85 protein-coding genes and 6 tRNA genes (2 of these 91 only partly in view) are annotated in these 115,343 nt (G+C 36.4%); 39 read left to right on the forward strand and 52 right to left on the reverse strand.

The features are described from left to right. Together AWV75_RS01115 and sppA are read right to left on the reverse strand one after the other, a co-directional pair. On the reverse strand, positions 1–758 hold the beginning of the coding sequence (locus AWV75_RS01115; RefSeq protein WP_060872627.1) for an AsmA-like C-terminal region-containing protein. The gene continues 1,885 nt to the left of window position 1, outside the view; the window shows 758 of its 2,643 coding nt (coding positions 1–758); it begins with the start codon at positions 756–758; its stop codon lies beyond the left edge, outside the window. 90 nt (positions 759–848) lie between these two features. Then, on the reverse strand, positions 849–2,609 hold the full coding sequence (sppA, locus tag AWV75_RS01120; protein WP_060872628.1) for a signal peptide peptidase SppA: 1,761 nt from the start codon (positions 2,607–2,609) through the stop codon (positions 849–851). A gap of 126 nt (positions 2,610–2,735) precedes the next feature. On the opposite strand from sppA, the gene folK reads away from it, so the two are divergent. Continuing rightward, the gene (folK, locus tag AWV75_RS01125) at positions 2,736–3,872 is read left to right on the forward strand and encodes a 2-amino-4-hydroxy-6-hydroxymethyldihydropteridine diphosphokinase (RefSeq protein WP_060872629.1); all 1,137 of its coding nucleotides are present in this window, start codon (positions 2,736–2,738) and stop codon (positions 3,870–3,872) included. Positions 3,873–3,916: 44 nt separating this feature from the next. On the opposite strand, the gene AWV75_RS01130 is transcribed toward folK, so the two are convergent. After that, positions 3,917–4,444 (reverse strand): RNA methyltransferase, encoded by a 528-nt coding sequence (locus tag AWV75_RS01130; protein WP_060872630.1) that lies wholly within the window; start codon positions 4,442–4,444, stop codon positions 3,917–3,919. A 200-nt stretch (positions 4,445–4,644) separates the two neighbouring features. On the opposite strand from AWV75_RS01130, the gene AWV75_RS01135 reads away from it, so the two are divergent. The 7 genes from AWV75_RS01135 to AWV75_RS01165 all read left to right on the forward strand — a co-directional run bounded on the left by AWV75_RS01135 (position 4,645) and on the right by AWV75_RS01165 (position 14,429). Further along, positions 4,645–5,157: an FUSC family protein gene (locus tag AWV75_RS01135; RefSeq protein WP_060872631.1), complete on the forward strand. Its 513-nt coding sequence runs from the start codon at positions 4,645–4,647 to the stop codon at positions 5,155–5,157. 78 nt (positions 5,158–5,235) lie between these two features. After that, positions 5,236–7,836, forward strand: a complete 2,601-nt coding sequence (mutS, locus tag AWV75_RS01140) for a DNA mismatch repair protein MutS (RefSeq protein WP_060872632.1) — start codon at positions 5,236–5,238, stop codon at positions 7,834–7,836. 209 nt (positions 7,837–8,045) lie between these two features. Next, a tRNA-Gly gene (locus AWV75_RS01145) sits at positions 8,046–8,118 on the forward strand. 18 nt (positions 8,119–8,136) lie between these two features. Further along, positions 8,137–8,222, forward strand: a tRNA-Leu gene (locus tag AWV75_RS01150). 300 nt (positions 8,223–8,522) lie between these two features. Beyond that, positions 8,523–9,338 (forward strand): hypothetical protein, encoded by an 816-nt coding sequence (locus AWV75_RS01155; protein WP_060872633.1) that lies wholly within the window; start codon positions 8,523–8,525, stop codon positions 9,336–9,338. A 570-nt stretch (positions 9,339–9,908) separates the two neighbouring features. Beyond that, on the forward strand, positions 9,909–13,025 hold the full coding sequence (locus AWV75_RS01160; protein WP_060872984.1) for a SusC/RagA family TonB-linked outer membrane protein: 3,117 nt from the start codon (positions 9,909–9,911) through the stop codon (positions 13,023–13,025). A gap of 12 nt (positions 13,026–13,037) precedes the next feature. Further along, complete coding sequence (locus AWV75_RS01165; protein ID WP_060872634.1) at positions 13,038–14,429, forward strand: RagB/SusD family nutrient uptake outer membrane protein; 1,392 nt, start codon at positions 13,038–13,040, stop codon at positions 14,427–14,429. A 101-nt stretch (positions 14,430–14,530) separates the two neighbouring features. Here AWV75_RS01165 and AWV75_RS01170 read toward each other — a convergent pair whose 3' ends face one another. Next, positions 14,531–18,979 carry an MBG domain-containing protein gene (locus AWV75_RS01170; protein WP_060872635.1) on the reverse strand — a complete coding sequence of 1,483 codons (4,449 nt, stop codon included), beginning with the start codon at positions 18,977–18,979 and terminating at the stop codon, positions 14,531–14,533. Between the two features lie 448 nt (positions 18,980–19,427). Here AWV75_RS01170 and AWV75_RS01175 point away from each other — a divergent pair. From AWV75_RS01175 to AWV75_RS01200, 6 genes are all read left to right on the forward strand, one after another. Next, a tRNA-Gly gene (locus tag AWV75_RS01175) sits at positions 19,428–19,500 on the forward strand. A gap of 18 nt (positions 19,501–19,518) precedes the next feature. Next, a tRNA-Leu gene (locus AWV75_RS01180) sits at positions 19,519–19,604 on the forward strand. A 92-nt stretch (positions 19,605–19,696) separates the two neighbouring features. Continuing rightward, positions 19,697–20,050: a hypothetical protein gene (locus AWV75_RS01185; protein WP_060872636.1), complete on the forward strand. Its 354-nt coding sequence runs from the start codon at positions 19,697–19,699 to the stop codon at positions 20,048–20,050. Positions 20,051–20,229: 179 nt separating this feature from the next. Further along, positions 20,230–20,315 (forward strand) — tRNA-Leu (locus AWV75_RS01190). A gap of 92 nt (positions 20,316–20,407) precedes the next feature. Next, the gene (locus AWV75_RS01195) at positions 20,408–20,761 is read left to right on the forward strand and encodes a hypothetical protein (protein ID WP_060872636.1); all 354 of its coding nucleotides are present in this window, start codon (positions 20,408–20,410) and stop codon (positions 20,759–20,761) included. Between the two features lie 179 nt (positions 20,762–20,940). Further along, positions 20,941–21,026 (forward strand) — tRNA-Leu (locus AWV75_RS01200). 184 nt (positions 21,027–21,210) lie between these two features. Here the strand turns inward: AWV75_RS01200 and clpX are convergent. The 9 genes from clpX to AWV75_RS01245 all read right to left on the reverse strand — a co-directional run bounded on the left by clpX (position 21,211) and on the right by AWV75_RS01245 (position 32,932). After that, entirely contained in the window at positions 21,211–22,452 is a 1,242-nt protein-coding gene (gene clpX, locus AWV75_RS01205; RefSeq protein WP_060872637.1) for an ATP-dependent Clp protease ATP-binding subunit ClpX, read from the reverse strand. 2 nt (positions 22,453–22,454) lie between these two features. After that, positions 22,455–23,114, reverse strand: a complete 660-nt coding sequence (gene clpP / locus AWV75_RS01210) for an ATP-dependent Clp endopeptidase proteolytic subunit ClpP (protein WP_002989952.1) — start codon at positions 23,112–23,114, stop codon at positions 22,455–22,457. An 83-nt stretch (positions 23,115–23,197) separates the two neighbouring features. After that, complete coding sequence (gene tig / locus AWV75_RS01215; protein WP_060872638.1) at positions 23,198–24,523, reverse strand: trigger factor; 1,326 nt, start codon at positions 24,521–24,523, stop codon at positions 23,198–23,200. 98 nt (positions 24,524–24,621) lie between these two features. After that, positions 24,622–24,978: a phage holin family protein gene (locus AWV75_RS01220; RefSeq protein WP_060872639.1), complete on the reverse strand. Its 357-nt coding sequence runs from the start codon at positions 24,976–24,978 to the stop codon at positions 24,622–24,624. Positions 24,979–24,989: 11 nt separating this feature from the next. Beyond that, positions 24,990–26,612: an SGNH/GDSL hydrolase family protein gene (locus tag AWV75_RS01225; protein ID WP_060872640.1), complete on the reverse strand. Its 1,623-nt coding sequence runs from the start codon at positions 26,610–26,612 to the stop codon at positions 24,990–24,992. 18 nt (positions 26,613–26,630) lie between these two features. Beyond that, entirely contained in the window at positions 26,631–27,881 is a 1,251-nt protein-coding gene (locus AWV75_RS01230) for an OmpP1/FadL family transporter (protein WP_060872641.1), read from the reverse strand. Between the two features lie 310 nt (positions 27,882–28,191). After that, positions 28,192–31,134 (reverse strand): DUF7507 domain-containing protein, encoded by a 2,943-nt coding sequence (locus AWV75_RS01235; protein WP_060872642.1) that lies wholly within the window; start codon positions 31,132–31,134, stop codon positions 28,192–28,194. Positions 31,135–31,445: 311 nt separating this feature from the next. Beyond that, the gene (locus AWV75_RS01240) at positions 31,446–32,219 is read right to left on the reverse strand and encodes an alpha/beta fold hydrolase (RefSeq protein WP_060872643.1); all 774 of its coding nucleotides are present in this window, start codon (positions 32,217–32,219) and stop codon (positions 31,446–31,448) included. Continuing rightward, on the reverse strand, positions 32,219–32,932 hold the full coding sequence (locus tag AWV75_RS01245) for a pyridoxine 5'-phosphate synthase (protein ID WP_060872644.1): 714 nt from the start codon (positions 32,930–32,932) through the stop codon (positions 32,219–32,221). The genes AWV75_RS01240 and AWV75_RS01245 overlap by 1 nt, the downstream gene beginning before the upstream one ends. Before the next feature lie 94 nt (positions 32,933–33,026). Here AWV75_RS01245 and AWV75_RS01250 point away from each other — a divergent pair, with 94 nt between their 5' ends. From AWV75_RS01250 to murI, 8 genes are all read left to right on the forward strand, one after another. Next, complete coding sequence (locus tag AWV75_RS01250; RefSeq protein WP_231737925.1) at positions 33,027–33,686, forward strand: CBS domain-containing protein; 660 nt, start codon at positions 33,027–33,029, stop codon at positions 33,684–33,686. A 1-nt stretch (position 33,687) separates the two neighbouring features. Then, complete coding sequence (locus AWV75_RS01255; RefSeq protein WP_060872646.1) at positions 33,688–34,572, forward strand: NAD kinase; 885 nt, start codon at positions 33,688–33,690, stop codon at positions 34,570–34,572. A gap of 135 nt (positions 34,573–34,707) precedes the next feature. Continuing rightward, positions 34,708–35,388, forward strand: a complete 681-nt coding sequence (locus tag AWV75_RS01260; RefSeq protein ID WP_060872647.1) for a DUF6089 family protein — start codon at positions 34,708–34,710, stop codon at positions 35,386–35,388. Continuing rightward, positions 35,389–36,129 (forward strand): isoprenyl transferase, encoded by a 741-nt coding sequence (locus tag AWV75_RS01265; RefSeq protein ID WP_060872648.1) that lies wholly within the window; start codon positions 35,389–35,391, stop codon positions 36,127–36,129. An 11-nt stretch (positions 36,130–36,140) separates the two neighbouring features. After that, positions 36,141–38,807 carry a BamA/OMP85 family outer membrane protein gene (locus AWV75_RS01270; RefSeq protein WP_060872649.1) on the forward strand — a complete coding sequence of 889 codons (2,667 nt, stop codon included), beginning with the start codon at positions 36,141–36,143 and terminating at the stop codon, positions 38,805–38,807. A gap of 29 nt (positions 38,808–38,836) precedes the next feature. Next, complete coding sequence (locus AWV75_RS01275; RefSeq protein WP_060872650.1) at positions 38,837–40,111, forward strand: OmpH family outer membrane protein; 1,275 nt, start codon at positions 38,837–38,839, stop codon at positions 40,109–40,111. Positions 40,112–40,133: 22 nt separating this feature from the next. Next, complete coding sequence (locus AWV75_RS01280) at positions 40,134–40,649, forward strand: OmpH family outer membrane protein (protein ID WP_002989920.1); 516 nt, start codon at positions 40,134–40,136, stop codon at positions 40,647–40,649. A gap of 61 nt (positions 40,650–40,710) precedes the next feature. Further along, positions 40,711–41,490 (forward strand): glutamate racemase, encoded by a 780-nt coding sequence (gene murI / locus AWV75_RS01285; RefSeq protein WP_060872651.1) that lies wholly within the window; start codon positions 40,711–40,713, stop codon positions 41,488–41,490. 91 nt (positions 41,491–41,581) lie between these two features. Here the strand turns inward: murI and AWV75_RS01290 are convergent, their stop codons facing one another. Genes AWV75_RS01290 through AWV75_RS01305 form a run of 4 tightly spaced genes read right to left on the reverse strand, consistent with a single transcriptional unit; the run spans position 41,582 to position 49,500 of the window. Further along, a complete protein-coding gene (locus tag AWV75_RS01290) occupies positions 41,582–42,094 on the reverse strand; it encodes a gamma carbonic anhydrase family protein (RefSeq protein ID WP_060872652.1) in 513 nt (170 codons plus the stop codon). Positions 42,095–42,145: 51 nt separating this feature from the next. Continuing rightward, entirely contained in the window at positions 42,146–43,156 is a 1,011-nt protein-coding gene (locus tag AWV75_RS01295; protein ID WP_060872653.1) for a PorP/SprF family type IX secretion system membrane protein, read from the reverse strand. Between the two features lie 7 nt (positions 43,157–43,163). Continuing rightward, entirely contained in the window at positions 43,164–49,091 is a 5,928-nt protein-coding gene (locus tag AWV75_RS01300) for a T9SS type B sorting domain-containing protein (protein ID WP_082711010.1), read from the reverse strand. A gap of 4 nt (positions 49,092–49,095) precedes the next feature. Then, entirely contained in the window at positions 49,096–49,500 is a 405-nt protein-coding gene (locus tag AWV75_RS01305) for a hypothetical protein (protein ID WP_197429540.1), read from the reverse strand. A 221-nt stretch (positions 49,501–49,721) separates the two neighbouring features. Here AWV75_RS01305 and AWV75_RS01310 point away from each other — a divergent pair, with 221 nt between their 5' ends. Continuing rightward, the gene (locus tag AWV75_RS01310; protein ID WP_060872656.1) at positions 49,722–50,621 is read left to right on the forward strand and encodes a NifU family protein; all 900 of its coding nucleotides are present in this window, start codon (positions 49,722–49,724) and stop codon (positions 50,619–50,621) included. Positions 50,622–50,701: 80 nt separating this feature from the next. On the opposite strand, the gene AWV75_RS01315 is transcribed toward AWV75_RS01310, so the two are convergent. Next, a complete protein-coding gene (locus AWV75_RS01315) occupies positions 50,702–52,984 on the reverse strand; it encodes an inorganic phosphate transporter (protein ID WP_060872657.1) in 2,283 nt (760 codons plus the stop codon). A 297-nt stretch (positions 52,985–53,281) separates the two neighbouring features. On the opposite strand from AWV75_RS01315, the gene AWV75_RS01320 reads away from it, so the two are divergent. Next, complete coding sequence (locus tag AWV75_RS01320; protein ID WP_060872658.1) at positions 53,282–55,279, forward strand: thioredoxin domain-containing protein; 1,998 nt, start codon at positions 53,282–53,284, stop codon at positions 55,277–55,279. 3 nt (positions 55,280–55,282) lie between these two features. Beyond that, positions 55,283–56,050, forward strand: coding sequence for a mechanosensitive ion channel family protein (locus tag AWV75_RS01325; protein ID WP_060872659.1), 768 nt, complete (start codon positions 55,283–55,285; stop codon positions 56,048–56,050). 4 nt (positions 56,051–56,054) lie between these two features. Here AWV75_RS01325 and tsaB read toward each other — a convergent pair whose 3' ends face one another. The 27 genes from tsaB to AWV75_RS01460 form a co-directional block, all read right to left on the reverse strand. Further along, positions 56,055–56,732 (reverse strand): tRNA (adenosine(37)-N6)-threonylcarbamoyltransferase complex dimerization subunit type 1 TsaB, encoded by a 678-nt coding sequence (gene tsaB / locus AWV75_RS01330; protein ID WP_060872660.1) that lies wholly within the window; start codon positions 56,730–56,732, stop codon positions 56,055–56,057. After that, positions 56,729–57,979, reverse strand: coding sequence for an efflux RND transporter periplasmic adaptor subunit (locus AWV75_RS01335; RefSeq protein WP_060872661.1), 1,251 nt, complete (start codon positions 57,977–57,979; stop codon positions 56,729–56,731). The genes tsaB and AWV75_RS01335 overlap by 4 nt, the downstream gene beginning before the upstream one ends. A 3-nt stretch (positions 57,980–57,982) precedes the next feature. Beyond that, positions 57,983–59,416, reverse strand: coding sequence for a TolC family protein (locus tag AWV75_RS01340; RefSeq protein ID WP_060872662.1), 1,434 nt, complete (start codon positions 59,414–59,416; stop codon positions 57,983–57,985). Between the two features lie 104 nt (positions 59,417–59,520). Further along, positions 59,521–59,742 carry a hypothetical protein gene (locus AWV75_RS01345; protein WP_002989890.1) on the reverse strand — a complete coding sequence of 74 codons (222 nt, stop codon included), beginning with the start codon at positions 59,740–59,742 and terminating at the stop codon, positions 59,521–59,523. Positions 59,743–59,748: 6 nt separating this feature from the next. Further along, the gene (locus tag AWV75_RS01350) at positions 59,749–60,294 is read right to left on the reverse strand and encodes a DUF420 domain-containing protein (RefSeq protein WP_060872663.1); all 546 of its coding nucleotides are present in this window, start codon (positions 60,292–60,294) and stop codon (positions 59,749–59,751) included. 3 nt (positions 60,295–60,297) lie between these two features. Next, positions 60,298–60,921 carry an SCO family protein gene (locus tag AWV75_RS01355; RefSeq protein WP_060872664.1) on the reverse strand — a complete coding sequence of 208 codons (624 nt, stop codon included), beginning with the start codon at positions 60,919–60,921 and terminating at the stop codon, positions 60,298–60,300. A 2-nt stretch (positions 60,922–60,923) separates the two neighbouring features. Further along, a complete protein-coding gene (locus tag AWV75_RS01360; RefSeq protein ID WP_060872665.1) occupies positions 60,924–61,547 on the reverse strand; it encodes a hypothetical protein in 624 nt (207 codons plus the stop codon). Between the two features lie 112 nt (positions 61,548–61,659). After that, positions 61,660–62,019: a cytochrome C oxidase subunit IV family protein gene (locus AWV75_RS01365; RefSeq protein ID WP_002989883.1), complete on the reverse strand. Its 360-nt coding sequence runs from the start codon at positions 62,017–62,019 to the stop codon at positions 61,660–61,662. Between the two features lie 21 nt (positions 62,020–62,040). Then, complete coding sequence (locus tag AWV75_RS01370) at positions 62,041–63,015, reverse strand: cytochrome c oxidase subunit 3 (RefSeq protein WP_060872666.1); 975 nt, start codon at positions 63,013–63,015, stop codon at positions 62,041–62,043. Between the two features lie 44 nt (positions 63,016–63,059). Continuing rightward, entirely contained in the window at positions 63,060–63,644 is a 585-nt protein-coding gene (locus AWV75_RS01375; protein WP_002989878.1) for a cytochrome c oxidase subunit 3, read from the reverse strand. Between the two features lie 16 nt (positions 63,645–63,660). Further along, positions 63,661–64,575, reverse strand: a complete 915-nt coding sequence (gene cyoE, locus AWV75_RS01380) for a heme o synthase (RefSeq protein ID WP_002989876.1) — start codon at positions 64,573–64,575, stop codon at positions 63,661–63,663. A gap of 92 nt (positions 64,576–64,667) precedes the next feature. Further along, complete coding sequence (gene deoC, locus AWV75_RS01385) at positions 64,668–65,414, reverse strand: deoxyribose-phosphate aldolase (protein ID WP_060872667.1); 747 nt, start codon at positions 65,412–65,414, stop codon at positions 64,668–64,670. A gap of 47 nt (positions 65,415–65,461) precedes the next feature. Continuing rightward, a complete protein-coding gene (locus tag AWV75_RS19225) occupies positions 65,462–65,848 on the reverse strand; it encodes a VanZ family protein (protein WP_060872668.1) in 387 nt (128 codons plus the stop codon). Beyond that, a complete protein-coding gene (gcvH, locus tag AWV75_RS01395) occupies positions 65,838–66,218 on the reverse strand; it encodes a glycine cleavage system protein GcvH (RefSeq protein WP_002989870.1) in 381 nt (126 codons plus the stop codon). Before gcvH ends, AWV75_RS19225 begins: the two co-directional genes overlap by 11 nt. A gap of 57 nt (positions 66,219–66,275) precedes the next feature. Beyond that, a complete protein-coding gene (gene sprA / locus AWV75_RS01400) occupies positions 66,276–73,640 on the reverse strand; it encodes a cell surface protein SprA (protein ID WP_060872669.1) in 7,365 nt (2,454 codons plus the stop codon). A 3-nt stretch (positions 73,641–73,643) separates the two neighbouring features. Continuing rightward, a complete protein-coding gene (gene ruvA / locus AWV75_RS01405; RefSeq protein WP_002989866.1) occupies positions 73,644–74,225 on the reverse strand; it encodes a Holliday junction branch migration protein RuvA in 582 nt (193 codons plus the stop codon). Between the two features lie 93 nt (positions 74,226–74,318). Continuing rightward, on the reverse strand, positions 74,319–76,598 hold the full coding sequence (locus AWV75_RS01410; RefSeq protein ID WP_060872670.1) for an NADP-dependent malic enzyme: 2,280 nt from the start codon (positions 76,596–76,598) through the stop codon (positions 74,319–74,321). Between the two features lie 63 nt (positions 76,599–76,661). Further along, positions 76,662–77,585, reverse strand: a complete 924-nt coding sequence (queG, locus tag AWV75_RS01415; protein WP_060872671.1) for a tRNA epoxyqueuosine(34) reductase QueG — start codon at positions 77,583–77,585, stop codon at positions 76,662–76,664. Between the two features lie 6 nt (positions 77,586–77,591). Further along, positions 77,592–78,614: a Holliday junction branch migration DNA helicase RuvB gene (ruvB, locus tag AWV75_RS01420; protein ID WP_060872672.1), complete on the reverse strand. Its 1,023-nt coding sequence runs from the start codon at positions 78,612–78,614 to the stop codon at positions 77,592–77,594. 84 nt (positions 78,615–78,698) lie between these two features. Then, positions 78,699–80,495: a cytochrome c oxidase subunit I gene (locus AWV75_RS01425; RefSeq protein ID WP_060872673.1), complete on the reverse strand. Its 1,797-nt coding sequence runs from the start codon at positions 80,493–80,495 to the stop codon at positions 78,699–78,701. 27 nt (positions 80,496–80,522) lie between these two features. Continuing rightward, complete coding sequence (locus tag AWV75_RS01430; protein ID WP_060872674.1) at positions 80,523–81,695, reverse strand: cytochrome c oxidase subunit II; 1,173 nt, start codon at positions 81,693–81,695, stop codon at positions 80,523–80,525. A 17-nt stretch (positions 81,696–81,712) separates the two neighbouring features. Further along, on the reverse strand, positions 81,713–83,017 hold the full coding sequence (locus tag AWV75_RS01435; protein WP_060872675.1) for a hypothetical protein: 1,305 nt from the start codon (positions 83,015–83,017) through the stop codon (positions 81,713–81,715). A 31-nt stretch (positions 83,018–83,048) separates the two neighbouring features. Next, positions 83,049–83,597: a c-type cytochrome gene (locus AWV75_RS01440; protein WP_060872985.1), complete on the reverse strand. Its 549-nt coding sequence runs from the start codon at positions 83,595–83,597 to the stop codon at positions 83,049–83,051. 7 nt (positions 83,598–83,604) lie between these two features. Then, positions 83,605–84,126 (reverse strand): DUF3341 domain-containing protein, encoded by a 522-nt coding sequence (locus AWV75_RS01445; RefSeq protein WP_060872676.1) that lies wholly within the window; start codon positions 84,124–84,126, stop codon positions 83,605–83,607. Between the two features lie 6 nt (positions 84,127–84,132). After that, complete coding sequence (gene nrfD, locus AWV75_RS01450) at positions 84,133–85,542, reverse strand: NrfD/PsrC family molybdoenzyme membrane anchor subunit (RefSeq protein WP_060872677.1); 1,410 nt, start codon at positions 85,540–85,542, stop codon at positions 84,133–84,135. 40 nt (positions 85,543–85,582) lie between these two features. Beyond that, positions 85,583–88,633 carry a TAT-variant-translocated molybdopterin oxidoreductase gene (locus tag AWV75_RS01455; protein WP_060872678.1) on the reverse strand — a complete coding sequence of 1,017 codons (3,051 nt, stop codon included), beginning with the start codon at positions 88,631–88,633 and terminating at the stop codon, positions 85,583–85,585. Positions 88,634–88,670: 37 nt separating this feature from the next. After that, positions 88,671–89,957, reverse strand: coding sequence for a c-type cytochrome (locus AWV75_RS01460; protein ID WP_060872679.1), 1,287 nt, complete (start codon positions 89,955–89,957; stop codon positions 88,671–88,673). A gap of 220 nt (positions 89,958–90,177) precedes the next feature. Here AWV75_RS01460 and AWV75_RS01465 point away from each other — a divergent pair, with 220 nt between their 5' ends. Further along, positions 90,178–90,558, forward strand: a complete 381-nt coding sequence (locus AWV75_RS01465; protein ID WP_002989848.1) for an SPOR domain-containing protein — start codon at positions 90,178–90,180, stop codon at positions 90,556–90,558. A gap of 58 nt (positions 90,559–90,616) precedes the next feature. Here the strand turns inward: AWV75_RS01465 and leuS are convergent, their stop codons facing one another. Beyond that, complete coding sequence (gene leuS, locus AWV75_RS01470; protein ID WP_060872986.1) at positions 90,617–93,430, reverse strand: leucine--tRNA ligase; 2,814 nt, start codon at positions 93,428–93,430, stop codon at positions 90,617–90,619. Positions 93,431–93,595: 165 nt separating this feature from the next. Between leuS and AWV75_RS01475 the strand changes: the two genes are divergently transcribed. Genes AWV75_RS01475 through truB form a run of 4 tightly spaced genes read left to right on the forward strand, consistent with a single transcriptional unit; the run spans position 93,596 to position 96,251 of the window. Next, entirely contained in the window at positions 93,596–94,477 is an 882-nt protein-coding gene (locus tag AWV75_RS01475) for a cell division protein FtsX (RefSeq protein WP_060872680.1), read from the forward strand. A 2-nt stretch (positions 94,478–94,479) separates the two neighbouring features. After that, positions 94,480–94,725 (forward strand): DUF3098 domain-containing protein, encoded by a 246-nt coding sequence (locus tag AWV75_RS01480; protein ID WP_002989845.1) that lies wholly within the window; start codon positions 94,480–94,482, stop codon positions 94,723–94,725. Positions 94,726–94,737: 12 nt separating this feature from the next. Further along, positions 94,738–95,547: an undecaprenyl-diphosphate phosphatase gene (locus tag AWV75_RS01485; RefSeq protein ID WP_060872681.1), complete on the forward strand. Its 810-nt coding sequence runs from the start codon at positions 94,738–94,740 to the stop codon at positions 95,545–95,547. A 2-nt stretch (positions 95,548–95,549) separates the two neighbouring features. Beyond that, positions 95,550–96,251, forward strand: coding sequence for a tRNA pseudouridine(55) synthase TruB (gene truB, locus AWV75_RS01490; RefSeq protein ID WP_060872682.1), 702 nt, complete (start codon positions 95,550–95,552; stop codon positions 96,249–96,251). Between the two features lie 66 nt (positions 96,252–96,317). Here the strand turns inward: truB and AWV75_RS01495 are convergent, their stop codons facing one another. Both AWV75_RS01495 and AWV75_RS01500 read right to left on the reverse strand, forming a co-directional pair. Beyond that, positions 96,318–96,698: a DUF779 domain-containing protein gene (locus tag AWV75_RS01495; RefSeq protein WP_060872683.1), complete on the reverse strand. Its 381-nt coding sequence runs from the start codon at positions 96,696–96,698 to the stop codon at positions 96,318–96,320. Positions 96,699–96,709: 11 nt separating this feature from the next. After that, positions 96,710–98,215 carry an aldehyde dehydrogenase family protein gene (locus AWV75_RS01500; protein ID WP_060872684.1) on the reverse strand — a complete coding sequence of 502 codons (1,506 nt, stop codon included), beginning with the start codon at positions 98,213–98,215 and terminating at the stop codon, positions 96,710–96,712. Between the two features lie 194 nt (positions 98,216–98,409). Between AWV75_RS01500 and AWV75_RS01505 the strand changes: the two genes are divergently transcribed. Then, positions 98,410–99,033, forward strand: a complete 624-nt coding sequence (locus AWV75_RS01505) for a YiiX/YebB-like N1pC/P60 family cysteine hydrolase (protein WP_060872685.1) — start codon at positions 98,410–98,412, stop codon at positions 99,031–99,033. A 13-nt stretch (positions 99,034–99,046) separates the two neighbouring features. Here the strand turns inward: AWV75_RS01505 and AWV75_RS01510 are convergent, their stop codons facing one another. Next, positions 99,047–99,649: a thioredoxin family protein gene (locus AWV75_RS01510; protein ID WP_060872686.1), complete on the reverse strand. Its 603-nt coding sequence runs from the start codon at positions 99,647–99,649 to the stop codon at positions 99,047–99,049. Positions 99,650–99,718: 69 nt separating this feature from the next. Between AWV75_RS01510 and AWV75_RS01515 the strand changes: the two genes are divergently transcribed. The 6 genes from AWV75_RS01515 (at position 99,719) to AWV75_RS01540 (ending at position 105,840) form a co-directional block, all read left to right on the forward strand. Further along, entirely contained in the window at positions 99,719–100,513 is a 795-nt protein-coding gene (locus tag AWV75_RS01515; RefSeq protein ID WP_060872687.1) for a patatin-like phospholipase family protein, read from the forward strand. 46 nt (positions 100,514–100,559) lie between these two features. Further along, positions 100,560–101,279 (forward strand): UMP kinase, encoded by a 720-nt coding sequence (gene pyrH / locus AWV75_RS01520; protein ID WP_002989830.1) that lies wholly within the window; start codon positions 100,560–100,562, stop codon positions 101,277–101,279. 8 nt (positions 101,280–101,287) lie between these two features. Continuing rightward, entirely contained in the window at positions 101,288–101,851 is a 564-nt protein-coding gene (gene frr, locus AWV75_RS01525) for a ribosome recycling factor (protein ID WP_060872688.1), read from the forward strand. 336 nt (positions 101,852–102,187) lie between these two features. Then, the gene (gene asnS / locus AWV75_RS01530) at positions 102,188–103,621 is read left to right on the forward strand and encodes an asparagine--tRNA ligase (protein WP_060872689.1); all 1,434 of its coding nucleotides are present in this window, start codon (positions 102,188–102,190) and stop codon (positions 103,619–103,621) included. Positions 103,622–103,732: 111 nt separating this feature from the next. Continuing rightward, positions 103,733–105,187 carry an RNA polymerase factor sigma-54 gene (rpoN, locus tag AWV75_RS01535; protein WP_060872690.1) on the forward strand — a complete coding sequence of 485 codons (1,455 nt, stop codon included), beginning with the start codon at positions 103,733–103,735 and terminating at the stop codon, positions 105,185–105,187. Positions 105,188–105,228: 41 nt separating this feature from the next. Beyond that, complete coding sequence (locus tag AWV75_RS01540) at positions 105,229–105,840, forward strand: hypothetical protein (RefSeq protein WP_060872691.1); 612 nt, start codon at positions 105,229–105,231, stop codon at positions 105,838–105,840. A 28-nt stretch (positions 105,841–105,868) separates the two neighbouring features. On the opposite strand, the gene AWV75_RS01545 is transcribed toward AWV75_RS01540, so the two are convergent. Genes AWV75_RS01545 through AWV75_RS01555 form a run of 3 tightly spaced genes read right to left on the reverse strand, consistent with a single transcriptional unit; the run spans position 105,869 to position 109,555 of the window. Beyond that, a complete protein-coding gene (locus AWV75_RS01545; protein WP_060872692.1) occupies positions 105,869–106,567 on the reverse strand; it encodes a porin family protein in 699 nt (232 codons plus the stop codon). A gap of 17 nt (positions 106,568–106,584) precedes the next feature. Beyond that, positions 106,585–107,796, reverse strand: coding sequence for a DUF3078 domain-containing protein (locus AWV75_RS01550; RefSeq protein WP_060872987.1), 1,212 nt, complete (start codon positions 107,794–107,796; stop codon positions 106,585–106,587). Next, on the reverse strand, positions 107,789–109,555 hold the full coding sequence (locus tag AWV75_RS01555; RefSeq protein ID WP_060872693.1) for a 1-deoxy-D-xylulose-5-phosphate synthase: 1,767 nt from the start codon (positions 109,553–109,555) through the stop codon (positions 107,789–107,791). The genes AWV75_RS01550 and AWV75_RS01555 overlap by 8 nt, the downstream gene beginning before the upstream one ends. A gap of 485 nt (positions 109,556–110,040) precedes the next feature. Between AWV75_RS01555 and AWV75_RS01560 the strand changes: the two genes are divergently transcribed. Both AWV75_RS01560 and AWV75_RS01565 read left to right on the forward strand, forming a co-directional pair. Next, positions 110,041–110,478: a nucleoside deaminase gene (locus AWV75_RS01560; protein WP_060872694.1), complete on the forward strand. Its 438-nt coding sequence runs from the start codon at positions 110,041–110,043 to the stop codon at positions 110,476–110,478. A 14-nt stretch (positions 110,479–110,492) separates the two neighbouring features. Then, positions 110,493–115,343: the 5' portion of an alpha-2-macroglobulin family protein gene (locus tag AWV75_RS01565; protein ID WP_060872695.1), read on the forward strand. Its footprint extends 645 nt past the window's final position; only the first 4,851 of its 5,496 coding nucleotides appear in the window; the start codon lies at positions 110,493–110,495; its stop codon lies off the right edge, out of view.

Raw genomic sequence — 115,343 nt, forward strand, 5'->3', positions numbered from 1 at the left:
TTTCCATCAAATTGCAAAGGCAATTGATTAATCAATGCTTTATTCTCTTTGAAGGTATAAATCTGTTGATCCATATCCATACCAATCATCGCATCCAAAGATAGCTGTACTTGGTTCAAAAATGAAGTTCCATCCATCACAAAAGAAACCTTTGCTTTTGATTTCGTATCTAAATCTAAAATATTAGCCGTTAAATTTCCTTTTCCCTCATGATTAAACTCATCAATAATAAACTGCATTTTTGAGCTTAAATCAGTATAGGTAATTTTGGTATTTTCAATTTGATAATGTTGCAAGGCCAGAGAAAATGGTTTATCCTCTTTATCTTCCTCCTCATCTTTATCTTCCTCATCTTTCAGGGCAATGTCATAGTTGGCAATACCTTGTTCATTCACTAAGACATTAATCGCGGCATCTTTAAGTAAGATTTCTTCGATATTCATTGGCTTATCGGCTCCATTGAACAATTCCATGACTGACATTTGCAATCCGATCGTCTGTGCATGTAATAGTGTATCCCCTTGAAAAGGTTCGGTATTGACGATTGTCAACCCGTCAATAGTCACGGTTGCTTTCGGAAAATTCTTCAATAAACTCAAATTTACTTTATCAAAAGACACCGTTGCAGTTAGGTTATCATTGATTGTTTTGAGCACTAAATCTTGAATTTTTCCTTTAAATAAAAATGGAGCAGCGAGTAGTAATAGGAAAATTCCCAATACAATTCCACCAATCCATAATCCAACTTTTTTCTTCATAGTCATTTAATTTTCATACAAAATAACAAAAAAAAGAGTCAACTCAAATGATATGAGTTGACTCTTTCCTTATATTAGGTAAATCTTAACCTATTGAATCTTAATTTCGAAAGGCATGATTGCCTGTGCTCCTTTTAGTGAATTAAAGTAGTTTAATCGTTCCATCATTTCAAAATTCTCTTGTCCGATTTTTTCTTTCAGCAATTCATCTTGTGTTTGCATGATTGAGGCTCCTAAGAAATTGCGCAATAAATCATTGAATTTTAATTCATATTCTGGATAACTCACTACGTTATACTCTTCGATTTCAACTTTATTTGCTGCATAAGCAATCGCTGCATCCAACCCTCCTAATTCATCCACTAATCCTTTTTGTAAAGCATCGACTCCAGTCCAAACACGTCCTTGTGCAATTTCATCTACTTGTTCAAAGGTCATATTACGACCTGCTGCTACACGATTCACAAATGTTTCATAGATAAACTCAATGCTTTCTGTTACTTCCGTTTTAAACGATTCGTCAACTTTTCTGAATGGGCTATACGAAGCTGCATTTTGGTGTGTTTTTACTTGTTCCGCATTCACGCCATATTTAGTTGCTAAGGTGCTAAAGTTTGGCAACATACCAAATACTCCAATCGATCCCGTAATCGTTGCTGGATCAGCAAAAATACGATCAGCACCACAAGAAATATAATACCCCCCTGAAGCGGCTAAATCTCCCATAGAAACAATCACTGGTTTTACTTTTTTCGTCAATTCGATTTCTCTCCAAATTAACTCTGAGGTTAAAGCACTCCCCCCTGGACTATTTACACGTAAGACAATCGCTTTTACTTTATCATTCTGACGCGCTTTTCTCAACGCTCTATTCACAGATCCTTCTCCAATAAAGCTCACATTTCCTTCACCGTTCAAGATTTGTCCTTGTGCGTAAATAACAGCAATTTGATCTGTTGTTGCTTTTTTCGTACTTGGTGCACCTGCTTTAATATATTCCAATACATCTATTTTGTTGTATTCTTTATCCTGTGCGACGTCTAATGCTTTTTTAATTCCAGCGTGATACTCATCTTCATACGCTACTTTATCTACCAATTTTACTTGCAATGCTCTTTCTGGTGTTCGAGCCGCCAAGTTCGTTGCAATAGCATTTAAACTATCTACAGAAATATTTCTACTTTTCGAAATATCGTTTACCAAGGTTCCCCAAATAGAATTCAAGAAAACCGTAATTTGTTCTCTGTTGGCTTCACTCATTTGTTTTTCTAAATAAGGTTCCACCGCACTTTTATATTTTCCGTGGCGAATCACTTCCATGTGAACCCCCGTTTGATCTTGCAATCCTTTTAGATATAAGATTTCTGTTGATAACCCACGAAAATCAACCCCTCCTACTGGGTTAACGTATACTGTATCTGCAACAGAACTCAGGTAATATTCTCCTTGCGAAAACGTATCTGCATAAGACACGACAAATTTTCCACTTTGTTTGAAGTCTTCTAATTTTTCTCTGATTTCTCTACGTTGTACAAACCCCAAAGAAGAAACATTATTGAGCAATGAAATTCCTTTGATGCGATCATCCTCTTTCGCTTGTTCTATTGCCATCAACACATTCGAAACACCGTCTTTACTTTCGTCGCTAAAGTTGAAATCTTTATAACTAAACTTTCCACCGTAATCATATTGAACGGTTGATAAATCTAAATTAAGAACGGAATTATTCTTAACGATTACTTTATCTGAGCTTCCAGCTACAGCAGCAAAGACAATCAAACCAAAAAACAACAAACCAAAAAAGATGAACAGTCCTAGTAATGTTGCTAATAAATTTCTTAAAAACTTCATAGTATTCTATTTTACTGGATTAGTATACGCTATCGAACAAATGTTACAAAATAAGTATTTTATTTTCATTCAATATCTCCTACAAAGTTAGCATTAATTAAAATTTCTTTTACTTACTTTTGTCTCATGAATACGCAAAATACGCTGGTTTTATCCCTTGGAACCAATCAAGGCGACAAAAAAGCAAACCTTAATAAAGCTATAGAACTGATAAACAACGAAATAGGAACCGTTATTACCGTTTCTCCTATTTACGAATTTCCTGCATGGGGTTTTGAAAGTGAGCCATTTTTTAACTGTGCCTTAGTTCTTCATACCCTTTTAGATGCACAAACAGCTATTGCTAAAATCTTAGAAGCAGAAAAAACATTAGGTCGCATTCGTCACCAACAGGTGGGCTATGCTGCGCGAACTATTGATATTGATATTATTGCTTTCAACGAGGCAATTATCCAAGAGCCCAATCTGGTGGTTCCTCATCCGTTGATGCAAGACCGTCTTTTTGTATTACAACCTATGGCTGATTTACAATTGGACTGGGTTCACCCTATACTTAAAAAGAGCTGTCAACAGTTAGTACAAGATTGCACGGATCAAACGACATTCAAACAAGTAGAAGTGTTATCTACCCCTTTACAAGATCATCCCTTACGCAAATTAAATTTCGTAGCTATTGAAGGAAATATTGGAGCAGGTAAAACAACGTTGACACATCGCATTGCGGAAGATTTTAATGCTAAAAGTATTTTTGAAGGTTTTGCTGACAATCCTTTTCTTCCTAAATTTTATGAAGATGCCAAGCGTTATGCATTTCCTTTAGAAATGTCTTTCTTAGCGGACCGCTATGCTCAACTTGCTGATGATTTAGCTCAATTTGATTTGTTCAAAGAGTTTATCATTGCAGATTATTATATTTTCAAATCCTTGATTTTTGCTCAAATTACCTTGGAGGAAGATGAATTTCGCTTGTATCAACAAGTGTTTGATATCATGTATAAAGAAACTCCAAAACCAGATTTATATGTTTTCCTCTATCAGAATACCGATCGTTTATTAGAGAATATTCAGAAGAGAGGGCGATCCTATGAAAATGATATCTCCGGACAATACCTAGATAAAGTTACCCAGGGCTATTTCAATTTCATGAAGACCCTACCGGCAGAAAAAGTATTGGTCATTGATATCTCAGACTTAGACTTTGTAGCCAATCAAGCGGATTATATTCAAATCCTAAATCAGATTGAAACCAAATTGACAACATAAAAAAAAGCTCCAATAACCTTTTGTTTATTGGAGCTTTTTTATTTTTATTGCATTTGCTGAAATAAATCCCAAATAACAATTCCAGTACTTACCGCTATATTCAAGGAATGTTTCGTTCCGATTTGTGGTATTTCAATTACTCCATCACTCAAATCTACTACCCCTTGAGAAACTCCTTTTACTTCATTTCCGAATACTAACGCGTATTTTTGTCCGTCTTCAATTTGAAAATCGTTCAACATCACACTATTTTCTACTTGTTCAATAGCTTGAACAGAAACTCCTTCTTCCTTCAATCGTTTGACAACCTCAATGACATCTTTAACATATTCCCAGGCTACGGTTTCTGTTGCTCCAAGCGCTGTTTTATGTATTTCTTTATTGGGTGGTGTTGCTGTAATTCCGCATAAATACACTTTTTCTACCAAAAAAGCATCACACGTTCTAAAAACAGATCCGATGTTATGTAAACTTCTTACATCATCTAATACAACAATAATCGGTGTTTTATCTGATGTTTTAAACTCGTCAACACTCTTTCTATCTAATTCACTATTGGCTAATTTTCGCATAATAATGGGCTATATTTCTGCAAAAATATTGATTATACTAATACTAGACCAATATTTAATCCATGAAAATTAAAAACAGATTCACCTTCCTTCCTTCTTTCCATCCAATGTAAATAAGGCTATATTTTTAACTAATCTTTCATATCGTTTAATTGTTAAACCTTTTGAAGTTCAATATTTTTGTAGGCTAAAATTTGAATATGTTTCACGAATTAATCAAAAAAGTAATTACCTCTGCCGTTTTCATTTATACTGTTCGTTGTCTTCTTGGTTTCTGCATCGGCTATTATTTTTATATTTACTTTGAGGATCACGAAACTTTGTGGACGATTATTTCGATTATTTTAGTGATTTCACCAGAGGGGCAAAATTCTAAAAAGCTATCTATTGAGCGGTTTAAATCTAACTTAGTTGGTTCTGTTGTTGGTTTAATTTGCTTAGAACTACACACCCCTAACTTAGTTGTTATTTTATTTGGTATCCTGTTGACCATCTTGATTTGTTATTTCTTTAAAATTCTTAATATGGCACGCGTGGCTCTGGTTTCCTTAGTCATCATATTAGTACAACCTATTTCAGGTTTGACAGAAATGACTCCTTTATGGCGATTTTTAGCCGTTACCATTGGATGTTTGATTGGCTTACTCATTGTTATTTTTACCTCCATTCCGATTCGTCGATTGAAGCGCTATTACGACCTTCCTTTATCGTAAAAAATCTTTCTGTTTTAGCTATCTCACTAATCTTACTGTATATTTGTAACTTCGTCTAAATACCTAAAAACACAAAATATGGCTGCGAAAGAAAAAGCGACAAAAGAAACTCCGTTAATGAAGCAATACAATGACATAAAGGCTAAATATCCAGATGCTTGTTTGTTGTTTCGCGTAGGAGATTTTTATGAAACTTTTGGAGAGGATGCTATTCGTACGGCTCAGATTTTAGGCATTACCCTAACCAAACGTGGCGCTGGATCGTCTAGTGAAACAGAGTTAGCAGGATTTCCTCATCACTCCATTAATGTTTATTTACCCAAATTAGTCAAAGCAGGACTTCGCGTTGCAATATGTGATCAGTTGGAAGATCCTAAAATGACGAAAACGATTGTAAAAAGAGGAGTTACAGAATTGGTAACCCCAGGTGTTGCCTTGAATGATGAAGTACTACAATCCAAATCCAACAACTTTTTGTGTGCGGTTCACTTTACAAAAAAAGCATTAGGTATCGCTTTTTTGGATGTATCAACAGGTGAGTTTTTCACATCAGAGGGAGATGCGGAATACATCGATAAGCTTTTGCAAAACTTCAATCCCAGTGAGATTTTAGTGCAAAAAAGCAACAAAGTTACCTTTCAACAGCAATTTAGTTCTGCCTATAATCTCTTCTTTTTGGATGATTGGGTTTTCAAAGAAGACTTTGCATTTGAATCCTTAACCAAACACTTCCAAACCAATTCATTAAAAGGATTCGGTATTGAAGATTTAACTGATGGTATTATTGCATGTGGTGCGGTATTACATTATCTTTCAGAGACCCAACACACGCGAATCAAACATATTTCAAACATTCAGCGCATAGCAGAAGATGCATATGTGTGGATGGATCGCTTTACTATTCGAAATTTAGAGCTTTACCAAAGCAGTAATTTCAATGCCATTACCCTATTGGATGTGATTGATAAAACCTTATCTCCTATGGGAGGAAGGTTACTCAAACGCTGGTTGGCACTTCCTTTAAAAAAGAAGAAAAGCATTGTAGAACGCCATGAAATTGTAGAGTTACTTACACAGAAACAAGATACACTTGCCTTTTTTCAAGGACAGATTAAAAAGATATCCGATTTAGAGCGATTAACCTCTAAAATTGCAACGGGGAAAGTATCTCCGCGCGAGCTTTTATTTTTAAAAGAATCCTTGGATGCTATTATCCCTTTAAAAGAACAAGCGTTAAAAAGCAAAAATGATTCCTTGAAAATTATTGGGGATCAACTACATGATTGTGGTTTATTGCGAGAGCGTATTGCTCAAACAATTCATCCGGATGCTCCTGTAGCCATTAGCAAAGGAAATGCCATTGCTTTTGGCATTAATGAAGAATTAGATGAATTGCGCAATATATCATCGACAGGTAAAAGCTACCTCGATGAAATGGAACAAAGAGAGAGCCAACAAACGAGTATTCCTTCGTTAAAAATCGCTTTCAACAATGTATTTGGGTATTACATTGAAGTGCGCAATACACACAAAGACAAGGTACCTGCAGCCTGGATCCGCAAACAAACCCTAGTCAATGCAGAACGCTACATTACTGAAGAGCTAAAAGCGTATGAAAATAAAATCTTAGGTGCTGAAGAAAAAATCAGTCAGCTTGAAGGCCAGATTTACGATGAATTTGTTCAATGGTGTGGGCAATACATCCAACCAGTACAATTAAATGCTCATTTAGTAGCTCAATTAGACTGCTTATCTTCCTTCGCTCAATTGGCATTGGAAAACAATTATGTACGTCCAGTACTTGATGATAGCTACGACTTAGAGATTAAAGATGGCCGCCATCCTGTAATTGAAAAACAATTACCTTTTGATAAACCTTACATCACCAACGATGTATTTTTAAATAATTCTACCCAGCAAATCATTATGATTACAGGGCCTAATATGTCGGGAAAATCTGCTATTTTGCGCCAAACAGCTTTAATTGTCCTATTGGCTCAAATGGGGTGTTTTGTACCTGCAGCAGCTGTTCGCATGGGAATTGTAGATAAAATATTCACTCGTGTAGGCGCTTCTGATAATATTTCTATGGGTGAATCTACCTTTATGGTTGAGATGAACGAAACGGCCTCTATTTTAAATAATATTTCTGATCGCAGTTTAGTTTTACTCGATGAAATTGGCCGTGGAACGAGTACATATGATGGTATTTCAATCGCTTGGGCCATTGCTGAATTTTTACATCAACATCCTTCCAAACCGAAAACCTTATTTGCGACGCACTATCATGAATTAAATGATATGCAAGAGCATTTCGAAGGAGTCAAAAACTACAACGTATCAGTTAAAGAACTCAAAGACAACGTTTTGTTTATTCGAAAACTAATTCCAGGTGGAAGTGCGCATAGTTTTGGTATACACGTGGCTAAGATGGCCGGTATGCCTCAAATTGTTATTAACCGTGCACAAAAAATGCTGAAGCAATTGGAAAAAACGCATCACAAAGATGGAGATATCCAACTTAAACCTGTAGAACAAGATTTACAATTGAGTATTTTCAATATTGATGATCCTTTACTCAGTAGTTTGAAAGATGAATTATCCGTCATTGACATCAATACCTTAACACCAGTAGAGGCTTTGATGAAATTACATGAACTCAAAAAGATGATTCAATAAATAAAAAAGATAGTAAAAACACAAGATATTCGACTTACTCAAAGGGGTAAGTCGATTTTTTTAAAAAATAATTTACCTGATTATTCACTGACTGCCAAATGCTTAAAAAAAACAGTGAAAAATATTGTATTTGCATATTTGCACAAGTAAAAAAATGTTCTACATTTGCACTCGCATTACAGAAATAATGCACGATCAGATAAACGCTTGCGAAAATAGCTCAGTTGGTAGAGCGCAACCTTGCCAAGGTTGAGGTCGCGGGTTCGAACCCCGTTTTTCGCTCGAAAGTAATTTAATAACGCTCGAGTGGTGGAAGTGGTAGACACGCTGGACTTAAAATCCAGTGAACAGTAATGTTCGTGCGGGTTCAAGTCCCGCCTCGAGTACAAAAGTCCCAAGTTAACGCTTGGGACTTTTTTTTGAATTAAATTACTTCTTTAAGAGAAAATAGCTGTCCCAATAGTTCCATACATAGAAGTCATTTTGTTTTTTGATACTCTCTATATTTTCACTTTTCTACTAACTAGAGGGTTATTTAACTTTTTTAGGTGAAGGAGAATAGTTTTACAGACCTTTTCAACTTGTCACAAATAGCAGACATTAACATTTAGTGCTATTTAGCTGTAAGCTTTACTAATTTTTAATCGTTAATTTCGGTTAAAACCAATAAGTAAAATTTATATAGCATGAAAAAAATTTTAATTCTAGGCCTAGCCTTTGCTCTTTTTTCTTGTTCGAAAGAAGATAATTTAGTAGGCTCTACCCAGCTAAATAAAGAGATTGAAACGATAGACGCCAATATTGGATACGAATCTCCTTTTGATTATGATGCAAATGGGCAATATAAGGGGAATCTAATTACCTATTTTTTTGATAATGACACTTATTTTGACTTCAAAATAACACCTTATGTTAGTTATGGTTCATATGATGAAGATCCTTATGGTGAAGTATTCTGGCCAAATTTTGGTAATTATAATTTATTCTCTGGCCGATATTATTCGCCCAATTTGACAGCTAATGGGTACAAATACGGAAATTTTGTTGCGGCTACAGATGTGCTACTTTCTAGCTATGCTAGTATGAATACAGGGATTGGTAGTATAGTGGTTCCACTTACGTTTAATTACTTTGGAAGTGTTGTTAATACAACAGAAAGAGATTTTTTATGGAAAGCTGGAAAATTATATTTTATTGAATTTGATATTTTTGATGGTAAAGGAAAAGAGTTTTTGGCAAAAGGACAAAAAGTAAAACTAAATTTCTATCATGGGTTTGATCCTCAAGACATTCCATTAGGATGGAAAAAATTACCTTATCATGACTCCGTTTTTGATGAAGTAATGTTATATAACATGAATACCAGAGAAATATGTTTAACTATAAGCGATACCAGTCCTTTTAAAGATACGTATCAATTTGAAAAAAATGGGATAACTTATGAGGTGGGGATAAAAACTACATCTAATGAAGTAAGAGTATATCTGAAGGAAGTGCCTTAATCGAATATGGCATAAACTAGTATCGTTTGTGCTTTATATTCATCATCATTAAAAATAAACAGCCTATCTATTCCTTATAGATTAGGCTTTTTTTATTCTAAACCGGTATTCCAACTAGTGAAGACGATGAAAAAACAATACACTTCCTATTCCTCTTTTCAAACTAAAACAGTAAATTTTTCTTTTTCAATCTATTTCATCTTTTTTAAAAGTTTTATTTTCCAACAAAAACACCAATTAAAGCTATTTTATCCTTATTTAATTATTTTTTGCAGATAAAAAAACCACAACATACCTTTGCACTGTTGTTCCTGATAAAAATTAAATAACATGCAGAAAATAATAAACGTTTTTTCGACACTACACAACATGCAACTCCTATGGTCTCCTTTTGCTATGAAAATGGAAATGATGGGTATGTCTTAACGGAAACAAAGCTTTATTATTTTTTGTTCTACAAAACAGAAAAGGAGGCTTTGGTAGAGCCTCCTTTTTTTTGTATCGTTTTTTAAGCAGCAAAAAACGATAGTCCATGATATGCTGCTAAAAATAATCAAATTTTTAGTGAAAATGAAAAGTATTCAACTTCGGCTACTCCTAAGTAGCTTGCTATTGCTATGCAATATAGCGTTAGCCCAACAAATAACAGTAACAGGTGTAGTACGTGAGCAGAACGGAGATACACTACCTGGTGTCTCGGTTTTTGTATCCAACACGACACAAGGGGTGCAAACAGATTTAAATGGACGATATAGCCTCATTGTCAAGGAAGGGGATATATTGTACTTCGATTATATCGGATTTAAACCACAATCCATTCCTGTCAACAAGCAAAATGTTATTGATGTTGTCCTACTCGAAGATGCGGTTCATCTCGATGATGTTGTTATCGTAGCTTACGGTACACAAAAACAAAAAGCAGTTGTAGGGGCAATTAGTCAAATCAAAAGTGATGTATTAGACAAACAAGTAGCAACTTCAGTGGTAACCGCACTTCAGGGAACAGTAGCTGGAGTAAACATCATCAATTCAAGTTCTCAGCCTGGTGAGAGCCCTACAATACGAGTACGCGGGATCGGTTCTATTAACGCCTCAGCAGATCCGTTAATTATCTTAGACGGAGCTCCCTATTCGGGAAATCTCAATTCGATAAGTGCGGATCAGATTGAGGCCATCAACATACTAAAAGACGCCTCCTCTACGGCCCTATATGGTTCTAGAGGTTCTAACGGGGTTATTTTAATCAAAACTAAAATGGGAAAACGCAACAGTGAACCTGAAGTACAAGTTAAATTGAGTTCTGGGGTTGCCTTTGATGCAGTCCAAACACACAACGTATTGGATACGGAAGAATACACTACCTATCTTTGGGAAGGAAGAAAAAACAACTACCAATATGTATTGGGACAAGAGGAAGCCACTGCGCGAAAAAATGCATCTGATGGATTGGTAAGTTATTTTGGTTATAATCCTTTTGGAACCAATCAACCTGTGGATTATAACGGTAATTGGACAGTTAAGGATCCGTTGTTATGGGAAACAAATTGGAAAAAAGAACTACAGCGCAATCAAGCATTTAGAAATGAATACAACTTTAATATTGCTGGTGGAAGTGATCGAACGACCTATTTCTTATCTGCCAACTACCTCAACCAAGATGGCATGATTAAAACTTCTAATTTTGAACGCACAACAGTTCGTTTAAATCTAGAAAGTCAAATTACGGATTGGTTACAAGTTGGAGCCAACACAGCTTATGCCAGCTCTAATCAAAACTTCCCTACTCAAAGTGGTACCAACTTGTATAGTCCAATGAATTGGATTTATGCTATGCCAAGTGTATACCCTGTATATAAAAGAGATGCCAAAGGTCAATTGGTTTACGATCCTACGGGAGGAAAAATTTACGACTACGGCAATGCTTCAAGTAAAGACGTTAATAGTGTTCGCCCGATTATGAGTGGAGAAAATGCTGTAGGTATATTATTTAATAATAGTACAGTGAACCGACGTTCTTCACTCAGTTGGAATGGTTTTGCTAAAGTAGATTTGACTGAAGGGCTCTATTTCAAATCTAATTTATCTTATGAAAAATACGATTACAACGTAAAAGAATACAACAATGCGCAATATGGACAAGCCTCTAGCGTGCAAGGTCGTGTTCAAAAAGCAAAGGATACTTCTGAAACGATTAACTTTATCAATGCGTTACACTATGACAAGGTTTTAGGTGATCATCATTTTACAGCAGATGGGATTGTTGAAGCTTATCGTTTTAAACAAGATTTATTTCGCGCTTCTTCTACAGGATATCTACCTGGAAATACTGAAATTGGCAGTGGTACAGCCTTAGAAAGCATTGAGGGATATGAGGTAGAAGATCGTTTAACGAGCTATCTTGGACGCGTTAGTTATGATTATAACAATACCTATTTTTTAGAAGGTTCATTTAGACGCGATTCAAGTACGCGTTTTGATAAGTCTGTAAGGGCTGGAAACTTTTATTCTGTTGGAGGTTCATGGATTGTTTCTTCTGAAGATTTTCTAGCTAATCTTTCGTCTATCGACTTACTTAAACTGAGGGTTTCTTATGGAGAATTAGGAAATAACAACCTAAAAGACAAGTATTTTCCTTATTTGAGATTATTTGAGACAGGGTATAACCAATTAGACAACCCTGGTGTGATATTGGGAGACTTAACCGATCCTTACTTAACTTGGGAGAAAACAGCTTCCTTCAATGTTGGGCTTGATTTCAGTTTGTTTAACAATCGCCTTGAAGGTTCGGTAGATTACTACAAAAAACGTTCTATTGATTTGTTATTTGCCATTCCACAAGCGCCTTCAACAGGAAATCTTGAGTTACTATCCAATGCAGGTACGATTGAAAACTACGGATTAGAAGTGAGTTTGACTACCCACCTTCTTCGTACAAAGGATTGGAAATGGGATACATCTCTAAACTTCTCTATAGATAGAAACAAAATTAAATCGTTGACACAAGATAGTTTCATTAGTGGACTAAACCGTTGGGAAGAAGGTCGTTCACTATACGACTTTTATCTTAGAGAATGGGCGGGTGTAGATCCAAATGACGGATATGGAATGTGGTACAAAGATGTATTAGATACTCAAGGACAGGTAACGGGACGAGAAACGACAAAAGATTATGATGAAGCGACTCGTTATTACAAGCAATCGGCTTTGCCTAAAGTTGTGGGGGGATTCAATACAAGTTTGTCTTATAAAAACGTTGACTTCAGTGCTTTTTTCAATTTTAGTTTAGGCGGTTATATCTACGACAATGATTATGCAAGCTTAATGGGTGGAATCTCTAAAGGATACCAAAGTTCACCCGATTTGGAAAATCGTTGGCAAAAACCAGGAGATGTTACAGACATACCAATCATCTTGAATGCTTCAAATAATTTTGCGGCAACTTCAACGCGATTTTTATACAAAAATGATTATCTCCGCCTCAAAGCCCTAACCATAGGATATTCCCTTCCTGTCGATCGTTTAAGTAAAATCAAACTCAAGCAAGCGAGAATATATGTACAAGGAGAAAATTTATTAACCTTCCAATCCCATCAAGGAATTGATCCAGAACAAGCAATTAACGGCGTAACGAATTATCGCGTTCCTTTATCTGCTACCGTTTCGGTTGGATTAAATATTAATTTTTAAAAGCGTAAACCCATGAAACAATCCATTATAAAAGGACTTATTTTAATCGCACTAACGAGTAGTGTTCTCAGTTGTTCCTCTGACTTCTTAGATGAACCTCAACCTAAAGATAGCATTTCTCCCGATATTGTTTTCGGGAGTAAGGAAGGGGCAACCTCTTTTCTATCGGGGATTTTGAGATTACAAAGGATGTCCATGATTAATGATGAAGCCTCAGGTCTTCATAGTATCTTATTTGCTCGAAGTGTAAAAGGAGCGGATTTAATCCAAAAACAAATCTGGTTTGGCGATGATTACGATCATCAAGTCTATGTAAGTACAGGCACACGAGCTATATTTTCATGGAGATTACCCTATAAAATTATCGATCAAGTTAACAACTTAATTCAAGGGGTACAGGCGAGTACTAAAATTAGTCCAGCAGATAAAAACACCTTAATCGGGCAAGCACTGGCACTTAGAGGGTATTACTATTTTCAGCTTGCTATTGAGTTTGGCGAGGCGTATCTAGCACCGGAAAATCAAGCCTTTCCTCCCATTTATACCGAACCAACAGCTACTCCTGCTCCCTTTGCTACGAAAGAGGAATTTTTCACTCGCATTGTAACGGATTTAGAAGAGGCAACTACTCTCCTAGATGAACAAAGAGAAAACAAATCCTATATCAATAAAGCTGTTGCTCAAGCCTTTTTAGCTCAAGTATATCAGTACATGGGAAAATGGGAGTTGGCGCAAAAGAATGCAGCGGCAGCGTATGGTGGCCATGCTCTTGCAGTATTACGTGCAGAAGACTACAACAAAGGCTTTGCTTCTATCCAAGCAACAGAATGGTTGTGGGCCTTACCCCAAAGCGCAGATCAAACCGTTTATTATCGTTCACATCCTCATGCCATGATGGATCATGTAGCTGTGGCTTATCATGGTACGTTCATTAACGATGCATTTGTCCGACAATTCAGTTCAACTGATGTCCGCAACTTGTTTTCTAATTTTTACGAGAAACCAGCAGGTGATTGGCAAGAATACGTAACCTCTAAATTCACATTTACTTTTGAATCGGATCTTCCTATTATTCGCTATCCAGAGCTTATTTTGATTGAAGCCGAGGCTAATTACCATCTAGGAGACGAAACCAACGCCCGTCAATTACTTGATGCTATTCGCCTAAATCGAGATTCTGCTGCACAAGCAACTACAACCAGCGGTACTGATTTACTGGAAGCTATTTTACTTGAACGACGAAAAGAATTATATGGCGAATGTGGTGTAGAATGGTTTGATGCAAAGCGACTATTGAGAGGAATTAATCGCACGGGAAATCACCGCACAAGATTATCCATTGCTCCTTTAGACAAACGTTTTCAATTACCTATTCCACAAGAAGAATTAGATGCACGCAAATAAAACGTATGCCTCATAAACCCATAAAAAAAGCCCTAAGTTAAACTTAGGGCTTTTTTTTCATGCATTTGAATCTAGCTCTTTCTCATAAAGAACATTGTATTTTACTCTTTTACAATGAATGGTACACTTCGTTGTGTCCCATTGCCTTTAAGTACTAGAATATAGGATCCTGTAGCTAAAGTAGAAGATAATTCAATTTGTTTATCTGCTGTACCTTCCATAAAGTCTCCTTGTTTGATTACTTGTCCTTTGACATTGTAAATCACATAACTCATAGCTTGCTGTTGATCTTCATCTAAGCGAACGTGTAACGTTTGATTTTTCTGTACCGGATTTGGATATACTCCCCAATCCGCTGTTGCTTTTTGTTCTATATGAATCGGGCAACTCACTACTTTTTCACCATTAAACAACGTCAAGACTACGTGATACACTGCTCCAACTTCCAATACATCACCTACATTATTTCCTGCCGAATACGCTTGTTGATATCCAATAGATTCTCCATTTTTAAACCATTCATATCCTTTAAATACATAGCCTCCATTGGTTTTCTTGTTATTGTTTACCAATAAGACATTGTTGTATTTCTGATAAATAAGATTTGTTGTAGCTATGCGTTTTTCAATATATACCGTATACGTTTCTTGTTCAGTTCCACGAGGAGAAGTCACTGTAATAACTTGCTTATACGTACCATATTCTTTTACAGCTACCGTTATATGAGTGGAAGGCGATACTTGAATTCCATCCGCAACTTGAACTTCAATAATGACTTGATCTTGTTCTTTATCACAACCAATCACTACATACACTTCTTTCTCTGGTTTTCCATACGAAACACCATCAATAATTAAGTTGTCAATCCCCACAGCTTTGCTCGTTACTTCGATTGTTCGTGCCACAGGTATCGCAGGACTATAATTTTCATTTCCAGGTTGAGAAGCAGTGATTGTAACAAAACCAGGACGTAAGAAACGTACCATTCCTCTTTCATCTACCGTTGCCACTTCCTGATCTATTGCATCATTAATGCGATAAGATACTGGTAATCCAGAACTAGCAGTTGCTGTTAATTGTAACGTTGGCGTATCTTCAATCACCACAGTTGTTTCTGTTTCAAAATCAATCTCTTGATTTGCTTTTACTATTTTTAGTGTTCCATTCAACGTCAAAACTTCATAGGCTGGGCCATAATCCACAGTTGCTGTAACAGCGTATACACCCACTTCGGTTTGATTGTTATTCGTATAGGTAATATCAGCCTCAGCTTCTATATTTCCTTCCACTTGTAGCGCTTTTACTTGGCCGTCATAGACAAAAATTCGGTCTGGTAGTGAAACACCACTGATTTGACTTTGTTTAATTTCAAAATCAGCTCCAGTAAAAGAAACTAGTTCATAGTTCGCTCGTACCGCTAAAGTACCTTGATTAATTGCATATAACCCGATTTCTTCCCCAGCTACACGTGTTAAACGTCCTGTGGTTACTTGAATTGGCTGATCTCCTCTTTGCAGCCCTATTGCATCAAATAAGAAAACTGGATCTGCCTCACCATATCCTTTCGCTTGGTTTTCTATCACAACTATTTCCAAAGGTGCTGGCGTGATTTTAAACTTCTCTTGCCCTGCTACAGTCAAGATATAATTACCAGACAAGGCTTGCAGACCACCTAAAGCATACGTATACAAACCTATGTTTTCTCCAATTTGTCTACCTAATACTCCCGTTAAAGCAGTAGCTGCGGTATCATTAAATTTCAATCCTGTAACGGTGTATGAAAATACAGGATCTATCCGCCCATATATTTTTTCCATACCTGCTTCAGGGACAACCGCCAAAGTGGCAGGCGTAATACTCAATTCATCAGCCTGAAAAATCAATTCATAATTTGCGCCAATCACTTGTAGTGTTCCTTGATTGATGGCATAATTACCTACATTTTCTCCTGCTACACGCCCCAATGTCCCTCTTAACACACTAGCCGCAGTATCATTGTTTAATAGCCCTGTTACTTGATATGTAAACACAGGATCTGCCTCACCATATTCTTTCATCTGCGCATTGGCAGTTACAATTAATTCTGCAAAAATAATCTTGAAGTCTGCACTAATAAATGTAATATCATAGTTTCTACCACCACTTAACGTGCCTTGTGTAATAGCATATAGGCCCATTTCCTCTCCTGCCTCTCTAGCGAGAACACCTGAGAAAACAGCTTCAGTATCTGTATATTTAAATCCAGTTGCCGTGTAAGTCAGCACAGGATCTTCAGTACCATATCGTTTTTCTTGATTACGATCTGCTGTTACGGTAAGCATCGCTTTTGTTACGGTCAAGGCAAACGTTACATCTTCAGCAGGCAAATACACATTATTTCCTGCTTGACTCGCTGTAACAGTTGTAGTTCCCGCTCCTTTTATTACCAATTTCCCATTTTCAAACACAGCTACTGTCTGATCTTCAACAACATAACTCAATCCTAAACCACTATCTGAAGTCCCATGTACAAAAGGTATATCTCCATATACTTTGGTAACATCATCTACTGTAATAACCTGATTATTTGGTGGTAATGTATTGAATGTCACTGGTCCATACCAAGCTCCACATGGTAAAGCTCGTACATAGACGTCATACGCTGTATCCGCTACTAAATTTGTAAATACATAAGGCGTTGTCACGTTACCTACAGTTGTTCCAGCTCCGCGTACAAAACCAGCTGGCCCATATTCAATTTCAAATGTCGTTCCTTCCGATTCAATGTTCAATACGGTTTCCTCTTCGTTCACCTCAACCTCTGCAAGCGTAACCTCATCACAAGGAACCCCTCCTGAAATATCAAAATCATCCAATGCCACATCAAGACTAGCAAATATCTGAAGGATATTAGCCTTAACTCTAATCTTCACATACAAACCTGCATAATCTTCAAGACCATAAGTAAATGTTTGCCATCCATTCGCACCATTGGTGTCAATTGTTCCCACTGCCGCATAAGATTGACCAAAATCCGTAGATAATTCAACTGTCAAACGACCTAAACCAGTGTAAGCTGGATCATCAAAACCGTCTGTTAGCAAATATTTAAAAGAGAAGGTATCTCCATACAAGATAGGTCCAACAGTAATGGTTGAAAAACTAGCCGAAGGAATTCCACCTAAAAAAGAATAATCATATAAACTCGTATGAATACTATTCCCTTGATCGGTATCCACTGGTGTAAAACTCCAAGTTCCCCCTGCCAATGGATTCCATCCTAAAGGATATACCTGTCCTCCACTAAAATCTTCGTGCCAAGGCGAAGGTGTAATAAGAATATCTGCAAAGGATAATGGTCCAGTCCATGTACTTTCTCCATCTGAACAAATGTTGCGTACATAAAACTGATAAGCTTGTGTTGTCTCTAAATCAGTAAAGGTATAAGATGTCGTTGTAATATTTTCAATGATTGTTCCATTGGCACTTCCTTGTACAAAGCCAATAGGTCCGTATTCAATTTCAAACAGATCGCCACCGCTCGTCCAATTCAAGGTAAATCCAGTAGCTGTAACATTGGTTTTTGTTAATCTCGTTGGAGCAATACATCCTGTCGGACAAGGTCCGATAGGAAATGTTTCGGAAACTAGATCAAAACAGGCCATTAACTCTCCTGAGATATCTTCAGCTCCGCCAACAGTCACTTCATACTCTACTATATTATCACACCCCCACCATAACTCATCATCAATTTCAATTTGAAGTGAATACGGTGGATTTGTACCGTAATAGGTTTGATTAATTGTAAAATTATAATCTGTAAAAGCAGTATAAGGCCCACCTCTAAGTACAGCACGTCCATCTCCATCAAGTAATTTCCAAGTCGTTGTGTCTCCTGCTTCAGGGAACGTCAAATTAATTTCAATTTCACAACCTTCGCCTGGTTCAGGTGCTTCATTATCAGAATCTACATCCAACGTAAAGTCAATGGCTTGACCATAAGAACCATCAGCCTCTTCCCAAAACTCATCATATCCACTAATCCAACAAGGATCTATATTCATTTCAAACCCCTCCATAATCCAAGTTTTGGTAATTCGTATACGAGTTGCACCTGCTATCGCAGTTGTGGGTACCGCAATATCCAATGAAACGCTTAGCCCATCTTCTCCATCCGAATCCTCTAGCCTACCGATATAGTAGATTTCGCCTGTATCATCTAAAAAACCATTGTGATTCCAATCGATAAAAGCGTAGAACTCATTTTCATCTCCATATGTATTTCCTTGAACCGTTAAGGTATACGTTTGCCCGGCGACTACCTCAGCAACTTCTGCCGTATGATTCAATAAAAAACTCGTATCATTTGTATTGGTTATTTCTAACCCATCAAATTCAATTTTAGTAATTTCTTCTACACCATACCCATCCACAGTGCAATAAGGTGCGGGAAATTGGGCAAAAGCAAGGGGACTACTAAGAAGGATTAAAAACAAGAGCAGTCTTTGAAGCCACCGGTCATTTTTTTGTTTCTTCGTAGGTAAAACATTTAGGTAAGTAATGTTATTCATAATTAATCATTTGGTTATACATCCAGTACTAGCACAACATCGTCACATGAAGGCATATTAATTTAGTTAACTAATTAACAAAACCTTTCATATAGGCCATGGAGTAAACAATATTTTAAATAACAATATATGAAAATATATAGCACTATTTTTACTATTTAAAAAAATATATTGAACATTACACAAACAAAGCAAAAACAAATGATGTTAATAAAAAACAAATATTAAAAATTCCGTATGTTGTTACTAAGATTCCCTCCACATTTCCCTACGACTCTACTCGTTGAAAGGAAGAAAAAGCAAGGATAAAAAACGCTCACAATCCTTTCATTATCAATTAGAAGCAAAAACACCTCAATTTTATCCTTAAAAAAGCTTGCAAAACAATAAATTCTATTTTATATTTGCACTCGCAATACAGAAGTACTGCACGATCTTACAAACATAGGCGAAAATAGCTCAGTTGGTAGAGCGCAACCTTGCCAAGGTTGAGGTCGCGGGTTCGAACCCCGTTTTTCGCTCGAAAGTAATTTAATAACGCTCGAGTGGTGGAAGTGGTAGACACGCTGGACTTAAAATCCAGTGAACAGTAATGTTCGTGCGGGTTCAAGTCCCGCCTCGAGTACAAAAGTCCCAAGTGAATGCTTGGGACTTTTTTTTTGGACAAGTGCGAATTGTAATTCGCGTCAACAACCTTGAATTTATTACATTTTTATTATGAGCGCAATCGTTATTAGCCAGAAAGAAAATGAGACGTATAAGTTCACATTTGAACATCGCAGAGGACGAACTCTACTTACAAGCCAAGAACACACAACCAAAGAAGAAGTCTATGAAACCATCGACTACCTCAAAAACAACTTCTCTGCAGTTGAAACCGTACGCTTCAAAACACCAAGTGGAAAATTTTATTTCAAAACCGTTCTTGAAGGGAATACGTTCGGTACTAGTCGCCGATTCAATACCGAATTGCGTTTTGAAAATGGCATTGAAGAAGTAATTCAAAATTTCACTTCAGCAGAAACACTCGATTTATCCCTTGATATTTTTGGAGATTTCCCTGAAGAATAGCCAAACAAAGAAAAAGTAAAAAATTAGCTATAAAAAAACAACAAACCAAAACACTGATTACCAATAGCTAAACCCAGCTATTCAAAAAAAGTTTCAATTTTGTTTATTTTTTTCTTGTGACACGTATTTTTTATTCTATCTTTGCACTCGCAAAACAGTTCTAATACTGATGAGCAAAGGCTCGAGTGGTGGAAGTGGTAGACACGCTGGACTTAAAATCCAGTGAACAGTAATGTTCGTGCGGGTTCAAGTCCCGCCTCGAGTACAAAAGTCCCAAGTGAATGCTTGGGACTTTTTTTTTGGACAAGTGCGAATTGTAATTCGCGTCAACAACCTTGAATTTATTACATTTTTATTATGAGCGCAATCGTTATTAGCCAGAAAGAAAATGAGACGTATAAGTTCACATTTGAACATCGCAGAGGACGAACTCTACTTACAAGCCAAGAACACACAACCAAAGAAGAAGTCTATGAAACCATCGACTACCTCAAAAACAACTTCTCTGCAGTTGAAACCGTACGCTTCAAAACACCAAGTGGAAAATTTTATTTCAAAACCGTTCTTGAAGGGAATACGTTCGGTACTAGTCGCCGATTCAATACCGAATTGCGTTTTGAAAATGGCATTGAAGAAGTAATTCAAAATTTCACTTCAGCAGAAACACTCGATTTATCCCTTGATATTTTTGGAGATTTCCCTGAAGAATAGCCAAACAAAGAAAAAGTAAAAAATTAGCTATAAAAAAACAACAAACCAAAACACTGATTACCAATAGCTAAACCCAGCTATTCAAAAAAAGTTTCAATTTTGTTTATTTTTTTCTTGTGACACGTATTTTTTATTCTATCTTTGCACTCGCAAAACAGTTCTAATACTGATGAGCAAAGGCTCGAGTGGTGGAAGTGGTAGACACGCTGGACTTAAAATCCAGTGAACAGTAATGTTCGTGCGGGTTCAAGTCCCGCCTCGAGTACAAAAGTCCCAAGTGAACGCTTGGGACTTTTTTATATCTATATTTCGCCCTATTTTAGGCATCAGTTGTTCAAAACTAGAAATCCTCATTCATTCAGATTGTATCCAAAAAAAAGGAGCCTAGTACTCAGACTAAACTCCTTCTATTTTTTCATTAATTGATTGTAAACAACAAACAACTCTTTCTAACTCGCTGCTTCTAATCTTTGCATTAAGTTTTTATTCAGTGCTTGCTCTGTGTAGGCACGATCAACAACTAATTCTTTCACTTCTTCTTTACTTGGTAGCTCATACATCGCATCCGTCAAGATCGCCTCGCAAAGCGAACGCAATCCTCTTGCTCCCAATTTGTATTCTAAAGCTTTGTCTACAATATAATCCAATGCATCATCAGTAATTGTAAAAGAGATTCCATCCATATCAAACAGCTTCTCATATTGCTTAATTAACGCATTTTTAGGCTCTGTAAGGATCGCACGCAACGTTTCTCTATCCAGAGGGTTCATATAGGTTAAAACAGGCAGACGACCGATAATTTCAGGAATTAAACCGAAGTCTTTTACATCTTTCGGAATAATATACTGCATCAAATTGGTACGATCTACTTTTTCCCCTTCTTTGATTGAACCATAACCAACCGATTGAAAATTCAATCGCTTCGAAATAATACGCTCAATTCCATCAAAAGCACCTCCCGCAATAAAGAGAATATTTTTAGTATTAACTTCAATAAACTTTTGATCCGGGTGTTTTCTTCCTCCTTTAGGTGGAACATTCACTATACTGCCTTCTAAAAGTTTCAACAACGCCTGTTGTACTCCTTCCCCTGATACATCACGTGTAATAGAAGGATTATCGCTTTTACGGGCAATCTTATCAATCTCATCAATAAAGATAATCCCACGTTCTGCTTTTTCAACATCGTAATCCGCTGCTTGTAGCAATTTCGTCAAAATCCCTTCTACGTCCTCTCCTACATATCCTGCTTCAGTCAACACCGTTGCATCAACGATAGCTAAAGGTACATTGAGCATTTTGGCAATGGTTTTAGCAACCAATGTCTTTCCAGTTCCCGTTTGCCCCACCATCAAGATATTGCTCTTCTCGATTTCAATATCTTCATCTTCTCCATTCATCTCTTGCAGCAAACGCTTGTAGTGATTGTAAACTGCAACAGCCATTACTTTTTTTGTTTGATCTTGACCAATCACATATTCATCTAAAAAAGCACGAATTTCCATTGGCTTTTTCAGCAATAACTCATTGGATAGACCTTCTAAATGTTTTGCATCTTCTTCTTCAAGAACAATTCCATATGCTTGGTCCACACAACGATCACAAATATGCGCATCAATACCTGCGATAAGAATATTTGTTTCCGATTTTGGACGCCCACAAAAGGAACATCTCATCTCTTCTTTAGCCATATTTATTCTCTAATTAGAACCTCATCAATCATACCATAAGCTTTCGCTTCTTGAGCAATCATCCAATAGTCTCTATCGCTATCATGATGTACTTTCTCCATTGTTTGACCGGAGTGTTTTGCTATAATTTGATACAATTCGTCTTTTAATTTTAATATCTCTCTTGCTGTGATTTCAATATCAGAAGCCTGACCTTGTGCCCCACCTAATGGTTGATGAATCATCACACGTGAATGCGGTAAAGCCGAACGCTTACCATCTGCTCCTGCACATAATAAAACAGCTCCCATTGAAGCAGCCATACCTGTACAAATTGTCGCTACATCCGGTTTAATAAATTGCATGGTATCATAAATCCCTAAACCAGCATACACCCCTCCTCCTGGAGAATTCACGTAAATACTAATATCTTTTTCATTATCTACACTAGACAAGAACAACAATTGTGCTTGGATAATGTTTGCCACATAATCGTCAATTGCCGTTCCTAAAAAGATGATACGATCCATCATAAGGCGTGAGAAAACATCCATCGAAGCAACATTCATTTGACGTTCTTCAATGATGTAAGGAGTCATACTGCTTACGATCTTATCGTAATACATGCTATTTATACCGTGATGTTTTGTTGCGTATTTTTGAAATTCTTTTCCGTAGTCCATAAATTATTTCTTTTTATGATTAAAAAAATGAGCGTCTATTCATTCAAATAGACGCTCAAATATACTTATTTTTCAGGAAAGAATTATTCTCCGTACATTTCCTTAACGAAATCTTTGTAAGAAACTTCTTTCACGTTCGCTTTTACTTTGTCTGTGAATAAAGCTAACATTTTTTCATTCATTGCTTGTTCAGAAATACGTCTTACCTCATCTTGGTTAGACATTACTCTAGCAACGATATCTTCAACTGTCTTATCATCTGGTTCAGTTTGACCAAATTGAGCCAATTGTTCTTTGATTAACTTCGTTGTATAGGCTTTAATATCTTCAAAAGTTAATTGTAACTCATATTGAGTCATTACTTTACCTTCAATTAATTGGTAACGTAATCCTTTTTCTGATTTTTCATACTCTTCAGCAGCTTGTTCAGCAGTCATTGGAGTTTCACCAGCAGTCATTAACCATTTTTTCAAGAATGTTGCAGGTAATTCAAAAGAAGTCGTTTCTAACAATGATTCAAAAACGTCATTTAAGAATTTTTGATCTGCTTGAGAAGCGAATTGTTTTTCAGCATCTTCTTTGATTTTTTCCTTCAATTGCTCTACTGAAGTAACCACATCTTGACCAAATAATTTATCAAAAAGCTCTTGGTTTAACTCTGCTTTTTCAGACTCGTTGATTTCGTTGATTGTAAATACAACATCAACTTCTAATCCGTGAACTTGATCGTGATCAATTCCTAAAACATCCATTAATTTGTGGTCGTCTTCGAATAACCCTTTTGTGTTAACCGTAACTTGATCACCAACCTTTTTGTTTAAGAATTTCTTTTGGTTTGTTTTTGTTCTGAAATCAGCAACAGCGATTGTTACGTCTTTGTTGATTCCTTCTTCTTCATTTGTAAAAGTACCTACTAATTCAGAAGTTTCTTCAACTGCCTCTTTCGATACTAATTTTCCGTATTGTTTTTGGATATATTCTACTTGCTCATCTAACATCGCCTCATCAGCAACGATATTAAATTTAGTCACGTTCGTTTTTCCTTCTAAGTCTACTGTAAACTCAGGAGCCAATCCTAATTCGAAATCAAATTTTAATACATCAGCATCCCAGTCAAAGTTCTCACTCATTACTGGAAGAGGATTTCCTAAAATATCTAATTTTTCATCTACAAGATAATTATTCAATTTCTCTTGCAACATTTTGTTTACTTCTTCGAACAATACAGATTTTCCGTATTGTTTTTGAATCAAACTCATCGGTACAGCACCTTTTCTAAATCCAGGAACGTTTGCGTTCTTTTTATAGTTAGATAACACAGTATCTACATTACCTTGGTAATCTTCTTTTGCAAGTTCAATAGTAACAATTGCATTAAGAGCATCTACATTATTTCTTGTAATATTCATTTTTTGATGTATTTACATATAAAATTGGGTTGCAAAAATAAATTATTTTTACAACCCATCCAACTTTTTAAGTGTTTGTCTTTCAACTATTAAATTTTTTATCTCTTTCTTGACTCACCATTTTGCAGAATTCCATTTACGATTGATTGACAAAACGCTAAGATTAAACTGAATAATAGGGCATACCAAAATCCATCAACGTGAAATCCATCAACGAAATAGGCACTCAACATGATGATTATCGCGTTAATAACGAATAGAAACAACCCCATGGTTATAATTGTAGCAGGTAGCGTCATAAATACCAGAACAGGTCTCAAGAACATATTCAGCAATCCCATCACTACAGCTACCCACAAAGCAGAGGTCCATCCTGCCACGTGCACACCTGGCAACAGCCAACAAAGAAAAACAACTAAAGCTGTTGTAACTAATAATCGAACTATAAAACTCATTTATTTCATTTTTAATTTTGTAAAACTAAGGTTGGCCCTGGATAAACAGCAGGGTTTACAAGAGGAATATTTGCTTTATAATGCTTGTTAATCACACGTAAAATTTCAGCAGCGATAAACGCATATCCTCTTGGGTTCAAATGTACGCCATCTAATGAAAACATAACAGTATTTAAATTACCCATTCCTTTAAAATAATCTGCAGTATAAATTTGACCATCTTCTACTCTTAATCCACTCACTGCTTTGCGCAATAAATCATTCATATCCGCAACAGCTAATCCTTTCTCATTAGCCACATTTTTGATAATTGAATTAAATGCATTAGTTGCTGCTTGTACTTTTTCTTGCTCCACCACATTCAAGACAAATTTATCGTCAATTGGATATGTAATTCCCTTTTTCAACATGGCATCCATCTCTGGTTTTCCTGTTGAAGGCAATGCACCACCAATTTGTGCTCTACTTGTTAACAACATTAAATCTTTGGCTGTTGCATGTCTTGCTTGTCCAAAACCTTTTGCAATGAAAGCAATTTCTTGATCTGATAATTTAATTGGAAACTTACCTGAATCCACCAACATTTTTAAAATCACATTTAACTGTGGCTCTAAATTGTCTAGTGTTTTATCTTGAATAAGCAGCGGATTCGCTTTGGTTTTATCTAGCAACTGCAAACGGTCCCCTTGACCAAGTTGTGTTAACACCTCTTTAAACATGCCAATCAATAGATTCAACTGACCAAAAACAGCATCTTCATTTTGCCCTGGTTGAACAATCGCCGCTGAGGTTATTGGGTTATAAGGAACCGTAGTAAAAAATGGAATAGTTGTCACATCAGGTACAGTAGCTACTACTCCTTTTGCACCACCGCTAACTAGTGTATTAACGATACCTTCATACGCCATTTTAAATACTCCTACGTGTGTAATGTCATTTCCTCCATATTGAGTCAAATCTGTTCCGTTCGCTTGTTCATTCTGATCCAATCCTTCTCCTCCTGAAGTAGCATAAGCCAATACATCATTCGCTCCAATCCAATTCGTGAAAAAAGTCGGTTTTAACGTCATGACATCCGCCATTACCGTTGTCTCATCAGAAGTAGCTGTACGAACAAAATAAGGATTTGCTTTTCCTGCCAATAAATTACTCATACTACCGTATCCTGGTGCAAGTAAATGGAATGTTTTTGCTCCTGGAACACCTGCATTATGATAAGCCTTTTGTGCTCTTTTATTGACATCTAAAGTAACTGTTCCCTTTTTATTTTCAGGGCTACTTGTAGACATATTCATCACCAATTTCGTATCAAAACCAGGCAGTGGATTTCCATTAATCAACATTCCTCCAACATCGTTTGTATCATCATCCAAGGGTGGTTGCGTAAATGGTCCCCCTCCAACAACTTTAAACTGCTGTGCTAAGATATTGGGGAAAGAATTTTGTTGTCCAGAACGATACAAAGTCCCATCCATATATCCTGCTGTCAAGGAATTTCCAATCGCCACATAAGAAGAAAAATCTGCTTCACCTGCATAGTATGTACCTGAATTAATTTCATCTTTAATAGAAGGCTCACATCCTGCAGCTATAAAAGCTAACAATGGCGCTATATATAAATATTTTCTTTTCATTTTAAATCGCTTTAATCATTAAAAACTATATGTAATTCCTATACCACCACTTGTAACGGCAGACTTATACGTTCCTCCAAAAGACACATTTTGTCCGTCCTCTTGAAAATAGTCATAGGAACTATTCGTATCGCTAAAGTGTAAGTAAGAGAATACTAGATCTACTCCAATTCCGTTTTTAAACTTGTAGGTTAAACCTCCTGTATAGGCACGTGAATCATTTCTCGGTGTTTCTGGTGCAAAGTATCCTTGTTGTACAGGACTTTCATCATAATACCACCCTGCGCGTAAAGTCAATTGCTCATTTACACTGTATTGCGCTCCTACACGATATGTACTTGAATCTTTATAATTTCTAGGATTTACTGAAGTTGGTACTGCACTATCTACGAATTCAATCACCAAAGCATCGTATACTTTCCAAAACGTTCTGTTGTAGTCAAAAGCAAATACCCATTTATCCCAAGTATAAGAAGCTCCCACTGTTAACTCTGCTGGCAAAGGCATTTCTGCTTTTATTTTACCATCTTTAAACAAGTCTTTTCCAAAACCAGGTACATTAGAGAATTTAGCTTTTCCACTATTTTCTTTCATGATAATTTTAGAACGGTAGTTTAATCCAAAACGCAAGTGATCATCCACACTTACCAAATAACCAGCGGTCCATCCCCAAGCGGTAACATTTTTAGCTTCAATATCTACGCTTGTTCTTTTTCCTTGCTCATCAGTCATACTACGCGATACATTTCGATCAAACGTAACCCCTCCATTGACGAAGATAGGTCCCCCACCAAAACTGAAGTGCTTACTTACTTTGAAAGCAACCGTTGGTTGAAAGTAAAACGCTTTTAAATCGATGTTGTTCACTAAATGCGACCCTTGCCAATCTCTATCCCAATCTACAGCACTCCCATAAGGGGTATAAACGGCTAAACCGACCGTCATCCAATCCGTTGCTTTATAAGTCCCATAGAGATAAAAAGGCGTACCCGGGTTACGAGTGTCATTTTCCCAATCATAGGTCTTATTTTGAAATTTGGTATTAGCGACCAAATAATTCATTCCAGCAGAAAAGTTAAACTTATCCTCTAGATAAACTGATGCACCTGGGTTAAAAAATAATGATTCAGCACCACTACTAATAACAGCCACCCCTGCATGTCCCATCGCAAGCTGTCTATTTCCTTGCATACTAACGCGATAACCACCTGCATATGTAGATGCCGTAATTAGCGTCAGAAGGGATAATGATAATACCTTTTTTATCATAATTAACACTTATTTTATTTCATTTATAGTAAATATAAAAAGATATCCTAATTTGACAAATTTTTAATACCCACTTTAACACTAAAAAAGAAAAAATAGAAATAAAAATACTATTTTAAAAAAAGATTCAAAGCATAAATCCACTTTAATTATCACTTATTCATTTTATCTCTTAATTAACAAACACAACCGCATCTCTTTTCAACATTCTCTTAACAGTACCCCGCTTTCTTCCTTAAAAACAAAAAAGCTGCCTTAACAAGTTAAGACAGCTTTTAAAAATATAAACTAAAAAACGTAAGAATTCATTTTAATATTGGAGGTAAATCCATCCACTATAAGTATCATTTAATATGTTATGCATCACATAGAAATAGGTTCCTGCAGGCAATAATTTATTTCCTGAATTGGATTGTCCATACCATTCTTTTTCATACTTCCCTGCATCGTATACCAGTATTCCCAATCGATTATACACCTTCAGGTTAATCACATTATAATTGCTTAAATCTAAATAATCATTCACTCCATCTCCGTTTGGCGAAATTCCTCTCGGAATAAATACCTTTTGATAATTAATATCCATACAGCTCTCACAAGCTTCTACTGGATCTTCGTTATCTTCCGCTGTAACCGAAACTACATTAATAAAAGCATTGGTATGTTTTTCTGGTATCGTTAAGGTTACTTGGTAGGTCACTTGGTCTCCCAAATTTAATAACGCAATAACATCAATCATATCCCCTATTCCTGATGTTCCCAAAGAACTTGTCCACTCCATGTGTTTGACTCCTTCTGGCATCATATCTACAACTTCCACATCTACAGCAGATCCTGGTCCTTTATTTTCAACCACAATGGTATAGGTAGTTTGTTGCCCTGGAACATAATACTTTAAACCATCATCTTTTACTGCATGTAAATCTGCCTGATACAAAATTGGTGCAATCGTCGGGTCATTGCGCTGAGGTGTTGTTGGGTCATCAGACAATTGGGTCATGGTTCCACCATGTGTGATGGCTTTTAAAGAGGCTTGGTTGATTACCTGTTTCGCTCTAAAGTCTTCTTCAGTAATAGTATGGTACGCTTGCACCGTTACTGATTCTTTCGGGTCTAACGTGGAAATTGTAGCAGGACTTAATGATCCTGGATCCGCATTTTCATCCGTCAACACAATATCTTTAATCGTAATTTCACCGATATTTTTTACAATAATCTCATACTCAATTCGGTCGCCAATACGGATATATTCTTTGTCTACCACTTTTTTAGTGAACTCTAATTTACCCAACGCAACAATAGCTTCAGCAGTATTGTTATCTGTATCGGGATCGATATTATCTCCTTCTACTGTGGCAATGTTTTTATATTCTCCTCCACTTTTGATCTTTACTTTAATTTCAATGCTAGCCTCTTCTTGTGGCTCTAAGGCTCCAACTTTCCATTCTCCAGTTGTTGCATCATAACTTCCTTTAGTTGCTGTATAGCTAATAAATTCATATCCCGAAGGCAATAAATCAGTCACTATTACATTAGGATCTGTAAATATTTCATCCAAGTTTTTCACTGTAATAAGAAAAACAGCAATACTTTCTTCTTGTGATTTCACTTTTTTCGTGATTGCTAAATCCGTACAAGGTTTCACTAGTACTTCTAGAGGAAGCGACATATTACTCCAACCACATTCTTTTTTAATCTTCACGGCATACATCCCACTCTCCGTTACATCAATAAAATTATCCGTAGTAATTTCTAAAGATACCCCATTAAAGAACCATTCATATTCTAATGATTCTTCTTCTGATTCTATTCTAACAGTACAGTTGTCATTTTGTTTGATCTTGATTGGCGATTTAGCCGCTTCTCCAAAAGAAGAGAAAAACGCAGACATAGAAAATCCATCACCTTGTTGCACTAAACTAGCCGTTAATGGCAATTCTGAGCGCAAAACAATATTTTCTGGATTGCCAATAGAAGTATGCGTAAATGTAATCATGTATAATCCACTATCTCCTAGTGGCACCCGATTTCTTCCTGTTAATGTCTCAATATTTTGATTGTTGAGGTATACAATTTCTGTGGGGTGTTCAATAACTGCAAACCCCATATAAGGCAATCCTCCATCGTTATAGTTAATAAATTTCTTTGTTTGAATATTAATTGATCCTGCACATCCACCTATAGGCAACACTGTGGAAATATCCGTTTCACATTCAACTGCTGTTCCTGCATATACAATCACTTCCTGGTCTGACACAACCAAACTAGAGGAATTGGGATTTCGACCATCCCCATGATAAAACGAGTAATAATCTCCTGCATTCGCTAAAACTTGTGTAACCATTGTTCCGGTTTCCACCCCTTGAGGCGTATAATTTTTGATAGTAACCGTTGTGTTATCCTTGGTTGCGACAATTAAACTTTGTTCTGATCCTAAGAATTGGTTGCGTTGTGTATCATTGGGAATTGTTCCTTCACCGCGAACTACCAAATAGCGATTCCCCAACATATGTACAGGTGCCACTTGGTCAAAAGTTCCATCCTGTCCATTAATTCCTCCCGGTCCACACAATCTAGGAGTATCTCCCCAGTTTCCTACATTAACCACTACAGATTTTGTCGATTTTAATAAACTTCCTATAGGTGCTTTAAATAGTCTACTTTGCCCCTGATTTAGCGTGAAAGTAATTACACCTGTTGTTTGCTGTACTTCCACCTCTGTTTCATCCTCGGTTGCCATTACAGAATAAACAGGGGCATCTTCATATAATCCTTGCGTGCTTTGTCTATAATAGCCCAAGCGAAACTCTACTCCTAATCCTTCCTCGCCAAAACTCACTAAAGATGCATTTCCTTTGATATTTTCTACCCCTAAAGAAGTCCATCCTGCTGGTGCATCTGATGCAATATTTCGCATATTAACTAATACAGGTTCAGTTGCTTCAATCAACAACCCTCGATCATTATACGTTGTATTAACAACATTTCGATTCTGTGTATTAGCCGCTCCTACAAAGCGATATGAAACAGGATTGTTCACGGTTACTGTTAGCGTAGTCAAAGGCGTTCCATCACTTTTTTTCAATACGACGTCTACAGGTGTTGCTGACAGCGTCCCTATGACAATTTGATTAGCGGTGCTCCAATATTGCCATGGAGCTGGCGCTATATGATGGGTCTTATAGTATTGAGCAAATACAGTATTACTCAACAAAAGTAAAATACTGAGAAGTAAAAAGTTTTTTTGTTTCATAACTATCGTTCGATCTAAAGTGGTTGATACTAAACCTGCGTTGGTAAGCTTCAGGTTAACTTGATTCTAAAATAAAATCCGTCCAATTTAAGTTAAATTTAACTATACCGCAAATTACACAAAATAAAAAAATAACCAAAAAATACTATTTTTTTTATTTTAACACTCAAACTTTAATATTTTAAACAAAAAACGCATTTTTACTTCACCATTCAAACAAGAGAAAATAGCCCTCATTCTCGATAATTAACAAAAAAAGGCTCTTGCTAGTTAGCAAGAGCCTTTTTCTTATTGATATATCCTTCGCTGTTTTAAGCTAAGAATTTCGAAACAATTTCAAAAAACAGCTGGGGATTCTCCGCATGCAACCAGTGTCCTGCACCAGGAATAGTTTCAATCACAGCTTGAGGGAAGTGCTGTTGAATGAGCACTTCATCTTGTTCTTGAATATACTTTGAGGCGCCTCCACGAACAAAGAGAGTCGGTTTATCAAACAAAGCTGTTTCATCAATACCTTCACCCACCACATTTTCATCTTTATTAAAAACGTCCAAATTGAATCGAAAAGCCAATTGATCCGGTTCTTTCCAATATAAACTTTTCAGCAAAAACTGTTTCGTACCAAAATCGGTAATTCGCGCACTGACAATTTCATCCACTTCTTTTCGCGAAGGTTTCGTTGAAAAGTCAACTGCATTTAACGCTTCTAAAATATCTTGATGATGAGGGGCATACGAACGAGGGGAAATATCTGCAACAATTAATTTTTCTACGCGATTTGGATATTTTGTTGCCAGATGCATCGCTACTTTTCCTCCCATAGAATGTCCCAATACAATAGCATCACACATATTATAATGATCCATATAGCGAATAATATCTTCTACCATTACTTCATACGACCAGGCATCAGAATGAAAACTACGCCCGTGATTTCTCAAATCTATCAAGTGCATTTCATACCCTAATGCTGTCATTTGTCGACCAAATGTGTTCCAATTATCCGACATACCAAAATACCCATGCAAGACTAGCATCGGTATTCCACCTTCTCCTTCAATTTTTGAATATAAAATCTCTTTCATTAGCTCAATTTATTTATATACATATTCACTACATTTTCCAATCCTAAATAAAGCGATTCTGCAATTAAAGCGTGTCCAATAGACACTTCTAATAGGTTTGGAATATTCGCTTTGAAGAATTGGATATTATCTAAACTCAAATCATGTCCTGCATTAATTCCCAAGTCTAATTCAACAGCCAATTCTGCCGCTTTAATATAAGGTTCAATTCCCTTTTCATTTCCTAGACCATACTGTGTTGCAAATTCTTCGGTATACAATTCGATTCGATCTGTTCCTACCCTCTTCGCTCCTTCAATCATATTCAACACAGGATCCACAAAAATAGACGTACGAATTCCTTGTTGTTTACATTCTTGGATTACTTCAGTTAAGAAATCTTTGTGTTTAATAGTATCCCAACCTGCATTAGAAGTCAATGCATCAACCGCATCAGGCACTAACGTAACCTGAGTTGGTTTACATTCAAAGACCAATTTCAAAAAGTTATCCATTGGGTTTCCCTCTATATTATATTCTGTATGAACAACGCGCACCAAATCTCTTGCATCTTGATAGCGAATGTGACGTTCATCTGGTCGAGGGTGAATGGTTACACCCGCAGCACCAAATTTTTGAACATCCTCAGCAACTTTTAATAAATTAGGTACATTGCCCCCTCTAGAATTTCTTAAAGTAGCAATTTTATTGATATTTACAGATAGCTTTGTCATAATTAAGATATTAAAAAACAAAAATACAAAGTATAATTAAGGCTTATTGGTTTATTTTTAATTATTTTGCAAAAGCATTTCAATCAGACGCATTTTGATAACTTTAGAATCTTTATTCATCGACACACCTACCCTTACTAGCGATATGCAAGTAAGTGAGGCCATAGCTTTTTTAGATCAGCACGAGTATTCGCATCTCTCCCTTGTCGATTCAGACAACAAGTGGATTGGCAATCTTGCGACTGATTTACTTTATGAGGTAGATGAAACGGAAAAAATTGGCAATCTACAGTATCATGCAGAATCTTTCTTTGTTTTTGCCTCTGATGATTTAGCAAAGATTGCGGATACGTTTATTCTCAATACTTGCAATTTATTGCCTGTACTTGATGAAGAGATGCATCTTAAAGGCATGTTACCCAAAGCGGCATTAACGGCAAATTTGCTAGAAAGCACCTTTTTAACTGAACCTGGAACAACGCTCATTATCGAAATTAATGCTGAAGCTTATAGTCTTTCTACCGTAGTACAACTCGTAGAAAGCAACAACACCAAATTACTTGGTATCCTAGTGCTTCAAATCAAAGATAATCAAACCCAACTCTTATTGCGTCTTAGTCAACGAAATATTGAGGCAATTATTCAAGACTTTAGGCGTTTTGATTTTACGATTGTCTCGCATCACGACGAAGACTTCCATCAGAACAAGTTGATTGAGCATTCCAATTATCTAAACAAATTTTTAAACCTATAGTATGAAATTTGCAATTTACGGGCAAACCAATAAAACCATCGTACAACAAATCGTTCAACGACTTTTAAAAGTAGTAGAGACTTACAATCCGACTATTATTTTTGAAAGTAATTTTTACAATCTTTTGAACGAGATTAACCTATTGCCGACGACGTATCAAACCTTTGGAGATGAGAATGAACTTCCTACGGATGTCGATTTCTTTATCAGCATTGGAGGGGATGGCACGATGTTGAGAGCCGCAAATTTCATCAAAGACAAAAATATTCCCATTGTTGGGATCAATGCTGGTCGATTGGGTTTTTTAGCGAATATCCAAGAAGACACCATCGAAGAGCATTTACCTCATTTATTTAAACAAACGTATAAATTGTCGAGAAGAGCCTTACTCACTATTGCATGTGACCCTGTGGCAAACTCAAATTTCGATATTAATTTTGCTTTAAACGATATCACGGTATCGCGTAAAAACACTACCTCCATGATTACGGTTGAGACCTACTTAGACAATGAATATTTGGCTACGTATTGGGCTGATGGGTTAATTATATCAACCCCTTCTGGATCAACAGGATATTCATTAAGTTGTGGAGGTCCAATTATTGAACCGGAGACGGGCTGTTTTGTTATTACCCCTTTGGCGCCACACAATTTAAATGTACGTCCTTTGGTCATTCGAGATAACCTGACAATTAAATTAAAAGTAAACGCAAGAGAAAGTCAGTTTTTACTTTCTGTAGATAGCAGTACACAAGCTGTAAATAACGAAACAGAAGTAACCATTTCAAAAGCGCCGTTTACGATTAATTTAGTAGAATTTCCACAACAAAGTTTCATCAAGACCCTGCGAAATAAATTGCTTTGGGGAGAAGATAAACGCAATTAAATAAGCAGGTAACGACATTTTTTTCGCTACATTTATTGTTTATTCCAAGATTTTGTTAGTATTTGCTTCAACAAAATCTTTTTTTTCAAACAAAGAGAGTTCATTATTACTATATTTGTGAATTATTTTAACAAAATGAAAAAGGCCTTAATTACATTTATCTTACTACTTACCATGCCTTTAGCATACGCTCAAATCCATGAGGTAGGCTTTGGTTTAGGTGGTTCAAACTATGTAGGTGATATTGGATCTACCCAGTTTATCAATCCGAAGAATATAGGCTATAACGTTTTTTATAGATGGAACAAAAGCCCTAGACATTCCTATCGTTTGAGTTTTAGTCAAACCAAACTGACCGGAAATGATTTGGATGCTTCTAGTGAAAGTAGAAAAGAAAGAGGCCTGCGTTTTGACAATACACTGCAACAGTTGAGCTTGGGGATTGAATTTAATTTTTTTGAATTTGATTTACACCAAGAGAATTTCGCAATGACTCCTTATCTTTACGCCGGTTTATCAGGTATTCGTTATTCTGATATTTACCACAGAAATAAAAAAATGATCAAAGGGGATAAAAAATACAATGCAGCAATACCCTTTGCAGCAGGAATGAAAATTCGAGTAAACCCTCAGATTAATATCAATGCAGAAGTTACCGCAACTTATACTTTTACCGATAATTTAGATGGTAGTCATCCTACTTCTTCTAGTACCAAGCGCTATCGTTTTGGAAAAAACGGAAACGATTGGTTTTTCTATTCGGGAATTACAATAAGTTATACTTTTGGACATAATCCTTGTTATTGCGCAGATTAAATGAAATTGAAAGAACAAATTAACATGAGCAATCTACCAAAGCACATTGCAATTATTATGGATGGCAATGGTAGATGGGCAAAACAAAGAGGTTTTCTACGAACAATAGGCCATGAAAATGGAGTACAATCTCTTAGAACAACCATCACAACATGCGCCGAATTAGGTGTTGACTATTTGACCCTATACGCATTTTCTACAGAAAATTGGAACAGACCCAAGTATGAAGTAGATAAACTGATGGAATTACTGATTAAAGCGTTGACCAAGGAAATCCCAACTTTTATGAAGAATGATATCGCTTTAAATGCGATTGGAAATATTGATTTACTTCCACAAAAAGTTCGAGAAAAGCTAACAGACGCAATTGATAAAACGAAAGAAAACAAAAGGATGACTGTAACTTTAGCATTAAGTTATGGCTCCAGAGCAGAAATAATACACGCAATTAAGGAAATTTCTATTAAAGTTAAAAATAATATAATTTCAGAAGACAATATTGACGAATCAATTATTAATGAGCATCTTTACACGCATAATATGCCTGATGTTGATTTGTTAATTCGCACAAGTGGAGAGCAAAGAATAAGTAATTTCTTGCTCTGGCAAATCGCTTATGCGGAATTGTATTTTACGGAGGTATTATGGCCAGATTTCTCTGAAGACGAACTATATCGTTCTATTCTATCCTATCAAAACAGAGAGAGAAGATTTGGAAAAACTAGTGAACAAATTAAATAAAAACGAAAATAATGTTTCAAAAAGGCATCTCACTTTTTGCTCTGTTTATTGCAGGTCTAATTTGTAGTAGTGCACAAGCACAGCAAGGGGACAACATTCCTACATTAGAAGCCCCTAAAACCTACATTTTAGGAGATATAAAAGTAACTGGTAAAATCAATTACAATCCTCAAACGGTTGTAACTTTTACAGGTTTAAATAAAGGTCAAAAAATTTCTGTTCCAGGAGAAGAGATTTCGGATGCTTTAAAAAAACTATGGAAACTCGGTTTTTTTAAAGACATTAATTTTTACGAAACATCTGTTGTTAACGATACCATCAATTTAGAGCTTACTTTAAATGAATTACCTCGTTTAAATAGTGCTAAGGTTAAAGGCTTCAAAAAGGCGAAGTCTGAAACTGTGACTAAGGAAGCTAAATTGACGAAAGGTAAAATTGTTAATGAGAACTTACTTTCTACAACGAAATACTATCTTTTAAATAAGTACAAAAAAGATGGTTTCTACAATACTAAAATTACATTAAATACGGTACCTACAGATTCAACTGGTAGATACGTCGATTTAATCGTAGGTATTGACAAAGGAAAAAAAGTGCGTATTTCAGATATTACTTTTGATGGCAACGAGCAGTTGACAAACAAACAATTGCGCAAAGCATTAAAAGATACCAAAAAACGCAGTCCTTTCAATCCGATGCGTATTTTTAAACCTTCCAAATTTATTCAATCGAAATATGAGGAGGATTTAACTCGCTTAGTGGATAAATACAAAGAAAAAGGATACCGAGACGCACGTATTATTGCAGATACAACAGCATACAATCCTAAAACAAATCGCATGGCGATTAATATCGATGTAGAGGAAGGAAACAAATACTACATTGGAGACATCCGATTCATTGGAAATACCGTTTATACAAATAATCAACTTCGCAACATCTTGGGAATTGATAAAGGAGAAGTATACAATGGAGTATTATTGAATAAGCGTATTCAGGATTCTTCTAATCCAGATGCTTACGATTTAACCAATCAATATCAAAATAACGGATACCTATTCTCTAATATTACGCCTGTAGAGGTAAAAACAGCGAATGATACTATTGATTTTGAAATTCGAATTACAGAAGGTCCTATTGCGCGTTTCAACAACATTACTGTTCGAGGAAACGAATATACGCACGATCACGTTATCCACCGTACGTTAAAAACAAGACCTGGAGAAATCTGGAGTAAAGCGATGGTTATGGAGACGATGCGCCGTTTAGGAGCTTTGAATATTTTTGATGCACAAGCAATTGTACCAGACATCTTGAATCCAGATCCAACTTCAGGAACGGTAGATGTGGAATGGTCTGTAGCAGAAAAAGGTTCAAGTCAAATTGAATTACAAGGAGGATACGGTGGAGGAGGTTTCATCGGAACCCTAGGATTGTCATTCAATAACTTCTCCTTGAGAAATATTTTCAACAAAAAGGCTTACCATCCATTCCCAATGGGAGATGGTCAATCTTTAGCTTTGAGATTACAAGGTAGTTCATACTATCAAACCTATAGTTTGAGTTTTTCTGAACCTTGGTTGGGTAGAAAAAAACCAGTAAACTTATTTGGTACCATTGCTTACAGTACGCAAAACTTATACGACTACTACAACAGAAGAACAGACCGTAGTAGAGGTTTTAATATTACAACGTTACAATTAGGGGTTGCGAAACAATTAAGTGTACCTGATGATTATTTTGTATTATCACATACACTTAGTTTCCAATACTATGACATGAAGAACTACAACACTGGACTATTTACGTTTGGTGATGGTTCATCTCGAAATTTAGCGTATCAAATTGAATTAACAAGAGACAATCGAGGAATGGATCCAAACTTCCCAACTTTCGGTTCGTTCTTTAGTATCAGTGGAAAGTTTACTCCACCTTACTCGTTATTCAACAATGTTGATTACAAAAACTTAGGTAATCAGCAAGAATACAAATACAGATCTAAAGCAGGACAAATTGATCCAAATACAGGATTAGTCATTCCTGAAGGCACCTATTTAAATGCAGCTGGACAACCGGTAAGCAATTGGCAAGATGCTACTGCTGATGCAAGTAAAGTTGACCAAAAACGATTCAACTGGTTAGAATATTATAAATTAAAATTCAAAGGTGATTGGTATACCACAATTTTTGATAAATTAGTATTTAGAACAGTAGGAGAATTCGGTTATATGGGAGCGTATAATAGCAACCGTGGTGTTGTACCATTTGAGCGCTTCTATGTAGGGGGAGATGGATTAGTAAACTTCTCATTAGACGGCCGTGAGGTTGTTCAATTGAGAGGGTACAAAAACCAAGCTTTGACGCCAATCAATCAATATGGTGAACAAATTGGTGGTACTATATACAATAAATTCACCCTAGAATTACGTTATCCTATTACACTAAAACCAAGTGCTTCCGTATATGTATTATCATTTGCAGAAGCAGGAGCAGCATATGATTCATTCAAAGATTACAATCCATTTGATTTAAAACGATCTGCTGGATTGGGTGTTCGTGTGATTATGCCTATGTTTGGTCTATTGGGTATTGACTTTGGATATGGATTTGATGCACCTCCAGGAACAACTCAGAAAAATGGTTGGGAGACTCACTTCATCCTTGGTCAACAGTTTTAGTGATACACTTTGCTAAAATTTAACAAATTATGAGGTATCTTTTTATTTTTTTAATCAGTATTTTTGGATATTCTTTTTCCTTTGCACAAGGTGGGTCTGCCCGAGTTGCTTATATTGATATGGAACTTATCTTGCAACACGTCCCAGAATACACCGAAGCTAGTGCACAATTAGCCTCCCGTGCAGAAGGTTGGAAACAAGAAATTGATAAAAAAAAGGAAGAGATTAAAAAGCTCAAAACGGATTTAGCAAACGAAAGAGTATTGCTAACTCGTGATTTGATTAATGAAAAAGAAGAAGACATCAGTTCTCTTGAAGACGATCTTTTAAAATACCAACAAAAATATTTTGGTACAGATGGAGAATATTTTTCGCAAAAAATAAGTTTAGCGAAACCGATTCAAGATCAGGTATTCTCTATGGTACAAGATATTGCTGAGGCTAGAAAGTACGATTATGTTTTAGACAAGAATGCAGAAACTACGATGTTAATAGCTGATAAACGATATGATATTAGTAATTTAGTCATTCGTCGTATGACCTCTGCTCGAAGAAAACAAAACATGACTGCAGAACAAGTTGAAGCAGTAGAGAAAGAGGAAAAAGAAGAAGATGCTATTTCGCTTAGACAAAGTAGACGTGAAGAACAGCAACGAAGAAGAGAAGAAGCGGAACGTCAAATGCGCAAGGAGCAAAAAGAAGAAAAACAAAAACAACAGCAAGACAAGGAGCAAAAAGAGCAATCGAATAAAGAAGATGAGCTAAGAAAGCAACAAGAACAAAAGCTGCAAGAATTACAAGAAAAACGAGAAGAAACAGAGCGCCTCAAACAAGAAAAAATCGAGCAACAAAAACAATTGCTACAACAGAAGCAAGAAGAGATCGAAAGAAAAAAACAAGAGGACAAAGAAAAGCGAGAACAACTTCAACGCGATAGAGAAGAGCAGATCAAGCAGCAACAGGAGGAATCGAAACGCATAAAAGAAGAGCGAGAACGCAAAGAGGAAGAAGAGCGAAATAGACGACGTGAAGAAGCCGAAAAGCAGCAGAAAAACGAAAAGAATGAAGAGCTTGAAAAGCTAATTTCCGATCGAAAAGCGGCTGAAGAAAGACGCAGATTAGAGTTAGAACAAAAGAAAAAAGAAGCGCTTGAACAACGTCAAAAACAAATAGAAGAGACGAAGCGCAGACAAGATGAGATAAAAAAACGTGTTCAACAAGAACAAGAAGAGAAACGCAACAGAATGCTTCAAGAACAAGAAGAATTAAAAAAACAGATTGAAGCCGCCAAGAGTAACAAGTAAAATAATATAAAAAACGAATACAATGAAAAAAATGAAATCCTTATTGATTGCAGCAGTAATGTTTTTTGGCGTTAGCTTAACAACAGCAACAGCTCAAACTAAAGTTGCACACATCGATGTTCAAGCTTTGATTACAGAAATGCCTGCTATGAAATCAGCTGAGGCAGAATTAAAAACATTAAGCGAAAAATATCAAAAAGAATACGGGACAATGGTATCTGAGTACCAAACAAAAGCTCAAAAATACCAAACTGAAGCACCTACTGTAGGAGACAAAGTAAACGAAGATAGACAAAAAGAAGTTGAAGATCTTTTACAAAGAATCCAACAGTTTCAAACTACAGCTTCACAAGATTTACAAAAGAAAGAGGTTGATTTAACACAACCTATTTTTGAGAAAGCTAGAACTGCAATTCAAAAAGTAGCTCGCGCTCAAGGAATCCAATACGTATTAGATTCATCAATGGGTTCAGGAGTTTTATTAGCTGATGGTACAAACTTAGCAGCTGATGTAAAAAAAGAATTAGGTATTAAATAATTTTTATATTTCAATAAAAAAGTCCGTTATTACAACGGACTTTTTTATTTTTGTTCTACTTATGAAAAATACAAATCCCATTGGTTTATTTGACTCTGGTATAGGTGGAACCACAATATGGCAGGAGATACACAAACTAATGCCCACTGAAGACACCATTTTTTTGGCCGATCAAAAGAATGCTCCTTACGGTACACAAACCAAAGAAGCTATTCTTGCCTTATCCCATAAAAACGTACAATACCTCGTTGATCAAGGTTGTAAACTTGTTGTTGTAGCCTGCAATACAGCTACTACAAATGCCATTCAAGAACTACGTGCTTCTTTTGCAATACCTATTATCGGAATAGAGCCTGCAATTAAACCTGCATCCTTGTTGACTAAAACCTCAACTATAGGCGTTTTAGCTACAAAAGGAACTATTACAAGTGATTTATTCACTTCTAAGCTAAAACTATACCCTAACGTTAAGATCATTGAGCAAATAGGCTATAATCTCGTCACCTTGATTGAGACTGGGCAACTACACTCGCAAGAAATGAAAGATCTATTACAACTATATCTATTACCTATGGTAGAACAAGGCATGGATACACTTGTATTAGGTTGTACCCACTATCCTTACTTAACTCCCCTAATCAAGACCTTAATACCTGAACATATCCTTATTATAGACTCTGGGGAAGCTGTTGCAAAACACACCAAAAAAGTACTGGAAGAACATCACTTGCTGACAACTAATACGAACAAGGGGAACACTGTTTTTTATACCAATGTCAACCCTGGCATTTTACAAACTTTTGCACCCGACGATATCCAAGTTCAACAAATTGAATTTTAATAAAAAAAGCATGGAGATTTCCATGCTTTTTTATTGTTACTAGTTGAGCTTCTCCTCAGTCCCATTTTCATTCTCCCCTACCTCTATTTCCTTATTCTTTAAACCAGCTGGAATACATTACATAATTCGTTGCTATACGCTCTATTTCACCAGCGAAGTTAGAAGCATTGATGTCTTTTACTTTCTTGGCAGGAACTCCCGCGTAAATGCTTCCAGATTCAATTACCGTGTTCTGTGTTACAACAGCCCCCGCTGCAATAATAGTATTACTATGCACCACACAGTTATCCATCACAATAGCCCCCATTCCAATTAATACATTATCATGAATAACACAACCATGTACCATAGCATTATGCCCAATAGAAACATTATTTCCAATCACTGTAGGGTGTTTTTCATAGGTACAATGAATAATCGCTCCATCTTGAATATTGACTTGATTTCCTATAGTAATCGAATTTACATCTCCGCGTATTACCGCATTAAACCAAACACTACATGATGCTCCTATCGTGACATCGCCTATTATAGTAGCATTTTCTGCAATGTAACAATCTGCTGGTATTTGAGGATACTTTCCTCTAATTTCTTTTATTATCATACTTCATTATATTTTTTAAAAAAAAGTCCCGATAAATATCGGGACTTTTTTCTAATCGTGTAAGTTAGGACAATTACAATCTAATGTACTTCGTTTTCCAAATAAATTAACTCCAAGTGTAAACAAGTGGAATCCTCCTTTGTTAAACGTATTATCTCCTAATTCATGTGTATACGTATAAGTCAAACTAAACATCTTGTAAGATCCTCCAATTAAAGGACTGATACTTTGATTAGCTTGTTTCTTCGTTTTACCGCTTTTCATGTACTCTGCTCTGTTAAAATCACGTCTGTAAGAAACCCCAGCCCAAAGCTTTGCGTTATCAAAAGTTTTATACACTTTCATATTCACATCAGCTAACTTCATTTCCGTTTCTTCTACATACTGTAACAAAACCGAAGGTTCATACATCCATCCACCGTTGTAACGTGTGTTTCCGAATGTATATCCCCCACCTAATAAATAGCGTCTGAAGTTACTACTTTCTGCATCCGTGTACAATTCTCTTTTACTAGTTACTGCATTTTTCACTGTGAACATAGAGAAAAATTCTCCACGGTGATAAGCTGCTCCAAAGTCTACCGAGAAATAGCTATCTTTTACTTCAAGACCACCACTTAGTGTAGGATCATATACAGAACCAAACTCTGTTTCATCTAATGTAGTTCGTGCAAAACCAGCACTCATACCAAATGATAACATATTCAATTCATAACGTGATTCACTAAACGTAATATGATGCGCATACGTCAACTTCGCTCCTGTATCTGAATGGTACCCATTCTTATCTTTGAAAGCGATGATACCAATACCCGATCGTTCTCCGACGCGGGTATTGATTGTTAAAGTTTGAGTTTGTGGTGCATCATCCGTATCTCCCCATTGTTGTCTGATCGCTCCTCTTATCTGTGTACTATTTTTCAAACCAGCCATTGCAGGGTGAATCAAATAATAGTTATCAGCCAAATAATCCGAATACATAGGTAATCCACCGTCTTGCGCATTACTCATTTGAGTAACTAATAACGCAACTGCTAAATATCTTTTCTTAAATATTTTCATATCCTAATTATCGTTTTAATGAGAAGTGCCCTTTATATTGAACTTTTCTAGGAACTAGATTCGCTTGTTTCGCATCTTCTAAATATTCTACAGTAAACCAATAGTCTGTTGATGGCATTGGTTTCCCATTAAATGTACCATCCCATCCTCCACTAGCAGGATTAAACTGAGAAAGTAATTTACCATATCTGTCATAGATATAAATCACTGCTTCTGGATGACCTTTTAATGTTGGAATATTCCAAGTATCATTAAATCCATCACCATTTGGTGTAAAGAATCTTGGATAACCTAAAACAAATACATCTACATATTGAGGACAAATTGATCTGTGATCTTTATATCTAACCCAAATTCTGTGTGAACCATTTAATACATCATAGAAGATTCTTGAATCTTGATAAGCACCTTCATCTAATGCATATTCAAACAATCTAGTATCAGTTGGGCTTTCAATGATGATTGAAATTCTTTCTTCTCCATCAAGTGCTCCAATAATACCTTTTGAATCAACATTCATTACTTTAATCTTGATATCCTCAACAAAGTTAAGTGTTATATCATTACTTGTATTTGAACATTGTTGTCCTTTGAATTTAACAACTACTCTAAAGACATTTCCTGATTCAATACTTTCAACTACATAGTATGATTTTGTAGCTCCAGCAATTGGGGTAAATCCACCTATAGCTCCTCTTCTCTCCCATTGGAACTCATAATCTCCTCCTTTGAATCCAGAATCAATTGTATACGGATCCACTAATTTACCTGTATTGTAATCGATACATACTAATGTACTCGCTTGTAGTATAGGTGCTATTGGTGTTTCAGAAACAGTTAATGTGAATCTCGTTTCATCTTGACAGAAGAACTGAGCACCCACTTGTTTAATCACTGCTACGATTTCATGTGTTCCGATTGGTAATCTGAAACGTCCTACATCTCCAGCATCAATCAACGCATTGTTATAAAAGTATTGTACTTCTAAATCTGCTGGATCAATAATTTGTGCTCCTTTAATCTCATCTGTAAACAAATTAAGATTGAATACTGCTGTTCCTGTTGGACCTGCTGGAGTTGCACATTTCTCAATTCTTGTTTTATCTGCCGTACTAATTGGGAAAGCTGTTACTTTTTGTTCAATTGACAAAATCAACTTATCCACATAGAAACAACCCGTTTTGTTATCCGTTAATCTTACAAAAATCTCTTGTTGGTTTGGAACAATATTAACATAATCATACATGATTGGGTTTCTATCATCCATTGCTGCATTCAAGCTTGTATAGAACGTAATCGTATAATCAGCAGCATTTCTACCTTCTAGTATCTCATCGAATTTCGTTCTCAGGTCAAATTTCTCAAATTCACCTGGAGTCTCCAAACAATGAATATACGGTTTCAATGGGCTAAAATACGGTTGAAGATTTACTTTCACTGGTAATTTTACAATCACATAACAGCTATCTGGTTGACCCGCGTTATTTTTCGCTACTCTTACCCAAACAATTCTTGTTCCAGTAACATAGTTTGTAGGAAATTGAATTGGACTTACATTTCCAATAGCATCTGCTTCAGATTCAAAATAGCTGAACAATAAGTTTGGATCTTGATTTCTCATATCCTCTTCAGCTAATTTCAAATTAAACTCCGCTTTACCATCTCTAGTTTGAAACTCACACATTTCCAATGGCTTAGGATTGTAATTTGGCAATGGTAATGGTTTTACTCTAATAACCAAAGGTCTATAACTTCTACAACCATTTCTACCTTCAACAGATATCCAAATCGTTTGAGGATTTGTTCTATTTACATAGTTTCTAGTATTCAAAATTGGATTACGGTCATTTTCAGCATCTTCTTTTGATTCATAATAACCAAATACAGCTCCAAATACTTCCACACCTAATAAAAGATCTGACTCTCTTTCATGTAAGTTAAATGTAGCAGAAACACCTGGTAATGTTGAATCTTGACATAACTCAATTGGTGCTAATACTGCTGCAATTTCCAAAGGATTTTTAATCTCTAACAAGAATGAACCCAATACATAACATTTCGTTACTGTGTTTTCAATTCTAACCCAGATTCTTTGATTTAATCTTGTATTCGTAAACACTTCTGGTGTAGTAATTCTATTTCTCTTATTCAACGCATCTTCTTCTGTTAAATAGTACACGATACTAATGTTAGCAGGATCAGTTTGTTGTTCAGCTAAGATACGGGCATTTTGCTCTGTTAAATTGAAAATAGCACTTGTTCCATCATGTCTATCCGTACACATCACTAAATTTTCAAGTGCCACTGGTAAAGTAGGTGCAGCTACTGCAACAATTCTCAATGGTTTCACTGTGAAACAACGTGTTACTGGATCTAATGCTTTCACCCAAACTGTTGATACTCCTGGTTGAATATTCGTGTAATCTCTTGGATTTAAAATACGATCAATATCATTGTATGCATTTTCTTCTAATTCATAGAAATGATACTCTAAACCAACAACTCCTACCTGAATGGTGTTGATAATATCCTCTAAGTTAAAAGAAGTTACTCCAGTTTCTCCATAACTACAAACTTGGAATGGTTCAGCAGTAATATTCAATGTTGGCAATGCATCAACGCGTAATGCTAATGTTCTTACTACATGACAGCCAACTTCATTTTCAATGCGAACGAAAATGGTTTGGTAATAAGCTGTTTCATTTTCATAGCTATTAGGTAATCTATTGCGATTCGCATCTGCATCCGCTTCGGTTTTATGATAACTAATAACTAAACCTTGTTGTCCATTTGCAATTACATTTTTGTATGCTAACAAATCGAAAGTTCCAATACCATTATTCTCTGGCGCACTACATAATTTATATGTTGGCAACATCGCAGGAACATTAGGTAACATTTTCGTCGTTAATACTAAACGTGTTACTGCATAACAACCTGTAGCTCTATCTTGTACTCTTACCCATACTACATAAGCTGTAGTATTAGAGAATGCATTTGCATTATCAATAGCAAACTCTGCTCTGTGGGCATTATTTTCTGTTAAGTAGTACGTAATTTCAAAATTCGCTGCATTTTGACCTCCTAATATTTCAGGCTCTTTTAAGCGCAAATCATAAATCACCTCTCTATTTTGACTATCTACACAAGCAGCAAACGGTGTTGGTGTAACAATTCTAGGCGAACGCGAAATCACTAATTCAATAGGAATGATTTCAAAACACCCAGAACGATCAAAAGCAATTCTTGCATAAATCGTTTGGTTATTAGGAACCGTATTTGCGAATGTGTCTGGCAAGTTATTAATATTTCGTTGTGCATCAGCCTCAGAAATAAAATAACGTACACTTATATTAGGTAATATATTACCAAACAATTGGAATGTAATTGTGCTCGTTGAGAAATCAGCTATACCATCATTATTTGTTGAACAATTAAAAATCGTTACATCATCAGCATGCTCAGGAATATCAGCTACAATTAAATCGATTGGCGTAGTAGCAAAACACTTCGTTCTTGCATGTTCTACACGTGCCCAAATTGTTGAAGCTGTTGTTTGAAGGATATTTGGTAAACGATTGGCTACCAATCCTGCAATTGCAGCTGCTTCTGTTGGGTAATAACTAACAATTAAATTAGGTCTACCTCCAGTTAAAGCTAGATTATTCAATGGTAAATTAAATTCACCAATCGATTTCTGTGCATCAATAGGACATCCAAAAATTTCAGCTACTGGAAAGATAGTAGGTACTTCTTCAATAAACAATCTAAAACTAGTAGTTGCATAAGCTTCTGGATTCGTATCACTTTGTACACGTACATAAATTACTTGTCCATTTGTTCCTGTAAAGGCAGCCGCATCAGCTGGAGGAATAGCATTATTTCCTGCTAAAGCCCCCTCTTGTGTGGTATGATATGTAACAGTAAATCCAGGTGTATTGTTATATACAATTGGTGTTTGTACAGTTAAATCAAAAATAGTTGCTGGATTACAGATAATTAAATTATCCAAATTACGCAATTGTAACGCACAATTATTTACTACTAAATAAAAACTCTCAACAGTAAAACAATTTAAACTCATCCCAGGATCAACGGCTCTCAACCAAACTTGTCTTGGACTATTGTTAATATGTACAACTTGATTCACATCTATTGGGTTTCTATCCAATTGAGCATCCGTTTCACTATTGTAGTAATTAAATATCACATTTGGATTTGAACTTACTGATGGTTGAACATCACGTAAATTAAATGTTCCTCTTCTTGTAGTTTGGTCCATACAAGTATTTAAGTTACTAGGCTTATCCGTGAATAAAACTGGATCAACTGTAACTGTAATGTCTTTCGTATAGGTACAATTAAAATTATCTGTTAACTCATACGTATACGTATAAGTACCAGGTGTTACAGGACGAACCCTTGCTTTACCATCTTCTAAATTAAATATACCTTCACCAATCCAACGCTCTGATTTAATTTCTGGTGCAAAGGATAAGTCACTTGGAACAATAGATTCATCGAATTCTATTCTCCAAGAGAAAATCCAACCGTTATCTGCTGGTAATTGATCTAATATTTCGATTCTCCATTCCCCATTTAATTCTGTTCCAACCATATTTTGGAAAGAATCAACGGGTAAATAAGTTCCTGGATTAGCTGCCGATCTAACAACACCTTGAGGTGGCATCGATACTTGAGTTGTAGGTACACCAGGTCCTCCAACAATAATATTACCAGGAGTCATATCAAAGCAATAGTCCCATCCTATACCAGGTCCTTCAGCCTCATCAGCCTCTCTTCCTTGCAACCATCTAGGATGACCAAAAGTTCTAGCTTGACCAGCCTGATTGTGTAATAGAACCCTTTGACCATTCGGAGCCACTAAAGTGATAATTAAATCTCCTAAATAAGAGTGTTCCATATTCAAACAGATTCTAACATGATTCATGTCTTCCAATTCTTGTCCTAAACAAAACTGATCGACAAAAATACTAGTAGTATATAAATCACGTCCATCTGGAATAAACGTTGTTCCAGCTACTGGAGGAATAGGTTCATAGTCAAATCGTTTCAATTCAACCTCTGAATCCAAATAAATTGTTTCGTTTAAACAATAATTTGGTTTATCTGTTGACAATGTAATTTCAGCTTCATTGGAAGAAACCTGCACAACTACGCTGACTAAATTTCTACTCCTACAACCTTCTGCATCAATGGCAACTAAGCTAAATTTATAAGACCCCTCTTCATCAAATTGAGTGGTGATTTCTTTTCCACGAAAAACGATGTTATTAAAGTTCTCGTCTTTTCTATTTAAAATCCACTCATATCTTGCTCCCTCATTATTTCTTTCAAAGACACCATCTGCTTTTAATGTAAATGGAGATCCTTTACAAACACGGATTACTCCAACATCTTCAGGACAAACTGGTGCTACATCTGGGTCAATTGCAGGTACTGATCCCGCAAAAACAGCTCTGATATTTTGACACTCTCCTCTACAAGAAATTTTTGCACGCCAACCTGGCATTGTATTTTGATCATCTGATGAAAATACAAAAGTTAGACATCCATTACTTGTTGCTAAGTTTCCTATAACTGAAAAAGGTTCTTCAATATGACCTGAATATGTGGCAATAACTGCTCCATTTGCATTATCACCAGCATAAACATCTAATATATCAGCATTTGCTTCAGTAATAAAACTTTCAAAATCTACCACTATATAACTATCTTCATTATCAGGACAGATAGTAAACGTAAAGTTTTCATTATTTCCATAATGGTTATCAAATCCACCTGAATCAAAGAAATAACCTGAACAGGTATCTATTCTCCCATTTTGCATAGGATATGGAGTATACTCTGAATTATTTTGGGCATAAATCAGAAAACTACATAATAAAAATAATAGGTTAATAATTTTTTTCATACTGCTATCTTCTATAAGCTTGTTGATGAATAATAATTACAAAATTTGTGTTATCTACACGATATAAAGCATATCTATTTTCGAAAAATGCCAAATTATACTTTAACACATTAAATGTATTTAAATCAAATGTTACATCACGTGTTAAAGCAGTATTGTACTTATTAAACAAAGGTACAGTTGACAATAATTGATGTTTTTCATCTCTCGAATAGGCCTCTTCTCTAATTTCTACTCTTTCATTTAGTAGGCTCGTTAGGGCATTAACTCTAGTCGCCGATAATAATTTCATATTATCTCTATAGACTTCTGTAATTCGAGGATCTAAAGTCTCTGTTCTATCTTGAGCCTTTAGCGAAAACCCAAAGAGTATAGCTCCAACTAAGATAATTACAGAGCTAAAAACCATTTTAAACTTCATACGTTACACACTTTATAAAAATTATTATTCATTTATTACTTTCTAAAATTCTAAAATAGACTAACTTACGTTCAGAATTGAAATTAAAAGGCTTCTATTTTTCGCGCTGTTAATTCATACTTAATTATATGTTAATTATATGTTTAAAAAACCAAATATACAGATTCGTAGAATATAAGTTTGTTAATTTTGAAAAAAAATAAAACAAAATGTCGCACATTAAAATTCAAAATACTCAAAACCCAGCAATTGTCAAGTTTATCCTACCTGATTTCATCACAAAAGGAGACAATTTTGAGTTCAAAAACATCGATGAAACTGCACAATCTCCTTTAGCGCGAGAACTTTTCTACTTACCTTTTGTAAAAACGGTATTTATTGCAAATAATTTCATTGCTATTGAAAAATTTTCAATTGTTGAATGGGATGACGTGCAAGATACGGTTGCAGACCAAATCCAAACTTTCATGGCTAAAGGTAAGAAAATCTTAATAGAATCTAAAGATGATGCCAAAAAACATCCTATTACGATTTATGCAGAGTCAACTCCAAACCCAGCGGTAATCAAATTTGTTGCCAATAAGCTTTTAACTAAGCAGGGAGTTGAATTTAAAAACATTGACGAGGCGAAGTCTTCTCCTTTAGCGAAAGAGCTGTTTAAGCTACCTTTCGTGCGTGAAGTGTTCATTGATGAAAACTATGTTTCTATTTCGAAATACGAGGCCTTCGATTGGAATGAATTCATCCAATCGACCCGTTCTTTTATTAAGGAATTTTTAGAAAAAGGAAACTTAGCGGTGGATGAAGCTTTAGTAACTAATGTAGAAGAATTAGAAAAACAAGCAGATATTCACTTTGATTCATTGGATGAGAAGTCACAACGCATCATTAATATTTTGGAAGAGAATGTAAAACCTGCTGTTCAAGCGGATGGTGGAAATATTGCTTTTCAAAATTACAATGGAGAAACCAACGTCGTTCAAGTTATCTTACAAGGAGCTTGTAGCGGTTGTCCATCTTCGACCTTTACCTTAAAAAATGGTATTGAGAATATGTTACGTCACATGCTTGCAGACGAAGCTATCGTTGTAGAAGCAATCAATGGATAATAATCCTATGCAATAAATTAAAAAAGCGCTTGAATTACTTCAAGCGCTTTTTTAGTTATAAGTTGAACGATTTAAATTCCTTACCCTTTTGAAGTAAATTTAGTTCGTTTCTGATCTAAATCAAATTGTTCAAATAATTCCAACAAGCCAATAGTTGCTTTTACCATATCATCTGTTTCAAACAGGATAGAGAAATACAACTTACTGTTCTTCGGACTCGTTTCTGTTGTGCGAATACGAACGATTTGTTTTTGAATTAATTTATCTATCGTCAATGTAATATCTTCCTTATTCGCTAAGACATCACTAATGCGATCAAACTTCTCTTCTAAGAAAATGGCTCCAATCTCATCCAGAAAGATCTGCAGTTTATTGTCAATTAGCTTTAAGTCGCGAATCTGATTAAACTTCAGCTTCTTGTGGTTATTATCCACGTGCGTATAGCTATTCTGAGTAATAAATAAGGTAGACTTGATAATATCTTGTAAAAATCCAAGCGTCAATACGTAGAACTTACTCGCTCCTACCGTAGTTTCATCTAGATTCTTAATAAAGAAATATACATTTCCTCGCAAGCTATCCACTTCTTTTTCCAGCTGTTTCAATTTCTTTCTACAAGCTTTTAAATCTGCATGATTTTGCAACGCTACTCCATCAATAACACGGGTATATAATTCGTTTGTACGGACAATAACCTTAGCAATTTGAGCCGAACTCTCTGAAGCTACTTCTTGGATGGTAACAATATCAATTTTATTGAGCTTTTCTGTTTTGAGCTTCTTCTCCTGTTCTAAACGCTGATGCGCCTTATTACTTCTATATAATAAAATCCCCACTAGAATCAACATAGCCACTAAAGCATATACTTCTCCTATATATAAGATATAAGCCGTAACGAAAGAAGCAACAAAAGCAACAATAGCTGTTACAAACCACCCTCCAATTACGTTGAATACCCCCGCTACGCGATAAACAGCTGAATCTCTATCCCAAGCTCTATCAGCAAAAGAAGTACCCATTGCTACCATAAAGGTAACATACGTTGTAGATAACGGTAGTTTCATTGACGTACCGATAGAGATCAAGATACTCGCCACCATCAAATTCACAGAAGCACGTACCATGTCAAAAGCAGGTTCATCTGCCTTGTTCTTGCTTTTTGTTTTTACCTCCGGTTGCTCAAAACGCTTATCCATGTGGATTTGCCATGATTTTGGCAGGAAGTAATTCACAATCCCACCTAAAATAACCATGCTACGCACAAGAGCTTTTGACAACAAATTGGGTGAAAATTTCTCATCCGAAGAATCTGAACTTTGACGAGCCAAACTCATTTCTGTTTCAATTACATTGCGTGCTTTTTTTGAAGTCCACAACGTATAAACCATAACCGCTCCCGCTAACAATAGAAAGTAGAAGGGTGCTTTTACACTTTCTTCGGCCAATTTTCCCATCATATAAACATCTGATGCTTGTCCAGAGCTTTGAAAAAATTCAAAAGATTGAATGGCCGCAATAGGCACTCCTATAAAGTTTACTAAATCATTCCCTGCGAAAGCCAAGGCTAAAGCAAACGTTCCTATAATAATAATGACACGTAGGATATTTAGTTTAAACAGAGACATGAGCATCTGAGAGAACAACGTCCAAAATACAAAACTAGCTCCTAGAATGATGAACTGATGGTGATCAATCCAATTAGACGCTTCCTTAGTCAAGAAACTCGATCCTTTTAATCCTTTAATTAAAATAAAGAATGAAATTGCCGTAATTGCTGTTCCTCCAAATAAAGCACCAAAGTATTTCAATTTACGTTCTACTTGAAACGTAAAAATCAAACGCGATACATATTGAACTAGCGTACCTAATGTAAAGGATAAAATAACGGACAACAAAATACTCACAACGATCTCGGAGGCCTTTTTCGTATTGATATACGAAGGTAAGGTAGCCCAACTGTCATCACTGGTTACAATTTTCACTACAGCTAAACACACGGCAGCACCCAACAATTCAAATACAATCGAAACGGTTGTAGATGTAGGTAATCCTAACGTATTGAAGACATCCAATAAGAGGACATCCGTAATCATAACAGCTAGGAAGATAATCATTACATCGTTGAAGGAAAACATACTGGGGACAAAGATTCCACTACGGGCAATCTCCATCATTCCACCAGAAAACACGGCTCCAATCAAAATACCCAAAGAAGCAACCAACATGATGCCTTTAAAAGACATCGCCTTTGATCCAAGTCCTGAGTTTAAGAAGTTTACAGCGTCGTTACTAACTCCAACAGTCAAATCTATTATCGCTAATATCCCAAGGGCTATCAGCATTACAATAAAAATCTGTTCCATTTATTCTTTTATTTTTTGCGTACTGCAAAAGTGCTTATATTTCTGTAATCCAACGTTAACTTAATGTTATCCTTTGTTTTTTGTGGTTTGTTCTTTGCTTTTTTGTGGTTTGCTTTTTTGTTGGTCGCTGTTTGCTGTTTGTTGTTTGCTGTTTGTTGTTCGCTGTTTGCTTTTTTGTTGATGTAAACAATAAACTAAATGATGTTTCTTTTTTCATTTTCATAACTCACTTCTCATAACCCATAACTCACTTCCCTTTTTTTCCTTAATTTTGATCTTCAACAACAAGTTACAACTATGAATGAACTCCAGCACGCTTCAAACCCGTATTTAAAACAACATGCCTCCAATCCTATTCATTGGAAAGCTTGGCATCCCACCGTTTTTGAGCAAGCCCAAGAACTAAACAAGTTGGTCATTGTCAGCATTGGATATTCAACCTGCCATTGGTGTCATGTTATGGAAGAGGAAAGTTTTACTCATCCTGCTGTTGCCGAAGTAATGAATCAAGATTTCATTTCAATTAAAGTAGACCGCGAAGAACATCCCGATGTGGATGCTTACTATATGAAAGCCGTCCAGCTGATGACCAAGCAAGGCGGATGGCCCCTTAATGTTGTTTGTTTACCTGATGGAAGACCCATTTGGGGAGGGACCTATTTCCCTCAACAAACTTGGATTGATGCTTTAACACAACTGGCTCAATTACACCAAAACAAACCTGAAGCTACCCTTGAATTTGCTACCAAGTTACAGGAGGGCGTTTATATTATGGGACTAGCACCTGTTGCAAATGAAGAAAGTCGATTCAATGTAGATATCCTTCTAGAAAAATGGAAACAAAGTTTCGATTTAGACTATGGTGGTTATCAACGAGCTCCAAAATTCATGATGCCTACCAACCTACTCTACCTTCAAAAAGCAGGGGATTTGACTCATGATAAAGATTTACTACACTATGTTGATTTAACCCTAACCCAAATGGCTTGGGGAGGTATCTTTGATGTACTTGAAGGTGGTTTTTCTCGTTATTCTGTTGATTTTAAATGGCATATCCCTCATTTTGAAAAAATGTTGTACGACAATGCCCAATTGTTAAGTGTATATAGTGATGCCTATAAGCGCACTGCTAATCCGCTATATTTGGAAGTAATTACCAAGACCATCCAATTCATCCAACGCAATTGGCTTTCCGATTGGGGCGGGATTTATTCTGCTTTAGATGCAGATAGCATCAATGACAAAGGAGTTTTACAAGAAGGCGCTTACTACGTTTGGACTGAAGCAACATTACGCCGTATTTTAGGAGATGACTTTTCATTATTTGCACAAATATTCAATGTCAATGCTTATGGTTATTGGGAGGAAGGGCACTTTGTACTCATCCAAAACCAACCTTTATCTTCCCTAGCTGCAGCCAATCAAATCGATGTATTTGATTTACAAGAACGCAAAAAGAAGTGGGAACAATTACTCTTACAAGAACGAGAGTACAGACCCAAACCTCACTTAGACGACAAAATCATCTGCAGTTGGAATGCCCTGTTGATTACGGGTTTACTAGACGCCTATAGCGCTACAAATGAAATAAGTTATTTGCAACAAGCAGAAAGTATTTACCACTACATTCAAACTTACTTACTTGATGAAGAGCGAGGATTATTTCACTCCTCTCACGATCAAAATGTACATACTTTAGGGTATTTAGATGATTATGCCTTTTATATTCAAGCCTTAATTCGCCTGTTTGAGCATACTGCAAACCAAGATTATTTATGGCAAGCGAAACGCCTCATGGATTTAACCTTGGACTTATTTTTCGATGAAAAGAGTAAGTTCTTTTATTTTAATCAAGCCAGTCAAGCGGGCCATATTTTGAGAAGCATTGAAACAGAAGACAACGTAATTCCTTCTGCTAATGCCGTTTTATGCATGAATTTATTGCAATTGGGTGTTGCATTTGAACATACACATTACACCCAGCTTGCCCACCACATGATTGAAGTGATGCAATCTAATTTAGATTATCCGTCGGCCTATTCACATTGGCTGCTAGCCATGTTATATACAACATCTCCATCAGAGCTTGCGATTGTTGGTACCGATGCCCTTGAAGCCAGTTTACAGGTTCGGGCAAACTTAATTAGCAAAACCTTTGTTTTCCCTGTAAATCAATCCAGTTCAATTCCTTATTTTTCAAAATATACGGTGAATCAAACCACACAGTATTATCTTTGTGAAAACAAACATTGCTTCACCCCTACGACGGAATTAAGCAACATCCTAAAGCTATAGATTATGGAAAAACTGGATCACCTCTTGGCATCCAATATTGAAAATGCCTTTGATTACATCCCGCATATTATCAGTGCACTTATCATCCTTGCCTTGGGATTATGGGTCATTAAAATGTCTCAAAATATTGCCAAGCGCATCCTGACCAAACGCAATATAGACCCGACGTTTTCAAGCTTCATTCTCGATGTTTTACTGTGGGGATTTCGCATTCTGCTTTTCGTTGTTATTGCCTCTAAACTAGGTATTCAAACCAGTTCATTTGTTGCCATAATTGGCGCTATGAGTTTGGCTATTGGGCTATCTTTACAAGGATCACTCAGTAATTTTGCTGGAGGCGTATTGATCATTCTCTTCAAACCTTTTCGCATTGGTGATATTATTGAAGCTCAAGGAGAAACAGGAAAAGTATTGAGTATTCACATTTTTTCCACGCAAATTGTCAATTATCAAAACAGTGTGATTTACCTGCCTAATGGAGTATTATCCAATAGCAAGATTAAAAATATATCACAAAATAATTTGAGAAGATCTGAAGTACTCGTTCAGACGAACTTAACAAAAAATACCAATCGATTTATTGATCAATTGTTAGAAGAGCTTCAGGCCAATGACAAGATCTTATCACAACCAAAACCTCGAGTATTAATTAAAGAATTACTCGATACCAAAATCACCTATGTGGTACAAGTCTGGGTGGACAATGACAACTTTACGGCTGTCAATTCATTTATCTTACTAAAATCAAGAGAAATAAGTGATTCTTTGTAATCACTTATTTCTTTTGTTTTACAGGCATCACAAAATCCTTCAAGTAGTAGGGTTCAAAATAAGCCACATCTACAAAGTCTTTGGCTGTATATTTCTCAAAACTCAATGCTACCATTTCTTTGGCAGAAGGATAAATAATTGAATCTAAGAACTGAAAATTAGGTGCTGTTAGTACTGTTGCACATTTCATTGCTCCATCACCGATGAAGTAAACGGGCGTTTCCCCTTCTAATTCACTAAAAGAAGCCTCGTCAATCACTTTTGCCTCGATTGGCTTAACCAATACTCCATCATGAGAAAAAGTGGCGCAAAACACCTCCATTCGCCTTGCATCAATCATCGGGATAATCCATCCGCTATTCACTTGCAATTGCTTAGCTAAAATCTGCAGCGTATCCAATGCTATCATAGGGATATTTAATCCATAGCACAATCCCTTAACGGAGGATACACCGATGCGCAATCCCGTATAAGATCCCGGCCCTTGACTAACGGCAATAGCCCATAGGTTTTGCATATTCAATCCGTTTTCTTTCAGCAGCTCTTCAATAAACACATGCAGTTTCTCTGCATGAGAAAAATTTTCTTCTGCTATTTCTTTCACTCCTACAAGTGCTCCATCTACAGACAAAGAGACAGAACAGTTTTTAGTTGCGGTCTCTATATTCAATAGTACAATCATTCTTTCTTTTCTTCTTTCTTTATCTTATCGTTGTGTTTCAAGGTTTTACTTACTGTTGAATAAGGCCCTGTAATGATAACATCACCTTGCTTCAACCCTTGAACAATTTCAATATTTTTATCGTCTTGAATCCCTGTTTTTACAAAGCGCAATTGGGCTATCCCATTGACTTCTACAAACACTGCTTCTTTGAGTGCATCATTCACTTGTACCGCTTTAGTAGCCTCTTGATTACTCAACGTATCCGCGGGACTACGCATAACTACTGCACTAATTGGCACAGCAAGCACTTTGTTTTTAACGTGTGTTATAATATCTACAGCTGCAGTCATTCCAGGTCTAAAAGGGGAATAATCTTCTAGCTTCCCATCGAGTAAATCCTCATAAGATTCGCGTAGAATTTTAATCTTTACCTTGAACGTTGTTACCTGATCAGCAGATAGGGTTTGATTGGAAGCTGAATTGGAAATACTCGTTACAATTCCCTTAAACTCCTTTTTCAAAAAAGCATCCACATTAATTTTTGTTTCATCCCCAACTTTCACTTTGACAATGTCATTTTCGTTGATATTTACTTCAACTTCCATGCTATTCAAATTCGCTACACGCAATAGTTCCGTACCCGCCATTTGTTGCGTTCCCAGTACGCGTTCTCCAAGTTCAACATCTACGCGTGAAATTGTTCCTGCACTAGGTGCGTAAATCGTAGTTTTCAACAAATTCACTTTTGCTTCCTCTACGGCTGCTCTTGAACTTTCTACATTGTAAAAGGCCGAGTTTTTATTGGCTTTAGCCACTTCATACGAACGTACTACTTGATCCCATTCCGAACCCGAAATAACCCCTTTCTCAAATAAGGTTTTATTTCGCGCAAACGATGCTTTCGTTTCTTTCAACTGCGCTTCTGCTTGTTCCAATCCAGCTTTACTTGTTGACAGCATCGCCACCATACGATCTAGATTAGATTCATACAAGTTCGGGTTGATCACAACCAGTAAATCGCCCTTATTGACAACTTGTCCTTCTTTGACGGGCAAATTTATGATTTCTCCAGATACTTCTGGTGTTATTTTAATCTCAATTTCAGGTTGAATTTTTCCTGTTCCAGAAACTGTTTCTACCAAGTTTATTTCATCAACAGCGGCTAACTCTACCACAGTAGATACATCCTTCGTCGTAAAAAATTGTATCCCAACAAAAAGTCCAACAACAAGTGCTAAAACAATAAATATATATTTCTTTTTCATCCCTTAATTTCTTTTAAACAGCGGTAATCCGAAGTAGTATTCTAATATTTTATTCTTAAAAATGTAATCGTATTTAGCTTTGAGAAGATTTGATTGAGCGGTTACATATAAGTTTTGATTTTGATTGAGTTCAAAGATATTAATCAATCCTACCGCATAACGCTCTCTAGCATACTCCAACGATTTTTCTCGAGATTCCAACGTTACAACACTAGCTTCGTAGGTTTGAAAACTACTCTTGGTATCGGTATAAGCTTTGAACGCCAATTGTTCTAGTTTCAACTCCTCAGCTTCCTTTTCGTATTGCATCTGTTCCAACGCTAGTTGATTGAGTCTTACTGTTTTTCTAGCTTTTAAACCATTGAATATGGGCACAGTCAAACTCAAACCAAAGGTTGAACTTTTATTGTTGTCGATCTGTCTAAAGAAAGACTCTGGACCACCATATACATTCATCATCCCTTGGCGCATCACGCGTTGTCCCGAACCTTCTACAAATCCAATTTGGTCCAAACCATCCGTCGGACTGCTTCCAACGATTCGATCTTGATAACGCACATTAGAACCAAAATTATAGAACCCCGTCAGTTTAGGGTAATAGGCTCCCTTGCTTATTTGTACCTCCTTTTCTGCCAACTGCACATTGAGTTCTGCCGTTTTGATATTCGTCAGGGATTCAAAAGCACGATTCGCAATTTCTTCTGGAGTATAAAACATCAATTCCGATGCTGCTATTTGATAATCTGTATCTTGTACATCAAAGTTTTCATAATCTCGAATTTGAAGCAATTGAGCCAAATTCAATTTTGCAATAATTAATTCATTTTGCGAGCTGATTAAACGCTGAGTAGAGGAAGCTACCGTTGCTTTTACATCCAATAAATCTCCTGCGGGAACCGCACCTGCATTTACCAAAACCTGTACTCTATTTACTTCTGCTTGGTCATAATCTAATTGAACTTTGTTCGTATGCACCAATTCTTTATTGAAGATGATTTGCAAGTATGAATTAATCACTGCCAACGCAATATCTTCTTTTATTTTTTGTACTTGGTATACAGCAGCTACCTGTTCTAAACGAGCTTTCGCTAATCTTTTTTGCTTTTGTAATCCATCAAAAATATCAATCCCTACGCTCAATCCAACCGTAGATTCCTGCAATGTACGTTGCCCAATCGTACCCGTTTGAACATCGGGTTGATCGACCATCGTCCAAGAGTGGTTTGCCGACCCACTTAATACGGGTAAAAAGTCATAGCGTGCCATATCAACAGCAACGATATTACGTTGTTCGCCTATTTCGATTTGCTTGACGCTAATATTGTGTTCGATGGCATAATCAATACATTCGTCTAGCGTCCAACGCTTCTCTTGTGCTAAGACAGGCAAAGCAAGAAAAGAAAACAGGCCTAAAATGTAAAATTTACTCAAATTCATTGCAAATTAATTATCTAAACTATAAGACGTGAAGTGCAAACTATTGTTACATTAAAGGTAATAAAAAAACCGCCTTCTTAGGCGGTTTGTTCTTTTAAGCTCCTTTAACTCTTTTTCTTTTTATATACTTTGTAACTAAAATACAAGGCAAATCCAACGAGTAAATAAGGGAATATCATCAAGTAAACAATACCATTGTTCACCGCTTCTGCTTTCACTCCTCCATCTTCCGTTTCCAATACAGCTCTACACATGGCGCACTGAGCAACTGCAGTTTGTGCAGAAGCCAAGATAAAAAACGCAACTAAAAAATAAAACTTTTTCATACGGGTTTAATTTACGTAATACGGAGAAATCATTACATACACGATTACCCCTGTTACTGCAACATACAACCACATTGGATAGGTAATTCGAGCCAATTTTTTATGGCGTTGATACGAACCTGAAATCCCGCGTACAAAGGTGATCAATACGAAAGGAATAATGATGATGGACAATAAAATATGCGTGATTAAAATAAAGAAATACGCATATCGGATAAATCCTTCCCCTCCATATTTCGTTTCGATTGAAGTCATATGATAAGCGACATACATGGCCAAGAAAGCAACTGAGCAAGCAATACACAATTTAATTAAACGCTCGTGTAAGGCTTTATTTCCTTTTTTAATAGCAGCTACTGCCCAAACTAACAAAACGGCTGTAATTCCATTAATAGTAGCGTAAATTGGGGGTAAAAAACTCAACGGTTGAACATCATACCCTAACTTCTGTAAGTTTACTCCAAATAGAATGGCTACTACCACAGGAATTGTAATGGATAAAATCCAAATCCACTTGGTATATTTCTGTTCTAATTCTTTATAATTTTCCATGTCTTATTCTGCTAACAACAATTTAATATCTTCTTTGATCCATTGCACACCTTCATCTGATGTACCATCATAGTATAACACAGGATTCCCATGTTCATCTGTTCTACATCTAATATTTCCTTCTTTATCAATTAAAGCAAATAGACCCGAATGTTCAAATCCGCCTGGTGCTTCTGGATTAACTCCAGTATATAAATTGAATTTAGCTGCTAAATCATAGATGTATTTTGCATCACCAGTCAACATATGCCAATGGGGAATTGTAACGCCTAATTCCTCCCCGTGTGCTTTTAACGCTTCAACGGTGTCATTTTTAGGATCAATTGTAATAGAAGCGATACCGAAATCCATATGTGGACGGAAGGTATCTTGCAACTTCAACATATTTTGATTCATAATCGGGCAGATTGTCGGGCAATTCGCAAAGAAAAATTCGACTACATATACTTTCCCTTTATAACTAGCATTATTGATGGTTTTATTGTTTTGATCCACAAGTTCAAAACTTGGTGCTTGTCCAATAACAACTAAATCTGACTTTTCGAATTTCTTAATAATCTTTGGCACCGCCCAGATACCAAATACCAATACAACTAAAGAAATCCAGATATATGATTTATCTTTCATATCTACTTTTCATTACTATTAATGCGTTTATACTTTTTCAATGCTAATCGATATTCTGCCAATACAACTTTTACATCATCCATCATATCATTGTGTAGTTCCGCTGCGGAAATGGTAGAATAACCTTCTTTATATTCAAGCTCTCCTGCTTTATTTTTTCCTTTTCTTCCTCTAAGGTTTCGATCTTTATCAATGATATACACATTGATACTTGCTAAATCGTCATCTAATTTACCAACTAGACCTAAGCTTTTATAAAACGTTTGAATTTCTTCAGGTTCCAAGAACAAGTAGTTCCAGTTCGACATATCCGAAATTGGACTTAAATCATCCACTACTTTTTGCGCTTCTGCTTCAGATCCTTTCGGCAGAACCATCACCAATTGAAAATCATCAAAGTCTTTATAGCGGTTATAGATTTTTTGATTGAGGTTAAAGGCATCTCCACGGTCTCTGTATAGATGTCCACCAGGAAATCCCAATACAGTAATATGACCTTCTAAAACGGGTTGTTTGTTTAATGAAGACGCACCTAGAGGTAGCTCATTTACATTTTCACTAATGATGGGTAAACGTTGAAATTGATTCACACCAGTAGCGAAAAAAAGATAAGCACAAATAGGCATTACAAAAAGCAATACGAGTATGATATATTTTTTCACTTTATAATAAATTAAATAGCTAGACAAAAATAAAAAAAGGCGGTTAATAAACCGCCTTTTAAATTATAATAACTTATTAAAATATCCACTTATATTGTGCATTGTGGAATACTTCATAAACGTAATTTCCTTCAATTAAAACCAAAGTAATTAAATAAACACATAAGAAAGCTAAAACTCCCGCTACTGTCCATCTAAATGCTGTTTTCTCTTGTTCTAAGTGCATGAACGACCACATGATGTAGTACGCTTTCCAAATTGTTAAAACAATGAAGATATAATTTAACAAACTTAATCCAAAGAAATGTACGTGATGTATACTTTCTGGTTTAAAAATACCTAATACAACCTCTACAATTGTGATTGCTGATAAGATAAAGAATACTTTCCAGATTTTCTTTGCGTTTGAGTGGTGTGCTGTTGCATCTGCTGCCATATCAAATAATCTTTTATAACATTAAACTAAATAGAAGAATGTAAACACGAACACCCATACTAAATCTACGAAGTGCCAGTATAATCCTCCTTTTTCAACCATTTCGTATGAACCTCTTCTGTCATACGTACCTAATAAAACATTAAAGAAAATAATAATGTTGATTAAGATACCTGTACAAACGTGGAATCCGTGGAATCCAGTAATAAAGAAGAAGAAATCAGCGAACGTTTTATGTCCGTATTCGTTGCGGATTAAGTTAGCTCCTTCCACAACTAATACTGCATCTTTCAAACGCTCAACAGAAGCTTCTCTAGAAAGAATTTCTTTGTGTTTTGCATCTGTTGTATTTTGTGTACGAATTCTAATAGTAGGATTCGCTTCAAAACCAGCTTGAACTTCAGCTAAAGAATACGTTGAATGACTAGGTCCTTTTACGAACCAAGTAGCTTTAGCTCTTGTTAATGTAGCTTCATCGCGATTTGGATCTACAACTGCAAAATCAGCTAATGCAATTTGTTTTCCATCTTCGCCTACGAATTGTAAGATTGATCCTCCTCTAGTTTCTACAGCTCCATAAGAACCATTGATGAAGTTTTTCCACTCCCAAGCTTGTGATCCAACGAACACTAAACCACCTAGGATAGTTAAAAACATATAAGTTGCCACCTTTTTTCTCTTCATTTGGTGACCAGCATCAACTGCCAATACCATCGTTACAGATGAGAAAATAAGAATGAAGGTCATTAAGGCCACATAGTACATCGGTGCATCTACACCATGTAAGAAAGGAAAGTGGTTAAACACCTCGTCTGCAATCGGCCAAGTATCCATGAACTTGTATCTTGTAAAACCGTATCCTACAAGGAATCCACAAAATGTTAATGAATCTGATAATATGAAGTACCACATCATCATTTTACCGTAGCTTACATTTAGAGGCCCTCTTGCATCGCCTCTTACTTCAGTAGCTTCTGTAGTAACTGTCGCTCCCATAAAAAGTTATTAGTTATAAAGTTCCCAAATTTAATTTAAATTTTCTATTTAAAGAATGTAAAAAACAAAAACAAATAGACCCAAAGTATATCTAAGAAATGCCAGAACCATGCACATAGCTGTATTCCAACGTATTGCTCAGCATTATACTTTTGTTTAAAATGATTATAAATTACCACGAGTAAAGAAATCATCCCTCCAAACAAGTGTGCAATATGCACAATTACAATGACATATAAAAATGAAGTTGTAATTGTACTTTCGCTTCCTGTAAAGAAGTAGCCTTCGCTAATTACCTGTCCAAAACCTTTGAATTGCAAAAAAACGAATAAGAGACCTAATATCAAAGTAGAAATTAAATAAATCGTACCACTTTTAACATTTCCCTCTTTCGTTGCCTTCAATGCAAGGTGCATCGTCACGCTGCTAATTACAATCGCAACGGTACTAATTGTAAAATCCATTGGCAATACAAAATCTGCAAGCCAATCAGGTCTAGACTTACTTACTACGTAAGCACTTGTCAAACCTGCAAACACCATGGCAATACTTCCAATAGCAAATAGCAACATTACCTTTAATGCTCTACCTTTTTTCTCGTATTGCTCTTGCGCTACAATATTTTCCATATTCTATCTGTATAAACTATCGTAAAATTTTATCTAACACGTAAATAATTTGGATTAATGAGATGTAAGTTACACTTACTAACATTAATGCACGAGCGGCTTTGTCCGTTCTTTGCTTATAAAGCTTTACGGCTGCTGTAAGCATCCAAATTCCCGCTAGTAACACTAGACCCGCTGCAATTGGTGTCAAATACAATCGACCCGTTACATTAAATACTGGGAATATAGAAACGATGATCAGCCAAATGGTGTATAAAATAATCTGCGTAAGCGTCTTATTATCTTTTTTTCCTGTTGGTAACATGGAGAACCCACCTCGTTTATAATCGTCAAACAAGAACCATCCAATTGCCCAGAAATGCGGAAATTGCCAAAAGAATTGAATTAAGAATAAGGTTCCTGCTTCGATACCAAAGTTATTGGTTTCTGCAACCCATCCCAACATAAAAGGGATTGCTCCAGGAAAAGCCCCAACAAACACAGATAGTGGTGTTATGGTTTTTAACGGAGTATAAACACTGGTATATAAAAAGATAGAGATTGCACCAAACATTGCTGTTTTTGGGTTGATGGCATACAAGATTCCGATTCCCAAAAGCGTTAACACCACAGCTAGAATAAAAGCGGGTGTTGGCTTCACACGACCAGATGCGATTGGTCGATTTGCCGTGCGGTTCATTTTAGCATCTAAATCACGCTCAATAATTTGATTGTACACGTTAGATGCTCCAACCATACAATATCCCCCTACTGCTAGAGCGATGATGGTCATATAATTAATGCTTCTAATATCCGGAACAGCTAAAACATAACCTGCCAAAGTGGAAAACACTACGCTCAGGGCAAGTCCCATCTTAGTCATTTCTTTAAATTCCTTAAGGATAGAAACCGATTGTTTATTTTCAGAAGAAATATTCAAAGCTGTTTTCATTTGTTTTTAATGAGTTGCAAATATAATCCAATTTTTAGAACTATACCTATAAACATACGTTAGAGCTTTGAATATTCACTTATTTTAATCTTTTAGTAATTTTCAGTACTACCCTTCCCCTCAACGATAACTTTTGCCGAAGAAGTTCCTAATCTTTTAACGCCTAACGTAATCATTTCAATAGCGGTTTCACGATCGCGAATTCCTCCAGCCGCCTTTACAGGTAGTGGACCTGCATTTTCTAGCATTAAAACAAGTGTTTCTATCGTTGCACCATTGGGTTTACCCCCTTCTGTCTGATAAAAACCCGTCGATGATTTCACAAATACTTTATCGTATTCTGTTTCTTTGAAATTACTCAATACCACATTTTTAATCAACGCGGTTAGTTTAACGATTTCTGTATTCGTCAAAGCGGCTACTTCAATAATCCACTTCACTACTTTCCCATGCTCTAAACCGAACTTGGTACAAGCGTAAACTTCTTCCTTCACTACATCAACAGCTCCCTTTTGGAAGGCTTTATAATCCACAACATAATCCAACTCATCTACTCCATCTTCGACGGCTTGTTTCGCTTCTTTTAACTTTGCTTCCAATCCTCCATCTCCTTTTGGAAAGTCGATCACGGTACCAATCAAAACTTTAGAGTTGTTTTGATCTACTAATGCTCTTCCCGCTTTTACTTCTTCAGGGCGAATCATCGCTAGCTTAAATTGCTCATCAATCGCTTCTTGAATTAAGTCGGTCACAACTTTCTTATTTTCTACCGCTGTCAAACCTGCTTGTTCTGCCGTTTTCAAATACGTAGAATCCATAAACTCTCTCAAATCTCTCATTATTGTAAGTACTTTTTATTAATAAAAAAAGCCCCATGACTGGGGCTCTATTTTTTTTTATGCGTTGTTATAAGTAAACCAAATAAAATTCCAATTGCACTTCCCAGTGAATTAGCAAAAAAATCCGCCCATTCTGCACTTCGTGAATTGGTGAAAAAATATTGACCTAACTCTACTCCTCCACCTAAGAACGTTGCAATAGTAAAGATAACTATTCCTGTTCTTATTTTCTCCTTTTTACTGTTGTTTTTTTTGTTGGAATACAAAAACCAAATGACGGAGAAAACAAAGTAAAAAGTAAAATGTGCGACTTTATCTTTATTTGGAATATTAAAGAAAGACGTTTTGGGTATTGAGGATGCTTCAGCTAGACATGCGTATATAATAAAACACGTCCAAAGCAATCCTACGATAAAAAATACCTTACGCGCCAATCAATTCTTTATATGCTGCATCTGATAACAAAGCATCAACTTCGCTTAAATCAGAAACTTTAATTTTAATCATCCATCCAGCTCCGTAAGGATCTTGGTTTACTAATTCTGGTTCTGTTTCTAACCCTTCATTGAATTCAATTACTTCACCTGATAATGGTAAAAACAAATCTGAAACTGTTTTCACAGCCTCTACCGTACCAAATACTTCATCTTTGTCCAAAGTTTGGTCTAAGGTTTCAACTTCAACATATACAATATCTCCTAACTCTCTTTGAGCGAAATCTGTAATACCTACTGTAGCAATATCACCTTCGATAGCTACCCATTCGTGGTCTTTTGTGTACTTTAAATTAGCTGGTAAATTCATTTTGTATTATTTTTTAGCAAATGTATAACAATCTTATAGATTTCGAAACAAATTCAACTAATTTCCAAAACTATATCGCATGGTCAATCCAGTGCGAATATTTGTAATTGGATACATCGTTGAAATAACCGCTTTAGAGAAAGAATGATCGTAGAAGAATATTGCAGTTAAATTCTTACTCAACATATAATCTGCTGTAATTAATAACTTCCACATATCTTGTCCCCCTCCCACTTGGTTGTTGTTGTAATCTAAATAACGCACAATGGTTTCGCGCTTACTCAAGGTCAAATCTACTTTGATATTGATATCACTTTCAATACGTCCACCCATTCCGTTATTTGCGTACATCGAATTAAAACCAACATTTTTGATTCGGTATCCCAATCCAATGACATAGTCATTTCCGGATGTTTCCGTTAAAAGGTTGTTGTCAAAACTCAACGCCAAGGTTCTGTCTTTTCTAATTTCTGCCAAGATTTTAATGGCCGAATTTGTCTCCAAATCAAAGCGGATTAACGGATTAAACTGCTCTGTTAAAATAGCGTTATTTACGACTGTTTGAGCAGGGTAATTTCCATATTGATTCACTTCATTTGGCTTCTCATAGTATTCAAAATTTGAACTAAATGAACCCAAGGCATAAGTTGCTGTATACCCATGGTGAATAGAGAATCTTCTGAATTTACTCTTAATCCAAGGAATGCGCATCAATCCCGTATAGCGAAGGTTCCAGTTTGGCAATGGAATATCTCTAAACATACTCGTAGATACTTTCCCTGCTCCTTTTCCTGTATACGCAGCTAAGAAAGACGGAAGTAATACTTCTTGACTTCCTTTACTGTAGCCAATAGGGAATCCTTCTTTATCTAAATTATTCGGATCATTGATATCAATTCCTCTTGCTGTTGCAAGGCGATTTGCTACAATCAAACGATTTTCTTTCATGCGTTCAAATGCTGCAGAATACTCCAGTGAATTACTTGAAAAAGCACTACTCAACATAATAGTTGAAATACTGAAGTTTCCATAGTTATATGGCGACTGAGATTGATATTCATTATTCAGCACTTGGAATTGCTCTGCATAATTCTCTGATTTCATTCTTCTTCCCGTTACATCAATCGTCAAATCTGGAATTGGATTAACACTTGCTGTAAAGTTTAGCGTCTTGTTTGATACTTGTGTATACTCTTGGTTAAACTCTGGGAAGTTGGTTAAATAACCGTAACTTGCCGCTTGATAACGCACATCTGCCTGGTCTCCAAAGACAAATCCCATGGTTGGTTTTGATGTACCGAAGAATCCAACACTTGGCATAAATCCTGGCAATACAGTTCCACTATTTTCAGAATAATTAATCTGAATAGTTTTCACAGAGGTCAATAATCCAATAGCAAAATCAGTTAAAGCACCTCCTGTAGATCCCCCTTCTTTTTCTTTGTTTTGCACCACTTTTTGACCTGGTACAATCGCAGCTTTCTTCGCAGGTGTTTTCTTCGCTGTATTGCGTTTCACTAAGCCAACATAGCGATACAACGTCTCTAAACTAAAGGTTGTATTTAATTGTTGGGTTCTTGAGTTTTGGATGGTATTTCCTAAGTTGTAATTAACTCCATCAAATTCAATCTGACTAAATGCATCCGAAGCACGTTGCCAATTGTATGTTCCTGTATACGCATATGAAGAACGAACAAAAGCAAGGAAAGGAATTTTATTTAGTGGTAAATCGTAGTTCAATGTAAACTGTTGCGTGAACTGATTTGGCTCTCCAACGTTGAAATAATCATCCCAAATTGTGCTATTCTCAATCACATTAAATTGACTATCGTAATAATTTCGAACAATATTATTACTTCCTCCTACATAATTTAAACGCAGTGATTTCGTCAAGTCGAAATTAAATCCATAGTTGTAATTGAAATAGTAATTACGTCTGTACAACGGGTCTAATCCAATTCCTTCCACATCAATCAAACGGAATTGTTGTTTGTTATATTGACGCATGATATTACTACTAAACATAATATTAGACGGTAGATAATTGAAGTTAAAATCCTTCAATATTTGCCAATATCTTCCTTTCATAAACTCCATTTTTTTGAATGGCTCGATTGGTTTTGCCTCAAAGCTATACGCATAATCCAAAGCTGATCTCGTTTGTTGATCAATCATGGACTCTACTTCAAAATCATGGTGAATCACCTCGTTGTATGAATGTGATAATGTTATGTTTTCAATGTCGTAAATTCTCTTTTTACTCTCTGGATCTTTCTGTTTATTCACCCCAATAAAGTTGATACTTCTTCGCTTGGTATAATCCGTTGCGCGTTTTTCAATTTCATCTGCCATTGCTGAAGAACCTGCTACAGATTTCATCGTTTTCAACTTCACATCTGGGTTAGCTGGGTCAAACTCTGGTGTAATAAACTCCTCACTAATCGCATAGTTAAACGGTAGGTTAATTCTCCAATTCTTCGGTAATAATTGTCCTAGGTTTACATTCGTAACAATGCTATACGATTTAAAATCTTCTTTACTTCGTTGGTTCGGGCCTTGTTCCAAGCCTCCAAATCCGATGGTGCGTTTTGTTCCCGTTGCAGAGATATTAGCAAAGTCAGCTAAGTTTGCATCCATACTCAATGTAGCTGCCCAACCGCCTTTATTATCCATGTCTGACATTCTCAATTCATCAAACCAGAATTCACCAGCTAAATCACCTGTTGCTCCGTAACGGTCTAAATCATTACGCAAACCAATCATAATCACGCGGACATTTCCAAAGTTTGGATTCCCCTTGATTCCGTAACGCAATTTATTTTCACGCGAAGCACCTCCGCTCAATTCTTCTTCTTCTTTAAAAAAGATATCCGTTAAGCGTTCTTGCTTTCCAACCTCGTTCATAAACATCACTTTCAATTTGGTCAAAAGTTCTAGTTTCAATTCTAATTCATTCGCTTCTGGCCAAATTAAATCTGGATTTGCCTCACCGAAATTCGTTACTTTCAACGGAATTTCCACTTGGTAGAAGTTATCCGTAATATCCGTTCCCAAACGAATAAAGGCCACCATTTCATCATCGCGTAAACGCATGGTGCTATTTTCTAAAGCTTCTGCGTGTATAAACATACGCAACTTGTTGTAGCGACGAAGATCTAGGTTGAAGTTTTTATATACTCCTCTTGAATCACCAGGCGCTAATCCGTCTGGAGCTTTTCCTGTTTCAATTGGATATACTTTTAATGACAATGATTGCTCATTTTGTGCAACAACTGTATTGTTTACATAATATTGTTCGCGCTTAACTCCTGGAGGAATAACATACGGAATTGGTTTTCTGTCATAGTTATCTTGCACACTTACTGACGTAACATCGAATCCTGTATTTGGACGTAATGGCAATGGGTTATTGTCCTTGTCATTTTGCAAACTTGCATTGTATCTTCTCCAATCTGAACGCACTAAATCTAAACTTCCAAAACGCAAGGTGATTTCACTTTCGAATCCAGTTAAATACATACGCATAAAACGCATCGAACGGAAATCATCAATCATTCCAATTTTCTTTCCATTTTCATCGATAGGCACTTTATACTGAACCCAACGTACTGGAGTTACAGATCCGTCTGCTAATTGAGCTGTAGTATTTCTAATATCCGTTACGTAATTTTCTCCTACTTCAGGATTGGCTTTAATTTTTACAGCGTATTCAAAATAAGCATCAATGGTATTCATAGTATTATCCCCATCAATATCCTCTGCATCTGGTTGGTTATTTCCTCCTCTTGTTCCTGAAGTTGGTGAGTTTCCTTCTAGTCCATTGTAATTCTTATAACGCTCTAAGATTCCTCCCTCCGCATCAAGATAGTGCACAAAATTATCTGCAGCAGGATCAGCGAATCCTGCAAAATCTGCAAACTTCATACGCTCTTCATCATCGCTCAATCCATCTAAACCAACATCTTGTAAACGTCTACTTTCAGCATTTACATCAAACGCATAAATTAACGATGGTGCTGCAGGTACTTTTCCCCAAATTGTTTCAATCGTTGCAACAGTACTACCAACACCAGGCAATCCATTTTCATATTGTTTGTACCCATCACGCAAAATATCTTCCGAGATAAATCCGAAGTTCAGGCGTAATTCTCCGCTATTTCGTTCTGGAAGTACATCATTAGATCTTCCTACATACGGGTCTAATACCCAAAATTCAACAAACTCAATATTGGCTTGTTCAAAGTTGGTTGTTGCCAATCCACGCATCACACCTCCCCAGTTTTTACGTGGTGTCTTCGATTTTAAAGACTGTAAAAAATCAGGATTAAAGTTATATGGTCCACGTTCTTCTGGATAGAAAGACATATCTAACGTTGTAATTACGCGACTCTCTCCATAGGCGATATCTTTGGTAGCAAATAACTCTTCACTAAAAATTCTTCTTGTACGGTTCGAAGACATATCTTCAATACCCACTCCATTCGGTTTCGCTCCTACATAAAAAGTAGGGTCAATGGTATACCACGCTAATTTACCTCGGCGGAATCCATCTTCTAAGGAATGCGGTAAGTTGTTAGGATCCTCATAGGTATTGGCATCTTTCTTGAAAAACCCAACTGGGGTACTCGATAATTTCCATGCTAAAGGCGATCGGATATCAATACGCGATTGAGCTCCTTCAAAATCATCAATATACACTGTTGCTTCTCCATTCATCTGATCATTCTTCGAAGCTCCAGGTTGTAGATAAGCAAATTCTCCTCGTATTGAAACACGAGATTCAACATCGGTATCAATATTTGGTAATTTATTAACCATACGCGTCAAGAACGGTACTTCAGTCGAATATTGCATATTGAATCCCCAAATCGTATTGTTTACAGACTCTTGCCCATAAACCGATTTATGTGTCATTGGTTTTTCAGACAAACGCAAGAATGTACCTCCGATTTTGAAATCTTTGTTGAATTGGTGATCAATATTCAATCCAAAGAAACGCTTGGTTTGTTGCCCAAACATCGTATTATTTTCAACAGAAATATTAATTGGCGTATTCGAAGCAAGCAAGGCTTCATCTAGAATCATAACACGACCTCCTGTATAGTCAACGGTATAATCTACTCCTTCAGCCAATACCCTTCCACCTGCATTCACGACAACCGATCCAGGTGCAATATTAAACGCTCCAATCGGAATTCCTTGTCCACTTACACTTGAATACTTTCCTTTTAATTGGAATTTATTCTTGCTACTTTGGTTTCGAATTGCAGATGATTTGGTATTCGAATATAATTCGCGGAATACATATTTTTTCTGGTTGGAGTTGTATGACGCCGAAACATCATAATCTTCATCCATTTTATTCTTTAACTTATCGAATAAATGCGTTCCAAAAGGTTCTACTGTTGTAAAAATAATTCGCCCATTAACGGCATCAATAGTTATACCGTCAAAGGTATTATTGTTGTATTGGTTTTGGTTGGAGTTATTTCCATATCCTCCACCATAAGAATTATTTCCACCGTATCCGTTGTTGTTATTTCCAAAACTTCCGGTAGTAGGATCTAACCCATTCGTTGCACTTCCTTGTGCCAAATAATCGAAAAATCCATCCCCTCCATTTTGTGGGTTATTTGCTGAATCCAAGCGATCCAAGTTAAATACTTTCAATAATGGCGTGCGATCTACACCTTCTGGTAAAGGTAAATCTCCCGCTTGGCTGATGTAATTCAGCGGACTTGGATCAGTATATAATAAGTTAAAGCGAAATTTATCTTGTGAAATATTCATCGCGTTTGGTATCTGATAGATATTTTTCATCATCAAATTCCAAACGGGTGCGCTTGTCAAAGTCAACGAACTCTTCAACATCTTCACCACTAAAGCTTGTGCTAATGGCACTTGAGCATCTGGATCTGTTTGTCCAGGAATAGTTGTTTCAACGTTTGAGCTTCCGCCATCTGTTCCGAATTCCCCTACTTGGTATACTTTATCTCCAATGGTATACTGGAAAGCAACAGCTAAAACTTCATCATTTGACAAACGTTGTTGAAGGGAAATATACCCCAATTGCGGATGAAAGGTAAACTCATTTGGGCTTAATTTTCTTGCACTTTCCAAACGAGCGTAATCCAATCCTTCCTGTACGCTATTGGTAAACCCACTACCTCCGATACCCGAAGTTCGGATAGAAGGTGTTAAGTAGTTACTTCCAATTTTTCCAGGGTCATATTGGTTATTTTTATTATCTGTTGGTGCGTCAATTGTTTTATTCAATACGAAAGCAGCAGGATCCACACGGGGAGAAAATATTTTTTCTGTCTTGACATTGCGTAAAAACCCTTCCCCTAAATCTTGAATCGCTACAATGTTTCGCAAGTTATTATTCGTTTGACTCACGCGATTATAGCGATTGGTTACCCAAACTTCCACGCGTGTAATGCGCACTCTCGAATTGATGTAAGGGTAATCTTTCAATGCCTCGTCATACTTACTTCTAAAGTATTGCGATAAAAAGAAGTGTCGGTCTTCATCGTAGTCTAAGGCATACAATTCAAAATCTTCCAACATTCCTCCTCCTTCAGCATTCACTGAAGTTGTCTGTGATTTTTGTTCGGAGAAAACTCCTGTAATTGTCGTTTTACCGAATTTGAGTTCTGTTTTCACCCCGAATAAACTTTGTGTTCCTCGAATTAAAGAACCACTAATCGGCATGCTCACATTACCTACTTCGACTTTTTGCACAATATCATCTTCATCGGGTGCATATTCCAATTTCATGATATTCTGAAAGTCAAAACTCGCTTGGGTATCATAATTAGCATTCACGGCTAATCGCGTACCAACCATCCCTTGCAATCCCATGCTAATGCGCTGATCAAAATCAAACGTTGTTGATTTTCTATTTCGACTCGACATCAACGGATTTTCTTGTTTCGTATGGCGAATTCCCATATCGAATTCCACAGAACCAGTTGGTTTTACATCAATTTCATTGGATCCAAATATTCCGGAAAACAATTTTGAATTGACATAATAGCGCGGTAGCATATCGCGTTGTGCTGCTGGATCTTCTAAGGTTCCATTGACTGCATTAAACTTCTGAGAAAAATAGCGACGCATTTCTGCACGCATCAAGATTTTTTCATACTCTTGGCGCGACAAAATCAGCGGTAAGCTCAAATTAAAATCACTCACCACTTTGGTGTAGTAATATTGATCCGTTAATGGATCATAGCTATACGATTCCTTGATAATTTCTGGATCAGGTAATGTGATATTACCCATATCATAAGCTGGCTGTGGAATAGAATCGTTGGGTTGATTCAATGTGTTATTTTGTGCAAGACCACTCCACGTGCTGCACAAAACAAAAAATAAACAGAAAGCCAACTTCCGGTGAAAAACAAAGAAACCTCCCAAGACTTACAACTTTTTTAATGCTTGTTTAATAATATCTTCTACAGAGGCCTCAGGATTGGCTTTTAGAATTACATCCACTACTTTTTCAGCAGTTTTGCGGACAAAACCAAGAACCTCTAAAGCAGATAACGCTTCATCGGCATTTGTATTGTTAATTGTAGGCAAAACTTCATCAATATTATAAAGTTTCAATACTTTTTCCTGTAAGTCTAATATAATTCGTTGAGCTGTTTTAGCCCCAATCCCCTTGATACGCTGAATGCTTTTTGCATCTGCATTTGCAATCATTTGCAATAATTCTTTGGGTACAGTAGAAGATAAAATGTTTCGAGCGGTATTTCCACCCACTCCAGAAACAGAGATTAAAAGTTTAAATAACTCACGCTCCACTTTATCGATAAATCCGAATAAAGTATGCGCATCATCTTTAATTTGAAGGAATGTATACAGCTTAAGGTTCTCATCAGCACCAATAAGTGAATACGTATAAAGTGATATATTTATTTGGTATCCTACACCGTGACAATCAATAATCACTTCAGTAGGTGTTTTTTCAATTAATCTTCCTTGAATCTGCGCAATCATACTATCTAATTTTCATCAAAAATAGTAAATAATTTTAACTATTTACTAACATAATGAAAGGCAAACCAAGGAAGATTTTTTGTTTTTATTTTTTTATTTTTTCTTGCGGCTCTCTCTAACTTGAGCATCCACCACAGCTACCGCTGTCATATTCACCATTTCATCCACGCTTGCGCCTAATTGGAAAATGTGAACGGCTTTTTCAAGTCCCATAATAATTGGTCCGATTGAAGTCGCTTTATTTAATTCTTTCAACATTTTATAGGTAATATTGGCTGAATCCAAGTTTGGAAAAACTAATGTATTCACTTTTTTATTGACCAATTTAGAGAAAGGAAACTTCGATTTCAACATCTCGTTGTTCAACGCAAAGTCCATTTGAATTTCTCCATCCACCACCATTTCTGGATAGTGTTCATGTAAAAGCTTCACTGCTTCTTTTACTTTCGTTGGAGAAGCATGCTCTGCAGAACCAAAGTTAGTGTACGACAACATAGCGATAACTGGATCTAAACCAAACATCTTTACTGTTTTCTCCACCATAACCGCAATTTTCGCTAATTCTTCAGCTGTAGGATTTGGATTAATTGCAGTATCTGCTAAGAACATCGGACCTCTTTTGGTCATCATCAAGTTAGCTGTAGCAATTTTATCTACTCCTTGTGCACGAGGAATTAACTCCAAGATTGGTTTTACCACAGTAGGGTAACTACGAGAATATCCAGTTAACAATACATCTGCTTGTCCAGTATTCACCAACATAGCCGCAAAATAGTTACGCTCGCGCATTAATTTTGACGCTTCGTATTGTGTAATTCCTTTGCGTTGTCTTGTTTTCCAGTATAAATCTGCAAATACAGCTCTTCTTTCTTTCTCAAGTTCCGATTTAGGATCGATAATTTCAACATCTGCATGAAACTCAATCTCTTTTTTCAACTCTATGATGGTTTCTTTATCTCCCAATAAAATTGGAGTAGCAATTCCTTCTTCGTAAGCGATTTGAGCTGCTTTTAATACATCTAAGTGATCAGCTTCAGCATAAACCACGCGTTTTGCATCGATTTTAGCGCGATTAAACAACATACGCACTAATTTGTTATCAGACCCCATACGCTCTTCTAACTCTTGCTTATATTTATCCCAATCAGTAATTGGCGCTTCTGCCAATCCAGATTCCATTGCAGCTTTAGCTACGGCTGGTGGAACTACAGCAATTAAACGAGGGTCGAATGGCTTAGGAATGATATACTCACGACCAAAGCTCAATTTCGTTTCTCCGTATGCGATATTCACTTGTTCTGGCACAGGTTCTTTAGCCAATTTAGCTAAAGCAACTACAGCTGCCATTTTCATTTCTTCGTTGATTTTCGTAGAACGAACATCCAAAGCTCCTCTAAAGATATAAGGGAATCCCAATACGTTATTCACTTGGTTTGGATAATCAGATCTACCCGTAGCCATAATCACATCTTTACGTGTCTGAACTGCTACATTGTAATCGATTTCTGGTTTTGGATTAGCCATTGCAAATACAATAGGATTATCCGCCATGCCTAATAGCATTTCTGGAGTTACTACATCCGCAGTAGAAAGACCGATGAATACATCGCTTCCTTTCATTGCATCCATCAATGAAATATCATAATCTACAGCAAATTCACGTTGCATATCTGAAATGCGATCATCGCCTTTCTTCAATACTCCTTTACTGTTGAACATCAAGATATTTTCTTGTTTTACACCGAATGCAACGTATAAATTAGCACAAGCAATCGCAGCAGATCCTGCTCCAGAAACCACCATTTTTACTTCGTCAATTTTCTTTCCTGCTAATTCTAAAGCATTCAATAAAGCTGCCGCAGAAATAATTGCTGTTCCGTGTTGATCATCATGCATCACTGGAATGTTCAATTCCTCTTTCAATCTTCTTTCAATTTCAAAAGATTCTGGTGCTTTAATGTCTTCTAAGTTGATTCCTCCAAACGTTGGAGCAATATTTTTTACTGTTTCGATAAATTTATCGATATCCGTAGTATCTACTTCAATATCAAAAACATCTATATCAGCAAAGATCTTAAATAAAAGACCTTTCCCCTCCATTACAGGTTTTGATGCTTCAGGACCGATATTTCCTAATCCTAAAACGGCAGTACCATTGGATATAACAGCCACTAAGTTTCCTTTTGCTGTATATTTATAAACGTTATTTACATCTTTTGCAATTTCTAAACAAGGCTCTGCTACTCCAGGTGAGTAAGCCAATGCTAAATCTCGTTGAGAAGAATATTTTTTTGTAGGTACTACTTGAATTTTTCCAGGTGTTGGTTTTGCGTGATATAACAACGCTTCCCTACGTAAGCTTTCTTTATTCATAAAAATATTTTTAACCGAATAAACAAAGTTACCTCTTTTTAAAGATAATTTAATGTTAGAATTTTATTCCTTTAAAAATTTAATATTCCTCACTAATCCCGTATACTTTGTTCTTTTTACTGCGGATTTTTTAAAAATATCATTAAAAACCTCATTTGTAAGTTCTTCCCACTCCTTGTTGGAATAATTCATTAACGCCTCGTTAGGAGTAAATCGAGGTTCGTTATGAGGTTTAGCAAAGCGATTCCACGGGCAAACGTCTTGACAGACGTCACAACCGTACATCCAATTATCAAATTGACCAGCAAATTCGGTTGGAATATCGTCTTTTAATTCAATCGTAAAATAGGAAATACACTTCGATCCATTGACGATATAAGCACTTTCAATAGCCCCTGTTGGACAAGCATCTATGCAACGGGTACACTTTCCACAATGATCCGTAGTGGCTCCATCTGATTCCAACTCTAGGTCAATAATCAATTCAGCAATAAAGAAAAAAGACCCCACCTGCTTTGAAATGAGGTTGCTGTTTTTTCCAACCCAACCTAATCCACTTTTTGCTGCCCAAGCCTTATCTAAAACAGGAGCAGAATCCACAAAAGCACGTCCATCGACAGCACCAATATTTTCGTGAATAAAATGCAGTAGTTCTTTTAATTTATCTTTGACCACATAGTGATAGTCCTCACCATAGGCATATTTAGAAATTTTATAAGCCTCTGCTGTTTGCTCTTGTTCTGGGTAGTAATTAAACAAAAGCGAGACGACACTCTTGGCGCCTTCTACAAGTAAGGTTGGATTTAAGCGCTTGTCAAAATGATTTTCCATATACTGCATACTTCCATGCATATTGGCATTCAACCACTTTTCCAAACGCGGAGCTTCCTCTTCTAAAAAACCAGCTTCAGAAATACCACAAGACATAAAACCTAAGCGCTTCGCTTCGGCTTTAATAAGTGCAGCATAATGAGATTTTTTATCCATAGAGATTTACAAATCAAATAATCCACCAACAGATTTATGACGTCCAAGGTGTTTAAAGGCTAATTCTGTAGCTTCACGACCACGAGGCGTTCGGATAATGAATCCCTCTTGAATCAAGTACGGTTCATACACTTCCTCTAAGGTTTCCGCATTCTCCGACACGGCAGTGGCCAAAGTTGAAAGTCCAACAGGTCCACCTTTAAATTTATCAATGATGGTAGAGAGAATTTTATTGTCCATTTCATCTAAACCGCGAGCGTCTACATGAAGCGCATTTAAGGCGTATTTAGAGATTTCGATGTCAATACTGCCATTTCCTTTAATTTGTGCAAAATCACGCACCCTACGCAGTAATGCGTTAGCAATACGCGGTGTTCCACGACTACGTCCAGCAATTTCAATTGCTGCTTCTAAATCAATAGGTACATTGAGAATCGATGCACTGCGCTCAATAATCATTGCTAACAATTCTTTAGAATAATATTGCAAACGGCTCTGAATACCAAAACGCGCGCGCATTGGTGCAGTTAATAAACCTGAACGCGTAGTTGCGCCAACTAAAGTAAACGGATTTAGATGAATTTGAACCGAACGCGCATTGGGCCCAGATTCAATCATAATATCAATTTTAAAGTCTTCCATAGCCGAGTATAAATACTCCTCTACAATAGGACTTAAACGATGAATCTCGTCGATAAACAAGACATCTCGCTCTTCCAGATTCGTCAATAAGCCAGCTAAATCTCCTGGTTTATCCAAAACTGGACCTGACGTAATTTTGATTCCTACATTCAACTCATTCGCTAAAATATTAGCCAACGTTGTTTTTCCCAATCCTGGAGGACCGTGAAACAAAGCATGATCCAAGGCTTCTCCGCGTTGATTAGCCGCAGCCACGAATATTTTCAGGTTTTCCAAAACACTATCTTGACCCGCAAAATCATCAAATGACAGGGGTCTTAGTCTTTTTTCAACATCGAATTCCTCTTGGTTGAAATGCTTGGTAGTAGGATCTAAATTCTCATTCATAGAACAAAGATAAATTAAAAAAAGGGATACAAAAAAACGCCATTCAAAAATGAATGGCGTTTTTATATCTATACTAAATTAATTTTAGTGGTGTAATTGCTCCTCACCTTCCATATAAGGCATAGTTTGAGGCGCGTAATCTTCTGGTAATCCAGGTTTACTGTAGTCATAAGGCCATCTGTAAACAACTGGTAACTCACCAGGCCAGTTTCCATGGATGTGTTCTACTGGAGTAGTCCACTCTAAACTGTTTGATCTCCAAGGGTTTTGAGGTGCTCTCTTACCGTAGAAAATACTAACAAAGAAGTTCCATAAGAATACTAATTGGAATGCCGCTCCTACTAAAGCAAATACTGTAATTAATACGTTCACATCATAGAATTCATCGAATAATGGGAATGCTGTATTTGAATAGTAACGACGAGGTAAACCTGCTAATCCGATAAAGTGCATTGGGAAGAATACTCCATACGCACAAACTGCAGTTACCCAGAAGTGAATATAACCTAAGTTTTTATTCATCATTCTTCCGAACATTTTAGGGAACCAGTGGTAGATACCAGCGAACATTCCGTAAAGTGCAGAGATACCCATTACTAAGTGGAAGTGAGCGATAACGAAATATGTATCGTGTACGTTAATATCTAAAGTTGAATCTCCTAAGATAATTCCTGTTAAACCTCCTGTAATGAACGTAGAAACGAAACCAATACAGAATAACATTGCAGGGTTCATTTGGATATTACCACTCCAAATTGTAGTAATGTAGTTGAACGCTTTTACTGCAGAAGGAATAGCGATCAATAACGTTGTAAAAGTAAACACAGATCCTAAGAACGGGTTCATACCCGATACGAACATGTGGTGACCCCAAACGATTGTTGATAAGAAAGCAATACCTAAGATTGAAGCAATCATCGCACGGTATCCGAAGATTGGTTTACGTGCAGAAGTTGCGATAATTTCTGATGTAATACCCATTGCAGGTAAGATTACGATATATACCTCAGGGTGACCTAAGAACCAGAATAAGTGTTCAAACAATACTGGTGATCCTCCTTGGTAATGTAAAACTTCTCCAGCTAAATAAATATCTGATAAGAAGAATGAAGTACCGAAACTTCTATCGAAAATCAATAATAATGCAGCAGATAAAAGAACTGGGAACGATACGATACCGATAATAGCTGTAACAAATAACGCCCAAATTGTTAAAGGCATTCTTGTCATCGTCATTCCTTTTGTTCTTAAGTTAACTACAGTAGCTACGTAGTTCAACGATCCCATTGTAGAAGAAACGATGAAGATAGCCATAGAGATTAACCATAATGTCATCCCCATACCAGAACCTGGGATTGCTTGTGGAAGTGCACTTAAAGGAGGATAAATTGTCCATCCTGAAGAAGCAGGTCCACCTTCTGCGAAGATTGAGATAACCATTAATACCGCAGAAACAAAGAAGAACCAGTAAGATAACATGTTCATGAATCCTGAAGCCATATCACGTGCTCCAATTTGCAATGGAATAAGTAAGTTCGAGAACGTACCACTTAAACCAGCAGTTAATACGAAGAATACCATGATTGTTCCGTGCATTGTAACCAAAGCAAGGTAAATATCATTTCTCATTACTCCGTCTGGAGCCATTTTTTCTCCTAATAACCATTTGAATACCTGAAAAGATTCTTCAGGCCACGCAATTTGCATTCTAAATAAAAGGGACATTACAATCCCGATGATTCCCATAATAATACCCGTAATTAGGTATTGTTTTGCAATCATCTTGTGATCTAAACTAAATACGTATTTAGTAAAGAAATTTCCTTTATCGTGATGATCGTGATCGTGATCATTAATTATTTCGTGTCCTATTGCTGACATAGTATAAGTTTTAATTTAATTCGTGAATTATTTAACTACTTGAGCGATAGCTTCCGTTTCAACTTCTTCTGTGATAACTTCTGTTTCCACAGCAGGAGCAGCTACTTCTTCTTCTTTAGCCCCATTTTCAGCAGCAACTTGATCTGCTAAAGTAGGTAACTCTTTTAACCAAGCTTTAAATTCTTCTTCTGTAGACACCACAACTTTAAGTTGCATGTTATAGTGTGAAGCTCCACAAATTTTATTACATAATAATAAGTAATCAAATGTATATGGATCTAAAGGTTCATGACCTCCAGCAACAAGCTCTTGACTTCTTTCAGCTCTAATATTATTAATATTATTCACTTTACTAACAATCGATTCACGAGTTCTCATTTCTTCTGTTGTAACGCTAGGTACAAAAGCGAATTGAGTAACCATTCCTGGTACACAGTTCATTTGCGCTCTAAAGTGAGGTAAATAAGCTGAGTGTAACACGTCTTGAGATCTAAATTTCAAAACAACTTTCTTTCCAACTGGTAAGTGAAGTTCTTTTGCCATTTTATCATCTTGAGCATTCGGGTCTGTCATATCAACCCCTGCTACGTTAACGCCTTTAATAAAACGCACGTTAGCTTTTCCTAATGTATTGTCTTCACCAGAATAACGAACATCCCAAGCGAATTGTTTTGCATACACTTCGATGTTGATTACTTCTTCTTCTTGATCAACAAACATGATATCATTCCAAGCGAATAAACCATAAAGGATTAAACCTGTTAATGTAATTGTTGGGATGATTGTCCAAGCTGCTTCTAATTTATCATTATCAGAAAAGTATCTTGCTTTTCTTCCTTTAATACCACGTGCTTTAAATGCGAAGTAGTGTAATAAGAATTGAGTAATAATCTGAACAAAGAAAATTAATCCCATTGAAATCCACATTAGATTATCAACTGTTTTTCCGTGCTCCGATGCTGAATCACCCATTAATGGAAAACTTCCATATTCTACTAAACAAAATATTGTAAATACGTAGATGAAAGCTAGGAAACCGAAAACGACATAACCTTGAATGTTATTATCTTTTGGATTCGCTACTTGAGATGAATAGTCATCAGGACCTGACCCTACTTGCGTTAAATCAAATATCTTAGTCAATTGCCAAATTGCAATTCCCAATAATACAACTATCGCTACTATTAATAAACTAGTCATTGGTTTATTTTTAATTATTAATAATGAAAATGTTTACTTTCTTCGATTAGCGGGTTGTTCTTAGCTAATAATGGAGCTTTAGAGATTGCTGTAAATCCAACATAGATAAATAATCCGATGAAGAACATTAACGCTGCAATTTCAGGAACACCAATAAACCAAGATCCACCAACAGTACCAGGGCTAATCATAATAAAGAAGTCTAAATAGTGACCTACAATAATACAAGTACCAGCCATAACTACAATCCAAGATAGACGTTTGAAATCTGTGTTGATCAATAATAATAAAGGCAACACGAAGTTCAATACTAACATTCCGAAGAATGGTAAGTTATACTCTTGAATTCTGAAGATAAAGTATGTAACCTCTTCTGGAATATTTGAGTACCACTGTAACATGAATTGCGAGAACCAAAGATAAGTCCAGAAAATACTTAAACCAAACATAAATTTAGCTAAATCGTGAATGTGACTTGTGTTCACGAATTCCAAGTATCCTTTTCCTTTCAAATACAAAGTAGTAAACGCGATAGTAGTAATAGCAGTTACAAAGAAACTAGCAAATACGTACCATCCGAATAAAGTACTGTACCAGTGTGTATCAATAGACATAATCCAGTCCCATGAAGCCATTGATTCAGTAACAATAAAGAAAGCTAAGAAACCAGCAGAAGCTTTAAACATTTTCTTGTGGAATGTTAAATCACCTGTTTCATCTAATTTCAACGATTGCTTTCTCATATAAATTCTATATAAGTTCCAACCACCTAAGAAAATGATTGCTCTTATTAAGAAAAATGGAATATTCAAGTAACCTGTTTTTCCTTGAATTAAAACATCATGTTCAACAATAGCAGGATCCATCCAAATGAATAGGTGGTTACCTCCTAGTGAACTTGCCACTAATAAAAGGAAGAATATAATAGACCCAGGCAATAAGTAAGCCGTCAATCCTTCCATAACACGGAAAAGAACTGGTGACCAACCTGCTGCTGCTGCGTGATTGATTCCGTAAAAAGCTAAAATCCCAAGAGAAACAAGCATTACAAAAATACAAGCAACATATACAGCTGTCCAAGGTTTATTTTGCATCTGTGTTAGCACATGCTCTAAATGTTTTTGATGAGCATCGTGATCAGCATCCGAAACTTCGCTGTGATCTGCATGATGTCCACCACCATGGTGAGCTTGCTCATTTAAAATCTGCTCTACATCAGCAGTTGTCTTTGGTGCACTGAAAAACCCATACGCAATCCCTACTAATCCTAGAACCATCAGGACTAACGCAAAGGTTTTCAAATTTTTTGATAATGTGTACATATCTAAACTTTCAACTAAGTTTTACAATTTATTATTCTGATTTCAATTTAAGCACATAATCAGTAACTAACCAACGCTCATGTTGCGTTAATTGGTTTTTATGTGATCCCATTGAATTCAAACCATAAGTAATAACGTGATAAATTCCTCCTTCTGTAAGCTCTCTATCATGATAGTTAGGAACCCCTAAGAACTTCTCTCTTTTCACTAAATTACCTTTTCCATCTCCTTTTGCACCGTGACAAACTGAGCAGTAAATTGCATACAACGCTTTACCTTTCTCTAAATCTTTTTCATCTGCAGTTAAGGGTGATTTTAAATGTAGTCTTGCTTCAGCCAAACCTTCAGGAGTATCTGCATACTCTTCTGGTTGAAATCCACGAGGCACAGATCCCTCTGCAGGAAGTTGTCCTTCCTTACCATTTGCAAAAACAGTAGTCGGAACTTCAGCGTATGTTTCATATGCAACAGATTCGTACATATTAGGCATAAACTGATAGTTAGGACGCTCTTTATTAAAACACGACGTAGTCAAAACAGCTACACCTGCTAAAGTTACTATTTTATATATCGATTTCATGCTACTATTACTTTTCAATTACTTTAACTTCAACTGCTCCTGTACCTTTGAAAAATTCAATTGCAGTATTTTCGTCTCCATGTAAAGCAACCTCCATTAAGAAATGGTCATCAGTTGTTCTTACATCTGGGTTTTCAGCTGTTTTAAACGGCCATAATTTACTTCTAAAGAAGAAAGTTAATACCATTAAGTGGGCAGAAAACAACACAGTCATCTCAAACATAATAGGCACGAAAGCTGGCATATTTTGAATAAAACTAAAACTAGGTTTACCTCCAATATCTTGCGGCCAATCTACAATCATGATGAAATACATCATACTTGTACCAAATGACAACCCTACTAAACCGTATAAGAATGCACAAATAGCTAATCTAGTTGGTTTTAGTCCCATCGCCTTATCTAGTCCGTGAACTGGGAAAGGCGTGTATATCTCTTCAATGTGATGGTGAGCAGATCTTGTTTCTTTAACTGCATCTAACAACACATCATCATCATTGTATATTGCGTGAATAAACTTATTACTCATATCGAATTAGTGATTTAATGATTGATGACCTTCTTTACTATCTCTTTCTTTTTTGTAGTATTCACCTGATGATTTCAAGATAGTTTTCACCTCTGCTTGCGCAATTACAGGGAAACTTCTTGAATATAACAAGAATAACACGAAGAAGAAACCGATTGTTCCAATATAAATACCAGCATCAACAAATGTTGGTTGGAACATTGTCCAAGATGATGGCAAGTAATCTCTGTGTAACGATGTAACGATAATTACGAAACGCTCGAACCACATCCCTATGTTTACAATGATTGAAATAATAAACGATGCCATGATGTTTGTTCTAATTTTTTTCACCCACATAACTTGCGGAGAAATTACGTTACAAGTCATCATCAACCAATATGACCACCAGTATGGACCAGAAGCACGGTTTAAGAAAGCGTATTGTTCATACTCTACTCCTGAATACCAAGCTACCCATAACTCTGTAATATAAGCAACCCCAACTACAGATCCAGTAATCATTACAATGATGTTCATCAACTCGATGTGTTGAACTGTAATATAATCTTCTAAGTTCGATACTTTTCTCATGATAATCAACAACGTGTTTACCATTGCGAATCCAGAGAAGATCGCACCCGCAACGAAGTATGGAGGTAAGATTGTTGTATGCCATCCTGGGATAACTGACGTAGCAAAGTCAAAAGATACAATCGTGTGTACAGAAAGTACAAGAGGAGTAGCTAAACCAGCTAATACTAATGAAACTTCCTCAAAACGTTGCCAATCTTTTGCTCTACCAGACCAACCGAAAGATAAAATTGAATATACTCTTTTTGTAAATGGAGTGATTGCTCTATCACGTAACATAGCGAAGTCAGGTAATAAACCAGTCCACCAGAAAACTAATGATACTGATAAATACGTAGAAATCGCGAATACGTCCCATAATAACGGCGAGTTAAAGTTTACCCATAACGAACCGAATTGGTTTGGAATTGGCAATACCCAGTACGCTAACCAAGGGCGTCCCATATGTATAATAGGGAATAAACCAGCCTGAACTACTGAGAAAATTGTCATTGCCTCAGCAGAACGGTTAATAGCCATTCTCCATTTTTGTCTAAATAATAATAATACAGCAGAAATTAATGTACCGGCGTGACCGATACCAACCCACCAAACGAAATTGGTAATATCCCAAGCCCATCCAACAGTTTTATTTAATCCCCAAGTACCTATACCTGTTCCTACAGTATAAGCCATACAGCCTACTCCCCATAGGAAAGCTAACAAAGCAATAGTGAAAACTCTCCACCATAATTTATTTGCTCGTCCTTCAACAGGTCTAGCCACATCCACAGTTATATCGTGGTAAGATTTCTTACCGATAACTAAAGGTTTTCTAATGGGTGCTTCGTAATGTGACGACATAATCCTTTATATGTTTCTTTAATTAATAATTCTTTTTAAACTAGATATTTCTAACCTTAACGTGGTAGAATACATTTGGTTTTGTACCAATGTGCTCTAACAAGTGGTATGTTCTATCTGATTCAGCTAATTTAGTAATTTCTGATTCTTTTTCATTAACATCTCCAAATACCATAGCTCCACTTGAACAAGCCGCAGAACAAGCAGTTTCGAATTCGTTTGGACGAACCGCTCTACCTTCATTCTTCGCTTTCAAGATTGTCGCTTGTGTCATTTGAATACACAATGAACATTTTTCCATTACCCCTCTTGAACGAACTACAACGTCTGGGTTTAATACCATACGTCCTAAATCATCATTCATGTGGAAATCGAACTCATCATTTTGAGCATATAAGAACCAGTTGAAACGTCTAACCTTATAAGGACAGTTGTTTGCACAGTATCTAGTACCAACACAACGGTTATAAGCCATATGGTTTTGACCTTGGCGACCGTGTGATGTAGCAGCTACTGGACATACTGTTTCACAAGGAGCATGATTACAATGCTGACACATTACAGGTTGGAAAACAACTTGTGGATTATCCGCAGGGTGCTCTAATTCAATATAAGCAGAACGAGCTTCTGAGAATCCTTTTGCTGTTACTTTCTTATCAACATCTGCAGCAAATGTATCTTCTGATGAATAGTATCTATCAATACGCAACCAGTGCATATCTCTACTTCTTCTTACCTCTGATTTACCAACTACTGGTACGTTATTTTCAGCGTGACATGCAATAACACAAGCCCCACATCCAGTACAAGCATTTAAATCAATCGATAAATTAAAGTGATGACCTACAGTACGATCGAATGATTCCCAGATATCAATTGACGCCGCTCTTACTTCTTGGTGATCGTAAGAAACCATTGGGAATACATTCCACTCTTCAGCATCTTTTGTATTGAAAATTTCTAATGTAGTATCTTTAACAATATCACCTCTACTCATTAATGTGTTTTGTAACTGAACACAAGCAAACTCATGGTTTCCTGATGCTTTCGCTACAGTAACATTTTGTACATTTTCGAAGTTGTGATATAAGGTGTAAGCATTAACACCTACTTGCATATCTTCTTTTAAGCTAGCTTTTCTTCCGTAACCGAAAGCTAAACCAACTGTTCCAGCCGCTTGTCCTGGTTGAATTAATGCAGGTACATTTTCTAATGTAACACCATTTGCAGTAATTGTAACATAGCTACCATCTAAACCACCGTTAGCTACGTGGAAGTTTTCAATTCCGAAAGCTTCTGCATCAACACGAGAGATCGTTAAGTAGTTATCCCATGAAACACGTGTGATTGGATCTGGAAACTCTTGTAACCAAGGGTTATTTGCTTGTTGTCCATCACCCATACCCGTTTTAGAGTATAATACTAACTCCAAACCTTCTCCTTTTTTCGCTTTGCTTAAAGCAGCAACAGCAGAAGAGAAATCAGCAGTAGCTGATACTTTGGTATTTTCACCTGATACAGCGAAACCATCGTGAACCAATTGATTCCAAGTTAATCCATTTACATAAGAAGCGCTAGTTGCTTTGATGTAGTCATAATATGCTGTATTATTTCCATTCCACAACAATAAAGCCTCTTGGAATTGTCTTGTATCAAATAAAGGTCTGATTGTAGGCTGTGTAACTGAATAGTGACCTTTTTTAATCATCACATCACCCCAAGCCTCTAAATAATGAGGAGTAGCTGCTGCGATTGTAGCCTCTAAAGCAGTTTCGTCTTCTTTCATTGAGAAGCTAACTGAAGTTTTCACTTTCTTCAATCCTTCAACAAAAGCAGCACTATTTGCTAACGTATATACTGGGTTGATTCCTGACATAATTAATGTATGAACTTTACCTGCGTTCATTTCTTTAATTAACTCAGTAACTTTTGCAGCATTACCTTGTCTTACGTATTTTGTTTGTTCTGGCATGAAAGCCTCAGCTTGTAATGCTTCGTTAATTGCAAAAACAACCAATTGAGCATTTACATCGTCTAAACCTGTAACAACAACTCCTTTTGAACCTGCTGCTTTTACTTGTTTAGCTGCTTTCATAATAGCTTCGTCGTACGCTGTATTAGCTGAAGAAACAGATCCTCCTACAATTGCATTGTACAATTTCACTAATGCTGCTTTTTGATCAGCAACAGATAATGGAAGACGAACGTCAGCATTAGCTCCAGAAAGACTCATATTAGCTTCAATCTGAATATGCTTAGACATTACTCCATTTTTAGGAATACGATTTTGTGCGTAAGCTGAATCGTATCCTCCACCTTGCCAATCTCCTAAGAAATCTGCACCTACAGAAACGATTACACTCGCTTTACCGAAATCGTAATCAGCTAATCCACGTTTTCCGTATGCTTGTTCATAAGCATCTGCAGCTGCAGAAGATGAAATTGCATCGTACACTACGTGTTTCGCATTTGGATAAGTTTCGATAAACTCTCCGATTAATTTATCAGTAGAAGGACTTGCCATTGTATTTGTCAATAATACAACGCTACCTCCAGTTGATTTAGCATCTTGTAAACTTGCTCTTACCTTAGCATCTACATCATCCCAAGAAGCATTTTTTCCTTCGATTTTTGGCGCTTTTAATCGCAAGCTATCATACATCGAAAGTACTGATGCATGCACACGTGCATTCGCACCAGAATATGCATTTGCAAGTTTGTTATTATCAATTTTGATTGGACGACCCTCACGAGTCTTAACCAAAACATTCACAAAATCAAAACCATCTGCGATTGTAGTCGCGTAGTAATCCGCAATTCCAGGGATAATTTCCTCTGGTTGAACTACGTAAGGAATTGACTTTATTACTGGTCCCTCACAAGCTGCTAACGTTGCTGCAGCTGTTGAAAAACCAACATATTTCAAAAAGTCTCGACGAGTTGTTGAAGAAGAAGACAATTTGTTTTTGTCTCCAAGAAATTCATCTGTAGGAATTTCCTCAACAAACTCATTGTTTCTTAGCGTCTCAACAATAGAACTATTATCATTCAGCTCTTCAACACTTTTCCAGTATTTTTTGTTTGATGCCATTGTATATAAATATTAGCTTCTTATTCTTAAATAATTCTTAATAGTGACATTTACCACACTCAAGTCCACCCATTTGAGCAACTGTCAACTTCTCTACTCCGTACTTGTTTGCAAGTTCTTCATGGATTTTAGCATAGTAAGCATTATCCTTTAACTTAACATCAGTCGTTCTGTGACAGTCGATACACCATCCCATTGTCAATGGAGAGTGTTGTCTCATGATTTCCATTTCTTCAACTGGTCCGTGGCAAGTTTGACATTCTAAACCAGCAACATTTACGTGTTGTGAGTGATTGTAGTAAACGAAATCAGGTAAATTATGAATACGAACCCATTTTACAGGCTTCTCTTTACCAGTATATTTTTGAGCAGCAGGATCCCATCCAACAGCGTCATATAACTTTTGAATCTCAGCAGTGTAAAACTCTGGAGTATATTTTCCATAGTCTGTTCCAGCATCACCTGTAAACTCACTAATGTTTTTATGACAGTTCATACAAACATTCAATGATGGAATTCCTGAAGTTTTACTTGATCTTGCAGATGAGTGACAGTATTTACAATCAATACCATTATCTCCTGCGTGAATTTTGTGTGAAAAGTGAATTGGCTGTACAGGCTCATATCCTTTATCTACTCCTATTTGCATCATATAGCCATAAGCAAAATACGATCCAATTAGAATAAAGATAATAGTAGAGCAGATTACTAAGAATTGGTTTTTCACAAACGCTTTCCATACTGGAACTGTTTGACGAACCTCTTCTGTTAATCCATTAGCCTCAACAACTTTATTCAATACTTTTTTAACAAGGAAAAGCATCGTTACCAATAATAACAATACTACTACTAATGCTCCTAATACAATCATATTAGAAACTGCATCTCCACCTGCTCCTTGTCCTTTAGCAGCATCAGCACCTCCAGCCACAGCGGCAGCAGGTTCAGCTTTTGGTTCAGATACATACGCCAAAATATCGTCAATATTTTGGTCAGATAAACCTGGGAAGTCGTTCATTACAACTTTGTTCCACTCGCTGAACAGTTTTACTGCACGAGCGTCACCAGATTTAATCAAAGATGAACTACTTTTAATCCACTTGTGTAGCCACTCTACATCCCCGTCGTGACGTTCAACAACTCCACGAAGTGCAGGTCCAGTAGAAGCCCCGTCTAACTTATGACATGCCGCACAGTTAGAATTAAACAATTCCTTACCTTTTGCTGCATCCTGCGCAAACGAAATTGTAGAAAACGATAGCATTAATGCTAAACAAAAGAATAAAATCTTTGAAAACGAATTATGGTTACCCACTTTTTTCATAGTTATAAATTGATTTTCAACTAAACTTGGTCTTTCTAATAACAGTAATAATCAACTATTATCCAATACACCTTATTTACAAACTCCGACAAAAATACAATTTATGCATAACTCTTAAAACCTTTAACGACCTTAATCTTTAATTTATACGCGTTCTAAATAAAGGCTTTCCACGCAATTTTCAAGAATAATTGTAAATTTGCTTCAAATACATTTCATTATGAGAATTTTAAGAATATTTCCGGTTCTTTTTTGCTTGTTTTTTACGCATCTTATAAGTTATGCTCAAGAGCGAAACAACGCAATTCAAGAGCCCTTAGCCATAAAAAAACTAGTTGAGGCAAAAAGAAGTACAACAACTTCAGGCCTTAACACTGATAAATACAATATTCAAGTTTTTTACGGCAAAAACAATGAGGCAAAAGCCGCACTTAGTCGCGTCAAAAGACTTTATCCAGACTTAGAAGCAACCTTAGTTTATTCTAACCCTTCTTATAAAGTTTTAGCAGGAAATTTCAAGACTCGTCTAGAAGCAGAACGATACCTTCAAACCATTAAAAAGGATTTCGACAACTCGTTACTTCTTCGACCAGGAAAATAAAAACAAAAATCCCGTTGTACTGCTGCACAACGGGATTTTTTTATTCTATATCGAAACATTATCCAACAATGTTGATAATTTTTCCTGGTACTACAATTAATTTTTTAGGTTCACGTCCTTGTAATTGCGCTTGTGTTCTTTCGTCAGCCAAAATTATTTGTTCAATTTCTGCTACACTTAAATCCAACGGCAATTCAATTTTAAAACGCATTTTTCCATTAAAAGACACAGGATATTCTTTGGCATCTTCTACTAAATATTCTGCTTTAAATTCAGGAAACGCTTGATCTGCGATTGTTCCCGTATGACCTAACATACTCCAAAGTTCTTCAGCAATATGCGGTGCATAAGGAGCAACCAACACAGCTAGTGGTTCTAAAATAGCTCGGTGGTGACATTTTTGTTGTCCCAACTCATTTACACAAATCATAAACTGAGAAACCGAAGTATTGAATGAAAAAGCTTCAATATCTTCCTGTACTTTTTTGATTGTTTTATGCAAAGACTTATACATGTCTTTTGTTGGTTCCTCATCTACAACTACAACAGCAGTATCATCCGCATACAATCTCCACAATTTTTTCAAGAAACCAAAAACTCCAGAAATACCAGCTGTATTCCAAGGTTTCGCTTGTTCTAATGGTCCTAAGAACATTTCGTATAAACGCAGCGTATCCGCACCATATTCTTGGCAAATATCATCTGGATTAACTACATTATAGTAAGACTTAGACATTTTCTCTACTTCATGTCCTACAATGTATTTTCCATTTGCATTCAAAATAAATTCTGCAGTCGCATAATCAGGTCTCCACGCTTTAAATCCTTCCGTATCTAATTCTGATGAATTATTAACCAATCCAACATAGGCATATAACTGCTGTACTTTTTCATCTGTAATCATATCCTTAGAGATGAATGTATTTGTTCCTTCAATTCGGTAAACAAAAGCAGAAGTACCCAAAATCATCCCTTGGTTGATCAATTTAGCAAAAGGCTCTTCTGTAGGAGCCACGCCCATATCTTTTAAAAACTTATTCCAAAAACGGCTATACAATAAATGCCCTGTTGCATGTTCGCTTCCTCCTATATATAAATCAACATTTTGCCAGTAATTCAATGCTTCTTTAGACGCGATAAACTCTTCATTAGTCGGATCCATATAACGCATCCAATACCAAGAAGAACCTGCCCAACCTGGCATTGTATTTAATTCTAATGGAAAAATTGTTTGTTCATCAATTAGGTCATTTGAAACCACCTTATTATTGATGGTATCCCAAGCCCAAGTATGTGCATTTCCTAAAGGTGGTTGCCCATCCTCAGTTGGTAAATATTTTTCTACTTCTGGTAACAAGATTGGCAAATAGGCTTTGTCAATCATTTTAGGCAATCCATTTACATAAAACACTGGAAACGGTTCACCCCAATAACGTTGACGAGAGAATACTGCATCACGCAAACGGTAATTTGTTTTTCCCTTTCCTTGACCCAATGCCTCAATAGCAGCAATTGCTTTAGCCGAAGCTTCTTTATAAGCTAATCCATTCAAGAAATCAGAGTTCTCTAAAACAAAACCTTCTTTTTCAGCAAATGCTTCTTCACTGATGTCTTGATTGAAAATATTTTTAATTGTAATTCCAAAGTGTTTCGCAAAAGCATAATCACGCGTATCACCAGCAGGAACAGCCATAACAGCTCCTGTTCCATATCCCGCTAATACATAATCTCCAATCCAAATTTCAATTGGTTCTTTCGTAAAAGGATGTTCTGCATAAGCTCCAGTAAAAACACCTGAGATCTTTTTCACATCTGCCATACGATCGCGCTCACTTCTTTTTGATGTAGCTTCGATATACGCTTCTACTTCTGCTTTTTGCTCTGCCGTTGTGATTTTTCTTACTAAATCATGCTCTGGTGCTAAAGTCATAAAACTCACACCAAAAATTGTATCTGGGCGTGTTGTAAAAACTTCGATTGTATCCGTTGATTCTTTTAAATTAAAAATCACAGAAGCACCTACTGATTTACCAATCCAATTGCGTTGACTTTCTTTTAAACTCTCCGTCCAATCAATTGTATTCAATCCTTCCAACAAGCGTTCTGCATAAGCTGAAATACGCATGCTCCATTGTTTCATCTTTTTGCGAATCACAGGATGTCCTCCGCGTTCAGATAAACCATCTTTAATTTCATCATTCGCTAATACTGTACCCAAAGCTGGACACCAGTTCACTTCTGTTTCTGCTAAATAAGTTAGACGGTATTGCAACAACACTCGTTCTTTTTCTTCTGCTGAAAAAGTATTCCATTGTGCTGCTGTAAAAATAGCAATAGACTCATCGCAAACCGCTTGTACATTTGCATTTCCTTCTTGTTCAAATAACGCAACTAAAGTTGATATTGCTTCTGCTTTATCTGACACCTTATTATACCACGCATTAAACAATTGAATAAAAATCCATTGTGTATGTTTATAGTAATCCGCATTGGAAGTGCGAATCTCACGAGACCAATCAAAAGAAAATCCAATTTGATCTAATTGTTCTCTATAACGTGTAATATTTACTTCTGTAGTAATCGCTGGATGCTGTCCTGTTTGAATCGCATATTGTTCAGCAGGTAATCCAAAGCTATCATATCCTTGAGGATGTAGCACATTAAAACCTTTGTGTCTTTTGTAACGCGCAAAAATATCTGATGCGATATATCCCAGTGGATGCCCCACGTGCAGTCCCGCTCCTGATGGATAAGGAAACATATCTAGTACATAATACTTCGGTTTATCAGATGTATTTGAGGTTTTAAAAGTTTCATTCTCTTTCCAAAACTTTTGCCATTTCGCTTCAATTTCGCTTGGATTGTATTTCATAGTAAAAATATCATTTATTACACCTGTTCTTTCTCGATGACTTCGAAAAAAAACGCCAACTTGTCGCAAAAATAAACTATATTTATAACAATTAGAAAAGTTTAATCGTAATTGTGTTTTAAAAACACTTTTGTTTTTTAATTTTACAGCTTTAAAAATTGCATTATGACGTCTACTTATGAAAAATACCAAAAGCGAAAATTAATTTCGTCTTATTTTTCTGTAATACTAAGTATTTTCTTGGTTCTATCTTTATTAGGGGCCTTGAGTTTATTTGTAATTAACTCCAAAAGAATATCGAATAATTTCCGAGAAAATATTCCTATGACTATTTTCTTTAACGATAAGGCTTCTCAAACAGAATTTGACGCATTCTCTAAGAAATTAAGCGAGTCTCCGTACATCAAAAGCTTTGACTTTATTTCTAAAGAAGCTGCAGCAGAAAGTCAAAAAGAAGATTTAGGAGAGAATTTCTTGGAATTCTTGGGCTACAATCCCCTTCAAAACTCGTATGATATCTATATTCAAGGAGATTATGTTGTAACGGATAGTTTAGCCACTATAGAAAAAGACTTTTTGAAGACACCAAATATTGAAGAAATTCTTTATGACAAGCAACTTGTTGAATTAGTCAATCACAACATTACGCGCATCACGAATTGGGTACTGATTATTGCAGCTATCTTAACAGTGGTTTCTATGTTACTAATCAACAGCTCTTTGCGCTTATTGATTTTTTCAAGTCGCTTTACCATTAAAACCATGCAAATGGTTGGAGCAACTAAAAACTTTATTCGCCGTCCATTCATTTGGCACAGCATGCGTTTAGGCCTAATTGGATCAATATTAGCCGTTATTGCCTTAGTTGCCCTAACCTTCTACCTCGATAAGAAATTTCCTGATCTAGAACTTAATCCTGCAGTAAATTATATGCCGTTGGTTATTGTTGGACTGGGTATCATCCTAACGGGTATTATTATTACAACCATTAGTACTTTCTTCGCTACACAGCGATTCTTAAACCTTAAATCAGACGAACTATACTAGATATGAAAAAAGATAACAACCCTTCAGGCTTTTTGTTTTCCAAACAAAATTATACCTTACTTCTAGTAAGTTTTGCAATTATAGCCTTGAGTTTTATTCTTATGGGTGGAGCTTCTAATGATGATCCTACACAATTTAATGAGGCCATCTACAGTTTTAGAAGAATTCACTTGGCACCAGCTGTGTTTTTTATTGGTATTGGTGTAGCTATTTATTCCATTTTTAAAAAAGATAAAAAACAATCATAACAAACTAATTTTATGGATTTAATACAAGCCATCCTTCTAGCTATTGTAGAAGGACTTACTGAATATTTACCTGTTTCATCCACTGCTCATATGATCTTTTTGAGTTCGTATTACGGGATTCAGGAAGATGATTTCGTCAAACTTTTTCAAACCGCTATTCAATTCGGAGCTATCCTAGCTGTAGTTGTTCTTTATTGGCGTAAATTTTTTGATTTCAGTCGTATTTCATTCTATAAAAAACTAGTTTTCGCCGTTATTCCAGCCCTTGTTTTAGGGAAGTTATTAGACGATAAAATTGATGCTGTTCTAGGAGAAACCATCTACATTGCTATCATGTTAATTGTCGGCGGATTCGTCCTGATTTTCATTGATAAATACTTCAAAAATCCCAAAACAGTACGCGAAGAAGACATTACCATCAAACAAGCGGTAACAATTGGTTTTTGGCAATGTTTAGCGATGATGCCTGGAACAAGCCGCTCTGCAGCCTCAATTATCGGAGGAATGCAACAAGGGCTTTCTCGTCAGGTAGCTGCCGAGTTTTCATTCTTTTTAGCGGTACCTACGATGGCTGCTGTAACCGTATATTCAATCGTATTCAAAAAATACGAATCTGGAAAAATGGGATATGAATTACTTTTTGACAATACAGACAACTTAAAATTATTCCTTTTAGGCAACGTTTTAGCTTTTATTGTTTCTATTGTTGCCATCAAATTTTTCATTGGAATTATCAAAAAATACGGATTTAAACCTTGGGGATACTACCGCATCATTGCTGGTGTTCTTTTATTGATCTACTTCGGATACTTAAAAAACTAAACATGCAATTTTCAGCTGAAGCTTTTCAGGAAGGTCAAGTCTTATTGATTGACAAACCTTTACATTGGTCTTCTTTCCAAGCCGTAAATAAAATTAAATGGCTCTTAAAGAAAGAATATGGTCTTAAAAAAATCAAAGTAGGGCACGCAGGAACATTAGATCCTTTAGCTACTGGATTATTATTGATTTGTACAGGAAAAGCCACTAAAACAATTACAGATTTACAAGGTCAAGAAAAAGAATATACGGGTACTTTTTATTTAGGTGCTACAACACCTTCCTATGATCTTGAAACAGCGATTAATCAAACCTTTCCTATCGATCATATCACAACAGGAATGATAGAGCAAACAAGGGCAAGCTTCTTAGGTACAACCGAGCAACGCCCTCCTATTTTCTCTGCTTTAAAAAAGGACGGAAAAAGGTTATATGAGCACGCTAGAAAAGGAGAAGAAGTAGAAATAAGCACACGTCCTATTACTATTTCAGACTTCGAACTCACTCGTGTTGCACTACCTGAAATTGATTTCAGAGTTGCTTGTTCCAAAGGAACTTATATCCGTTCCCTTGCTTTTGATTTTGGAGAAAAACTAAATAGTGGTGCCCATTTAAGTGCTTTACGCCGAACCAAAATTGGCGACTATGATGTAGCAAATGCCTTGAGTATTGAGGAATTTGAGAAAAGGGTAACAGTTGTTGGTTAACTGTTAACCGTAAAATATAAAAGGCTACTCTAAGAGTAGCCTTTCGCATTCATCGTATTAAAGCAATTATTCATTTAAAATTACTTCCTCAAGCTCAGGAAGCTCTTCCGGTGTAAACATACGATAATGTATTTGGAAGGTCTTTTGTTTGGGTATTTCTAAAGAGAAACCACCAGCTCCAAAACCATCTGTTACGTCTAAAGTAAAATGAGCGTGTTTCCAATACTCAAATAAGTCGCGGTCAACCCAAAAGTCAAAGCCACACACTTGTCCAATTTTGACATCTCTCCGTCTTAAGTAATACCCTCCCTTCACAAAACACATGGGTTGTGTACCTTCACAGCAACCTCCTGCTTGATAAAACATCAAGTCGCCATGTTCAGCCTGTAATTCTTGTATCAAGGCTTTTGCTTTCTCTGTTGCATCAATTCGGCTAACTTTCGACATCTTATTTTCTTTTAAAAGAATCCTAATTTATTTTTATTGTACGAAATCAACATGTTTTTTGTTTGACGGTAATGCCCTAACATCATTTTGTGATTTTCACGTCCAATACCTGATTGTTTATATCCTCCAAATGGAGCACCTGCAGGGTAACTATGGTAGTTGTTTACCCAAACGCGTCCCGCTTTAATTGCTCTTGGAATTTGATATAATTGGTGCGCATCACGCGTCCATACTCCTGCTCCTAATCCATACAACGTATCATTCGCAATTTCAATTGCTTCTTTTTCATCCTTGAATGTTGTTACAGCCAATACTGGTCCAAAAATTTCCTCTTGGAAAATACGCATCTTATTATTTCCCTTAAACAAGGTTGGTTGGATATAATATCCCGTTTCTAAATCACCGCCTAAGTGATACACATCTCCTCCTACTAATACTTCAGCCCCTTCTTCTTTACCCAGTTTTAGGTAAGAACTAATCTTGTCATATTGAATTTTTGAAGCTTGTGCTCCCATCATCGTTGTCGGGTCTAATGGGTTTCCAACTTTAATTGCCTTTACGCGCTCAATAACACGGGCAATAAATTTATCGTAAATACTTTCTTGAATCAACAAACGAGACGGACAAGTACAAATTTCCCCTTGGTTAAGAGCAAATAATACCGCCCCTTCAATCGCCTTGTCTAGGTATTCATCATCGTGATCCATGATTGATTCAAAGAATACGTTTGGCGACTTCCCTCCTAGTTCTAAAGTAACAGGGATAATGTTTTCTGTTGCATATTGCATCACTAAGCGTCCAGTTGCTGTAGAACCAGTAAACGCTGCTTTGTTAATCTTAGGATTTGTCACTAGTTTTTGTCCTAATTCAGAACCGAATCCATTGACAACGTTTATTACACCTGCTGGAATTAAATCTCCAATCAACTCCATCAGCACCATAATTGAAATTGGCGTACTCTCTGCTGGTTTTAATACCACACAGTTTCCTGCTGCTAATGCTGGAGCTAATTTCCAAACCGCCATTAAAATTGGGAAGTTCCATGGAATAATTTGAGCCACAATTCCAAGTGGTTCATGTACAATCATAGAAACGGTATGTTCATCCAATTCAACTACAGCACCTTCCTCTGCTCGAATCACACCTGCGAAATAGCGGAAATGATCAATAGCCAATGGAATATCCGCATTCATCGTTTCGCGTATCGCTTTTCCGTTGTCTACAGTTTCGACTTGAGCAATATAATCCAAATTTTGCTCCATGCGATCTGCAATGCGGTTTAAGATATTACTGCGTTCTGTTGCTGATGTACGGCTCCATGTTTCAAACGCTTTCTCTGCGGCGTCAATGGCTAAAATTAAATCCTCTTCTGTTGAGTGCGCTGCTTTAGCAAATGGTTTTCCCGTAATAGGCGTAATAGAATCGAAGTAGTTCCCTTTTACTGGTTCAACAAATTTTCCATTAATATAGTTTCCGTATTTTTCTTTAAACTTAGGAAATTGAATATTGTTTGACATAAATAACGCTGTTTTAAATGGTTAATTTTCCTAATATACAACTAATTACACCTAAAGGCAATCCCAGTTGATGGATTATATAAAATTTAACACAATCCTAAAAGTGGGTTTTCGAAGCAATTGGATAAAGGATTGACGGCTTCCATTGCTTATCTAAAGAGATAATTTTACTTTTGTCCAAACACGAAAAGAATATGAAAAAAATACTCGCACTGATTGTACTACTATCCACAATAAGCTATGCTCAGCAGACAACATTTAAAGAAGGAGATTTGATATTTCAAAACTTAAAATGCAGTCCGCTTTGTGATGCTATTAATGAAGTAACTTATGGATATGAAGGATTAAACTTCAATCATATCGGAATGGTTATTGAACACGAAGGCAGTTTACAAGTGATTGAAGCGACTTGGCCTGAAGTCTGTATCACACCCCTCAATCAGTTTTTGAATAAAACACCAGAACCCTCCTATCTTGGACGTCTCGTTGTTAAACACGAAAAGTTAATTCCTCAAGCCAAAGCCTTTGCCCTAGAACAACTTGGCGTTCCTTATGACGAAAATTATTTATATGCTAATAGCAAATACTATTGCTCAGAATTGATTTATGATGCTTTCAAAGCAGCCAATAAAAACAAAGAATTTTTTAGGATGTATCCTATGACTTATAAATCTAAATATACAGGCGAGTATTTTCCTGTTTGGGTGCAGTATTTTGAAAAACTGGATCAGATTATCCCAGAAGGATCTCCAGGATGTAATCCAGCGAGTTTATCTTGGTCAAAAAACATCACTATTGTAGGTCCTATCGTACAATAGTGATGCTATAGATTTAGTTATCAATTGAGGTCATCAATGCAGCAACTTCTTGTTGTACTTGTTGGCCTTTATTTTTTGTATACCACTTGTTTAACAAGATGATTCCATCCTCGTCAAATTTCCCGTGTTCTGCTTTGTAATCATTTACTACTTGTACTGCACCAGCAGGGCGTGGCCCCCAATGACCTAAAACCTCTAATGTTTCTTTGTCTACGATTAACAACTTTGGAATTGCTCGTCCTCCATTGGTTAGGTATTGATCCATCAACTCCAAGTTTTGATCGCGAAATACAATACGCAACTCTACTTTCCCCGTAAGTTTAGCCATTTTATTTAACATCGGTACAGACTGAGCCGCATCTCCACACCAACTTTCAGAAATCACCAACCAGATATACTCTTTCCCTAAGTTTTCCATTACTAAAGCCACTTCAGGCTCTACACTCAACGTTTTATCTAAGCGATGTAAACGCGCTTCATTCAATTCCGCATAAGGTAAATAATCTGCAGAAAGATTTAATTTCTCTGGGTTATTTTGCAGAGCATCTGTAACATACGAACGGAACTCCTCATAAGAAAAGCTATTATTCAATTCTTTTATTTCGACTTTGTTCATTTTTGTTTAATTTTATTAGTTTGAATTCAAAGTTAAACTTTTAAACACTAATCTATCAATACTTTATTTATGAAAACCCCAAAAATAGGTTTAGCTTTATCTGGAGGTGGCTATAAAGGGATAGCTCATGCAGGTGTTCTTTCCTTTTTACTGGAGCAAAACATCAAGCCGAAAATCCTCGCCGGAACAAGTGCTGGATCAATTGTTTCTTGTTTATATGCGATGGGATTAACGCCACATGAGATCTTGGATTTTTTTAAATCTGTCAATGTGTTAAACTGGCATTTTTTTACGTTTAAAAAAGCAGGGCTAATTGATTCAAATGCATTTGAGAAATACCTATTCTCTATTTTTGAAAACAGAACCTTGGATGACTTGCCAATTCCTGTTCTGATTAACTCCACAGATATTGCAAAAGGAGAAATACACGTTTTTGACCCTGACACTCGCGTAATTGATGCAATTTTAGCCTCTAGTGCTTTTCCTGCTATTTTTTCGCCCCATAGCATTAACGAACAATTGTATAGCGACGGAGGCATCCTCAACAATTTCGCCACAGATTTAATTCGAGAGGATTGTGATTTTCTCATCGGAAGTAATGTGTGCCCTATTGAGCAATTAGACAAAAAAAATCTAAACTCTCTCCGATCTGTAGCCATTCGAGCCTATGATTTAATGGCTGCTAATCACAACCGCTCCCAATCGATTTTATGTGATTGGCTCATTGAATCGCATCACATCACTCAATATTCAACTTTTGAGCGAAATAAGCAACGCATGGATGAAATTTTTGACTTGGGATATCAAGCAGCGAGTAGAACGTTTAAAAATCATCAGGATAAATTCGAGAAAGCTATTTTATAGTAGCATATAATCTTTATATTTGCAAAACTTTAAAAATATCATATCCATGAAATACAAAAGAATTCTACTTAAATTAAGTGGAGAAGCTTTAATGGGAGAGAATCAATATGGAATTGACCCTAAGAGATTAGCTGAGTACGCAGCTGAAGTAAAAAAAGTACATGATCTAGGTGTTGAAATAGCGATTGTTATTGGTGGTGGAAATATTTTTAGAGGAGTAGCAGGAGCAAGTGTAGGGATGGATCGCGTTCAAGGAGACTATATGGGAATGCTTGCAACGATTATCAACGGAATGGCTCTTCAAGGAGCTCTAGAAGATGCAGGAATGCTAACTCGTTTACAGACAGCCTTGAAAATCGAAGCAGTTGCTGAGCCTTATATCAAAAGAAGAGCAGTTCGTCACTTGGAAAAAGGTAGGATTGTAATTTTTGGAGCAGGAACAGGAAACCCATATTTCACTACAGATACCGCTGCAGTATTAAGAGGTGTTGAAATCAATGCTGATGTTATTTTAAAAGGAACACGTGTTGATGGAGTATACAATGCAGATCCTGAAAAAGATCCTACAGCCGTTAAATTTGAACAAATCACATTTAGCGATGTGCTAACCAAAGGATTGAATGTGATGGACACGACTGCATTTACATTGAGTAGAGAAAACGAGTTACCCATTGTGGTATTCGATATGAATAAAGAAAACAATTTACTAAAAGTTTGCCAAGGAGATGATTCAGTAGGAACTACTGTTTCCGTAAACATTAATTAATAAACGTTATGACAGAAGAAATAGATTTAATTATTGCAAGTGCAAAAGAGGCAATGGACGGTTCTATTGCTCACTTAGAAAAATCTTTATTAAATATTCGTGCTGGAAAAGCAACACCTCAAATGTTAGGTGGTGTTTTTGTAGACTATTACGGTTCACAAACTCCCCTATCACAAGTAGCAAGTGTAAACGTTCCAGATGCTCGTACATTAACGGTTACACCTTGGGAAAAAAGCATGTTACAACCTATTGAAAAAGCGATTATGATTGCTAATTTAGGGTTGAATCCAATGAATAATGGAGATAATATCATCATCAATATTCCTGCTTTAACAGAAGAGAGACGTAAAGACTTGGTCAAACAAGCAAAAGCGGAATCAGAAGACGCTAAAATTGGTATTCGCAATGCGCGTAAAGACGCTAACAACGATATCAAGAAAGAAGAGAAAAACGGAGTTTCTGAAGATGTTTGTAAAGATGCTGAAGAGCAAATACAAAAAATGACAGATGCTTTTGTAAAGAAAATCGATGAAATCTTAGTGAAAAAAGAAGAAGAAATTCTAAAAGTATAAAGCAAAGAAAATGCTTAAACAAGTAAAAGAGGGTGTCCTAAACGGTCACCCTCTTTTTTTGGTACCTTCTTTAGGATGAGTCCATAGTGCCTCCATACTGAGTCCATAGCGAGTCCAATAAAACAAGGTTTTTTATAGTATCACCCTCCTCTCACCGCCCACTTCAGGCGGAAGCAACTACAAAGACTCCTGACAACTGGCTCAAAAACGGTATTTCAATTTTATTCTTTGATTAATAACCTCGTTGATTACACAAATATCTATTGTTTTTTAGTACATTTGTTCGTATTTCAATTCCAAGAATTGATCTACCAGGTAACAAAAATATAATCAAAAATGAAACACACCAAAATTATCGATCTACTTACCGGGAAGGCACTTTTGCACGAAGTAAAAGCAAAAGGTTGGGTAAAGACATTTAGAAACAACCAATTTATTGCTTTAAATGACGGATCGACAATCAATAACATCCAATGTGTTGTTGACTTAGATAAGTTTCCTGCTGAATTATTAAAAAAGATTCACACAGGAGCAGCTATTTCTGTAAGAGGTACCCTAATTGAAAGTAGAGGAGCTGGACAAAATGTAGAAATCCAAGTTGAAAACTTAAAAGTTTATGGTGAATCCAATCCAGAAGAGTATCCAATTCAACCCAAAAAACACTCGTTAGAGTTTTTACGTGAAAATGCTCACTTGCGAATTAGAACAAACATTTTTGGTGCTATTATGCGTGTAAGAAGTACACTTTCTTATGCAGTACATAAATATTTCCAAGACAATGGTTTCTTCTACTTCAATGCACCAATCATCACAGGATCTGATGCTGAAGGAGCTGGAGAAATGTTTAAAGTAACCAATTTCAATTTAAATAAACTTCCACGTACTGAAGAAGGAGCGGTTGATTTCTCTGAAGATTTCTTTGGAAAAGCAACAAACCTAACTGTATCTGGACAATTAGAAGCAGAAACGTATGCTATGGCATTGGGATCAGTATATACATTTGGTCCTACTTTCCGTGCAGAAAATTCAAATACATCTCGTCACTTAGCTGAATTCTGGATGATCGAACCTGAGGTTGCGTTCAACAAATTAGCAGACAACATGGATTTAGCAGAGGATTTCATTAAATATGTCATCAACTACACGCTAGAGAAATGTCAAGATGATTTAGCTTTCTTAGAGAAGAGATTGCAAGAAGAAGAGAAGAACAAGCCACAAGCTGAACGCAGTGAAATGTCTTTATTAGAGAAGCTTCGCTTTATTACGGAGAACAACTTCAAACGCGTAAGCTATACAGAGGCTATTGATATTTTAAAAGCTTCTAAGCCAAATAAGAACAAGAAATTCAACTATATTATTGAAGAATGGGGTGCTGATTTACAAAGTGAGCACGAACGCTATTTAGTAGAAAAACACTTCAAATGCCCCGTAATCTTATTTGATTATCCAGCAGATATCAAAGCATTTTATATGCGCATGAACGAGGATGGAAAAACAGTTCGCGCAATGGATATCTTATTCCCTGGAATTGGAGAAATTGTAGGTGGTTCTGAAAGAGAAGAGCGTTATGACGTTTTATTAGACAAAATCGAATCAATGGGAATCGACAAAGAAGAATTATGGTGGTATCTAGACACCCGTAAATTCGGTACAGCTCCACACAGTGGATTTGGTCTTGGATTTGAGCGTTTAGTACTATTCGTTACTGGTATGACGAACATTAGAGACGTTATTCCTTTCCCTAGAACTCCGCAAAATGCAGCGTTTTAATTATTCATAGAAAGAAACCCTTCAAATGTTTACTTTTATCGTATTTTTTCTTTAATTTAGAGGGAATACTGATTAAAAGTAAACATTTTTATTTCGTTAATTTTATTTAGCATGCTAAAACAAAGTTTACAGCTTAAGTTATCTCAAAAATTATCTCCTCAGCAAATCCAGTTGATGAAGCTGATTCAATTGCCTACTTTAGCCTTTGAACAAAGGTTGAAAGAGGAACTAATTGAAAATCCTGCCTTGGAAACCGGAAAAGAAGAAACAGGAGATGACTTCGAGAGTTTAGACAATGATTTTGACGACTTTGACAATGAACGCATTGACACAGAGGACATCAATATTGATGACTACCTCAGCGATGATGAAATTCCGGATTACAAATTACAAGCAAATAATTATAGCTCAGATGATGAGGACTATGAAGCACCGATTATTGCAACAGAATCCTTTCATCAAAATTTAATCAATCAACTCAATACCTTCATCCTTTCTGACCATGATAGAGCCATTGCGGAATTCTTAGTGGGGAGTATTGATGAAATGGGGTATATCCGTCGTGACGTGCAAGACATTGTGGATGACTTAGCCTTTACTCAAGGTATTTACACTGATTTAGAAACAGTTGAAAACATCTTGAGCATTGTTCATGAACTTGAGCCAATTGGCGTAGGTGCACGTGATTTACAAGAGTGTTTATTGTTGCAATTAAAACACAAAACTCCCACGGATGCTATTACCATAGCCAAAGACATCATTGAAAATCAATTTGACGCCTTTACAAAAAAACACTACGACAAGCTCTTAACGCGCTATAATATTACCAAAGATCAATTGCGCAAAGCGATTGATGAAATTGAGAAACTCAATCCTAAACCAGGAGGAGCTTACACTGGATCTAATCGCTTCATTGAACAAGTGATTCCCGATTTTACCATCAAAATTGTCGATGGTGAAATCGAATTAACTTTAAACAATAGAAATGCACCTGAGTTACACGTCTCTCGCGATTATCAAGAGATGTTACAGACGTATAAAGATTCTACACAAGCGAGTGCCTCTCAAAAAGATGCTGTTCAATTCATCAAGCAAAAGTTAGATGGAGCGAAGTGGTTCATTGATGCCATCAAACAACGCCATGAAACGCTATATGTTACCATGAGTGCTATTATACATTATCAACAAGAATATTTTTTAACTGGAGACGAAACCAAGCTAAAACCAATGATTCTAAAAGACATTGCCGATTTAGTTGGGTTGGATATTTCCACGATTTCACGCGTTGCTAATAGTAAATACGTAGAAACACCTTATGGCACTAAATTGATCAAAAACTTCTTTTCAGAAGCCATGATGAATGATCAAGGAGAAGAAGTATCTACGATTGAAATCAAGAAGATTCTAGAAAATATCATTATGGATGAGGATAAAAAGAAACCGTATCCTGATGATAAAATTGCGGATTTACTGAAAGAAAAAGGATATCCTATTGCTCGAAGAACAGTTGCGAAATACAGAGAACAATTGGACATTCCAGTCGCTCGAATGAGAAAGAAAATCTAACTAAAAATACAAACCATTCACTAACCTTGCGGTAGGCCACCATGAAAAAATTAGCTCAACTTGTTTCCTATCTTTTTCATCCTATTTTGGTGCCTTTACAAACTGTTGGGTTGTATTTTCTTATTCAGTACTATTATTTTACGCCATTAGAACTGTCTATTATTCTCAGTCAAGTAGCCATTGTTACTTTTTTCATTCCCATTTCCATTTACTATTTGATGCGTTCCTTGCGCATTCTTAAATCGAGTGTAATGGTCAATGAAACGAAAGAGCGCATCGTGCCTTTTGCCATTAACATTTTACTGCTTTATACACTTAAATCGCTGGTTTTATACAACAACAGTGCGTATGAGCTTAAGATTTATTTTTGGGGTTTAATTGGATCGTATACACTCTTATTACTTGGAGCCTTTTTGAAACAAAAATTCAGTGTTCACACCACTTTATTAACTGCAGGATTAACATTTCTTATCTTGTTGCTTATCCATCAAAAAACGCCAGCTTTAATTCTAGTCATTGGCTGTATATTAATTACAGGTCTAACAGCGAGTGCTCGTTTATTTTTACGTGCACACACCTCATATGAAGTTGCTTTGGGTGGATTAATTGGGATTATTCCTCAAATTTTGTGTTGGGTACTTTTAACCCAATAAAAAAAAGAGCCTTTTCAAGCTCTTTTCCTTATAAAATATAAAATATCACGCCCACTTTAAACAAGCGCAATTTTTCTGCATCATCTTTGATTGGGGCTTCTTTATAAATAGGATTCAAACCATAATAGGCATAAAAATTCCACGTATTAAATCCAGCTCCTACATACATTCCCAGCAACCATTTGTTGATATTGTCATCTCCTCTTACCGTTGTAGAATAGGTATCGGTTGATGTTTTAAGGCGACTTCCCAACACATAACTCGCTTTAAATCCTACATACGTACGCCAGAATTTATGGCTTTCTGGAGTAGACGTTCTCCATCGCAATTCAATGGGTAAATCCAACATATGCAACGAAAGACTGTTTCTTTTATAAGTTGGCAAGGTGGTATAGTTTCCATCTTCTGTTAGTCCGAAGTTATTGCGCAAATTTTGATACGAAAATCCGAAACCAGGTGCAATGGCAATCGTACGGCTTTTATTGATTGGAAAATCCCTCAAAAAACCAATATCCATCCCCAGGGAAACAGAATTTCCTTTAAACCCGACCGGTTTACCTTGCATCAAGGTATGAGATATTCCAAAGTAAAATTGGTCTTCCCTATACTTATAATCCAGTGTTGCGCTGTCCTTTTTACTAGTCAAATCCGCTAACACCTCATCTTCCTGTGCAAAAGAAAAGGACGAAAGTAAACAGCATATACCAAGTAAAAAGACATTCTTCATGATGCTAATTTATAAAATTAAAAGGAATAAACGAGGCCTACTCCAAGGGTTTGTTTGAATTGAATTTTCGGCCCTTCCATTACTTGTACGCCGTTGCGTTCCACTTTCGTTTTCACATTATCATCATAGATTAAGTTCACCCCAACATTGGCGCGTACAAAATCATTCACTTTCATGTCGAGCTTTAAATCCCACATCACATCAATATTTCCAAATTGGTCGATATAATCGCTATAAAAAGTCAATTTGGTATCGATAAAAATATTAGTAAACACTTCTTTTTTCCACTCTGTACTCACCAATAAACCGACCTCCGCTTTATAGCGTTTTCCATGTCTTAGGATATTGCCATCATCATCTTTAACGGCAGACTCCACACCAAAAGCACCTTGATCTGCTAAACGCTGATCATTGACAAAAGTTGCTTTATAGGTTAACGGTGAAATATAATATTTAATTCCTGTTTTGGAATCCATATACTCCCCCCCGATCCCGACGAATAAGTAAGCAGGAGCAAACCATCGTGAAACAGGATCATCTGTATTAGGGTAATTAAACCCGTCGGTAAATTGTGTTCTAAAATTTAACTTTGATACATAGTACCAATCTGAGGCTGCAGAAGATTTATATCCAAAAGTTGAATTAAGCTCCAATACATCATCCGTTTTGCGCAACTCACGATCAGATTGCTTATTTACACCATAGCGCACGTTTAAGAGATTATCCCAAATTAAACGCCCTTTGATATACTTTCTACTAAAATCTCCTTTTAGCAAACCTGAAATTGAATTATCACCCCCAGCACTCCAATTGACAAAAGCAATTTGATTAAAATCTAACCCTACTCTATTTTTCTTTTCCCAATATCCCACAATCTCGTTATTCACAGGAATCGCAGATAATTGAATCTGAGGATTAAACTTAGTTTTGATTTGAGAGTATTTGGGTTTACTGCGTTCTACAAAAACTTCAGGTTTAAAGAAATTCAAATCTTCTTTACTCCCTAAGTTCATATAGCTCATTAATAAATCTTCCTCTGCATAATTCTGACGTGGTAAAAAATTCATTAAGGGATTGAAGGGATTCTCTTGTACTCTCAAGGTATCCTGAGCTACGGGTGCCTGAGGCTGAGGATTTCCTTGTGGAGTTTGTCCCTCTTGTGCCCATACACCTGCTCCCCCTAAACACAATACAGCAGATAACAAAGCAATCTTTCCTGACTTATTCAAAACTTTCACTAATTAATTTAACAATTGAATTTATGTCTATTCCACAAATTTCTTGTTGTTCTCTTACGGTTGCATGTTCGATGAATACATCGGGCACACCTAAATTTTCAACTGGAATTCCTGGATAGTGTTGCGCTACAAATTGAGCAATCACACTTCCAAATCCTCCTTTTATTACACCATCTTCGATGGTTACAAGGCGTTCATGCGTTTGACAAATGTGGTGTAGCTCTTCTTCATTTAATGGTTTTACAAACATAAAATGATAATGCGACCAATCTTCAGTCTCACATTTTTTAAAGGCTTCTATCACATTATTACCAATAACTCCCGTAGAAATCATGGCAAATTTATTGCCTTTTCTTAATTTTTTAGTTATTGATACGTTAACTTTTTTGAATTCTTCTCGCCAATTGGAATCTTTTACTCCTTTTCCTCTAGGATAGCGAATGGCCCAAGGAGTATCAATCCCCAATTGAACCGTATATAATAAATTGCGCAATTCTATTTCATCTAAAGGCGCAGCAATAACCATATTGGGAATGCAATTCAAGTAGGCTAAATCAAAAACCCCTTGATGTGTTGCACCGTCCTCCCCTACCAATCCTGCGCGATCCAAGCAAAAAACCACAGGTAATTTTTGCAGGGCTACATCGTGAATCAATTGATCATAGGCTCGTTGTAGAAATGTCGAGTAAATGGCACAATAGGGGATTAATCCCTGCGTAGCCATTCCCGCAGCTAAAGTCACCGCATGTTGCTCCGCAATTCCAACATCTAGGGCACGTTCAGGAAAAGCTTCCATCATATATTTCATTGAACTTCCCGTAGGCATTGCGGGGGTAATCCCTACAATTAGCGGATTTTGTTCTGCCAATTCTACTAAGGTATGTCCAAATACATCCTGATACTTTGCCGGATATTCTCCTTCTTCTTTGCGAATCAGCTCTCCTGTTGCACTATCAAATTTACCTGGAGCATGATATTTTACCTGATCTTCCTCCGCTTGTTTCAAGCCTTTTCCCTTAGTCGTAATGACATGTAGGAACTTAGGCCCTTGGTGTTGTTTTAACTTTGTTAATTCCTTGATTAACTGTTTTAGATTATGACCATCGACAGGCCCTCGATAATCAAAATGCAAGGATTTAATCATGTTATTTCGCTTGTGATTACGCCCTTCTTTCACCGCCGTTAAGTAATCCTTCAATGCGCCCACACTTGGATCAATTCCTATCGCATTATCATTTAAAATAACCAACATATTGGCATCACTCACCCCGGCATGATTGAGTCCTTCAAAGGCCATCCCAGCAGCAATAGAAGCATCTCCAATGACAGCGATATGTTGTTTGTTGTAGTCTCCCTTGAGTTTAGACGCAATCGCCATACCCAATACAGCAGAAATAGAAGTTGAGGAATGCCCTACACCAAAAGCATCGTATATACTTTCAAAACGGTTGGGAAATCCACTCACCCCATCTTTTTGTCGATTGGTATGAAAATCCGCTTGACGTCCCGTTAACAGCTTATGTCCATATGCCTGATGCCCTACATCCCAAACCAATAAATCATTTGGGGTATCAAAAACATAATGCAAGGCAATTGTCAATTCAACAACGCCCAAACTTGCACCTAAATGTCCTTCCTTCGTGGCAACTATATCAATGATAAATCGTCGAATTTCAGCAGCTAGCACTTCCAACTGAGATAAACTCAAGGATCTGATGTCTGAAGGATCTTTGATTTGTTCTAATAACATACGACTATTTCTACTCTTTTATACAAAGAACAAAATTACAACTTTGTTTTTTGCTTTTCTGCTTTTTTGTTTTTTTGTGCGGTTTGCTTTTTGTTCTTTGCTCTTTGCTCTTTGCTCTTTGTTCTTTGCTCGTTGTTCGTTGCTCTTTGTTCTTTGCTCTTTGTTCTTTGCTCTTTGCTCGTTGTTCGTTGTTCGTTGTTCTTTGTTAGAATAGCTCTAATATAGGAGAACCAACCAAAAGCTAATACTCACCACCCCATACCTAATCACAACCATCTCTACTTTTACCCCATAACACTCAACCCATAACCCATAACCCATAACCCATAACCTATAACCAATCAATCCCTATTTTCTCATCGCCTCACCTTCTCACCCTCTTACCCTTTACCGACACCAATCTCCCCCTAAATAGTGATTTTTTAACATTATCGAAAAACCGAAAACCTTTTTCAATTAACTTTGCTACAATTAACAAAAAGAGGATGGATATTTTTACGGATGAATATTTTATGCGCATTGCTTTAAGTGAAGCTAAAATTGCCTTTGAAAAAGGAGAGATTCCCGTTGGGGCGATTGTTGTTTCTGATCAAAAGATTATTGCTAAATGTCATAATCTCACGGAATTACTTCATGATGTTACCGCGCATGCAGAATTGCAAGCCGTTTCTTCTGCCGCAAACTATTTAGATGCTAAATATCTGAAATCATGCACTTTATTTGTAACTTTAGAACCCTGTCAGATGTGTGCGGGTGCCTTATATTGGAGCCAAGTTTCACGCGTAGTCTGGGGAGCAAGTGATGAAAAAAGAGGATTTCAAACGATGGGTGGACAACTTCATCCTAAAACAAAAGTGACTGCTGGAATTTTAGCCGATGAATGTGCAGAACTTATGCGTTCATTTTTTGAGAAAAAAAGATAAAACTATAAAAAGCTATGAAAAACAAAATTGTATTAACCGTAGTCTGTCTGCTTTTAGCCTTTCTACAGGCTTGTAAAAAAGACGCTACACAGGATTTTCCTTTATCGGATCCCAAAGATTTTAGCGAATACATCAGCGCTTTTACCACAGGAATGATTTCCTCCAAATCGCCGATCGATATTGCCTTAACCAAAAACTGGGGTGAATGGCAAGATCAACAAGAAGTTGATGCTAAATTTTTCACCATTTCACCTGCTGTGAAGGGAAAATTACACTATTTGGCTAATCAAACCTTGCGTTTTGAACCTGCTGAACGCTTAAAACAAGACCAGAAATATTACATTACTTTTCATTTAGGAAAGTTAACCAAGGTAGAAGAAGATCAACAAACCTTTTCTTTCTTAGTGCATACGGTACCTCAACAGTTTACTACTGAATTTGCAGACTTACAATCTACAGACAAAGATACCTACATGCTCAATGGAGTGATTAAATCAAGTGATTGGATTAGTACAGAAACCATCAAAAAGATTGCAACAGCTCAACAAGGAAAGCTAGCAGTAGAACTTTCTTTTCAAACCAATGATGCCCAAGAAGCCAAGGAATTCCCTTTTAGCATTCGCGGCATTAAACGTCAAAAAGAAAGCAGCGAATTGACCTTAACGATAGATGCTAAAGCGATTCAATTGGAACAAAAGTCAATACAAACTTTTGATATTCCTGCAAAAGATGTCTTTCTTGTACACCAAGTACTGACAACTATTGGGGATAACCACGCTTTTGCTATTAACTTTTCCAATCCCATCAAAAAGAATCAAAACTTAGAGGGATTAATCCGCTTACAAGGGTTGGAAAGCTTGCCTCTTACTTTTTTAGTGGAAGGAAACTTAATTAAAGTATACAGTGAAAAAACACTTCCTGAAGAGGTAACTCTAGTGGTTCAAGAAGGAATCAGCGATAGCTATGCCAATAAACTAAGCAATAACTATACGGAAAACATCACGTTTGCTATTCCCAAACCAGAAGTGCAATTATTGCAAAATGGAACAATTCTCCCTTCCTCAGAGAATTTAAAAATCAACTTTAAAGCAACCTCTTTAAAAGCGGTTGATGTTAAGGTTTATAAAGTATTTCAAAACAATATTTTACAATTCTTACAATCCAATAATCTGGATGGTTCGTATTCTTTATACACGGTTGCAGCACCGATTGCTAAAACAACAATAGAATTGACAAACCCAGATCCAAAAGCACTATTGCGTTGGAATGCTTATGCATTAGATTTATCAACGTTAATCAAGCCTGATCCAGGAGCCATTTACCATGTGAAGTTTTCTTTCAAAAAAGCATATGCAATCAATTGTGAAACAAATGGAGAGGAAGAAATCGAAATGGAAGAAGAAGAATTATCACCTGAAGATGATGAATATGAATATTACTATCGTTATTATCCTTGGGAAGAAAAAGAAGATCCTTGTTCAGATGCTTACTACTACTATATGCAAATGCCTTCAACAAATGTACTAGCTAGTGATTTAGCACTTATTGTAAAAGGAGGGAATGACAATGTATATACTGCTGTTGTAACCAATATTTTAACGACAGCCCCAGTGAATGGAGCAACAGTTGAATTTTATAGCTATCAACAACAGTTACTAGCGACAGCAAAAACGGATAATGAAGGAATTGCCAAAGTCAATTTAGGAAAGAACAAAGCTTATTTTGCTATTGCAAAACAAGACAACAATACAACGTACATTAAAATCGATCAAGCAAATGCGCTTTCTGTTAGTAATTACGATGTAGATGGTACAACCTTACAAAAGGGGATGAATGGTTATGTATATACAGAACGCGGTGTTTGGCGCCCTGGAGATTACATCCACCTTGGTTTTATCTTGGATGACATTGCCAATCCGCTACCCGAAAACCATCCGATTAAATTGACGTTATCTGATCCGTTTGGAAAAGTAACAGAGCAAATGGTTCAAAAGAAGAATGAAGCCAATCACTATGCATTTAAAATCAAAACAGATGCCGAAGCACCTACAGGAAACTGGGAAGCCGTGATTCAAGTGGGGGGAGCTAAGTTTTACAAACGCATAAAAGTAGAAACAATCAAACCTAACCGTTTAAAAATCAAAAATAATGCAGAAGGAAAAGTTATTACTTCTGATTATTACAACAAGCAAATTGATTACAACGTAGAATGGTTACAGGGAAGTACAGCTAAGAATCTAAGAGCAGAAGTACAGATTAAATTACTGCCTGAACAAACTACATTTAAAACGTATCCAAACTATCGTTTCAACAATAGTTTGTCTTCCTATGCAACAGAAGATATCAATGTATATTCTGGAAGAACCAATGAAAGCGGAGCCTTTTCTTTCGCTTTAAATTTGAAGAATACAGTAGAAAACTCAGCGATGTTAAAAGCCATTTTAACAACCAAAGTATATGAAAACGGTGGAGATGTATCTACGGATGTATCTACATTGACCTACTCTCCTTATGCTAGCTATGTAGGTATTAAAGCACCTGAGGCTAATAAATACGGGTATTACGAAACAGATAAACCCTTAGATTTTTCAATCGTAACGGTTGATAGTGAAGGAAAAGCATTAGGTCAAAATGTACGCATAGACGTCTATAGAAAAAAAGGATACTGGTGGTGGAGCTCCAATGAGTATGGAGTATCTAATTACAATGCTTCAGAGTATTACAGCTTATATAGCTCAGATGAGATTAGTACTTCATCAAAAGGAGGAACGAAATACGAATTAAAAATTCCCGAACAAGATTGGGGGAATTACGAAGTGGTATTAACCAATTTAAACAGTGGACATATTGCTTCACAACAAGTATATGTAGATTGGCCCTATTGGTCAGCCAAAACCAAACACAAGGAAGGCAAAGATGCAATAGCACTTTCTATTGCAACAGACAAAAAAGAATATACCGTAGGTGAAAAAGTAAACCTGTCTTTCCCATCAAGTGAAGGTGGACGAGCTTTAGTTTCTGTTGAAAGTGGTAGTAGTGTTTTATCTACACATTGGGTACAAACCAAACAAGGAGAAACAACCTTTGAACTACCTACGACAGCTGCAATGGCACCAAACGCTTATATCAATATTACGTTGATTCAACCACATGCGTATACGATCAATAATGCTCCTATCCGCCTCTATGGTATCGCTCCAATTAGCGTATACAATAAAAAGACCAAGTTAGAGCCTGAGATTATCATGCCTGACAAATTGCGTCCAGAAGAAAAATTTACTTTAAAAGTAAAAGAGAAAAATGGAAGCAAAATGACATATACCATCGCTATCGTTGAAGATGGTTTATTGGATTTAACGCGTTTCAAAACACCAACTCCTTGGCAGAATTTCTACAGCAAAGCAGCTTTAGGAGTTCGTACATGGGATGTTTTTGACTATATCATTGGAGCCTATGGCGGAACCATCAACCAAGTATTTAGCATTGGTGGGGATGAGGATCTAGGCGCGGGTCAGGTGAAAAAAGCCAATCGCTTTAAACCAGTTGTTATTTTCTCGGGTCCACACACCTTAGAAAAAGGGAAGACGGCTTCTCATGAAATTAAACTGCCTAAATATATTGGATCAGTTCGAACCATGATTGTGGCTTCAAATACAGAAAACAGAGCCTACGGAAATACAGACAAAACGGTAAAAGTGAATAATCCGTTGATGATTTTAGGTTCCTTACCACGCAGAGCTGTTCCTGGAGAGAAAATCACACTCCCAGTTACCGTATTCGCTATGGAGAATCACGTCAAAAACGTACAGATTTCCGTTAAAACAGATGATAAATTCAAAATTAGTGGTTCTTCAACTCAACAGCTGACATTCAGTGAACCTGATGAGAAGATTGCCTATTTTGAACTAGAAGTAGCCAATAAAACAGGAATTTCTAAAATTGAAATTGAAGCCACTTCTGGAAAAGAAAAAGCTACATATAGCATTGAATTGGATGTACTCAATCCAAATCCTGTAACAACACGTACAGAAATTGTGAGTATTGATCCTCAAAGTGAAGCCAACTTAGATTGGAATCCATTTGGTATTGCCGGAAGCAACAAAGCAACCTTAGAGCTTTCCGCTTTCCCGAATATCAATTTAACTTCGCGTTTAAATTACTTGATTACCTTCCCACACGGATGTACAGAGCAAATCACTTCGGGAGTATTCCCTCAGCTGTATCTCGGTGATTTAATCACGTTGGATGAGAGTAAAAAACAAAGCATTCAGCGCAATGTGAACGAAGGAATCCAACGCTTAGCACAGCGTCAATTCTCTGATGGAGGATTTGCGTACTGGCCTGGTAATAGCTATGCGGATGATTGGGCCACTTCTTATGTAGGACATTTCTACCTTGAAGCGGAGAAGAAAGGATATGCTCTCCCTGTAAATAGTAAATCCAATTGGATTTCCTATCAACAGAAAATGGCACGTCAATGGAAATCTAATACGCGTTATAATACTGATTTTGCACAAGCGTATCGTCTATACACATTAGCTTTAGCAGGGCAACCCGATATCGCTTCGATGAACCGATTAAGAGAAACACAAGGAATCTCTACGAATACCAAATTCCGTTTAGCTGCCGCCTATGCATTAGCAGGACAAAAAGAAGCTGCTCAAAAATTAATCGCCAATCTTTCTTTAGATGAGATTGCAGGTTATTCGTACTACGGTTCTTATGAAAGAAACTTAGCCATGGTTTTAGAAACGATGATTTACAGCAATGGCAATAAGATGAAAACCCACGAATACGCGATTGAATTAGCAAATAAATTGGGATCATCTCAATGGATGAGTACACAAACTACAGCTTATGCTTTA

Source organism: Myroides odoratus (assembly GCF_001549985.1).
Classification (GTDB): domain Bacteria; phylum Bacteroidota; class Bacteroidia; order Flavobacteriales; family Flavobacteriaceae; genus Flavobacterium; species Flavobacterium odoratum_A.

Coding starts and splice junctions, on each gene's coding strand:
- queG (WP_060872671.1), bottom strand. CDS start 77,585: ATGGATAAAAAATCTCATTATGCTGCACTTATTAAAGCCGAAGCGAAG.
- murI (WP_060872651.1), top strand. CDS start 40,711: ATGAAAAATACAAATCCCATTGGTTTATTTGACTCTGGTATAGGTGGA.
- AWV75_RS01495 (WP_060872683.1), bottom strand. CDS start 96,698: ATGTCGAAAGTTAGCCGAATTGATGCAACAGAGAAAGCAAAAGCCTTG.
- AWV75_RS01440 (WP_060872985.1), bottom strand. CDS start 83,597: ATGAAATCGATATATAAAATAGTAACTTTAGCAGGTGTAGCTGTTTTG.
- AWV75_RS01160 (WP_060872984.1), top strand. CDS start 9,909: ATGAAAAGTATTCAACTTCGGCTACTCCTAAGTAGCTTGCTATTGCTA.
- AWV75_RS01305 (WP_197429540.1), bottom strand. CDS start 49,500: ATGGTTTTTAGCTCTGTAATTATCTTAGTTGGAGCTATACTCTTTGGG.
- AWV75_RS01355 (WP_060872664.1), bottom strand. CDS start 60,921: ATGAAAGATAAATCATATATCTGGATTTCTTTAGTTGTATTGGTATTT.
- AWV75_RS01325 (WP_060872659.1), top strand. CDS start 55,283: ATGGAAAAACTGGATCACCTCTTGGCATCCAATATTGAAAATGCCTTT.
- tsaB (WP_060872660.1), bottom strand. CDS start 56,732: ATGATTGTACTATTGAATATAGAGACCGCAACTAAAAACTGTTCTGTC.
- AWV75_RS01430 (WP_060872674.1), bottom strand. CDS start 81,695: ATGACTAGTTTATTAATAGTAGCGATAGTTGTATTATTGGGAATTGCA.
- AWV75_RS01315 (WP_060872657.1), bottom strand. CDS start 52,984: ATGGAACAGATTTTTATTGTAATGCTGATAGCCCTTGGGATATTAGCG.
- mutS (WP_060872632.1), top strand. CDS start 5,236: ATGGCTGCGAAAGAAAAAGCGACAAAAGAAACTCCGTTAATGAAGCAA.
- AWV75_RS01335 (WP_060872661.1), bottom strand. CDS start 57,979: ATGAAAAAGAAATATATATTTATTGTTTTAGCACTTGTTGTTGGACTT.
- cyoE (WP_002989876.1), bottom strand. CDS start 64,575: ATGAAAACAGCTTTGAATATTTCTTCTGAAAATAAACAATCGGTTTCT.
- nrfD (WP_060872677.1), bottom strand. CDS start 85,542: ATGTCGTCACATTACGAAGCACCCATTAGAAAACCTTTAGTTATCGGT.
- AWV75_RS01500 (WP_060872684.1), bottom strand. CDS start 98,215: ATGTCAAACAATATTCAATTTCCTAAGTTTAAAGAAAAATACGGAAAC.
- AWV75_RS01360 (WP_060872665.1), bottom strand. CDS start 61,547: ATGCCTATTTGTGCTTATCTTTTTTTCGCTACTGGTGTGAATCAATTT.
- AWV75_RS01170 (WP_060872635.1), bottom strand. CDS start 18,979: ATGAATAACATTACTTACCTAAATGTTTTACCTACGAAGAAACAAAAA.
- gcvH (WP_002989870.1), bottom strand. CDS start 66,218: ATGAATTTACCAGCTAATTTAAAGTACACAAAAGACCACGAATGGGTA.
- AWV75_RS01240 (WP_060872643.1), bottom strand. CDS start 32,219: ATGAAAGAGATTTTATATTCAAAAATTGAAGGAGAAGGTGGAATACCG.
- folK (WP_060872629.1), top strand. CDS start 2,736: ATGAATACGCAAAATACGCTGGTTTTATCCCTTGGAACCAATCAAGGC.
- AWV75_RS01480 (WP_002989845.1), top strand. CDS start 94,480: ATGAAAAAAGATAACAACCCTTCAGGCTTTTTGTTTTCCAAACAAAAT.
- AWV75_RS01270 (WP_060872649.1), top strand. CDS start 36,141: ATGTTTCAAAAAGGCATCTCACTTTTTGCTCTGTTTATTGCAGGTCTA.
- AWV75_RS01260 (WP_060872647.1), top strand. CDS start 34,708: ATGAAAAAGGCCTTAATTACATTTATCTTACTACTTACCATGCCTTTA.
- AWV75_RS01345 (WP_002989890.1), bottom strand. CDS start 59,742: ATGAAAAAGTTTTATTTTTTAGTTGCGTTTTTTATCTTGGCTTCTGCA.
- AWV75_RS01155 (WP_060872633.1), top strand. CDS start 8,523: ATGAAAAAAATTTTAATTCTAGGCCTAGCCTTTGCTCTTTTTTCTTGT.
- AWV75_RS01265 (WP_060872648.1), top strand. CDS start 35,389: ATGAAATTGAAAGAACAAATTAACATGAGCAATCTACCAAAGCACATT.
- AWV75_RS01225 (WP_060872640.1), bottom strand. CDS start 26,612: ATGAAAAGAAAATATTTATATATAGCGCCATTGTTAGCTTTTATAGCT.
- AWV75_RS01340 (WP_060872662.1), bottom strand. CDS start 59,416: ATGAATTTGAGTAAATTTTACATTTTAGGCCTGTTTTCTTTTCTTGCT.
- AWV75_RS01290 (WP_060872652.1), bottom strand. CDS start 42,094: ATGATAATAAAAGAAATTAGAGGAAAGTATCCTCAAATACCAGCAGAT.
- AWV75_RS01275 (WP_060872650.1), top strand. CDS start 38,837: ATGAGGTATCTTTTTATTTTTTTAATCAGTATTTTTGGATATTCTTTT.
- AWV75_RS01465 (WP_002989848.1), top strand. CDS start 90,178: ATGAGAATTTTAAGAATATTTCCGGTTCTTTTTTGCTTGTTTTTTACG.
- deoC (WP_060872667.1), bottom strand. CDS start 65,414: ATGAGAGATTTGAGAGAGTTTATGGATTCTACGTATTTGAAAACGGCA.
- AWV75_RS01455 (WP_060872678.1), bottom strand. CDS start 88,633: ATGGCATCAAACAAAAAATACTGGAAAAGTGTTGAAGAGCTGAATGAT.
- AWV75_RS01475 (WP_060872680.1), top strand. CDS start 93,596: ATGACGTCTACTTATGAAAAATACCAAAAGCGAAAATTAATTTCGTCT.
- AWV75_RS01515 (WP_060872687.1), top strand. CDS start 99,719: ATGAAAACCCCAAAAATAGGTTTAGCTTTATCTGGAGGTGGCTATAAA.
- AWV75_RS01235 (WP_060872642.1), bottom strand. CDS start 31,134: ATGAAACAAAAAAACTTTTTACTTCTCAGTATTTTACTTTTGTTGAGT.
- frr (WP_060872688.1), top strand. CDS start 101,288: ATGACAGAAGAAATAGATTTAATTATTGCAAGTGCAAAAGAGGCAATG.
- AWV75_RS01320 (WP_060872658.1), top strand. CDS start 53,282: ATGAATGAACTCCAGCACGCTTCAAACCCGTATTTAAAACAACATGCC.
- AWV75_RS01220 (WP_060872639.1), bottom strand. CDS start 24,978: ATGAGTTTTATAGTTCGATTATTAGTTACAACAGCTTTAGTTGTTTTT.
- AWV75_RS01410 (WP_060872670.1), bottom strand. CDS start 76,598: ATGAATAAAGAAAGCTTACGTAGGGAAGCGTTGTTATATCACGCAAAA.
- tig (WP_060872638.1), bottom strand. CDS start 24,523: ATGAATATTACAAGAAATAATGTAGATGCTCTTAATGCAATTGTTACT.
- clpX (WP_060872637.1), bottom strand. CDS start 22,452: ATGGCTAAAGAAGAGATGAGATGTTCCTTTTGTGGGCGTCCAAAATCG.
- AWV75_RS01310 (WP_060872656.1), top strand. CDS start 49,722: ATGTCGCACATTAAAATTCAAAATACTCAAAACCCAGCAATTGTCAAG.
- AWV75_RS01165 (WP_060872634.1), top strand. CDS start 13,038: ATGAAACAATCCATTATAAAAGGACTTATTTTAATCGCACTAACGAGT.
- AWV75_RS01350 (WP_060872663.1), bottom strand. CDS start 60,294: ATGGAAAATTATAAAGAATTAGAACAGAAATATACCAAGTGGATTTGG.
- sppA (WP_060872628.1), bottom strand. CDS start 2,609: ATGAAGTTTTTAAGAAATTTATTAGCAACATTACTAGGACTGTTCATC.
- AWV75_RS01230 (WP_060872641.1), bottom strand. CDS start 27,881: ATGATAAAAAAGGTATTATCATTATCCCTTCTGACGCTAATTACGGCA.
- AWV75_RS01130 (WP_060872630.1), bottom strand. CDS start 4,444: ATGCGAAAATTAGCCAATAGTGAATTAGATAGAAAGAGTGTTGACGAG.
- leuS (WP_060872986.1), bottom strand. CDS start 93,430: ATGAAATACAATCCAAGCGAAATTGAAGCGAAATGGCAAAAGTTTTGG.
- AWV75_RS01460 (WP_060872679.1), bottom strand. CDS start 89,957: ATGAAAAAAGTGGGTAACCATAATTCGTTTTCAAAGATTTTATTCTTT.
- AWV75_RS01185 (WP_060872636.1), top strand. CDS start 19,697: ATGAGCGCAATCGTTATTAGCCAGAAAGAAAATGAGACGTATAAGTTC.
- AWV75_RS01195 (WP_060872636.1), top strand. CDS start 20,408: ATGAGCGCAATCGTTATTAGCCAGAAAGAAAATGAGACGTATAAGTTC.
- AWV75_RS01485 (WP_060872681.1), top strand. CDS start 94,738: ATGGATTTAATACAAGCCATCCTTCTAGCTATTGTAGAAGGACTTACT.
- rpoN (WP_060872690.1), top strand. CDS start 103,733: ATGCTAAAACAAAGTTTACAGCTTAAGTTATCTCAAAAATTATCTCCT.
- AWV75_RS01255 (WP_060872646.1), top strand. CDS start 33,688: ATGAAATTTGCAATTTACGGGCAAACCAATAAAACCATCGTACAACAA.
- AWV75_RS01540 (WP_060872691.1), top strand. CDS start 105,229: ATGAAAAAATTAGCTCAACTTGTTTCCTATCTTTTTCATCCTATTTTG.
- AWV75_RS01560 (WP_060872694.1), top strand. CDS start 110,041: ATGGATATTTTTACGGATGAATATTTTATGCGCATTGCTTTAAGTGAA.
- ruvA (WP_002989866.1), bottom strand. CDS start 74,225: ATGATTGCGCAGATTCAAGGAAGATTAATTGAAAAAACACCTACTGAA.
- AWV75_RS01505 (WP_060872685.1), top strand. CDS start 98,410: ATGAAAAAAATACTCGCACTGATTGTACTACTATCCACAATAAGCTAT.
- AWV75_RS01545 (WP_060872692.1), bottom strand. CDS start 106,567: ATGAAGAATGTCTTTTTACTTGGTATATGCTGTTTACTTTCGTCCTTT.
- AWV75_RS01445 (WP_060872676.1), bottom strand. CDS start 84,126: ATGAGTAATAAGTTTATTCACGCAATATACAATGATGATGATGTGTTG.
- AWV75_RS01365 (WP_002989883.1), bottom strand. CDS start 62,019: ATGGCAGCAGATGCAACAGCACACCACTCAAACGCAAAGAAAATCTGG.
- AWV75_RS01510 (WP_060872686.1), bottom strand. CDS start 99,649: ATGAACAAAGTCGAAATAAAAGAATTGAATAATAGCTTTTCTTATGAG.
- AWV75_RS01135 (WP_060872631.1), top strand. CDS start 4,645: ATGTTTCACGAATTAATCAAAAAAGTAATTACCTCTGCCGTTTTCATT.
- ruvB (WP_060872672.1), bottom strand. CDS start 78,614: ATGAATGAGAATTTAGATCCTACTACCAAGCATTTCAACCAAGAGGAA.
- AWV75_RS01425 (WP_060872673.1), bottom strand. CDS start 80,495: ATGTCAGCAATAGGACACGAAATAATTAATGATCACGATCACGATCAT.
- AWV75_RS01555 (WP_060872693.1), bottom strand. CDS start 109,555: ATGTTATTAGAACAAATCAAAGATCCTTCAGACATCAGATCCTTGAGT.
- AWV75_RS01370 (WP_060872666.1), bottom strand. CDS start 63,015: ATGGGAGCGACAGTTACTACAGAAGCTACTGAAGTAAGAGGCGATGCA.
- AWV75_RS01300 (WP_082711010.1), bottom strand. CDS start 49,091: ATGAAAAAAATTATTAACCTATTATTTTTATTATGTAGTTTTCTGATT.
- AWV75_RS01280 (WP_002989920.1), top strand. CDS start 40,134: ATGAAAAAAATGAAATCCTTATTGATTGCAGCAGTAATGTTTTTTGGC.
- AWV75_RS01295 (WP_060872653.1), bottom strand. CDS start 43,156: ATGAAAATATTTAAGAAAAGATATTTAGCAGTTGCGTTATTAGTTACT.
- pyrH (WP_002989830.1), top strand. CDS start 100,560: ATGAAATACAAAAGAATTCTACTTAAATTAAGTGGAGAAGCTTTAATG.
- clpP (WP_002989952.1), bottom strand. CDS start 23,114: ATGGACTACGGAAAAGAATTTCAAAAATACGCAACAAAACATCACGGT.
- AWV75_RS01435 (WP_060872675.1), bottom strand. CDS start 83,017: ATGTACACATTATCAAAAAATTTGAAAACCTTTGCGTTAGTCCTGATG.
- asnS (WP_060872689.1), top strand. CDS start 102,188: ATGAAACACACCAAAATTATCGATCTACTTACCGGGAAGGCACTTTTG.
- truB (WP_060872682.1), top strand. CDS start 95,550: ATGCAATTTTCAGCTGAAGCTTTTCAGGAAGGTCAAGTCTTATTGATT.
- AWV75_RS01375 (WP_002989878.1), bottom strand. CDS start 63,644: ATGGAAAATATTGTAGCGCAAGAGCAATACGAGAAAAAAGGTAGAGCA.
- AWV75_RS01245 (WP_060872644.1), bottom strand. CDS start 32,932: ATGACAAAGCTATCTGTAAATATCAATAAAATTGCTACTTTAAGAAAT.